The 88,183-nt window shown below is 39.8% G+C and carries 83 protein-coding genes and 1 other RNA gene; 69 read left to right on the top strand and 15 right to left on the bottom strand.

Annotation, left to right across the window (positions count from 1 at the left end; all coding sequences use genetic code 11):
* Positions 1–48 precede the first annotated feature (48 nt).
* Genes O3670_RS04685 through O3670_RS04700 form a run of 4 tightly spaced genes read left to right on the top strand, consistent with a single transcriptional unit; the run spans position 49 to position 4,824 of the window.
* A complete protein-coding gene (locus O3670_RS04685; RefSeq protein ID WP_037600118.1) occupies positions 49–2,646 on the top strand; it encodes an SEC10/PgrA surface exclusion domain-containing protein in 2,598 nt (865 codons plus the stop codon).
* Between the two features lie 42 nt (positions 2,647–2,688).
* Positions 2,689–3,009 carry a hypothetical protein gene (locus O3670_RS04690; protein WP_037600124.1) on the top strand — a complete coding sequence of 107 codons (321 nt, stop codon included), beginning with the start codon at positions 2,689–2,691 and terminating at the stop codon, positions 3,007–3,009.
* 52 nt (positions 3,010–3,061) lie between these two features.
* Positions 3,062–4,216 carry a DUF6287 domain-containing protein gene (locus O3670_RS04695; RefSeq protein ID WP_037600126.1) on the top strand — a complete coding sequence of 385 codons (1,155 nt, stop codon included), beginning with the start codon at positions 3,062–3,064 and terminating at the stop codon, positions 4,214–4,216.
* A gap of 29 nt (positions 4,217–4,245) precedes the next feature.
* Positions 4,246–4,824, top strand: coding sequence for a hypothetical protein (locus O3670_RS04700; protein WP_037600127.1), 579 nt, complete (start codon positions 4,246–4,248; stop codon positions 4,822–4,824).
* Between the two features lie 198 nt (positions 4,825–5,022).
* On the opposite strand, the gene def is transcribed toward O3670_RS04700, so the two are convergent.
* Together def and O3670_RS04710 are read right to left on the bottom strand one after the other, a co-directional pair.
* Positions 5,023–5,637 (bottom strand): peptide deformylase, encoded by a 615-nt coding sequence (gene def / locus O3670_RS04705; protein WP_002883663.1) that lies wholly within the window; start codon positions 5,635–5,637, stop codon positions 5,023–5,025.
* A 93-nt stretch (positions 5,638–5,730) separates the two neighbouring features.
* Positions 5,731–6,369 (bottom strand): Crp/Fnr family transcriptional regulator, encoded by a 639-nt coding sequence (locus O3670_RS04710; RefSeq protein ID WP_038675173.1) that lies wholly within the window; start codon positions 6,367–6,369, stop codon positions 5,731–5,733.
* Positions 6,370–6,476: 107 nt separating this feature from the next.
* On the opposite strand from O3670_RS04710, the gene O3670_RS04715 reads away from it, so the two are divergent.
* Both O3670_RS04715 and rpsO read left to right on the top strand, forming a co-directional pair.
* A complete protein-coding gene (locus tag O3670_RS04715) occupies positions 6,477–7,634 on the top strand; it encodes an MFS transporter (protein ID WP_038675176.1) in 1,158 nt (385 codons plus the stop codon).
* 149 nt (positions 7,635–7,783) lie between these two features.
* Positions 7,784–8,053 (top strand): 30S ribosomal protein S15, encoded by a 270-nt coding sequence (gene rpsO, locus O3670_RS04720; protein WP_002883618.1) that lies wholly within the window; start codon positions 7,784–7,786, stop codon positions 8,051–8,053.
* 214 nt (positions 8,054–8,267) lie between these two features.
* On the opposite strand, the gene O3670_RS04725 is transcribed toward rpsO, so the two are convergent.
* Entirely contained in the window at positions 8,268–8,816 is a 549-nt protein-coding gene (locus O3670_RS04725) for a VanZ family protein (protein ID WP_052124411.1), read from the bottom strand.
* 340 nt (positions 8,817–9,156) lie between these two features.
* Here O3670_RS04725 and O3670_RS04730 point away from each other — a divergent pair, with 340 nt between their 5' ends.
* Positions 9,157–11,724, top strand: coding sequence for an SEC10/PgrA surface exclusion domain-containing protein (locus O3670_RS04730; protein WP_371595846.1), 2,568 nt, complete (start codon positions 9,157–9,159; stop codon positions 11,722–11,724).
* Positions 11,725–12,031: 307 nt separating this feature from the next.
* On the opposite strand, the gene O3670_RS04735 is transcribed toward O3670_RS04730, so the two are convergent.
* Positions 12,032–12,430 carry a hypothetical protein gene (locus O3670_RS04735; protein WP_371595847.1) on the bottom strand — a complete coding sequence of 133 codons (399 nt, stop codon included), beginning with the start codon at positions 12,428–12,430 and terminating at the stop codon, positions 12,032–12,034.
* A gap of 53 nt (positions 12,431–12,483) precedes the next feature.
* Here O3670_RS04735 and O3670_RS04740 point away from each other — a divergent pair, with 53 nt between their 5' ends.
* From O3670_RS04740 to O3670_RS04770, 7 genes are all read left to right on the top strand, one after another.
* Complete coding sequence (locus O3670_RS04740) at positions 12,484–12,957, top strand: LytTR family DNA-binding domain-containing protein (protein WP_371595848.1); 474 nt, start codon at positions 12,484–12,486, stop codon at positions 12,955–12,957.
* An 18-nt stretch (positions 12,958–12,975) separates the two neighbouring features.
* Positions 12,976–13,713, top strand: a complete 738-nt coding sequence (locus O3670_RS04745) for a response regulator transcription factor (RefSeq protein WP_002889752.1) — start codon at positions 12,976–12,978, stop codon at positions 13,711–13,713.
* Entirely contained in the window at positions 13,710–15,047 is a 1,338-nt protein-coding gene (locus O3670_RS04750) for a GHKL domain-containing protein (RefSeq protein WP_060775841.1), read from the top strand. The genes O3670_RS04745 and O3670_RS04750 overlap by 4 nt, the downstream gene beginning before the upstream one ends.
* Before the next feature lie 374 nt (positions 15,048–15,421).
* Positions 15,422–16,162, top strand: coding sequence for an amino acid transporter (locus tag O3670_RS04755; RefSeq protein WP_060775842.1), 741 nt, complete (start codon positions 15,422–15,424; stop codon positions 16,160–16,162).
* Between the two features lie 124 nt (positions 16,163–16,286).
* On the top strand, positions 16,287–16,706 hold the full coding sequence (locus O3670_RS04760; protein ID WP_052124395.1) for an Msa family membrane protein: 420 nt from the start codon (positions 16,287–16,289) through the stop codon (positions 16,704–16,706).
* Positions 16,699–17,571, top strand: a complete 873-nt coding sequence (locus O3670_RS04765) for an ABC transporter ATP-binding protein (protein WP_038675187.1) — start codon at positions 16,699–16,701, stop codon at positions 17,569–17,571. Before O3670_RS04760 ends, O3670_RS04765 begins: the two co-directional genes overlap by 8 nt.
* A gap of 4 nt (positions 17,572–17,575) precedes the next feature.
* Entirely contained in the window at positions 17,576–18,346 is a 771-nt protein-coding gene (locus tag O3670_RS04770) for a membrane protein (protein WP_038675188.1), read from the top strand.
* Between the two features lie 74 nt (positions 18,347–18,420).
* Here the strand turns inward: O3670_RS04770 and O3670_RS04775 are convergent, their stop codons facing one another.
* Complete coding sequence (locus O3670_RS04775; RefSeq protein ID WP_002886432.1) at positions 18,421–19,161, bottom strand: amino acid ABC transporter ATP-binding protein; 741 nt, start codon at positions 19,159–19,161, stop codon at positions 18,421–18,423.
* Positions 19,161–20,708, bottom strand: coding sequence for an ABC transporter substrate-binding protein/permease (locus O3670_RS04780; RefSeq protein WP_371595849.1), 1,548 nt, complete (start codon positions 20,706–20,708; stop codon positions 19,161–19,163). Before O3670_RS04780 ends, O3670_RS04775 begins: the two co-directional genes overlap by 1 nt.
* A gap of 205 nt (positions 20,709–20,913) precedes the next feature.
* On the opposite strand from O3670_RS04780, the gene O3670_RS04785 reads away from it, so the two are divergent.
* Positions 20,914–21,768 (top strand): undecaprenyl-diphosphate phosphatase, encoded by an 855-nt coding sequence (locus O3670_RS04785; protein WP_002883622.1) that lies wholly within the window; start codon positions 20,914–20,916, stop codon positions 21,766–21,768.
* 59 nt (positions 21,769–21,827) lie between these two features.
* Here the strand turns inward: O3670_RS04785 and O3670_RS04790 are convergent, their stop codons facing one another.
* Positions 21,828–22,199 (bottom strand): DUF3021 family protein, encoded by a 372-nt coding sequence (locus O3670_RS04790; RefSeq protein ID WP_002886434.1) that lies wholly within the window; start codon positions 22,197–22,199, stop codon positions 21,828–21,830.
* A gap of 206 nt (positions 22,200–22,405) precedes the next feature.
* Here O3670_RS04790 and mecA point away from each other — a divergent pair, with 206 nt between their 5' ends.
* The 29 genes from mecA to groL all read left to right on the top strand — a co-directional run bounded on the left by mecA (position 22,406) and on the right by groL (position 54,496).
* Entirely contained in the window at positions 22,406–23,155 is a 750-nt protein-coding gene (gene mecA / locus O3670_RS04795; RefSeq protein WP_014633817.1) for an adaptor protein MecA, read from the top strand.
* A 3-nt stretch (positions 23,156–23,158) separates the two neighbouring features.
* The gene (locus O3670_RS04800; protein WP_371595850.1) at positions 23,159–24,316 is read left to right on the top strand and encodes a glycosyltransferase family 4 protein; all 1,158 of its coding nucleotides are present in this window, start codon (positions 23,159–23,161) and stop codon (positions 24,314–24,316) included.
* Positions 24,317–24,478: 162 nt separating this feature from the next.
* Positions 24,479–25,249, top strand: coding sequence for a Fe-S cluster assembly ATPase SufC (sufC, locus tag O3670_RS04805; protein ID WP_038675193.1), 771 nt, complete (start codon positions 24,479–24,481; stop codon positions 25,247–25,249).
* Positions 25,250–25,285: 36 nt separating this feature from the next.
* Positions 25,286–26,548 carry a Fe-S cluster assembly protein SufD gene (gene sufD / locus O3670_RS04810; protein WP_038675195.1) on the top strand — a complete coding sequence of 421 codons (1,263 nt, stop codon included), beginning with the start codon at positions 25,286–25,288 and terminating at the stop codon, positions 26,546–26,548.
* A gap of 53 nt (positions 26,549–26,601) precedes the next feature.
* Entirely contained in the window at positions 26,602–27,834 is a 1,233-nt protein-coding gene (locus O3670_RS04815; protein ID WP_037611136.1) for a cysteine desulfurase, read from the top strand.
* Positions 27,821–28,252: a Fe-S cluster assembly sulfur transfer protein SufU gene (gene sufU / locus O3670_RS04820; RefSeq protein ID WP_037611135.1), complete on the top strand. Its 432-nt coding sequence runs from the start codon at positions 27,821–27,823 to the stop codon at positions 28,250–28,252. The genes O3670_RS04815 and sufU overlap by 14 nt, the downstream gene beginning before the upstream one ends.
* Positions 28,253–28,327: 75 nt before the next feature.
* Positions 28,328–29,746, top strand: coding sequence for a Fe-S cluster assembly protein SufB (gene sufB, locus O3670_RS04825; protein WP_002883666.1), 1,419 nt, complete (start codon positions 28,328–28,330; stop codon positions 29,744–29,746).
* Between the two features lie 174 nt (positions 29,747–29,920).
* Entirely contained in the window at positions 29,921–30,280 is a 360-nt protein-coding gene (locus O3670_RS04830; protein WP_002883594.1) for a hypothetical protein, read from the top strand.
* A 79-nt stretch (positions 30,281–30,359) separates the two neighbouring features.
* Entirely contained in the window at positions 30,360–31,226 is an 867-nt protein-coding gene (gene hslO / locus O3670_RS04835; protein ID WP_037611134.1) for an Hsp33 family molecular chaperone HslO, read from the top strand.
* The gene (dusB, locus tag O3670_RS04840) at positions 31,219–32,196 is read left to right on the top strand and encodes a tRNA dihydrouridine synthase DusB (protein WP_002883588.1); all 978 of its coding nucleotides are present in this window, start codon (positions 31,219–31,221) and stop codon (positions 32,194–32,196) included. Before hslO ends, dusB begins: the two co-directional genes overlap by 8 nt.
* A 163-nt stretch (positions 32,197–32,359) precedes the next feature.
* Entirely contained in the window at positions 32,360–32,803 is a 444-nt protein-coding gene (locus tag O3670_RS04845; RefSeq protein WP_038675197.1) for a zinc-dependent MarR family transcriptional regulator, read from the top strand.
* Between the two features lies 1 nt (position 32,804).
* Positions 32,805–33,512, top strand: coding sequence for a metal ABC transporter ATP-binding protein (locus tag O3670_RS04850; protein ID WP_371595851.1), 708 nt, complete (start codon positions 32,805–32,807; stop codon positions 33,510–33,512).
* Positions 33,505–34,317: a metal ABC transporter permease gene (locus O3670_RS04855; protein ID WP_038675203.1), complete on the top strand. Its 813-nt coding sequence runs from the start codon at positions 33,505–33,507 to the stop codon at positions 34,315–34,317. The genes O3670_RS04850 and O3670_RS04855 overlap by 8 nt, the downstream gene beginning before the upstream one ends.
* 163 nt (positions 34,318–34,480) lie before the next feature.
* Positions 34,481–35,419: an AEC family transporter gene (locus tag O3670_RS04860; RefSeq protein ID WP_038675204.1), complete on the top strand. Its 939-nt coding sequence runs from the start codon at positions 34,481–34,483 to the stop codon at positions 35,417–35,419.
* Between the two features lie 154 nt (positions 35,420–35,573).
* The gene (locus O3670_RS04865; protein ID WP_002883689.1) at positions 35,574–37,760 is read left to right on the top strand and encodes a PTS transporter subunit IIBC; all 2,187 of its coding nucleotides are present in this window, start codon (positions 35,574–35,576) and stop codon (positions 37,758–37,760) included.
* A 97-nt stretch (positions 37,761–37,857) separates the two neighbouring features.
* Positions 37,858–38,673, top strand: coding sequence for an endonuclease/exonuclease/phosphatase family protein (locus O3670_RS04870; RefSeq protein ID WP_038675207.1), 816 nt, complete (start codon positions 37,858–37,860; stop codon positions 38,671–38,673).
* A gap of 103 nt (positions 38,674–38,776) precedes the next feature.
* Positions 38,777–40,126, top strand: a complete 1,350-nt coding sequence (locus O3670_RS04875) for a glucose-6-phosphate isomerase (protein ID WP_002883580.1) — start codon at positions 38,777–38,779, stop codon at positions 40,124–40,126.
* A 191-nt stretch (positions 40,127–40,317) separates the two neighbouring features.
* On the top strand, positions 40,318–41,190 hold the full coding sequence (locus tag O3670_RS04880; protein WP_151404616.1) for a helix-turn-helix domain-containing protein: 873 nt from the start codon (positions 40,318–40,320) through the stop codon (positions 41,188–41,190).
* A gap of 153 nt (positions 41,191–41,343) precedes the next feature.
* On the top strand, positions 41,344–42,921 hold the full coding sequence (locus O3670_RS04885) for an ATP-binding cassette domain-containing protein (protein WP_148513095.1): 1,578 nt from the start codon (positions 41,344–41,346) through the stop codon (positions 42,919–42,921).
* Between the two features lie 155 nt (positions 42,922–43,076).
* Complete coding sequence (locus O3670_RS04890; protein WP_002883635.1) at positions 43,077–43,793, top strand: YebC/PmpR family DNA-binding transcriptional regulator; 717 nt, start codon at positions 43,077–43,079, stop codon at positions 43,791–43,793.
* Between the two features lie 125 nt (positions 43,794–43,918).
* Positions 43,919–44,257 carry a preprotein translocase subunit YajC gene (locus tag O3670_RS04895; RefSeq protein WP_038675213.1) on the top strand — a complete coding sequence of 113 codons (339 nt, stop codon included), beginning with the start codon at positions 43,919–43,921 and terminating at the stop codon, positions 44,255–44,257.
* A 128-nt stretch (positions 44,258–44,385) separates the two neighbouring features.
* Entirely contained in the window at positions 44,386–45,135 is a 750-nt protein-coding gene (gene uppS / locus O3670_RS04900) for an undecaprenyl pyrophosphate synthase (RefSeq protein ID WP_002886457.1), read from the top strand.
* Positions 45,136–45,147: 12 nt separating this feature from the next.
* The gene (locus tag O3670_RS04905) at positions 45,148–45,942 is read left to right on the top strand and encodes a phosphatidate cytidylyltransferase (protein WP_037610707.1); all 795 of its coding nucleotides are present in this window, start codon (positions 45,148–45,150) and stop codon (positions 45,940–45,942) included.
* A 16-nt stretch (positions 45,943–45,958) separates the two neighbouring features.
* Positions 45,959–47,221 carry a M50 family metallopeptidase gene (locus O3670_RS04910; protein ID WP_371595852.1) on the top strand — a complete coding sequence of 421 codons (1,263 nt, stop codon included), beginning with the start codon at positions 45,959–45,961 and terminating at the stop codon, positions 47,219–47,221.
* 70 nt (positions 47,222–47,291) lie between these two features.
* Positions 47,292–49,154 (top strand): proline--tRNA ligase, encoded by a 1,863-nt coding sequence (locus tag O3670_RS04915; protein WP_371595853.1) that lies wholly within the window; start codon positions 47,292–47,294, stop codon positions 49,152–49,154.
* A gap of 481 nt (positions 49,155–49,635) precedes the next feature.
* The gene (locus O3670_RS04920) at positions 49,636–51,576 is read left to right on the top strand and encodes an ABC transporter substrate binding protein (protein WP_371595854.1); all 1,941 of its coding nucleotides are present in this window, start codon (positions 49,636–49,638) and stop codon (positions 51,574–51,576) included.
* Positions 51,576–52,379 carry an ABC transporter ATP-binding protein gene (locus tag O3670_RS04925; protein ID WP_037600174.1) on the top strand — a complete coding sequence of 268 codons (804 nt, stop codon included), beginning with the start codon at positions 51,576–51,578 and terminating at the stop codon, positions 52,377–52,379. The genes O3670_RS04920 and O3670_RS04925 overlap by 1 nt, the downstream gene beginning before the upstream one ends.
* A gap of 165 nt (positions 52,380–52,544) precedes the next feature.
* Complete coding sequence (gene groES, locus O3670_RS04930; protein ID WP_002883604.1) at positions 52,545–52,832, top strand: co-chaperone GroES; 288 nt, start codon at positions 52,545–52,547, stop codon at positions 52,830–52,832.
* Positions 52,833–52,876: 44 nt separating this feature from the next.
* Positions 52,877–54,496 carry a chaperonin GroEL gene (groL, locus tag O3670_RS04935; RefSeq protein ID WP_371595855.1) on the top strand — a complete coding sequence of 540 codons (1,620 nt, stop codon included), beginning with the start codon at positions 52,877–52,879 and terminating at the stop codon, positions 54,494–54,496.
* A 79-nt stretch (positions 54,497–54,575) separates the two neighbouring features.
* Here the strand turns inward: groL and O3670_RS04940 are convergent, their stop codons facing one another.
* From O3670_RS04940 to O3670_RS04955, 4 genes are all read right to left on the bottom strand, one after another.
* Positions 54,576–55,421 carry a superinfection immunity protein gene (locus tag O3670_RS04940; protein ID WP_002889817.1) on the bottom strand — a complete coding sequence of 282 codons (846 nt, stop codon included), beginning with the start codon at positions 55,419–55,421 and terminating at the stop codon, positions 54,576–54,578.
* A 90-nt stretch (positions 55,422–55,511) separates the two neighbouring features.
* On the bottom strand, positions 55,512–55,817 hold the full coding sequence (locus tag O3670_RS04945; protein ID WP_073689661.1) for a DUF2752 domain-containing protein: 306 nt from the start codon (positions 55,815–55,817) through the stop codon (positions 55,512–55,514).
* The gene (locus O3670_RS04950; RefSeq protein WP_013989998.1) at positions 55,817–56,149 is read right to left on the bottom strand and encodes a TM2 domain-containing protein; all 333 of its coding nucleotides are present in this window, start codon (positions 56,147–56,149) and stop codon (positions 55,817–55,819) included. The genes O3670_RS04945 and O3670_RS04950 overlap by 1 nt, the downstream gene beginning before the upstream one ends.
* 184 nt (positions 56,150–56,333) lie before the next feature.
* Complete coding sequence (locus tag O3670_RS04955) at positions 56,334–57,203, bottom strand: RluA family pseudouridine synthase (protein ID WP_037600181.1); 870 nt, start codon at positions 57,201–57,203, stop codon at positions 56,334–56,336.
* A gap of 65 nt (positions 57,204–57,268) precedes the next feature.
* Here O3670_RS04955 and pbp2a point away from each other — a divergent pair, with 65 nt between their 5' ends.
* The 5 genes from pbp2a (at position 57,269) to O3670_RS04980 (ending at position 61,336) form a co-directional block, all read left to right on the top strand.
* A complete protein-coding gene (gene pbp2a / locus O3670_RS04960) occupies positions 57,269–59,596 on the top strand; it encodes a penicillin-binding protein PBP2A (protein ID WP_073685727.1) in 2,328 nt (775 codons plus the stop codon).
* A gap of 48 nt (positions 59,597–59,644) precedes the next feature.
* The gene (gene rpmG / locus O3670_RS04965) at positions 59,645–59,797 is read left to right on the top strand and encodes a 50S ribosomal protein L33 (RefSeq protein WP_002886472.1); all 153 of its coding nucleotides are present in this window, start codon (positions 59,645–59,647) and stop codon (positions 59,795–59,797) included.
* Positions 59,798–59,805: 8 nt separating this feature from the next.
* The gene (gene secE, locus O3670_RS04970; protein ID WP_002883656.1) at positions 59,806–59,982 is read left to right on the top strand and encodes a preprotein translocase subunit SecE; all 177 of its coding nucleotides are present in this window, start codon (positions 59,806–59,808) and stop codon (positions 59,980–59,982) included.
* Between the two features lie 200 nt (positions 59,983–60,182).
* The gene (gene nusG, locus O3670_RS04975) at positions 60,183–60,722 is read left to right on the top strand and encodes a transcription termination/antitermination protein NusG (RefSeq protein ID WP_002883644.1); all 540 of its coding nucleotides are present in this window, start codon (positions 60,183–60,185) and stop codon (positions 60,720–60,722) included.
* Positions 60,723–60,847: 125 nt separating this feature from the next.
* The gene (locus O3670_RS04980) at positions 60,848–61,336 is read left to right on the top strand and encodes a phosphatase PAP2 family protein (RefSeq protein WP_037600187.1); all 489 of its coding nucleotides are present in this window, start codon (positions 60,848–60,850) and stop codon (positions 61,334–61,336) included.
* 131 nt (positions 61,337–61,467) lie between these two features.
* Here O3670_RS04980 and O3670_RS04985 read toward each other — a convergent pair whose 3' ends face one another.
* On the bottom strand, positions 61,468–62,277 hold the full coding sequence (locus O3670_RS04985; protein ID WP_037600188.1) for a Cof-type HAD-IIB family hydrolase: 810 nt from the start codon (positions 62,275–62,277) through the stop codon (positions 61,468–61,470).
* On the bottom strand, positions 62,270–63,037 hold the full coding sequence (locus O3670_RS04990) for a DeoR/GlpR family DNA-binding transcription regulator (protein ID WP_037600190.1): 768 nt from the start codon (positions 63,035–63,037) through the stop codon (positions 62,270–62,272). Before O3670_RS04990 ends, O3670_RS04985 begins: the two co-directional genes overlap by 8 nt.
* 193 nt (positions 63,038–63,230) lie before the next feature.
* Between O3670_RS04990 and leuS the strand changes: the two genes are divergently transcribed.
* The 14 genes from leuS (at position 63,231) to pepC (ending at position 77,957) form a co-directional block, all read left to right on the top strand.
* Positions 63,231–65,732 carry a leucine--tRNA ligase gene (gene leuS / locus O3670_RS04995; protein WP_048790390.1) on the top strand — a complete coding sequence of 834 codons (2,502 nt, stop codon included), beginning with the start codon at positions 63,231–63,233 and terminating at the stop codon, positions 65,730–65,732.
* A gap of 265 nt (positions 65,733–65,997) precedes the next feature.
* Positions 65,998–66,453, top strand: a complete 456-nt coding sequence (locus tag O3670_RS05000; RefSeq protein ID WP_371595856.1) for a MarR family winged helix-turn-helix transcriptional regulator — start codon at positions 65,998–66,000, stop codon at positions 66,451–66,453.
* 56 nt (positions 66,454–66,509) lie between these two features.
* Entirely contained in the window at positions 66,510–67,838 is a 1,329-nt protein-coding gene (locus O3670_RS05005; protein WP_227039317.1) for an acyl-CoA thioesterase/BAAT N-terminal domain-containing protein, read from the top strand.
* 168 nt (positions 67,839–68,006) lie between these two features.
* Positions 68,007–68,873, top strand: a complete 867-nt coding sequence (locus O3670_RS05010; protein WP_048790392.1) for an ABC transporter ATP-binding protein — start codon at positions 68,007–68,009, stop codon at positions 68,871–68,873.
* On the top strand, positions 68,873–69,715 hold the full coding sequence (locus O3670_RS05015; protein ID WP_048790393.1) for an ABC transporter permease: 843 nt from the start codon (positions 68,873–68,875) through the stop codon (positions 69,713–69,715). The genes O3670_RS05010 and O3670_RS05015 overlap by 1 nt, the downstream gene beginning before the upstream one ends.
* An 18-nt stretch (positions 69,716–69,733) precedes the next feature.
* Complete coding sequence (locus tag O3670_RS05020) at positions 69,734–70,189, top strand: LytTR family DNA-binding domain-containing protein (protein ID WP_037610678.1); 456 nt, start codon at positions 69,734–69,736, stop codon at positions 70,187–70,189.
* A gap of 9 nt (positions 70,190–70,198) precedes the next feature.
* The gene (locus tag O3670_RS05025; protein WP_037610676.1) at positions 70,199–70,630 is read left to right on the top strand and encodes a DUF3021 family protein; all 432 of its coding nucleotides are present in this window, start codon (positions 70,199–70,201) and stop codon (positions 70,628–70,630) included.
* 81 nt (positions 70,631–70,711) lie between these two features.
* On the top strand, positions 70,712–71,422 hold the full coding sequence (locus O3670_RS05030) for a MerR family transcriptional regulator (protein WP_371595857.1): 711 nt from the start codon (positions 70,712–70,714) through the stop codon (positions 71,420–71,422).
* A gap of 212 nt (positions 71,423–71,634) precedes the next feature.
* Entirely contained in the window at positions 71,635–72,318 is a 684-nt protein-coding gene (locus O3670_RS05035; protein ID WP_371595858.1) for an ABC transporter ATP-binding protein, read from the top strand.
* A complete protein-coding gene (locus O3670_RS05040; RefSeq protein ID WP_371595859.1) occupies positions 72,287–73,588 on the top strand; it encodes an ABC transporter permease in 1,302 nt (433 codons plus the stop codon). The genes O3670_RS05035 and O3670_RS05040 overlap by 32 nt, the downstream gene beginning before the upstream one ends.
* A gap of 183 nt (positions 73,589–73,771) precedes the next feature.
* Positions 73,772–75,226: a nicotinate phosphoribosyltransferase gene (locus O3670_RS05045; RefSeq protein WP_316714602.1), complete on the top strand. Its 1,455-nt coding sequence runs from the start codon at positions 73,772–73,774 to the stop codon at positions 75,224–75,226.
* Between the two features lie 11 nt (positions 75,227–75,237).
* Positions 75,238–76,059 carry an NAD(+) synthase gene (nadE, locus tag O3670_RS05050; RefSeq protein ID WP_323728033.1) on the top strand — a complete coding sequence of 274 codons (822 nt, stop codon included), beginning with the start codon at positions 75,238–75,240 and terminating at the stop codon, positions 76,057–76,059.
* A gap of 15 nt (positions 76,060–76,074) precedes the next feature.
* Complete coding sequence (locus O3670_RS05055) at positions 76,075–76,518, top strand: DUF805 domain-containing protein (RefSeq protein ID WP_070838898.1); 444 nt, start codon at positions 76,075–76,077, stop codon at positions 76,516–76,518.
* A gap of 101 nt (positions 76,519–76,619) precedes the next feature.
* Positions 76,620–77,957: an aminopeptidase C gene (gene pepC / locus O3670_RS05060; RefSeq protein ID WP_371482327.1), complete on the top strand. Its 1,338-nt coding sequence runs from the start codon at positions 76,620–76,622 to the stop codon at positions 77,955–77,957.
* A gap of 106 nt (positions 77,958–78,063) precedes the next feature.
* On the opposite strand, the gene pbp1a is transcribed toward pepC, so the two are convergent.
* Together pbp1a and recU are read right to left on the bottom strand one after the other, a co-directional pair.
* The gene (gene pbp1a / locus O3670_RS05065) at positions 78,064–80,355 is read right to left on the bottom strand and encodes a penicillin-binding protein PBP1A (protein WP_371482329.1); all 2,292 of its coding nucleotides are present in this window, start codon (positions 80,353–80,355) and stop codon (positions 78,064–78,066) included.
* Positions 80,355–80,951 carry a Holliday junction resolvase RecU gene (gene recU / locus O3670_RS05070; protein WP_002886506.1) on the bottom strand — a complete coding sequence of 199 codons (597 nt, stop codon included), beginning with the start codon at positions 80,949–80,951 and terminating at the stop codon, positions 80,355–80,357. The genes pbp1a and recU overlap by 1 nt, the downstream gene beginning before the upstream one ends.
* A 76-nt stretch (positions 80,952–81,027) precedes the next feature.
* On the opposite strand from recU, the gene O3670_RS05075 reads away from it, so the two are divergent.
* From O3670_RS05075 to O3670_RS05100, 6 genes are all read left to right on the top strand, one after another.
* Complete coding sequence (locus tag O3670_RS05075; protein ID WP_002889858.1) at positions 81,028–81,543, top strand: SLOG family protein; 516 nt, start codon at positions 81,028–81,030, stop codon at positions 81,541–81,543.
* 108 nt (positions 81,544–81,651) lie between these two features.
* Positions 81,652–81,984 (top strand): cell division regulator GpsB, encoded by a 333-nt coding sequence (gene gpsB / locus O3670_RS05080; RefSeq protein WP_002889860.1) that lies wholly within the window; start codon positions 81,652–81,654, stop codon positions 81,982–81,984.
* Positions 81,985–81,998: 14 nt separating this feature from the next.
* An RNA gene (rnpB, locus tag O3670_RS05085) (RNase P RNA component class B) lies at positions 81,999–82,366 on the top strand.
* A gap of 142 nt (positions 82,367–82,508) precedes the next feature.
* Positions 82,509–83,675: a THUMP domain-containing class I SAM-dependent RNA methyltransferase gene (locus O3670_RS05090; protein WP_371595860.1), complete on the top strand. Its 1,167-nt coding sequence runs from the start codon at positions 82,509–82,511 to the stop codon at positions 83,673–83,675.
* 2 nt (positions 83,676–83,677) lie between these two features.
* The gene (locus O3670_RS05095; protein ID WP_371595861.1) at positions 83,678–85,696 is read left to right on the top strand and encodes a cell division site-positioning protein MapZ family protein; all 2,019 of its coding nucleotides are present in this window, start codon (positions 83,678–83,680) and stop codon (positions 85,694–85,696) included.
* A gap of 105 nt (positions 85,697–85,801) precedes the next feature.
* A partial coding sequence (locus tag O3670_RS05100; protein ID WP_371595862.1) for a DEAD/DEAH box helicase occupies positions 85,802–88,183 on the top strand: 2,382 nt, incomplete at its 3' end.

Here is an 88,183-nt window from a genome sequence, read left to right on the forward strand (position 1 = left end):
GGGGTATTTTAATTAATGGGGTATTAATATGAAAAAAAGGAGTCTATGATGAATTCTAAGAAAATCATTTCATCAGTTTCTTTGGCGACAGCTGTCCTTGCGACAGGTATTCTTAGTCAAGAAGCACATGCTGATAGTGTTGACACTACTACGACAACTGTCAGTCAGGCACAGTCTCAACCAGTTACTGCAGAGCAAGTTGCATCTGCAAAAGCAAGTTATGATACGAATCAAGAAGCTCAAGCACAAGCTCAGTCTGTGGTTGACAGTAAAAAGCAGGCTTTAGACACTGTTAAAGCAAATACTACAACGGCACAAGATGCTGTTGCACAAGCAGAGACAGCTGCAGCACAAGCGACAGATGTTAATATTCAGGCTGCTAAAGAGGCTATCCCAACAGCTGAAGCTAAAGTACAGGCTGCTAAAGAAGCTGTTGTAACGGCAAAAACGGATGTAACTACAAAAGAAGCTAGTCAGTCGCAAGCACAAGAAGCTGTTAATGAAGTGCAAGGTAATGTGAATCAAGCTCAGAAAGCAGTTGTAGAAGCGACACAGATTCAGTCTGAGAAACAAACAGCGGTTGATACAAGTGCAAAAGAAGTTGAAACAGCTAAACAAGGTGTCGTCAATGCACAAGCTACAGTAGCTGAGAAGACCGATAAAGTATCACAAGCTGGACAGACCGTTGAAACAGCTAAACAAAATGATGCAAAACTTGACGCTGATACAAAAGAAGCTGAAATCCATGTTGAAAAAGCAGACCAAGCCGCACAAGTTGCGAAAAGCGAAGTTGCTACAGCAAAAGTGAAAGCTGACGAGACAGCACAAGCCCTTAAAGATGCTGAATTTAATCATCCAACACATGTTGTAATGTCTGATGAATTCAAACAAAACTTTAAGCAATATGCATTTGGGTCATTGTCGGATGAGGCATTAGATAAGACTATTGCGACAGAAGCAGCATCTCGTAAATTGAATGTTGATTATATGTCAACAATTAAAGACGATACAACTGGTCCAAAATACGATATAACTAATATCCCACTTGAATTACAAACAGAATTGAGCCAATATTTCGCATATTTGGTGAACGATGTTCGCCAACAACTTGGACAACCAAAACTTGTTGTAAATACTGACACTATTAAGTTTGCGACATTAGTAGCTGAAAAATATGATAAGAATCATGATCCATTTAGTGAACATGATAACAAAGCTATCAATGAAGCAGCAAAAGAAATGGGATACTGGTATAACCGTAAAAACACAACTAATGCTTATGAAAACTTAGCTGGAAATATTCCAGATTCAGCATATGATTTGGATTCTGACGGTAACAGTACTTACAAGATTGGTGATAAAGTTGAGTTAACAAAATCAGAATTGTATAAATTAGTTGCTGAAAATGTAAACCAATTTATTTATGAAGGTAGTTCAAATGGTCATTATGGCCATGCCATCTCATTAGTAACACAACCATCAGTAGGTATTTCATTCACGGTATCACACACTGACGAAGGTTTTGGTACCGTTCCTATGATTGAAACCCATGTTCTATGCACACCGTTGACGGATAAGAGAACAGGTGGACCATTGCTAGATGCTAGCAAGAATGTACCTGATTTGAAAATCCCAGATAAGCAAGCTGCAGAAGTTGCAAACCGTGCGGCACAAGCTGCATTGGTAACAGCAACAGCACAAGCACAAGCCGCACAAACACGTTTTGAACAAGCGAAAGCTGCATATGATGCATTGGTAGCAACACCACGTCAAACAGCTGATGCTGAAGCTAAATTGGTAACAGCAAAAGCTGAATTGGCAAATGCACAAACAGCACTTGAAGCAGCTGAAAACACATTGGCAACCGTGACAGCATCACATGCTGATAAAGTAGCCGCTTTGGATATGGCAAAAGCATCACGCGATGAAGCTGTAAATGCTTTGACAGCTGCGCAAAACAAATTAGATGTAGCTAATCAAGAATTAGCACAACGTGAAACAGCAACAACAGTAGCAAAAGCAAAACTAGCTGAACTTGAACAAGCTGTGAAAGATGCTGAGCAAGCAATAATAGATGCAAAAGCTACTTATGAGCAACTTGTGAAAGCTAAAGCTAATCTTGAAACTGCTCGACAAGCTTACGCCAAAGTAGTGTCAGCACAAGATGCTGCTCAAGTTGCCTATGACAAAGCAATTGTAGCATTAACAAATGCGAAAGCTCAAACGGCATTGAGTGGCACCAAGTATACTAACTTAAAAGCTGCCTATGATGCTCGTATTGCTTATGAAGAGGCTCAACGAAAGGCAAAAGAAGAAGAAGCGCTACGCCGACAAGCTGAGCGTGATGTTAAAGCTAAACAAGTAAGACAGGGTGTGAATGGTACCCAGTCTAATCGTGTGAACTCAAGTAAATATGTTGGAGTTCAAACATTTATGTCTTCAACAAATGAAGTTCATACGACATCATTTTCTGCAGCACAAGTAGCAACAGCAGAGGCGACGCAAGCAGTCGTAAACCGTCGTGGAACGACTGACTATCAAGCGCCACTCCCACAAACTGGTGAAGCTGATACAGCAGTTTATCTTTTAGCAGGACTAGGCATGCTTGGACTTGCGGGTGTGACAACTCGTAAACGTCGTGGATAAAGTTGACTTTCCATCATATTTATTGAATAGGGGTAATGTAATATGAAAAAGATGTTATTAGGTGTTTCTCTTTTAGCTATGAGTCTTGTTTTGGTAGCCTGTAGTTCAGGTCCTAAGGGAACTTATAAGGGAAAAACTATGGGAGTTGAAGTGACACTTAAGTCTGATGGTAAGAAAGCAACCATGACCTCAGAGGCAAACTTTTTAGGAATGAGTTCTTCTCAAGATGAAGAACTTACCATTGATAAGAAGAATAAGACTATGAAATCAGATAAAGGAATCACCTATGACTATACCTTGGACGGTGATAAATTAACTTTGACTGCTAAAGGTTTGAAAGCTGAATTAACTAAAGAAAAATAATAAAAGTGGAACTATCTAGATTGTGCTAGGTAGTTCCTTTTGAAAGGGTATTATGAAAAAGAAACTATTAAGTCTTGTATTGTTGTCTAGTCTGTTGCCACTTGTCGCCTGCCAGAAGCTACCGACATCACAGACGAAAATTAAAAATTCGACTTCAACAACTTCTCAAGTTAAAGAATCACAAAATGAGGCTCCTTCAACCTCAAGTAGTTCTAGTAAAAAAGAAGATAACGAAAAACTCTATGCATCTGTTCTAGACATTTATCGTCCGATTATTGTGAATAAAAGTGTATCTTCTGTTCCTAGTGGTCTCGCCACTGATGAAGCTTATGCAACTAATATTATTTTTGATGCGGTCAATGCAGGTGAAACTATTCAATATAGTTTCGCTGATATTAATAAGGATGGTAAGGATGAACTTCTAATTGGGTCTCCTGAAAAAGTACACGTTATTTATTATCTTAATAATACGGATCAGCCTGTGTTTGCTATTAGTGCTGGGACTTCTGCCAAGGGTGGTTATTTGACTGATATGAAGATTTACAGTGATGGTACTATCTACTGTCAACAATTCCAAAGAATGAGACCTGAAGCTAAGGCAGAAACTTATGAAATTAAGAATGGAGCTTTCAATCAGACACAGTCTGTTGACTTTAGTATGGCAGATACAAAAGATGGCACAAGTCTAGTTGGTCTTAGTGGTGCTAGTTTATTTGAACTAGGTCAGGAGTCATGGAAAGATTTTAGTGATTCCAATGACAGTCAGACTAGTACAAATGAAGCTAAGAATAACTCTAGCAGTAAAGAAAGTAGTTCAACTAAATTTGATGCTAAACAGTCTGGCATGGATATTAATGCTATTCAAAAAGGTGATTTCTCTAGTATTGCTGGGACTTGGAAAAATGGTAGAGGTGACACCTTGACCTTTGATAATAACGGTTTAGTTAGTGATAAAGAGAAGGTAGCGACTGAATATGCGAAATTTACAGATGGCTACCTCACTGCAAGTACTGGTCCAAAATCAGGCGTAGGACCTGGTGGCGCAGCTATGGCATTTCTTCCTACAGGTGTATTCTTAACGAGTGCTGTTACCTCATCGAATGACAACGTAGATGACCAATCAGACAAAAATAAGGACCGTATATGGACCGGTCAGTCGCTAATTGGAACAACTGATGATAGTTATTTTTATTATAAAGTAAACTAATTTTGTTAATGTATGTTAGAGGTTAAAATATGAAGCAATTTGGTAAGTGGCTGTTAGTTGGTGTAGTGACTATTATAGCTTTGAAATATACTTATGGTCTTCTTTACAATGTTTTTCAACCATTTAGTGATTTTTTGATCACACATTTATCTTTTCCTGATTGGTTAGCAAATTTCCTAGGCGGAACCTTTCATACTAGTGTCTATGTACTTGCTGTTTGGTGGTTTTCTGGCATCCTTGGTCTGATTCCTCGTCTTGGTCAGTTCATTGAAAAGTATGGTTGGGTAGTTTTTATTCTTTCGTGGTTTGGTATTAGTGCAACAATAATTATTGCCCTCCTAGTTCTGGCAGCTATAGCTATTTGTTATTTATTCTCAGAAACAATAAATGAGCCAAGTGAAAGTAACACGATATCGGGTGGTATGGATACTTCTGTTCAGAATAATATTCGCTGTCAAGATGACAGAAACAAGGCATTGGATGAACGTGACCGTATTGAGAGAGGTTTACTACATCAGAAACGTTGTGAAGAACGTGCGGGAAATCAAGCAAATGCACGATATTATCAGGATGCAATTGATGCTAATCGGAGGAATGCTCCTCGTTGATCGTCTTTCGGCCTTTGACCCAAGTTATATCAACCTTCACGGTAACGAAACACTATACAATATGCTTGTCTGAGGACAGGTTCAGATAATGAAAAAAGAATCGACGAACGTCGGTTCTTTTCTACTTTAACTTAGCTATAAAATGTCACTAGGCCTTATCTTCAAACTAAAACCCCAGTATTTCTACTGAGGTTTTCTTTATTCGATAATTAAGAGTCCATCTTTGATGGCGAATGGATTGTCTTTATTGATGCGGTCGTAGAACATGATACCGTTAGTATGGTCGATTTCATGTTGAACAACGATTGAGTTGTAACCACGGAGTTTAACACGTTGCTTTTCGCCTTCTTTGTTGAAGTATTCAACAGTTACACGAGCATGACGAACCACGTAACCAGGAACGTCGCGGTCAACTGAGAGGCATCCTTCGCCATCGCCCAAAGCAGCATCTTGAACAGAATGGGCAACTACTTTAGGGTTGTACATGATTTCTTGAAGGCTATATGCTTCTTTTGGTGGATTACCTTCAGCGTCTTCAGGGTTTGGAACGAGAACAGCGATAATGCGTTTTGAAATATCTAATTGAGGGGCTGCAAGACCGACTCCCCCACGAAGCCCCATTTTTTCGGCAATAACAGGATCTTGTGAGTTACGAAGAAACTGCATCATTTTTTCGCCTAGGATAATGTCTTCGTCTGATAGTGGGAAGGTTACATCTTCAGCGACAGCACGCAAGGTTGGATTTCCTTCGCGAATGATATCATTCATATCAATCATATGGCTGGCGCGGATAATTTTGGTTTGAGCGTCCATTTGTTTACCTCTATTTTCTTTGATTTACTTGTTTATAACTATAGCACAAAAGGGTTGAAAATTAAACCATCAAGGGTTAAAGTGAGGCTTTTTCTAATCGATAAAAGCCAGTTTTTCCAAGGTTTTTTTCTCTAAAATACGATAGGTTTTAAAGGCCTCTTTTTCGATAATTCCCTGGTCGATAAATTGTTTGATGACTCGCTGTACATGACGATAGCTAGTCCCAAAACGGGAAGCTAAAATGGATGGCGATAATTGAAAGATATTCTCTTCTTCACTATTCAAAATATGGGTGGCCAGACGCTCTTTGACAGAGTAGCTCGCATTCGTTGAAGCAGTGATACCTTGCTTATGCAGTGCCCTAGCCAGGTTACGTCCAATTTGGTAGAGAAAAACAGGGTCTTTGAGGAGTTCTTCTTTATTATTTAATGGGAGCTGAACTGCTTGAACCTCTTCTAAAGCAATGACTGATGATCCTGCTGGTTGGTTGGTCATGAGTTCTACATCTCCCAATATCTGAGGCTGATTGAGCGTTTCTAGGATATGTTCTTTACCATTGAAGAGAGAACGAACAATTTTTACCTTTCCTGATAAAATGTAGGTCAGCTCAGTGATAGCTTGCCCTTGGGTACAAATATAATCGTTCTTTTGAAAGGTGACTTTCTGTAATTGGTTGAGGTAGGGGGGTGGAAAGACCTGGTCAAGTTGAGGTCTTATGGTATGATTACGCATACATCTCCTTTTTTAGGACCTAGGTCCTATTTTTTAAAGTCTCCTTAGATTATAATGAAAAAATAACTATTAGACAAGTAAGGAAAGGATGTTCTTATCCCTATATTATGACACGAATTTTAGAAAAAATGAGCCTGCTTGGGCTATCCTTGCTCTTGATTTCGGCCTTTTCGATTTCAACAGCGTTACCACCTATGTTGGACTACTATAGCCCAACCTTTTCTGCCGCGCAAGTGGAGCTTCTAGTATCTGTCCCTTCATTTTCCGTAGTAGCGATGCTCTTGCTTAATTCATTTATTGACAAATGGCTAAGTGATAGACAGCTAATTGTGACTGGATTGCTCTTACTTAGTAGTGCTGGGATTTTTCCTTTTTTTGTACAAGCCTATCCTCTTGTCTTATTGTCACGTATTGCTTTTGGAATGGGGATTGGTCTTATCAATGCTAAGGCGATTGCCATCATCAGTCAACGTTATCAAGGTAAAGAGCGAGTTCAGATGTTAGGTATTCGTGGCTCCATGGAGTTGATTGGTGGAGCTTCTTGTTCTCTTTTAGTTGGACAATTACTGAAAATTCATTGGACCTTTGCCTTCCTTATCTATGGTTTTGGTTTTGTGATTTTGATTATGTATCTCCTTTTTGTGCCAACGATGGAGCAAGTGGAGAAGAAGCAGATTACAAAAAGAAAACAAGTTCTGAACAAAAAAGACCTTGGTATGATTCTTGGCATGGCTCTTTTAGCAGGTTTTGTCATCTGTATCAATTCTTCGATTAGTTTGCGCGTGCCTCTGTTTCAAGTTGCCGGTAAGACTATTGAGAGTGGTCAATCAGCCTTAGTACTGAGTTTAGAGCAGGGAATTGGAATTGTAGCTGGACTGAGCTTCGCCTCGCTTATAGGACATTTTAAAAATCGTCTTTTGACTATAGTGATGTTCTTGTTAGCGGTTTGTCTCTTTGGGATGTCAGTGGCTGGTAACTTACCGATTTTGATTTTATCTTCAGTTGGTGTTGGTTTCTTCTATAGTATTGTTTTGACAATTATCTTTAATCGACTTTCTGAGTCTATTGATAGAAATCTGTTGAACAAGGCGACAGCCTATGTCCTCTTAGGGTGTAACCTAGGGTCAGCTATTTCCCCTTATGTTTTGAAATTATTGGCACTCATATCTCCAAGTTTTAGTTGGATTTTTCTAGCCTATGCTATCGTAAGTTTCCTACTTTTCCTTGGATTTTTTCTGAATGCAAAAATGGTTAAAAAAGTCTAAGCTTCAAAAACTTAATCAGTGAAATCTTGCGATTGACAAAGATTAGTAGATGAGCTAAAATAGAGAGGTCGTAAAGACAAACCAACTCTTTCTTGGTTTTAGGAGAGCCAATCCTAAGACTCGGATGGAGCAAAAAAAGGAGAAAAAACATGGCAATCTCAAAAGAGAAAAAAAATGAAATCATTGCTCAATACGCACGTCACGAAGGTGACACTGGTTCAGTAGAGGTTCAAGTTGCTGTCCTTACTTGGGAAATCAACCACCTTAACGAACACATTAAACAACACAAAAAAGACCACGCTACTTACCGTGGTTTGATGAAAAAAATCGGTCACCGTCGTAACTTGTTGGCATACCTTCGCCGCACAGACGTTAACCGTTACCGTGAGTTGATTAGCTCACTCGGACTTCGTCGTTAATTCAAGATACAAGTGCCTAGGCCTTGTTCAATTGAATACACGAAAATGGAACTGCTCTATGATGGGGCAGTTTTTCTTTTTCACTCGGATTTTACCCGAGTGAAAAACAGCTCTCTAGATATAGAGGGCTGTTTTTTTGTATTCCTCTAAAAATTTTCTGACGATGATTAATCTATCGAACAAAAAAACTCCAAAATTAATTCTGGAAGTTTTTCTATTTTAAAATCTTTTTGATAACTGTTTGAAATTGAGGGAGTTGATGGATAGCAGTTCCGATAAGGATACCTAACATATTTAAGGTGATATCTCCCAAATCAAAGACTCCTAAATGTCCGAAGTACTGAATGGATTCGACGGAGAAAAGGGTAAGGAGACAGAGTAGGAGATTACTCAATCGTGAAGAAAAGAGGAGTCCCAGAGGGATGAACATTAACAGGTTCATGATGGGAACGAAGTGGCTGCCCCAGTATAATTCCCGAGCGAAGGAGAGGGGGTTAAGTGAGAGACCTTGGGTACCAATGTTTTTCAAGAAAAGTAGGTAGAAGAGAGCAAGAAAGTAAATGAAGTAGAGTAGGAGTAGTGTCTGTTTTTTCAGCTTTCTAGTAAGAAGGAGTTTCAAAAAAGCGTAGACAAAGTAACTCAGTAGGACAATAATGACTAGGTTGAGTAAGACTTGAAAGTAGGAGCCATAATGGGCGATGTAATGAACGTACTGTTCGAGATGCCCCCTATAAAACCAATAAGACAAGGCCAGTGAGAGCATTCCTAGTAAGATGTTACTCAATGTTTTTAATGTTTTTGCCACTTTGCTCCTCCATTTGCATATGATGAGTACACATTATATCAAAAAAACGTTTAAAGAAAGTTAAGAAACTGTAACGAAGTTTTGATAGAATAAAAGGATAAGGCAGAATCAAAGACTAAAAAAGGACTTTGAAACAGCAACTCTACTTTTGACTAACAATTTAATGATTTTTGTAAACAGGCTATGAAAGCTTATAAAATAATTAAATTTTAAAAATTAGGAGTCAGCATCTTGTTTCAGGATTATTAAAATGTTATTATATAGTAGTGAATTTTTAACATAAAAAGGAGTTCGTCTTATGAATAAAAAGGTTTTGGCGACAGCCGGAATTGCAGCACTTGCAGTTTCTGCTACAGTTGCTAAAGCTGATGAGGTAACGACAAACGATCAAGCCTCAACAACAGCATCAGTATCATCGACAGCTACACAAGCTGTCCCAACTCAAGCCCAACTCGAAGCGGCTAGAGAAGAAGCCAGCGCTGCAAATCAAGCAGTATCGCAACAAGAGTCAGTTGTTGCTAATCATGAAGCAGCTGCAAACCAGGCTCAAGCAAACCTAGCGACAGCAGATGCTAACTTGCAAAAGGCACAAACAGCAGCCGATGAAGCAAGTCCAGAAACTATTGCTGCCGCTCAAGGTCAAGTAACTACTGCTGAAAATGCAGCTAAGGAAGCTAAGTCAGCAGTCGAAACAGCTCAATCAGCAGAAAAAACTGCTAAAGATGCAGCAGACAAACAGCAAGCTGTCGTTAATACAGATCAAGCTAATGTCAATGCTAAAGCTACTGAAGTGGCTAATGCTCAAAAATCAGTAGATGCCGCTAAAGCAGCTCTTAATGGTTCTAGTGCTTCTGAGGCAGCTTCAAACCAAGCTAAAGCACAATCAGCTTTTGATGCTGCAACAGCAGCTGAGAAAAAAGCTCAAGAAGAATTGGCAGCCGCTCAGGCAGCTGATAAAGAAAAAGCTACTGCTATTTCAGCTAAAGAAGGGCAATTGACTGCAGATCAAAATGCAGCAAACCAAGCTAAAGCAGCTTATGAGACTGCTCAAACAGTAGCTAATGAAAAGGCAGCTGCTCTTGCAGCCGCTGAAGCAGCTAAGAAAAAAGCAGAATCTTCAACAAGTTCAACAGCTAATGTTCGTCAAAAATTCTCAGTGTCACAAGAGTATGTCAATGCTCTTAAGATTCATGAGTCTAAAACAGCGACAGCAGCAGAAAAAGCTCAAGCTGAACAAGTCTTGAAGAACGTTAATAAACGTGATCGTGGTAACAATAGTTATCAAGATAATGAAGCGGATAAAAATGTTAAAATTAGTGATTTGAATAATCTTAGTGAAGCTCAAATTACAGATTTGTCATTGTATGCTTCAAGTTTGATTAACCAAATTCGTACAGCCTTTGGTACAACTCAAACATCTGTTTCAAAAGGTAGTGTTCTTGCAGCTGATCGTGTTTCAGATGGTTATGTAGCAGATAACTGGGGTTGGGAAGCTATTACCCATAAAAGACATGATAGTGCCGCCCTTGACCGTGCTGGTAAGTCATTTAATAGTGTAAGTATTGGTGAAAACCTTAATACATGGCAAGGTTTGACAGGACCATTTACACTTAACGACATTAAGAAATATGTCTATGAAGCTATGCTCGACTTCATGTTTAATGGTAATGAGTGGAACCATGCTCGTTCTATCTCTGGACTTACAGCAGATGGTGGTGAGGCTTACATTGGTACAGACATCAGTGTTGTTGCCGGTGCCTTTAACGTTCACGTAAACAATGTCAATAAAAATTCTATCGCTTCTGATAGTAGCTTTGACACAACTAAGATTGCTAACCCATATGTAGGTAACCAATCTCAACCATCTTCAAATGCAAATCTAGCAGCTGCAAAAGCAGCTTATGAAGCTGCTAAACAAGCTAACGATCAAGCTCAAAGTGATTTGGCTAGCAAGAAATCTGCTTCTGAGTCAGCAACTCTTAAACTTAAGAATACTCAATCAGAACTTGCAGCACTTAAAGCGACTGCAAGCAAGTTGGCAGCTGCTCAGAATAACCTTTCTGAAAAACAAGCAGCCCTTGCGACTGCTAAATCAGAATTGGAAAAAGCGAATGCTGCAGTTGAAAATCTTAATGCTAATGCACAAGAAAAAGCAGCAGCCCTTAGCAAAGCTCAAGCAACTCTTGATGAAAAACAAGCAGAGCTTCAAACAGCTAAAGATAAACTTGCGACAAGTTCTGCGACCTTGCAACGTTTGACAAATGCATACAACGCTGCTAAGCAAGATACTGCTAAGAAACAAGTAGCATTGACACAAGCTAACCAAGCTTTGGCTTCTGCTAAGAACCGTGTAGCAGCTCTTACAAATGCTTCAGCTAACCTAGCTAAGGCTAAGGCAGAACGTGCAACGGCCTTTGCTAAATTTACTGCGGCGAAAGGTGCTCTTTCAACTGAACGTGCGAAACTGGTTGAATTGTCTGCTAAACGTGATAAATTAACGAGCGAATACACGACTGTTCAAACAGCTTTCGATAACTATATGAAAGCTAAGGCAGACAAAGAGCTTCAAACACAATTGGCTAAAGAGTATGCTAACATCATCTCTAAAGGTCTTACACCAGTACCTGTTTACGATGTAGATGGTAAAGTTTTTGCTTTCACAACACAAGAAAAAGCAGCTCAAACGGCGGCTCAAATTCCTGTAAATTATGGTCAAGCAAAAGCAGAGAAACAAGCTCCTGTACAAGAAACAGACAGCTTGCCAGAAACAGGTGAGTCAACTGCAGTAGGATTCAGTCTTGTAGGTCTCTTTATGACACTATTGGCTTTCCTTGGTTTTGTTGACAGACGTACACGTCGTAACTAATCATAGACAAAAAAACGGCATCTGCCGTTTTTTTATTATGAAAATGCAATCTTCTACTGAGCCTTTCCTTATGTGATGACGGACGTCAGCGACCTTCTGCGAAGTTCCATGACTAAGTTTTGAGTCTAATGTCTCAAAACTTCCGAATGCCTGAAAACTAAATAGTTTTCAGGCATTTTTTTCACATAGGAAAGACTCATTTGCTGATTAATATATTATCAACAAACAATAATTATTTTAAAAGTATAGAGCAGAATCATATTCAATTTGATAATGGAGTTTAGTTTATCTTTTATATGAAATATTCTTAAGCGACTTTTGATATTAATTTAAAGCAATATTCTAGATAATCTTCTATTTCAGATTTAGAGAATTTGTGAAAATTAATGACTCCTAAAAATCCGATATGGCTTCTGAAAAATTTGGTGTGGTCCATAGTGGTTGATACTAATATCAGAATAGATTTTGGTTCTATTTGTCTGATTTTTTTGGAGATATGTAATCCATCCCAAGGTTCTAGTTGAGGATCGTATATGATAAAATAGACATTAGTGGGGGTACCTAGTTTTTGTTTTTGAATATCACCTTGTCTATGTTTAATTTTTAATCTGGTATTAGGGTATTTTTTCTTAAGCAATTGTTTAAGGATTTTGGTCAGTGGTTGTTGATATCTAAATGGTTGAATTATATAGATTTTATCACTCATAATTTTACCTTTCTTTTTATTATCAATTTTATCATGATGAGTAAATAAGAGGTTTGACTTGTCGTGAATGGTGTTTATTTTGTAATGGTAGAGATAATTTTACCGTTTATGACAAAAAAAGTACCGTTGGATGTAATTTTAGTTTTTTAAGAGAACTCTTTGTTATGATTAAATTATGTTATAGTAAGGGGGAAATGATGGATTATATTGTTGCTAAAAAAGATAGCATGTCGGTTAAAATCCCAATTGGAGAGATTCTATATATCGGTACAATGTCAGATTGTCCAAGACTTTTGCAGTTTATAACTGATAATGGAATTTTTGAGGCTTATGGAAAAATAAAAGACTTTGAAATAGATATGGGGTTAGTTTTTAGGCGCTGTCATAGAAAATATTTAGTTAATCTTAAGCGTATAAAAGCTATTGATTTAGGAACTAGACGAATTATGTTTGATAATAGTAAAGTTAATTCCATTGTCTGTTCGCGACGAAAACTTACTGAAGTTTTAAAGGATTGGAAGAATTAATAGTTTAAGAGGATATGTATGTTAAATATTTTTGTTCTAGAAGATGATTTTTTTCAGCAAACTCGTATTGAGACAGCGATTAAGAAATGTATGTCTGATAATAAAATGAGGTATAGGTATTTAGAAGTCTTTGGTAAGCCTCAACAGTTGTTAGATGCAATTAAAGAGACAGGAAATCATCAATTTTTCTTTCTTGATATTGAAATTAAAGGAGATAAAAAGAGAGGAATGGAAATTGCGCGTGAAATCCGTGAAAAAGATCCTAGTGCGTCGATTGTCTTTGTGACGACTCACTCAGAATTTATGCCAGTCACCTACAGTTACCGTGTATCTGCTTTGGACTTTATCGACAAAGGGTTAAGTGATCAAGATTATCAGGAAGCTATTTCGTCTGTTTTGATACATGCTACTGGTAGTGTTAATAAAACAATAGGTGAAGATTCATTTTGTTTTAAATCAGAACATTCTCAAATACAAGTTCCTTTTTCAGATATTCTTTATTTTGAGACCTCACCTACGATTCATAAGGTAATTTTAACGACGAAGAAAGGCCATATGGAATTTTATGGTAAAGTTTCAGATATTGCGAAGGCAGACAAAAGGCTCTACCAAAGTCATAGATCTTATGTAGTGAATCCAGAGAATATTATTCGTATTGACAAATCAAATCATACTGTTTTCTTTGAAAATGATGAATCTTGTTTTGTATCTCGTATGAAATTAAAAGGTTTAGTTGAGAGGATTACTTTGAGATGAAATTTGAGTATGAGGGAGTATTTTTTATTGGGTGGGTTATTAGATTAGTCATCTTTCAACAAGTTAGTGATTACAAATTTAAAGTTAGACACTTATTTATTATTCCTATTTTATTTACTCTTGTGGAATACTTTTTTTATGATATTGTATTCTGGGGTGAATTCTTTTTCCTACCTTTAATTGTTTTATTCATAAAAACAAAAAAACATTGGTCTTGGGTTCAATCCTTATTCTATTGCTTTTTCACTTTAGCTATCTATGAGATAGTTAGTAGTTTGTCTTCTCTTTATTTTCAATTTGTATTTAAAATACCAGAGACTACTTTGGAAAATAACGTTTGGCTAGATTGGATTCCTACACTTTTATCCTTTCCTCTATATGTTTTGTTTTTAAAATTAGTAAGAATAGATTTAAATACACTGTCAAGAGAAATTAAAAATGATAAGTTAACAAGAGTTGTTTACTTATTTACTATAACAATGATTTTATATTATATATCTAGCTATATTTTACGAAGTATACCTACATTAGAGTATGCGGGCTGGATCTCTTTTAATATAGAAGATATATATATTAATAGGGTAATTATTTATAGTTACTTTCCAATATTCTTGGGTTTTTTATTATACATTCAGTATCTTGTTAAAGAAAATATAAATAGGGAGCTAGAAAAAATTAAGGACTCACAGATTTCATCGATGAGTATTTATAGTGAGCATATAGAGTCATTGTATAAAGAAATCAAGAGTTTTCGTCATGATTATACAAACATATTAGTTAGTTTAAATGAATCCATAAAAAATAGAGACATAGATGGGATTGAAAGCATATATGATTCAGTGCTTTTGGATTCAGATAAAACTTTTTATAATACGCATTATGATATTGCTAACTTGGTAAATCTAGAGGATTTAGCAATGAAATCTATTGTTTCAGCAAAAATGTTTGAGGCACAAAGTAAGGGGATTAGACTTTCTATAGAGATAGAAAAGGTTATTAAAGCTCCGGCTAGTATAGATTCAATAGATTTGTTGAAATTATTAGCCATCTTTTTGGATAATGCTATAGAGTCCTCATTGGAATCAGCTTCACCAGAGCTTTCATTTGTATATTTTCAAGAAGAAAATCGTAAAATAATGATTATTGAAAATTCAACAAAGCAGGAGAGAATTAATACAAAGGCCATTTTTAATTATGGCTACTCAACTAAAGGTAATGGTAGAGGGATAGGGCTAGCTAATGTATATGAGATTCTATCGACTTACAGTAGAGTATATTTAAAAACTTATAGTAATGAGTATAAATTTCGACAAGAATTGGTTTTTGAAGATTAAAAAGTAGACATATAATTCATGTCTACTTTTTTGTATTTAGGAAATCTTTCAAGATTGAACAAAGATATATTAATACTGAAATAGTGCAATTATAAATATTAGTGTTGCTACTAAAAAGAATTATCTGTAATTTTTTGCCCGTTTATTACTAATAATGTGCTGTTTATTATATTTAAGATGCGAACTATTAAGTTTAATATATACTAATTTTTGTAAGAGCAAGTTCAGAAAAATACTTAGCTTAAATCATTTATGAAAGGAATCTACTATATTTAATTTATTGGATTATATGCAAAACGTTATTCACAATCTAAATAGATTTGATATCAAATATTGTTTTTTAACTACTAATGAAATAGAAAGCGAGATTATATATGTCGTTATTTAAATCAGTTTTCAAATCAGTTTTTAAGAGAAAGGATGTTAATATTTTTCTTACATTTGCCTTTCTCCCTGTTTTAGTTCCATTGTTATCAGGGTTCATGGAAGGAATGAGTTCAGAATATACAGGTAATTTTCTTTCTTTTTTAGAGTCAGCAGTGAGTACGCAATATCGCTTTGTATTGCCTATACTTTTATTTTCTTTGGTTGTATCTTCAGTTTTTAAGGATGAAATAGACTCAGGTATTATGTTTCTTTATAAAGATATTAATAGAAAGAAAATTTTTAATGCCAAATTATTGAGTTTAGTTGCAGTATACAGTATTTTTTTGGGGTTAACTATTTTTACGAGTATTGTATCTTATTATGGATTTATGTTGCCCAAAGGAGAAGTTTCATCAAACTTTATCGCAAATCAATCTTCAGCTACAATTAAGAGTTTATTTACCTTAATTTCAACTATTAATTTAAATCTAATTACAATTACTTTAGTTGTGATGGTATCTATCACCTCTAAAACTATCAAGTCAGTATTGGCTGGGGTTTTCTTTTCACTAGCGGCATCTGTTTCTCCGATGTTAATCGGTATTCAGTACCTCTTTCCAAATGGATATATCCACTTTATTCAAAGTAATTGGGTTTTATCATATATGGCTGCAGTTGTTATTTCCATTATCTACTTCGTTATTTTTTACGTAAGAGGTATGCATAAATTTAAAAATGTGGAATTCTAGGAGGAGAAATGAAGAATAATATTCAATCGCTAGTTTTTCCATATAGATTACTTGCTATAGCTACCTCGATATATAGTGCAGGTACATCAACTATTTTCTTAGATTTAACAGGAGATTTTGAATAATGTTAATCTTATTAATTACCCTAATTTATTTACTTACGACTTTGGCAACTATCTTTTTATTGCCTCATATGTCTGTTCCAATCCTTTTATTTTCTTTATATGTGTTACCATTGATTATTAATTTTATTGGATATAAGCTAAAGCAACTTAAATGTAAAACGTTTCTGACTTTCTTATTACCCACAATGTCTTTATTAGGGTATATGGTATTTGCTTACGTTACTGTTAAATCAGGTACTTGGACAAATTTTGTTAATATTAATACGTTTTCAAATAGTGATATGAGTGTAAAAGTTGGAATGAATTTGTTATCAGTAGCTCAACTAGTATTTGTGACATTGCTGTTTTATGGAGTGTCACTGACAACGCACTTTATTAATAAAAAAATTTCAGTGAATAAAGGAGCTAAATATGCTTAAAATAGAAAATCTTTCAAAAAAATTTCCCGGTAATGATTTTTATTCGCTATCAGATGTATCTCTCGAAATTGAGAAGGGAGAAATTGTAGGCCTTATTGGAAAAAACGGCGCTGGTAAGTCAACATTAATGAAAATGATGGCAAAATCACAAAAACCAACTTCAGGTAAGATTAGTTATAATGGTACGGATATAAATAGTAATGATAATGTTTTGGAAGACTTTGGAATTATGATTGAACCAGTATTCTATCCAGAAATGTCAGTTATAGATAATCTAAAGTTTTATTTGAAGCTTCATGGAAAAAAAGAGTTATATCCTAATATCGAGAGGACTTTGAAATTAGTTGAGTTGTGGGAATCTCGAAATCGTAAACCCAAAGGATTCTCATTTGGGATGAAGCAGCGTACAGCCTTGGCTATTGCTCTAGTAGCTGAACCAGACTTTCTAATTTTGGATGAACCATTTGTAGGGCTGGATCCAGTAGGTGTTCAAAAGTTAATTGATATTTTAAAAAAATGGTCCAGTGAACGTCAAATTTCTATGTTGATTTCTAGCCATCAACTTGGAGAATTGGAAGCTTTGTGTAATAGATATATCTATATTGAAGGTGGGAAACTTGCGGAGTCCTTTATTGGTAAGGCTCAGCCAAGTTTAGTGGTTCACCTAAATTCTAAGTATCATATGTGTAATCTTAAAGATCATATTTCACAAGGAATTACTTTAAGCGATGGTTTGCTAGATATTCCAATATCTGTTGATAAGGAAGCGCTTAATGATATTTTTGGAGTATTAGCTAGTGAATCTCTGATAGAATCAATCGAAGTGAAAGAGAATCACCTTAAGGAAGTATTTATGAAAGGATGAGGTTATGAAGCAAATTTTTTCCGCAGTATTTGAATCAGTTTGGAAAAGAAAAGAGACAAAAATATTCCTATTATTTAGTTTGTATCCTCTAGTTTACTGGGTAGCCTCACTTTTTGGTGATTCTAATTTCATGCAAATTACAAACTCTGGGAATTCAAAAGTTGGTTATCTTGATTTTGCTGATATGATTTTAAATTCTATGGATACTATGATTTTACCAACCTTAGCTCTTTATTTCCTAACCATCTCAGTTTTTAGAAGAGAAACAGATGATCATACAATGTTCATGTATAAGGATATTAACAGAAAAAATATTTTCTTGTCAAAATACTTTAGTTTGTTATTAATCTTACTCGTATATTTTGGAGTTTTCTTGTTATCTTCATTAGTTGTTCACTATACTAGAGTAGTACATATGGATTTTGGGACAACTCGCTTTTTATCTGAAAATACTTACTATACTTTTTTGGGGTTACAAAGTATTTTTATAATATTTTTAAAAGGAGTCCTCTCTATTTCTGTGTCAGCTTTTATTTCTCTTAGATTTGGTATAGGTACAACAATGATTACAGGAATTGGATTATCTGTAGTTATGATGATTACCTCAATTGTAGGTGGTCCTATCGCAACACTTTTTCCGAATGGCTATAGTCAGTTTACGACAACAGTGAATAACGCTTGGATTGGCTTAGTTGGTCCTACTATGTTAACGATGTTTTATAGTATTATTCTAAGTCTGTTTGGCCTAAAAAAATTTAATAGCCTGGAGTACTAAGTTATTATAGAAAATTTTGAGGAGTTAAGTGAGTAAATAAAAAAGTTAAGGTCGAAACCTTAACTTTTTTGTTTTTAACCCAAGAAACGTTTGAGGAATTCCTTAGTACGTTCTTCTTTAGGATTTTCAAAGATTTGTTCTGGGCTACCTTGTTCAGCGATTACCCCTTTATCCATGAAGATGACACGGTCTGAAACATCACGTGCGAACTCCATTTCATGGGTAACGATAATCATGGTCAAACCAGTTTCAGATAGCTCCTGCATAGTCTTGAGTACTTCCCCTACCATTTCTGGGTCAAGGGCTGAAGTTGGCTCGTCAAATAGGATGGCTTCAGGATCAACAGAGAGGGCACGGGCAATGGCCACACGTTGTTTTTGTCCCCCTGAGAGTTGTTTTGGTTTAGCTTTCCAGTATTGTTCCCCCATACCAACTTTCTCCAAGTTAGCTTTGGCGATACTCTCAGCTTCTTTGCGGTCACGTTTGAGAACGGTTGTTTGAGCTACGATAGCATTTTCCAAAACATTAAGGTTTTCAAAGAGGTTGAAAGATTGGAAAACCATACCGAGTCTTTCGCGATAGGTAGTGAGGTCGTAACCTTTTTCAAGGACATTGTCTCCATGATAGAGGATTTCACCACCTGAAGGTGACTCGAGTAGGTTAATAGAGCGAAGGAAGGTTGATTTCCCTGAACCTGAAGAACCAATAATTGAGATAACTTCACCTTTCTTGACGCTGAGGGAGATATCTTTGAGGACTTCGTTTTTTCCGTATGATTTTTTGAGGTTTTTAATTTCTAAAATCGTCTCAGTCATTAGTGAACCCCTCCTTGTGTGTAAGTATCTTGATCCAAACGGCGTTCTACATAACGCAAGATGCGTGTCACTGTGAAGGTGAGGACAAAGTAGATTGCTGCGATAACAAAGAATGTTTGGAAGTATTGATAAGTTTGGCTTGCAACAGTGTTACCTGCGAAGTAAAGTTCCACAACAGAGATAACGTTCAAAACAGAGGTATCCTTGATATTGATAACGAACTCATTACCAGTAGCTGGCAAGATGTTACGGATAACCTGTGGAAGAACAATCTTACGCATGGTTTGACCATGGGTAAATCCAAGAGCAGTTGCAGCTTCGAATTGTCCTTTATCAACAGCGAAGATACCACCACGAACGATTTCACTCATGTAGGCTCCGGTGTTGATAGAAACGATGAAGACAGCTGCTAGGGTACGGTCAATGTTGATACCAAAGGCCTGGGCAGTACCGTAGTAGATAACCATAGATTGTACAATCATTGGCGTACCACGGAAAACTTCGATATAGACATTAAGAACCCAACCGAAGAGTTTTTGGAGCAAGGCTACAAATTTATTAGCAGCTTTAGGAGCTGTGCGGTAAACACCAATCATAAGACCGATGAAAGTACCCACAACTGTACCAATAATTGAGATAAGAAGGGTCATTCCTGTACCACGTAAGAATTGTGGCCAGTTCTTAGCGATGATAGCGCTCATCTGACTAAAGAAGTTTCCTTTTTTAGCCTCATCAGTCTTATCTGCAGGTTGGATGGCAATGATGTGATCCATCAGTTTGACACGTTCCTCTTGGCTGATTCCAGCAAGGACCTTATTGACTTGTTCCATTTGCTGGCTGTCTCCTTTACGAAGACCGACGGCCAAGGACACGTCATCGTCTGAAACCTGGAAACCACCATCTTTAAGCGTAATCATCTTATATTTTGAGCTAGCTTCTTCGGCAGTTTTTGCTTCAGGACGCTCTGAAACATAACCATCGATGATACCAGATGCGAGGGCTTGGCGCATAGCCCCGAAATCACCCATAGCGGTTTGTTTGCTGACACCTGGGATTTGATCAATCAAATTATAGAGATAAACCCCTTGTTGAGCTGTGATTTTAGCATCCTTGAAGTCTTTGAGACTCTTAGCGTTGGCATAATCACCGTCTGAGCTGACAACCATGACAGGTTCGCTTCGGTAATAGCTGTCTGAAAAGTCGATTTCTTGACGACGTTCAGCTGTTGGGCTCATACCTGCGATGATCATATCGATTTTGCCGGAAGTGAGGGCAGGAATCAAACCTGTCCAAGCTGTTTTGACTACCAAGGGTTTCTTGCCTTGAGCTTCAGCGATTTTTTTAGCGATTTGCACGTCATAACCGTTGGCATACTGTTTGGTACCTTCGATTGGAACGGCTCCGTTTGAGTTATCGTCCTGCGTCCAGTTGAAAGGTGCATAGGCAGCCTCCATACCCACACGGAGATACTCGTCTGCTTGAGCGCTTGATACTCCGCCAAAAACGAGGAGGAGCGCTGCAAAGCAGGCTATAATAATTTTTTTCATTGAAACAATGTCTCCTATAAAAATGTCATACCTTACTATTCTACAGGAAATTAGGATTAATGACAATAAGTTGGGATTAGAAAAACAATCTCTATATCAAGATTGTCTTCAAATACAAGTTGTAATTTGATATAATGGGAAGGACGATTTGGAGCCTTGATCATTTTTGGTGTGATGAGGCTAGCATTTTAAAACGGAGATAATTATGCAAACGGCACAATTTATTATTGAATTACTAAAAGCAGTCTTTCTTGGGATTGTCGAAGGTATCACTGAGTGGCTACCGATTTCATCTACAGGTCATTTGATTTTGGTGAATGAATTCTTGAACTTGAGACAAAGTAAGGATTTCATTGATATGTTTAATATCGTTATCCAACTTGGTGCTATTCTTGCGGTTATGGTCATTTACTTTAAACGTTTGAATCCCTTCCAACCTGGTAAGACAGCACGTGAAGTGCAATTGACTTGGCAACTTTGGCTCAAGGTGGTCATTGCCTGTATTCCTTCAGCCTTTTTTGGTCTTCTTTTAGATGACTGGATGGAGGCCCATCTCAGTAATTTCTTTGTAGTAGCTATCATGTTGGTAGTCTACGGGATTGCCTTTATTTGGATTGAGGACCGCAATCGACGTGTAGAGCCTAAGGTAACGGATTTGGCACGTATGTCTTACAAGACAGCTTTCTATATTGGTCTTTTCCAAGTCTTGAGTATCATTCCAGGGACAAGCCGTTCAGGTGCTACTATTCTTGGGGGTATCATCGTTGGTACTAGTCGTAGCGTAGCTGCTGACTTTACCTTCTTCCTTGGTATTCCAACCATGTTTGGTTATAGTGGACTTAAGGCGGTTAAGTATTTCATTGACGGGAATACCTTGACAGGTGGACAAGTGGCTATTCTCTTGGTAGCTAGTGTGACAGCCTTTGTTGTCAGCTTGTTCGTGATTCGCTTCTTGATGAATTACATTAAGAAACATGACTTCACTGTTTTCGGAAAATACCGTATCGTGCTTGGTATTATTGTGCTTCTTTATGGAGCTGTCAAACTTATTTTCGGATAATTACTTTTAAGTAAACTGAAAAGGACTTCAATTGAAGTCCTTTTTATCTGGTTTAGAGATTATTTGTGGATAAGTTTTCCAAAGATAAGGTAAGCTAGCAACCATAGGACCAGTCCACAAGTCAAGAAGCTAGCTAGGATTTTCAAGAAGTCCACGATATTATGCAAGGGATACCATCCGGACAAACAGAGAATTGGAAGGATGGTAACACACATGATTGAGAAGTGGAGAAGAGATTGCTGTTTGAGCGATAAACGGTTATCGTCGTAAATGGGTGCAGTTGCTAGTATGATGGCGACGATTAGCCCTGTAAGAAAGGTAGATTTGTTTACTTGATAAGGTTGCCCCGATAAGTAGAGAAAGAGCGTCAATAAACTCGTTATTCCTCCAGCAATGCTAGCTCGTAGCCACCCTTTTTTATAGGCAGTCATGGTCATCACCTCCATGTATATCTTCACTTTTATTATACTCCAATCTAGGATAGATGACAGGTATAAATGGGGAAATACAAGGTTTTGTTAGTATTAAGAAGTTTTTAGAAATCCTTTCCAAAATAAGACTCAAACTTGCTCAGAAATTGCTATCTCTTGGCTTTTCTAGTATAATGAAATAACTACTCGTGCGAGGTTTTTTACATATGGAAATGAAACAAATAAGCGAGACAACTCTAAAAATCATGATTACCATGGAAGATCTTGAAGAACATGGTATGGAATTGAAGGATTTCTTGATTCCCCAGGAAAAAACAGAGGAATTTTTCTATACTGTCATGGATGAGTTGGACTTGCCTGATAACTTTAAAAATAGTGGGATGCTGAGCTTCCGTGTCACGCCACGCAAGGATCGTGTGGATGTCTTTGTGACTAAATCAGATCTTAAGGAAGACCTTGATTTCAACGATTTGTCAGATATGGATGACTACTCAGGGCTTTCTCCAGAAGAGTTCCTCAAGGCTCTTGAGGGTAACTTTATGGACAAGGGTGACATCGAAGCACACCATAAGCTCGAAGAGCTTGAAAAGACCTTGGAAGAGGTTGATAAGGCTATGACAGAGCCTACCAAGGAAGTGGCTGAAGAAAATATTCGTGAAGACTATACCCACTATGTCTTGGCCTTCTCTGACTTTGATCAAGTGGTGACTTTTACGCAAGGTTTGAAGGATATACCTGTTGAAGGTTCTGAGCTTTATAAGCTGGGGGATGTCTACTACATGACGATTCTTCTTTACTTGGCTGATGAGCCTGATTATTACGCGAACAATATGTATGCGCGTTTTCTTGAATATGCGAATGTGGCAGACCGAACACGTGCCTACCTACAAGAGCATGCAACAATCTTGATGGAAGAGGACGCCTTACCGGTACTACAAGCAACGAAATGGAGCTAAGACATGCCTTGGACCATTAACTATATATTCGTTTTGATTGGGACCTTTTTGATAGCCATCGTGATGACCCCTTTGGTACGCTCTTTGGCCTTACGTGTCGGAGCTGTTGACAATCCCAATGCAAGACGTATCAATAAAAAGCCAATGCCTAGTGCTGGTGGTCTAGCTATTTTGTCGGCCTTTGTACTAGCGACCTTGGTCTTTATGCCTATGATTATCCATAAGGATATCTGGCATGTTTCCTACATCAGGTATATCTTACCGGTTGTTGTGGGTGGATCTGTCGTAGCTCTGACGGGCTTCATTGATGATATCTTGGAATTAAAGCCTCTACCTAAGATGCTTGGTATTGTTATTGGAGCTGTTATCGTTTGGGCTTTTACAGACTTCCGATTTGATAGCTTTAAGATTCCATTTGGTGGTCCCATGATTCATTTTGGGCCAGTATTGACCTTGATTTTAACGGTGTTATGGATTGCGGCCATCACCAATGCCATTAATCTGATTGATGGATTGGACGGCTTGGTTGGAGGAGTTTCTATCATTTCCCTTATGACTATGGGGGTGATTTCTTATTTCTTCCTCTATGATACTGATATTTTCTTGACCATGACCATCTTTGTCTTGGTCGCTGCCATTATGGGCTTCTTCCCTTACAATTATCATCCAGCGATTATCTATCTAGGTGATACGGGGGCGCTTTTTATTGGCTTTATGATTGGTGTCTTGTCATTGCAAGGATTGAAAAATGCAACTGCAGTGGCTATTTTGTCACCTGTTATTATCCTTGGAGTGCCTATTGTTGACACAGTGGTAGCCATTGTCCGCCGGAAATTGTCAGGGCGTCCAGCCATGGAGGCTGACAAGATGCACTTGCATCATCGCCTTCTAGCCATGGGCTTCACTCATCGAGGGGCGGTTCTGGTGGTTTATGCCATCGCTATCCTCTTTTCATTGATTGCCCTCCTGTTAAACGTTTCCAGCCGTTTCGGTGGTATTCTCTTGCTCTTGAGTTTACTTTTGGGAATGGAAATTCTGATTGAAGGGCTTGAGATTTGGGGCGTTGGTCGAACACCTCTCTTCAACTTCCTGAAATTTATCGGGAATAGTGATTATCGCCAAGTAACCATGTTAAAATGGAAGCAAGGGCGAAAAAATTAAACATTTGAAAAGCCAAGTAATGGCTTTTTTGTTATAATGATTCTAATTAAGGAAAATGGAAGTTCTCTTTTTATTTTCCAGAAAATAGCAAGACTATTTTCAAAAAAATAATGCAAATTAGCGAGCAAGTGCTCGCTGTATATATGAAAAAAGGAGTATACAATGTCTGTACTTGAAATCAAAAATCTTCATGTTTCTGTTGAAGATAAAGAAATCTTGAAGGGTCTTAATTTGACTCTTAAAACTGGTGAGATTGCTGCTATCATGGGGCCTAACGGAACTGGTAAATCTACCCTTTCAGCTGCTATCATGGGTAACCCAAACTATGAAATCACAGAAGGGGACATCCTTTTTGATGGCGAAAGCATCCTTGATTTGGAAGTTGACGAACGTGCACGCCTAGGTCTTTTCCTTGCTATGCAATACCCAGCTGAAATCCCAGGAATCACAAATGCTGAGTTCATCCGTGCGGCTATGAACGCTGGTAAAGAAGATGACGAAAAGATTTCTGTTCTTGATTTCATCACCAAATTGGATGAAAAGATGGAATTGCTTGGTATGCGTGAAGAAATGGCTGAGCGTTACCTTAATGAAGGTTTCTCAGGTGGTGAGAAAAAACGTAACGAAATTCTTCAATTGCTCATGTTGGAACCTAAGTTTGCTCTTCTCGATGAGATTGACTCAGGTCTTGATATCGATGCCCTTAAAGTGGTTTCAAAAGGGGTTAACGCTATGCGTGGCAAAGGCTTCGGTGCTATGATTATCACTCACTACCAACGTCTCTTGAACTACATCACTCCAGATGTCGTACATGTAATGATGGAAGGTAAAGTGGTTCTTTCAGGCGGTCCTGAATTGGCTGCTCGTCTTGAGCAAGAAGGTTATGCGAAAATCGCTGAAGAGCTCGGTTACGAGTACCACGAAGAAGCGTAAGTCTGTTACTCGAAATAACTAGAAAAGGAGTAACCTATGTCAAAAGAATCTATTATCGCTTTTTCACAAGCAAAAGCAGAGCCACTTTGGTTGCAAGACCTTCGTCAAGCATCCTTTGATAAGCTTGAAAGTTTGGCTCTTCCAAAAATCGAGCGTGTTAAATTCCACCGTTGGAATCTCGGTGATGGAACGATTACTGAAAATGAACCATCAGCAAATGTGCCTGATTTTACAGCGCTTGGAAACAACCCTAAATTGGTCCAAGTAGGAACAAATACTGTACTTGAACAATTGCCAGCTGACTTGATTAGTCAAGGTGTGGTCTTCACAGACCTTACAACTGCTCTTGAGGAAATCCCAGAAGTCGTTGAAGCCTTCTTTGGTAAGGCTGTAGCCTATGATGAGGACAAATTGGCAGCTTATAACTATGCCTATTTCAATAGTGCAGCAGTCCTTTATGTACCAGATAATGTTGAAGTTGACTTGCCAGTTGAAAGCTATTTTTACCAAGATGGAACTTCAAATGTTCCATTTAACAAACACGTTTTGATCGTGGCTGGTAAAAACAGTAAATTGACTTACCTTGAGCGCTTTGAAACGCTAGGTGAAGCGACTGAAAAAGCTAGTGCCAATATTTCAGTTGAAGTCATTGCTCAAGACGGTGCACAAGTCAAGTTTGCGGCTATTGACCGTTTGGGTGAAAACGTCACAACTTATATTAGTCGTCGAGGTCGTATCGGTCGTGATGCCAGCATTGACTGGGCTCTCGGGATCATGAACGAGGGCAATGTTATTGCTGACTTTGATAGTGACTTGATTGGCAATGGAAGTCATGCCAACCTTAAAGTTATTGGTCTTTCATCAGGTCGTCAGGTTCAAGGGATTGATACTCGTGTGACGAACTATGGTAACAACTCTGTGGGTCATATCCTACAACATGGTGTTATCTTGGAACGTGGTACTTTGACTTTCAATGGTATTGGTCACATTGTTAAAGGTGCTAAGGGTGCTGATGCACAACAAGAAAGCCGTGTGCTTATGCTTTCTGACAAGGCACGTTCAGACGCTAACCCAATTCTCTTGATTGACGAAAATGAAGTTACAGCAGGGCATGCTGCTTCAATCGGTCAGGTAGATCCAGAGGATATGTATTACCTCATGAGTCGTGGACTTGATCAAGACACTGCAGAACGTTTGGTTATTCGCGGTTTCTTAGGAGCAGTTATTACTGAAATCCCAGTTAAAGAAGTGCGCGATGAAATGATTTCTGTAACTGATACAAAACTAAACAAACGTTAGGAACTATCGACGCAGATAGTCTAACCTATGATATATCTAGATAGGGAGATAAGATGTCAGCTTTAGATGCCTATAAGATTCGACAAGATTTTGCCATTTTAGATCAGGTAGTTAATGATGAACCTTTGGTATACTTGGATAATGCAGCAACGACTCAGAAGCCTCAAGTAGTTTTGGACACTCTCATGGCCTACTATCATGAGGACAATGCCAATGTTCACCGTGGTGTGCATACTTTGGCTGAGCGTGCAACAGCTGCTTACGAAGCTAGTCGTGAAAAGCTTCGTCAGTTTATCAATGCTAAATCAACCAAAGAGGTCCTCTTTACACGTGGAACGACAACTGGTCTTAACTGGGTTGGTCGTTTTGCAGAGCAGGTTCTTGAGCCAGGAGATGAGGTGGTTATTTCAATTATGGAACACCACTCAAATATCATTCCTTGGCAGGAAGCTTGTAAGAAGACAGGGGCTAAACTTGTTTACGCCTACTTGAAAGATGGCCAATTGGATATGGAAGATTTGGCTAACAAGATTACTGAAAAGACAAAATTTGTCAGTCTAGCTCAGGTCTCTAACGTTTTAGGCTGCATCAATCCTGTCAAAGAGATTGCCAAGCTTGCTCACCAAGTTGGTGCCTATATGGTGGTGGATGGTGCCCAATCGGCGCCCCACATGGCCATTGATGTTCAGGATTTGGATTGTGATTTCTTCACCCTTTCTGGACATAAGATGTTAGGCCCAACAGGGATTGGGGTTCTTTATGGCAAGGAAGAGATTCTTAACCAGATGAATCCTATTGAATTCGGTGGTGAGATGATTGATTTCGTTTACGAACAGGAAGCCACTTGGAAGGAATTGCCTTGGAAATTTGAGGCTGGTACACCTAACATTGCGGGGGCTATTGCTCTTGGTACTGCTGTGGACTACCTCTCTGCTTTAGGCATGGAAAATATTCATGCTTACGAGCAAGAATTGGTAGACTATGTTTTGCCTAAGCTTCAGGCGATTGATGGTCTGACAGTCTATGGTCCAGAGGATCCTAGTCAGCATGCAGGTGTTATTGCCTTTAATATTGATGGGCTTCACCCTCATGATGTGGCGACAGCTCTTGATTATGAAGGAGTGGCAGTGCGTGCGGGTCACCACTGTGCTCAGCCTTTAATTAATCATTTAGGAATCTCATCAGCTGCCCGAGCAAGTTTCTATATTTACAATACCAAAGAGGATTGCGACAAGCTTGTAGAGGCAATTCTTGCGACGAAGGAGTTTTTCAATGGCACTCTCTAGACTAGATAGTTTATATATGGCTGTTGTGGCCGATCACTCTAAGAGCCCTCACCATCATGGTGTCCTACCTGATGTGGAGCAACTTCAACTGAATAATCCGACTTGTGGAGATGTTATCAATCTGTCAGTCAAATTTGATGGTGACGTGATTGAAGACATTGCCTTTGCTGGTGATGGGTGTACCATTTCTACAGCTTCATCAAGTATGATGACGGATGCAGTTATTGGAAAAAACAAGGCCGAGGCTTTGGAGCTAGCGGAGATTTTCTCTCTTATGATTCAAGGAGATCATAAAGATGAAGATAAGCTAGGCGAAGCCAAGCTCTTGGCGGGGGTTTCTAAATTTCCACAACGTATCAAATGTGCAACACTCTCTTGGAATGCCCTCAAAAAAGCCATAGAGAGAAGCGAGCTTTAGGAAGTCAAGGAGCAGTTAGTCTCCTTGACCAAGCAAAAAGGAAAACGAATCAAACCTTTAATAAAGGAAAATACTATGACTGAAACAAATGAAAAAGTAGAACCAAAACCCATTGATTTGGGGGAATATAAATACGGTTTCCATGACGATGTGACACCAGTCTTTTCAACAGGAAAAGGAATCAGCGAGGATGTGGTCCGTGCCATGTCTGCTGAAAAAGGGGAGCCTGAGTGGATGCTTGAATTCCGCTTGAAATCATTGGAAACCTTTAACAAAATGGCCATGCAAGAGTGGGGACCAGACCTTTCTGGTATTAACTTTGATGACTTGACATATTTCCAAAAAGCATCAGACAAACCTGCTCGTGACTGGGAAGACGTTCCTGAGAAAATCAAGGAAACTTTTGAACGTATTGGTATCCCAGAAGCAGAGCGTGCCTATCTTGCTGGAGCCTCAGCTCAGTATGAATCAGAAGTGGTTTACCACAACATGAAAGAAGAGTATGACAAGTTGGGTATTATCTTTACAGATACGGACTCAGCTCTTAAAGAGCATCCAGAGCTCTTCAAGAAGTACTTCTCAAAACTGGTTCCGCCAACAGACAATAAATTTGCGGCCCTTAATTCTGCCTTCTGGTCAGGTGGTACCTTTATTTATGTACCTAAAGGCGTCAAGGTGGATATTCCGCTTCAAACCTACTTCCGTATCAATAACGAAGCGACTGCCCAGTTTGAACGTACCCTTATCATCGTTGATGAAGGTGCCAGCGTTCACTATGTTGAAGGATGTACAGCGCCAACATACACAACGGCTAGCCTTCATGCAGCCATTGTTGAAATCTTTGCACTTGATGGTGCCTACATGCGCTACTCAACTATCCAAAACTGGTCAGATAGCGTCTACAACTTGGTAACTAAACGTGCTACCGCTAAGAAAAATGCGACTGTTGAGTGGATTGATGGTAACCTTGGGGCCGAAGTCACTATGAAGTACCCATCTGTTTACCTTGATGGAGAAGGTGCGCGTGGTACCATGCTTTCAATTGCCTTCGCCAATGCAGGTCAACACCAAGATACAGGGGCTAAGATGATTCACAATGCACCGCATACATCATCATCTATTGTTTCTAAATCAATCGCTCGTAACGGTGGTAAGGTTGACTACCGTGGACAAGTCACTTTCAACAAGGATTCTAAGAAATCGGTATCTCACATCGAATGTGATACCATCTTGATGGATGACTTGTCTAAATCAGACACTATCCCATTTAACGAAATCCATAACTCACAAGTTGCCCTTGAACACGAAGCTAAAGTTTCTAAGATTTCTGAAGAGCAACTCTACTACCTCATGAGTCGTGGACTTTCAGAACAAGAAGCAACAGAGATGATTGTTATGGGATTTGTGGAACCATTTACCAAAGAACTTCCAATGGAATATGCTGTTGAGCTTAACCGCTTGATTAGTTATGAAATGGAAGGATCAGTTGGGTAAAAACTCTGATAATTTAAAGGGACCAGATGGTCCTTTTTGTTTTGCTAGAAAAATCGAGCAATGAGCTCTAGATAACTGTTAGTAACAGAGTAATTGCAAAGTGTAGAAAGCGTTTACAATCGGTATTTAAAAAGATATAATAGATTTGAATAGCAAGTAATGGAGGGGACTAATATGGGAGTGTATAACAGTGACTGGCTACTCAATCAAATTCGAGGGACAGCTAATGTGGTCAGTAAGGCTTTTAAATTTGAGACTCTGGATATTGATTTAGGTCAGGTGGAGGACGAGCAAGGTCACACGATTGATGGCAATGACTACATTGACGACTTGTTAATCCATGAACAGTATGATCAGGCAACTACCTTCATTCATAGTCAACTCAAACGTTTGACAACTAATGACTATAATCTCCTTGTCAGCGTCTATATTGAGTATTTGGAGAATTTGCCACCTGTAATAAGGCAAAAACACCATTTTGATGATAGAAAAATAGCAAGTTTGAGGGAAAAACTGTCCGAATTTTCATGGTAATTTGGTAGAGGGTGTGGAAGCGAAACGCCGAGCGTTTACGATTTTTCCACCCTCTTTTTTGTGTTATAATAGAATCACTATGGATAAATTAATTAAAACAATTTCAGAATCAGGTTCTTTCCGTGCTTACGTTCTTGATAGCACAGAAACTGTTAGAACCGCACAAGAAAAACACAATACTCTATCATCATCGACAGTTGCTTTGGGGCGTACCCTTATTGCCAACCAAATCTTGGCTGCTAACCAAAAAGGTGAAAGCAAAATTACGGTTAAGGTTATCGGAAACAGCTCTTTTGGTCATGTCATCTCTGTAGCTGATACCAAAGGACATGTTAAGGGCTATATCCAAAATCCAGGTGTGGACATCAAGAAAACAGCGACTGGTGAAGTTTTGGTGGGGCCTTTTATGGGGCAAGGGCAGTTTGTCTCAATCATCGATTATGGAACTGGTAATCCTTACACGTCATCAACACCACTTATTTCTGGTGAAATCGGTGAAGACTTTGCCTACTATTTGACAGAATCTGAGCAAACGCCATCTGCTGTTGGTCTTAATGTACTTCTTGACGAAGAGGACAAGGTTAAGGTTGCTGGTGGTTTCATGCTTCAGGTTTTACCAGGAGCTAGCGAAGAAGAAATCGCTCGTTACGAAAAACGCATCCAAGAGATGCCAGCCATTTCAACGCTTTTGGAGTCTGATGACCATATCGAAGCTCTCTTGAATGCCATTTATGGGGATGAACCTTTCAAACGTTTGTCTGAAGAGGAGCTTAGCTTTGAGTGTGATTGCTCACGTGAACGTTTTGAAAATGCCCTCTTGACGCTTGGTAAGGATGAACTTCAAGCCATGAAAGACGAGGATCATGGGGCTGAAATCGTCTGCCAATTCTGTCAAACTAAGTATGAATTTTCAGAAGCTGACTTGGAGGAACTCATCAATGACTAAACTTAATTCGTCCTTCATGATTGGAAACGTGGAAATTCCTCATCGTACAGTATTAGCTCCGATGGCAGGTGTTACCAACTCGGCTTTCCGTACCATTGCCAAGGAATTCGGTGCTGGTCTCGTAGTTATGGAGATGATTTCTGAAAAAGGTCTCCTCTACAATAATGAGAAAACCCTTCATATGCTTCATATTGATGAGAATGAGCATCCAATGTCTATCCAGCTTTTCGGTGGTGATGCTGAGGGCTTGAAGCGTGCAGCCGACTTTATCCAGACCAATACCAAGGCTGATATTGTTGATATCAACATGGGTTGTCCAGTCAATAAGGTCGTTAAAAATGAAGCGGGTGCCAAGTGGCTCAAGGATCCAGACAAGATTTACCACATCGTCAAGGAAGTAACATCAGTACTTGATATTCCTTTGACTGTTAAGATGCGTACAGGTTGGTCAGACAGTGACTTGGCTGTAGAAAATGCCCTTGCAGCTGAGTCTGCAGGTGTTTCTGCCCTTGCTATGCACGGCCGTACTCGTGAGCAAATGTACACAGGTCACTGTGATCATGAGACTTTGGCCCGTGTTGCTAAGGCTATCACTAAGATTCCATTTATCGGAAATGGTGATGTTCGCAGTGTTCAAGATGCGAAACTTATGATTGAAGAACTTGGTGTAGATGCTGTTATGGTGGGTCGTGCAGCCATGAACAATCCTTACATTTTCACGCAAATCAACCACTTCTTCGAAACAGGAGAGGAGTTGCCAGAGCTTCCATTTGATAAGAAATTGGACATCGCTGAAGACCACCTCAAACGTTTGGTAGATCTTAAAGGTGAAAAGATTGCTGTTCGTGAATTCCGTGGTCTTGCACCACACTATCTTCGTGGAACAGCGGGAGCAGCCAAGGTTCGTGGCGAAGTCTCACGTGCCGAGTCTGTGGCTCAGGTCGAAGAAATCTTTGCAACTTTGCGATAAATCTATATCTGATGAAAACTTAACCAGCTTGGTTAGGTTTTTATTTTACCTTTATTCTTCCTTGATAGTGATGATAGCCCGTCGCTAATCTTTTTCTTGCTCCACCCTTGCAAAACCTCTGTGTTTTCGATATAATTAACTGGTTAAGTAAATGGAGAAAGCAATGCTAGAACTAGAAGAACAAGTAAATCAATTGATTAATCAGATTTTGCTTAAGGCTGAAAATCAGCATGAGCTCCTCATTGGTCAGTGCCGTAGTCAGGTTAAGTTGACCAATACTCAGGAGCATATTCTCATGCTTTTGTCTGAGGGACGAAAGACCAATTCTGAGTTGGCTAAGACCCTCAATGTTAGCCAGGCTGCTGTTACCAAGGCAGTTAAAACCTTGGTCAAAGAGGGCATGTTGGAGGCTAAGAAAGATAAGGATGATGGGCGCGTGACCTACTTTGTCTTGACACAAGAAGCTCAACCCATAGCCCAAGAGCATGAGGAACACCACCAAGAGACCTTGGGGGTCTATCGGTCTGTATTGGATCAGTTCGATAATCAAGAGCGTCAGGTGATTGGACGTTTCTTGACAAAATTAGCAGAAAAAATCGAGGATTAAGATGCGCTATATTACAGTTGAAGGACTGAGCTTCCAGTATGATTCGGAGCCTGTTCTGGACAATATTCACTATCATTTGGATTCTGGGGAGTTTGTGACCCTAACTGGGGAAAATGGAGCTGCCAAGTCAACGCTTATTAAGGCTACCCTAGGAATTCTCAAGCCTAAGAAGGGAACTGTAACCATCTCTGAAACCAATAAAGATGGTAAAAAGCTTCGCATGGCCTATCTTCCACAGCAGATTGCCAGCTTTAATGCAGGTTTTCCAAGCACGGTCTACGAGTTTGTTAAGTCTGGCCGTTATCCTCGCCAGGGCTGGTTCCGTCGTTTGACTAAGCACGACTTGGAGCATGTTCAACGTGCCCTTGAGTCTGTAGGAATGTGGGAAAATCGTCACAAGCAAATTGGTCATCTCTCAGGTGGGCAAAAGCAACGTGCCGTTATTGCTCGTATTTTTGCCTCGGATCCAGATATCTTTGTCTTGGATGAGCCAACGACGGGTATGGATGCAGGAACAGCCAATATTTTCTATGAACTCATGCACCACTCGGCTCACAAGCATGGCAAGTCTGTCTTGATGATTACCCACGATCCAGAGGAAGTCAAGGAGTACACAGACCGTAATATTCATCTAGTTCGTAACCAGAAATTGCCTTGGCGTTGTTTCAATGTCCATGAAAAGGATGGAGAGGAGCACAAACATGATTAGTGAATTATTAGCCTATGATTTTATGCAACGTGCTATTCTCGCCGTGATTGCTATCAGTATCTTTTCGCCAATTTTGGGGCTTTTCTTAATTCTTCGTCGTCAGAGTCTGATGAGCGATACCTTGAGTCACGTGTCCCTAGCTGGGGTGGCTGTTGGGATTTTCTTGGGACTATCAACCACTTGGATGACCCTTGTGGTTGTGGTTATTGCTGCTTTGGTTTTAGAATATCTCAGGGTTAGTTACAAGCATTATATGGAGATTTCAACGGCTATCCTCATGTCAATGGGATTGGCAGTGGCTCTTATTCTTAGTAACAAGGCAGGTAGCAGTAGCATGAGTCTAGATAGCTATCTTTTCGGTTCTATCATCACGATTAGCCCAGAGCAAGTGCGTGCCCTCTTTGTTATTGCGGCTATTATACTGGTCTTGACTCTACTCTTTATTCGTCCTATGTATCTTTTGACCTTTGATGAGGACACTGCTCATGTAGATGGCTTGCCAGTTCGTCTCATGTCTCTCCTCTTCAATATTGTGACAGGGATAGCGATTGCCCTGATGATTCCAGCAGCAGGATCACTTTTGGTTTCCACCATCATGATTCTTCCAGCAGCTATTGGTATGAAAATAGGTCAAACCTTTAAATCTGTCATTTTCTGGGCTATTGGTATTGGTTTGGTTGGCATGCTCTCTGGTATTTTTATTTCCTATTATTGGGAAACACCAGCTAGTGCAACTATTACCCTCATCTTCATCGCCTTCTTTGGTCTGGTATCCATCTTTGAACCTCTCTTAAAAGCAGAGTAAATAATAGAAGAAAAGGGCTTGAGAAATCAAGCTCTTTTTGTGATATACTAAAGTGGTTTTTGAGAGAAGTTAAAATAAGAATGGTAGATTTCTAGGCAGAAAAAATGATTAGTTTTTTCTGGTGTCTACTATTATTTGTAACAGTAACAAAAAAGGAGAAAACATGGAAATCTTTTTAACGAGTATATCGGGAATCCTAGTCATCTTAGGTATGATTTTAGTGGGATTCGTTATGGGCGAAAAAGGCTGGTTTGACGACAAGTCACGTGGTCTTATAGCGAAGCTAGTCACTCAAATTGCCCTGCCTTGTTACATGCTCTATACGATCACACAGCGTTTCACAGCGACAGACCTACTTAAAATGTTGCCAGAATTGCGTTTTCCTGCACTGTCTATGGTGATTTTGCTTGGCATTGCGACAGCGGTGGCTAGCATTTTTGCAGTGAAAAAGGAGCGTCGTGGCCTCTTTATTTCCATGTTTTTTAATTCGAATACTATTTTTGTGGGGCTCCCTATCAATCAAGCCCTCTTTGGCGATGCTAGTATTCCCTATGTTCTTATCTATTATATGTGCAATACGACCTTTTTCTGGACCTTGGGAACTTACCTTATTCAGCGAGATGGGGAAGGAGAGGCAGAATTTGATTTAAAAACAAGTCTGAAAAAGATCTTCTCTCCCCCTCTAATGGGTTTCATGTTAGGTCTTATTATTGTTATCCTTCATATTAAATTACCAACTTTTTTAGCCAGTGACTTGAAGTATTTGGGTAGTTTGACGACTCCTTTATCTATGATTTTCATCGGTTTGTCAGTGTCAAATGCAGGTGTGAAGCAGTTGGTTCTTAAAAAGGACCAGGTATTGATTTTGTTGGGACGCTTTGTAGTTGCCCCTCTCTTGATGGCTGCCATTGTTTACTGGGCACCTCTCCCAACTTTGATGAAACAAGTTTTTATCATCCAGTCTGCCATGCCTGTCATGACCAATGCTCCAGTAGTTGCTAAACTCTATGGAGCTGATAGTGATTACGCAGCTGTTATGGTTACTGAGACTACCCTTGCAACTATGGTTGTTATCCCAATTTTGATGGTTTTGATGGCTTAAAAATAATCAAGTAACCCCTGTTTTTCTGGGGGTTTTTAAATTTGTAAAAAAATTCAAAAAAAGTTTACGAAAACGCTTTACAAATCGTAAAAAGATGCTATAATAATTACATAAGTTATGCAAGCGTTTGCATCGAAACATAGGAGGAAATGAAATGAATAAGCTAAAAGAAAAATTTGGCTTTGAGTTCTGGCAAAAATTCGGTAAAGCCCTCATGGTTGTTATCGCAGTTATGCCAGCAGCAGGTCTCATGATTTCTCTCGGTAAAACAGTTGCCATGATTAATCCAAACGTGGCACCACTCGTTATTACTGGTGGATTTCTTGAGCAGATTGGTTGGGGGGTTATTGGTAACCTTCACATCTTGTTCGCCCTTGCCATTGGTGGTAGCTGGGCTAAGGAACGTGCAGGCGGTGCCTTTGCGGCAGGTCTTGCCTTTATCTTGATTAACCGTTTGACTGGTTCAATCTTTGGTGTTACTTCAGATATTCTTGCTGATAAGGCTGCTACAGTCCACACCGTTTTTGGTCAATCAATCAAGGTATCTGATTACTTCATCAGTGTTTTGGAAGCTCCAGCCCTCAACATGGGTGTGTTCGTAGGTATCATCTCTGGTTTCATCGGAGCTACTGCCTTCAACAAATACTATAACTTCCGTAAATTGCCAGAAGCTTTATCATTCTTCAATGGTAAACGTTTCGTACCATTCGTAGTTATTCTTCGATCAGCTATCGCAGCTATCGTTCTTGCTATCGTATGGCCAGTTATCCAATCAGGAATCAACGGCTTCGGTATGTGGATTGCCAACTCAAAAGAAACTGCTCCAATCTTGGCACCGTTCTTGTTCGGTACTTTGGAACGTCTTCTCTTGCCATTTGGTCTCCACCACATGTTGACTATCCCAATTAACTACACTCAATTGGGTGGTACTTATGAAGTTTTGACAGGTGCTGCTAAAGGGACTGAAGTATTGGGTCAAGACCCACTCTGGCTTGCTTGGGTTACTGACCTTGCAAACCTTAAAGGTGCACACCCAGAACAATACAAACACGTTCTTGAATCTGTTACACCAGCCCGCTTTAAAGTTGGACAAATGATTGGTTCATTCGGTATCTTGATGGGTATCGTAGTAGCCATCTACCGTAACGTCGATGATGATAAAAAACATCAATACAAAGGGATGTTGACTGCAACTGCACTTGCAACATTCTTGACAGGGGTAACAGAGCCAATCGAGTACATGTTCATGTTCGTGGCTACTCCACTTTACATTGTTTATGCTTTGGTACAAGGATGTGCCTTTGCCATGGCTGATATCGTTAACCTTCGTGTTCACTCATTCGGTTCTATCGAGTTCTTGACACGTACACCACTTGCTATTAACGCTGGTTTGGCGATGGATATCGTTAACTTCATTTGGGTAACTGTACTCTTTGGTGTTATCATGTTCTTCATCGCAAACTTCATGATTAAGAAATTTGACTACGCTACACCAGGACGTAACGGTAACTATGAGCAAGCTGATGATGCTTCATCAGAATCTGCTGGCTCAGCAAGTGCTGGAACAAGCTCAGCAAGCTCACAAGTTATCAACATTATCAACCTTCTTGGTGGACGTGCTAACATCGTCGATGTTGACGCATGTATGACTCGTCTCCGTGTTACTGTTAAAGACGCTGAAAAAGTCGGAACTGAAGAACAATGGAAAGCTGAAGGAGCTATGGGTCTTGTCATGAAAGGACAAGGGGTTCAAGCTATCTATGGTCCTAAAGCAGACGTATTGAAATCTGATATCCAAGACGTTCTTGATTCAGGTGAAGTTATTCCTGAAACACTTCCAAGTCAAATGACTGCTGTTCAAAAAGCAGAAGCTACCTTCAAAGGTGTGACTGATGAAGTGCATTCAGTTGCTGATGGTCAAGTTATCAACATCGAAGATGTTAAAGACCCAGTATTCTCACAAAAAATGATGGGTGACGGCTTCGCTGTAGAACCAGAAAACGGTAAAATCGTTTCACCAGTAGCTGGTAAAGTGACAAGCATCTTCCCAACTAAACACGCTCTTGGTTTGGTAACTGACAATGGTCTTGAAGTTTTGGTTCACATCGGACTTGACACTGTTAGCCTTGAAGGTAAACCATTCGACGTTAAAGTTACTGAAGGTCAAACAGTTGCTGCAGGTGATCTCTTGGTTGAAGCAAACCTTGATGCTATCCGTGAAGCAGGTCGTGAAACATCTACAGTTGTTGTCTTTACAAATGCAGATGCAATCAAATCAGTTAAAGTAGAACATACAGGTAAATTGGCTGCTAACGCTCCAGTTGCAGAAGTAGAACTTTAATTTGCTAAACGATAAACAAGCAGACAGCCCTTGGGCTGTTTTGTTTGTAAATGACCCTATGTCATTTCTAGATGCAAGTCAGAAGAGGGATAAACTTATGAAATTTCTAACTTTAAATACTCACAGTTGGATGGAAGAAGATGCAGAAGGAAAATTCCAAACCTTAAAGGAACAGATCCTAAAGGCTCAGTATGATATTATTTGCTTCCAGGAAGTTAACCAAGAAATAGAGACTTCTGTTGTAGACATGGATGCTTACTATCATGCACTTCCATCAGCAACACCAATCCACCAAGATCACTTTGTCCGTCTTCTTGTGGAAAAGTTGGCTGAAGAAGGTCTTCAATACCATTGGACTTGGGCCTATAATCACATTGGTTATGATCACCTTAATGAGGGGGTTGCCGTCTTGTCACGTCAACCATTGACAGCTAGCGAAATCTTGGTTTCAGATGTTGATGATCCAACTGACTACCATACACGCCGTGTAGCAGTTGCTGAAACTACTGTAGATGGCCGAGAAGTTGCTGTTGCTAGTGTTCACCTTTCATGGTGGGACAAAGGTTTCCAAGAAGAGTGGGCACGTATTGAGGAACGTTTCAAAGCTATTGGGAAACCGCTCATCCTAGCAGGTGACTTTAATAACCCAGCAGGTCGCGAAGGGCATCAAGCCATCTTGGCTAGCTCGCTCAATCTTCAAGATAGTTTTGAAGTAGCTAAAGAAACAACTGGTAGCTATACAGTTGGACCAGGTATCGATGGTTGGAAGGGCAATGAAGAGCCTTTACGTATCGATTATGTCTTTGTTAGCCAAGATTGGACAGTAGAGCGCCTTAGTGTGATTTTTGACGGCCATAATCAACCTTTGGTAAGTGACCACTACGGTCTTGAAGCAGAATTAACATTTAAGTAGAAACTGTATCCTATTATGACCTAATAAGGGTAAAAAACATTGTCAAAAGACAAATAAAAGAGTAAACTAGAAGCTATAATTGAATTTTTATAAGGAGAGACTAATGGCTCATATTACATTTGATTATTCAAAAGTTTTGGATAAATTTGTAGCACCACACGAAGTGGACAACCTTCAAGCACAAGTAACAGTAGCAGACGAAATGATTCGCAAAGGAACTGGCCCAGGGGCAGACTTCCTTGGATGGCGTGACCTTCCAGAAAACTACGATCGTGAAGAATTTGATCGTATCTTGAAAGCTGCTGAAAAAATCAAAGAAGAAAGCGATGTTTTGGTTGTTATCGGTATCGGTGGTTCTTACCTTGGTGCCAAAGCAGCCATTGACTTCTTGAATCATCACTTTGCTAACCTTCAAACAAAAGAAGAACGCAAAGCTCCACAAATCGTTTACGCTGGTAACTCAATTTCATCAACTTATCTTGCAGACTTGCTTGAGTATGTTGAGGATAAAGACTTCTCAGTTAACGTTATCTCTAAATCAGGTACAACAACTGAACCAGCTATCGCTTTCCGTGTTTTCAAGGAACTCCTTGTTAAGAAATACGGTCAAGAAGAAGCAAACAAACGTATCTACGCAACAACTGACCGCCAAAAAGGTGCCGTTAAAGTTGAAGCAGATGCTAATGGTTGGGAAACTTTCGTTGTTCCAGATGACATCGGTGGACGTTTCTCAGTATTGACAGCTGTAGGTCTCTTGCCAATCGCAGCTTCAGGTGCTGATATCAAAGCCCTTATGGAAGGTGCTAACGCTGCACGTAAAGAGTATTCTTCATCTAAAATCTCTGAAAACGAAGCTTACCAATACGCTGCACTTCGTAACATCCTTTACCGTAAAGGTTACACAACTGAAATCTTGGCTAATTACGAACCATCACTTCAATACTTCTCAGAATGGTGGAAACAATTGGCTGGTGAATCTGAAGGTAAAGACCAAAGAGGTATCTACCCAACATCAGCAAACTTCTCAACAGACTTGCACTCTCTTGGACAATTTATCCAAGAAGGTACACGTAACCTCTTTGAGACAGTTGTTCGTGTGGAAAAACCACGTAAGAACGTGATTATCCCTGAATTGGAAGAAGACCTTGATGGACTTGGTTACCTCCAAGGTAAAGATGTTGACTTTGTTAACAAAAAAGCAACAGACGGTGTTCTTCTTGCACACACAGATGGTGATGTACCAAACATGTTCATCACTCTTCCTGAACAAGATGCCTTTACATTGGGTTACATCATCTACTTCTTTGAAATTGCTATCGCCCTTTCAGGTTATTTGAATGCTATCAACCCATTCGACCAACCAGGTGTAGAAGCATATAAGAAAAACATGTTCGCCCTTCTTGGTAAACCAGGATTTGAAGAACTTGGAGCAGAACTTAACGCTCGCTTGTAATTCTCAGATAAGATCAGCTTTGGCTGGTCTTTTTTTATCCATTTGTAGGCTAAACCCTCCATTAATGATTTCTTGTAGGATAATTTACGAATTTTTAGTTTAAATATTTTGGACTGGCTAGTTGGGTTTTGTGGCTCTTTAATTTAGAAATGATTGTTGCTATAATTAGTTCAAGTATAGGAGGATGAATCATGATTGGACCTGTGGAAATGGGTGCTTTGTTGAAAAAAATTCGTTTATCAAAGAATTTGACATTGAAAGAACTTGCTAGTGATTATTTATCAGTATCTTTCCTATCAAAATTTGAACGTGGGGAATCTGATATCTCATTATCTAGATTTTTTCTTTTGTTAGATAAATTGGATGTCAGTATTGAAGAATTCTATGGTATTTTATCTCAAGATAATCCAACTCATACTGAAAAGTTATTAGAAAGTGCTAGTAAGGCTTATTATCAAAACGATAGTTTATCGTTACAGAAGTACGCTCGAGAAGAGCGTCATAAATTTGAGCTCACACAAGACAAATCATTTCTCTATAACAGTATTATGCTAGAATCTTTTTTGGCAAGTGTTTCAAATAAAGAGGTTGATGCAAAGAAGGTAAGGGAATTAACAGACTATCTTTTTAGCATTGAACAATGGGGAAAAAGAGAGTTAATCATATTAGGAAATAGTATGTCGTTTATTTCCACCCAGACACTTAATGTTTTGACCAAGGAGATTGTGTATAGAACTAGACTTTTTGGAAATAGCGACTCAAATCAAAGAATCCGAATTAGTCTTCTTATTAATGCAGCTTCTGAATTTTTACGACGTGATGAATTAGATTTAGCGAAATACTATTTAGATTTAGTCAATGATAGTGGAATTCCTGAGGTCCTCTTATATGAAAGACATGAGTTGATATTTGTAATGGGGTCTTACTTGATAAAGTCGGGTGAAGTTGCTGAAGGGAGAAATCTAATTGAGGGGTGTTTAGAAACTCTTAGGACTTTAGGTGCGGAAAAGTTATTGCTTGCTAAGGAATTAGAGTATCAAGAACTACTCAATTCCACTATATGACAATTTTTTAGAGTGAGTTAAAAAATAGAATAAACTAAGACCATAGTACGACATCACTATGGTTTTTAATTTTCAATGGATATATGGTATTCCAATGTCTTCAATTTATCCAACTGATTATATACCAAGGTGATTTAGATTGTGAGGAAATCTATGAGAACCTATATTCTTAAATACAAGTATGACAATTTAGTTCATATCTTACTGTTAGCACTGAATTCTGCTATTTTTGTGAGTGCCTCGGTAACCTTAGCTTTAATGACGAATCAGCTGGTATCGAAGCGAATCCAATCTTTTTTAGCTCTATTAGGTCTAGAGTTGGGGCTTTACGTTATTTATTTAGTTTTGAATTATATTATTGCTGTACATCAAACAAAATTAATCCAAAAAATGACTTTGTCTATTCGTCAGTCTTATCTTAGTAAAATTATTCACCATTCTTTTAGTGAATTCAGAAAGACTGATATTGGAGAGCATCTCTCAGTATTAAATAATGATATCCAATTGATAGAATCAAATGGCTTTTCAAGTATTTATATCCTTTGTTCAACAGTATTCACCACTTTGTTTTCAATTATTGCCTTATTAAGTTATGATGTAAGGATTGTTCTTCTAGCCATTTTTTTGACTTTATGCCTGACTTATCTTCCCAAACCATTTACCAATAAAATGCAGAAATCAATGGAGATATTTTCCAAAGCGAATGAGGAGCTTGTTTCTGGAATAAGCGATCAGTTGTATGGATATGCGGATGTTTATTACGCCAGTCGTAAACAGATATTTCTTAGACAAGTGAGGTCCATTGTTGAGAAATATATTGTACAAAAAATTATTTTTACAAAAAGAAAGACTAGCACTGAGACGCTGATGGCTTTATTTTCAGTTATCGCCCAGATGTTGATACTTCTTCTAACTGGTTTGTTAATTATTTTTGGAAATATTACTGTTGGAACCATTGCCTCGGTAGGACAGATATCAGGTAATATTTTTAACTCTCTATCCACTATTAATCAGCTGCAAGTGACCATTAAGTCTGTCGATCCTATCTTAAGAAAATTTCACGATTTTCCAGAGGGTCCAAAGACTTGCATAGCGACTATTCAGGATGTTCGCTTTGAGAATGTAAGTTATCATTTTGGAGATAAGGCTATTTTTGAGGGATTCACCCAAACCTTTAAAAAAGGAGGCAAGTATGCTATTACTGGATGCTCAGGTAGTGGGAAGTCAACCCTGCTTAATATATTCCTAGGTAATCTTAAAGATTACGAGGGAAAAATCTTGTTTGGAAAATTGGAGTCAAAAGAGATTGATGAGAACTCAATCGTGTCTGAATGTGCCTATGTTGGGAGTCAAACTCATATCTATAATGATACCTTGAGGAACAATCTAACCCTTTGGAATGAAGCTATTACTGATACACAAATCAAGAAAGTTCTTGAAAGAGTTAATCTTTTATCTTTCTTAAACCGTATAGATGAGCAAGTAAGAGACGGTAGCTTTTCGGAGGGCCAAAAACAAAGAATAGGCCTGATAAGAGCATTTTTAAAAGGATGTTCTGTTGTGATTTTTGATGAAGCTACTGCAAATCTTGACCATAATAATGCTACTCGTATTGAGCACCTATTATTAAGTGATCCTAATATCACTTATATCACGGTTACCCACCATCTTATAAAGGAAAATGAACCATATTTTGATAAGATTATTCGTTTGGGAGAGGGGACTGAGTAAATGTTTCATATGATAGATGCTTAGGATTTATTTCAATTTTACTAACGGCAGTCAAAGTGCTATAATGTAAGGGATTGTGAATTTAGCAAGCTTTGCTATTTTCAAAAAAGAAAAAACAAATCAGAGATACAAATCTCTTAGAAGAGGTGAATCCCATGGGACGTAAATGGGCTAATATCGTTGCTAAGAAAACTGCTAAAGATGGTGCAAACTCTAAGGTTTACGCTAAGTTTGGTGTTGAGATCTATGTAGCTGCTAAACAAGGTGAACCAGATCCAGAATCAAACTCAGCTTTGAAATTTGTTTTGGAGCGTGCTAAACAAGCGCAAGTGCCAAAACACGTTATTGATAAGGCCATTGATAAGGCTAAAGGTAACACTGATGAAACTTTCGTTGAAGGACGTTATGAAGGTTTTGGACCAAATGGTTCTATGATTATCGTAGATACTTTGACTTCAAACGTTAACCGTACAGCTGCTAACGTACGTACTGCCTTTGGTAAAAATGGTGGTAACATGGGTGCTTCAGGTTCTGTTTCATACATGTTTGATAAAAAAGGTGTTATCGTTTTTGCAGGCGAAGATGCAGACGCAATCTTTGAACAATTGCTTGAAGCAGATGTAGAAGTTGAAGATGTAGAAGCAGAAGATGGTACTATCACTGTTTATACTGAGCCAACAGATCTTCACAAAGCTTTGGAAGCTCTCCGTGCTAACGGACAAGAAGAGTTCCAAGTGACTGAACTTGAAATGATTCCACAAACTGAGGTTACTCTTGAAGGTGAAGACCTTGAAGTTTTCGAAGGACTTATTGATGCGCTTGAAGCAGACGATGATGTTCAAAAGGTATATCACAACGTAGCAGATATGTAGTCTCATTCAGCACTTTCCGTCATAAGGAAAGTGTTTTTATGTGGTCTGTCTAAGGATTTGTCTTGCTTGTCCTGACTTAATCTGATATAGTAGTAGCCAAGTGAATTATTGGAGGAATACGAAATATGAATATGATGCTAGTTTTGGCCATTTATGTGGTCGCAATTGTTGCTTATGTAGCTTTCAGCCGTCGTCGCCAAGCAAAGGCACAGGAAGATCGTTTTGCAGGCCTTGCGAAGGGTGCTGAGGTTGAAACAATCGGTGGTTTGATTGCTATTGTTGATGAGATTGACAAAGAGAATAACCGTATCGTTTTGGATGCAGAAGGTGTCTTCTTGACCTTTGATTTGAGTCGTTCAATCATGAAAGTAATCACACCAGCACCAACTACAGAAACAGCAGAAACAACTGAAAAGACAATTATCGAAGAAGATTCAGCAATTGAATCTGCTGATGAAAAGTAAGATGTGTATTTGAGACTAGGTTAAATCCTGGTCTTTTTGCGTTTTCTAATCTTATCGGTATTAAAATCTGTTCAGAACCCCTGAAAATGTGGTAAAATAAAGGGTAAACTATATTTAGAGGATATTCCATGTTTAAATTTAGAAAAAAATCTCATCAAGAGGTTCTAGACAATATTCCCAACCATATCGGTATTATTATGGATGGAAATGGTCGTTGGGCTAAAAAACGTCTACAACCACGTGTGATGGGGCATAAGGCTGGGATGGACGCCTTGCAAAAGGTAACTATCGAAGCGTCACAACTTGGAGTTAAGGTATTGACAGTATATGCCTTCTCAACTGAAAACTGGTCACGCCCACAAGATGAAGTGAAATTCATCATGAATTTACCAGTTGAATTTTTTAACAAGTATGTACCAGAATTAGACAAAAACAATGTTCGTATTTTGACAATCGGAGATAACAGTCGTCTGCCTAAGGAAACCTTAGATGCTCTTGAAAAGGCAGTTGAGCAGACAAAACATAATTCCGGTTTGGTTCTCAACTTTGCACTGAACTATGGTGGTCGTGCGGAGATTGTATCTGCAGTTCAAGCGATTGCTAAAGAGGTTGAAGCAGGCAAACTCAGTCCTGAAGCTATTGATGAAGATCTCATTGCTAAGCATTTGATGACAGATAAATTGCCTTACCTCTACCGTGATCCAGATTTGATTATCCGTACGAGTGGCGAGCTTCGTCTTAGTAATTTCTTGCCTTGGCAATCTGCCTATAGTGAGTTTTACTTCACAGATGTTTTCTGGCCAGACTTTGACCAACAAGGGCTACGTCAAGCCATCTCTGACTACAATAAACGTCACCGTCGCTTCGGTGGTGTCTAGAAAGGACCTCTCATGCAAGAACGTTTAATTGGTGGGGGTGTGGCAGCAGCCATTTTCCTCCCATTGCTCTTTATCGGTGGTCTTCCTTTCCAACTTTTGGTTGGAGCCATGGCCATGGTTGCAGTGTCTGAGATGCTTCGCATGAAGCACTTGGAGATTTTCTCTATCGAGGGTATTTTATCAATGGTGGCAGCTTTTATCTTGGCTGTGCCGATTGATCAGTATTTTATCAGTCTTCCAACAAATGCTAGTGTGACAGGTTTCGCTGTTATTTCATTTTTGATTCTAGCGGGGACTGTCCTTAATAGCGACCATTATTCTTTTGATGATGCAGCTTATCCAATCGCATCTGCCTTTTATGTTGGTTTTGGTTTCCAAAATCTCATTGCGGCACGTTTGGATAGTTGGGAAAAAGTTCTCTTTGCCCTTTTTATTATTTGGGCAACAGATATTGGAGCTTACCTTTTTGGTCGTCAATTTGGTCAGAATAAGCTATTGCCAAAAGTATCACCAAATAAGACTATTGAGGGTAGTGTCGGTGGTATCTTATCCGCAATCATTGTGGCTCTTATCTTTGGTTTGATTAACCACGGCGTTTATGCCCCTCATAACTTCTTCTGGTTGCTTATCTGTACGATTCTCTTTAGTATCTTTGGTCAATTTGGTGATTTGGTTGAATCAGCTATTAAACGTCACTTTGGCGTTAAAGACTCAGGCAATCTCATTCCTGGACACGGTGGTGTTTTGGACCGTTGCGATAGCTGGATCTTCGTTTTCCCAATCATGCACTTCCTAGGACTTTTTTAAGAGTGGAGGTGTCTAGATGAAAGCTATTATTACCTTTTTACTGATTTTCTGTGTGATTGTCGTCTTCCATGAGTTTGGTCATTTCTTTTTTGCCAAACGCTCAGGAATTTTGGTTCGTGAATTTGCCATTGGTATGGGACCGAAAATTTTTGCACATACAGGTAAGGATGGTACCGTTTATACTATCCGTATCCTCCCTTTGGGTGGTTATGTCCGTATGGCTGGTTGGGGTGAAGATACAACTGGGATTAAAACAGGTAGCCCTGCCAGTCTAACGATTGGATCAGATGGTAAGGTAAGACGTATCAACCTTTCGGATCGCCAGGTTGACCAGACGGCTTTGCCTATGAACGTCACTGCCTATGATTTGGAGGATAAGTTAACCATTACAGGTCTAGTCCTAGATGAGACCAAGACCTATGAGGTTGATCATGATGCCACTATCGTTGAGGAGGATGGTACAGAACTTCGTATCGCTCCTAAGGATGTCCAATATCAAAATGCAAGCATTTGGGGACGTTTAATTACCAACTTTGCTGGTCCTATGAATAACTTCATTCTTGGGGTGCTTGTCTTTATTATCTTAGCCTTTGTTCAGGGTGGCGTTCAAGATACATCGACCAACCGTATCCAGGTAGCCGATGGAGGCGCTGCCCAGGTGGCAGGCTTGAAAAATGGTGATGCCATCGAGGCTATCAATAAGGACAAGGTTACTGATTGGGACAGCTTGAAGGAAGCATTGACAGAGAATACCCAGAAATTCTCCAAAGGTGACAGCCTTTCTGTGACAGTTAAGAGAAGTAACGGTCAGGAAGAAACAATCTCTGTTAAACCTCAGGAGAACCAAGGTAGCTACTTTTTGGGTGTTTCTCCTGCTTTAAAAACAGGTCTTAAAGATAAGATTTTTGGTGGTTTCCAAATGGCTTGGGAAGGGGCCTTCAAAATTCTCGTAGCACTTAAGGGACTTATCACCAACTTTAGTTTGAATAAACTTGGTGGACCGGTTGCTATGTTCCAGATGTCTGCCCAGGCTTCAGAAAATGGCTTGATTTCCATTCTTAACCTTATGGGGATGCTCTCAATTAACCTGGGAATTTTCAATCTTATCCCAATTCCAGCCCTTGACGGTGGAAAAATTGTTATGAATATTATTGAAGCCATTCGTCGTAAACCACTTAATCAAGAAATTGAAAGCTATATTACACTTGCAGGTGTTGCCATCATGGTTGTTCTTATGATTGCAGTCACTTGGAATGATATTATGCGTGCTTTCTTTTAATTAGAAACAAAGAAACGAAAGGAAGTCTAAGGGACTTGACCCAAGGGCCAGCCTCCTTAGTATGTAAATGATGAAACAAAGTAAAATGTTGATTCCAACACTTCGTGAAATGCCAAGTGATGCTCAAGTTATCAGTCATGCCCTTATGGTACGTGCGGGTTACGTGCGTCAGGTTTCTGCTGGTATCTATGCTTATATGCCATTGGCAAATCGTGCTATCGAGAAATTCAAAACCATCATGCGTGAGGAGTTTGAAAAAATCGGTGCGGTTGAAATGTTGGCGCCAGCGCTTTTGACAGCAGATTTGTGGCGTGAGTCAGGCCGTTATGAAACTTACGGTGAAGACCTTTATAAACTTAAAAACCGTGATAAATCTGACTTTATCCTCGGTCCAACTCACGAAGAAACGTTTACAGCCTTGGTTCGTGATGCGGTTAAATCATACAAACAATTGCCACTTAATCTCTACCAAATCCAATCAAAATACCGTGATGAAAAACGTCCTCGTAACGGTCTTCTTCGTACACGTGAATTTATCATGAAGGATGCTTATAGTTTCCACCAAAACTATGAAGATTTGGATGTCACTTATGAAGACTACCGTAAAGCTTATGAGGCTATCTTTACACGTGCTGGCCTTGAATTTAAGGGTATCATCGGTGATGGTGGTGCCATGGGTGGTAAGGATTCTCAAGAATTCATGGCGGTTACTCCTGAGCGTACAGATCTCAACCGTTGGGTAGTTCTTGACAAGTCAATTGCTTCATTGGATGAGATTCCAGAAGATGTCATGGAAGAAATCAAGAAAGAATTGACATCGTGGTTGGTATCTGGTGAAGACACAATTGCCTACTCTACAGAGTCAAGCTATGCAGCTAACCTTGAGATGGCAACAAACGCCTACACACCAGCGACCAAGGTTGTGACTCAAGAAGAAGTGACTCGAGTTGAAACGCCAAATTGCAAGTCAATTGATGAAGTTGCTGCTTTCTTGAATGTTCCAGAAGAACAAACCATCAAGACTTTGCTTTTCATTGCTGATGATGAACCAGTGGTGGCCCTTCTTGTCGGTAATGATCAGGTTAACGATGTGAAGTTGAAAAACTACCTTGCTGCTGATTTCCTTGAACCAGCTACAGAAGATGAAGCACGTCAAGTCTTTGGCGCTAACTTCGGTTCTCTTGGTCCAGTTAACCTTCCTGAAAATGTTCGTATCGTTGCGGACCGTAAGGTTCAAGACGTGGCTAATGCGGTTGTTGGAGCCAATGAAGATGGTTACCACTTGACAGGGGTTAACCCAGAGCGTGACTTCAAGGCAGAATACGTGGATATTCGTGAAGTTAAAGAGGGTGAAATTTCACCAGATGGTCAAGGTGTCCTTCAGTTTGCGCGTGGTATCGAGATTGGTCATATCTTTAAACTTGGTACACGTTACTCTGAAAGTATGGGTGCTAATGTTCTTGATGAAAATGGCCGTGCTGTTCCAATTATCATGGGATGTTACGGCATCGGTGTAAGCCGTATCTTGTCAGCTGTGATCGAACAACATGCACGTCTCTTTGTTAACAAGACCCCAAAAGGTCAATACCGCTATGCATGGGGAATTAACTTCCCTAAAGAATTGGCTCCATATGATGTTCACTTGATTACAGTTAACACTAAGGATGAGGAAGCCAATGTTTTGACAGAACGTTTGGAAGCTGCTCTTATGGCTGAAGGCTATGATGTCTTGACAGATGATCGTAATGAGCGTGTTGGTTCTAAATTCTCTGACAGTGACCTTATCGGACTTCCGATCCGTGTGACAGTTGGTAAAAAAGCCAGCGAAGGTGTTGTCGAAGTTAAAATCAAGGCAACAGGTGATACTATTGAAGTTAATGCCGATAACTTGATTGAGACACTTGCTATCTTAACAACAGAACAAAATGCTTAATATAAAAAATCTTTTCTTGCAGGAGCAAGAAGAGATTTTTCTTTTGTAGTGACAATGATAAATTGAGAGAAAAGAGAGTAAATTCCAATTTGACAGAATTGTCTAAATAGTGTAAACTTAAGACTATCATAACTACGGAGGCATCACATGCTTAACAAAGCGACCCATTTGGGAAATCTTAAAGCTTTTTATTACTTTAGTTTCTTTAGATAGGACGTTTGTGTTTCAGGATACAAGCGTCAGTCAGTTTGTATCTATGAAGCTAAAGCATTTTGTGATGGATTAGCCGATTAGATGAATAGGTCTAACCGGTGACATAAGCTAGCCTGTGCTAGTCAAGATGCATAAAACCAGTTGGGCCTGTCCTAACTGGTTTTTTTCATACCGTGGTCTATTTTTAATTTTCATTTGACCCTATCGTCTCGGAAAAAAGATGACAGAAAATTGGAAATAGATAGAATAAAAAATAGAGGTATACAAGATGAAGAAATTCTTGGTCAGTATGATGGCTGTTATTACAGCTGTCCTCTTGGTAGCATGTTCCAATGCTTCTAATAAAGATTTGGTTCACGTCGGTGTGCTCCAATATGTGGAACATCCTTCCTTGTCAGCGACACGTAAAGGGTTCATTGAAGAACTCAAAGAGGAAGGTTATGTCGACGGTAAGAACATCAAAATCGATTATCAGAATGCACAAGGAGATCAGTCTAACTTGCAGACGATTTCTCAGTCGCTTATTGAAGATAATGATGTCATGTTAGCTATCGCAACCCCAGCAGCCCAGTCTTTGAGTAGTTTGACAAAGGACAAGCCAATTCTCTTTACAGCTGTTACAGATCCAGTTTCAGCTAAATTGGTTAAGTCTATGGACAATGTTGGAGGAAATGTGACAGGGACAAGCGACATGTCACCAATCAACAAACAAGTCGAGTTGTTGAAAAAGGTCCTTCCAAACACTAAAAAAGTTGGGATTATGTACACGACCAGCGAGCGTAACTCAGAAGTTCAGGTTGAAGAAGCCAAGAAATACTTCAAGGAAGCTGGTATTGAAACGGTTATCAAAGGAATTTCATCAACCAATGATATCCAAGATACAGCCAAGAGCTTGATGAGTCAGACCGAAGTCATCTTCATCCCAACTGACAATACCATTGTTAGTGCTATTAATACCTTGGTAGATCTTTCTAAAGAGACTAAGGTTCCAGTTGTTGGTAGTGACGCTGGTAGTGTAGAAAAAGGTGTCCTATTCACTTATGGAACCAACTATGAAGCTCTTGGTCGTCAAACAGGTAAGTTGGCAGGCCGTGTTCTCCGAGGTGAGAAGGTCAAGGATGTCGATGCAGAGTATCCTAAAACACTAAATGTTGTGGTTAACCATGACATGGCTAAAGAACTTGGCATTGATGTTTCTAGTATTAGTGACGAGGAATCTAAAGCATCAATGCAAGATGACAAACCAATTGCTAAAAAAGATAAGGGTGTCATTAAGCTTAAGGTCAATAAGTCTTCTAAAAAAGGATTTTCAAATGTGGTGCTAACAGCCATTTCTCAGGGACTTCTCTGGGCAATCATGGCTATTGGGGTCTTCATTACCTTCCGTATTTTGGACCTTGCTGATTTGACAGCTGAAGGGGCCTTCCCACTTGGTGCTGCTACGACAACTATCATGATTATCCGTGGAATCAACCCAATCTTTGCGACTTTAGGTGGTTTTGTGGCTGGTATGCTTGCTGGAGCTGTGTCTGGCTTTATGCATACGAAAATGAAGATACCAGCACTTTTAACAGGGATTATTACCTTAACGGGGCTCTATTCCGTTAACCTTTTGGTTCTTGGAAGTGCCAATGTCTCTCTATCAGGACATAATACGCTAGTAACTATGGTGATGGGACTCGGTTTGTCTAAGCTGAATGGTGTGATTCTATTAGGACTAATTTTTGTTAGTCTGGTAGTGCTTATGTTGGTTGTTCTCCTTAATACGCAGGTTGGTCTGGCCCTTCGTGCGACAGGTGATAACCTTGCCATGGGTGAAGCCAATGGTATCAAGGTTGACCGTATGAAGATTCTTGGCTACATGATTTCCAATGGTTTGATTGCCCTATCAGGTGCCCTCCTAGCTCAAAACAATGGCTATGCGGATATGAATATGGGTACTGGTACAATCGTAAATGGCTTGGCTGCAATTATCTTGGCTGAAGTTATCGTCAAGTATCTACCACTTGGTAAACGCCTGTGGTCAATTGTTGTAGGAGCTGTTCTTTACCGTCTGGTCTTGGTTATTATCCTTGCCATGAACGTTGATGCTCAAATGTTGAAATTGGCTTCAGCCATCTTGCTTGCTGTCATCCTATACGTACCAGAAGTACGACAAAAATTGAAAATCAAACCTAACAAATCCTTGACTTTAGGAGGTGACAAGTAATGGCTTTACTTAGTTTACAACAGATTCACAAGACCTTTGAAAAAGGCACAGTCAATGAAAATCACGTCCTTCGTGGTTTGGATCTCGACATTGAGCAGGGAGACTTTATCTCTGTTATTGGAGGAAATGGTGCTGGTAAATCAACCTTGATGAATTCAATCGCTGGTGTTCTTAGCATTGATGAAGGGGATATCTTGTTGGAGGGACAATCTATTAAGAAAGCATCTGTAGATGAGCGCTCTAAAGATATTAGCCGTGTTTTCCAAGATCCTCGAATGGGGACAGCGACAAACCTTTCTATTGAAGAAAATATGGCGATTGCCTATCGTCGAGGTAAGAAACGTAGCTTCTTTAAAAAGTCTATTACTGAGAGCGAACGTCAAGTGTTCAAGGAAGCCTTGATAGATCTTGGTCTTGGGCTTGAAAATCGTATGAAGACCGATGCTAATTTCTTGTCAGGTGGACAACGTCAGGCCTTGACACTTGCTATGTCGACCTTGGTTCGCCCAAAGATTTTGCTTTTAGATGAACATACAGCTGCGCTAGATCCTAAGACAAGTGACATGGTCATGAATTTGACGCGTAAGATTGTTGAAGAACAAGAGTTGACAACTCTTATGATTACCCATAATATGGAACATGCTATCGAATATGGGAACCGTCTGGTCATGCTCTATCATGGTAAAATCGTCGTCGATGTGCGAGGTGAGGAAAAGAAAAATCTCACTGTTGCAGAACTTATGGATCTCTTCCACAAAAATAGTGGACAAGTCCTCAATGACGATGCCTTGGTACTCGGTTAATAAGCAAAAAGAAACTATCCAAAGTTTAGATTTTGGGTAGTTTTTTCTTGACTATTTTTGACCAAGTGCTAAAATAAATATATAGATTAGCACTCTTGGTTAATGAGTGCTAAAAATAACGTTTCAAACGTTACTAATAACAAATAACATTTGGAGGTAATCGGTATGGCATTGAAACCATTGGGCGATCGTATCGTTGTCCGTTTTGAAGAAACAGAAGAAAAAACAGCTAGTGGCTTTGTATTGGCAGGAGCCAGTCATGAAGCTACAAAGACTGCTGAGGTTTTAGCAGTAGGTGAAGGAATCCGTACTCTTACTGGTGAATTGATTGCACCTAGTGTTGCAGCAGGCGATAAAGTCCTTGTTGAAAATGGTGCAGGTGTCAATGTTAAAGACGGAGATGATTCCGTTTCAATTATCCGTGAAGCAGATATTTTAGCGGTCCTAGCTTAGGTCAATGCTGATCAGATATAAACTAAGATAAAGAAGGAGTAACTATGGCAAAAGATATTAAATTTTCATCAGATGCACGCGCAGCAATGGTTCGTGGTGTTGATACTTTGGCTGATACAGTTAAGGTAACGCTTGGCCCTAAAGGTCGTAACGTGGTTTTGGAAAAAGCTTTTGGCTCACCTCTTATCACTAATGATGGTGTAACAATTGCTAAAGAAATCGAACTCGAAGATCACTTTGAAAATATGGGTGCCAAACTGGTCAGCGAAGTGGCTTCAAAAACTAACGATATTGCCGGTGACGGAACAACGACAGCCACTGTTTTGACACAAGCTATTGTTCGTGAAGGTCTCAAAAATGTAACGGCTGGTGCTAATCCAATCGGTATCCGTCGTGGGATTGAAGCAGCTGTGTCTACAGCGGTTGAAGAGTTGAAAGCCATTGCTCAACCAGTTGCTAATAAAGAAGCCATTGCCCAAGTTGCAGCTGTTTCATCACGTTCTGAAAAAGTTGGTGAATACATTTCAGAAGCAATGGAACGTGTGGGTAATGACGGTGTTATCACTATTGAAGAGTCTCGTGGTATGGAGACAGAACTCGAAGTGGTTGAAGGTATGCAGTTTGACCGTGGTTATCTTTCTCAGTACATGGTTACTGATAATGAAAAAATGGTCGCTGACCTTGATAATCCATTTATCCTTGTGACTGACAAGAAAATTTCAAATATTCAAGATGTCCTCCCACTCTTGGAAGAAGTACTTAAGACCAGTCGTCCACTTTTGATTATTGCTGATGATGTGGATGGTGAAGCTCTTCCTACACTTGTTCTTAACAAGATTCGTGGAACTTTCAATGTTGTTGCTGTTAAGGCCCCTGGTTTTGGTGACCGTCGTAAAGCAATGTTGGAAGACATTGCCGTATTGACAGGAGCAACTGTTATTACTGAGGCCCTTGGTCTTGAGCTTAAGGATGCAACTATGGCAGCACTTGGTCAAGCTTCGAAAGTAACTGTGGATAAAGATAGCACAGTTATTGTCGAAGGTGCGGGAAGCGCAGAAGCGATTGCTAACCGTGTTAACCTCATCAAGTCTCAATTGGAAACAACAACATCTGAGTTTGACCGTGAAAAACTTCAAGAACGTTTGGCTAAATTGTCAGGCGGTGTTGCAGTTGTTAAGGTTGGTGCAGCCACTGAAACAGCCCTTAAAGAAATGAAACTTCGTATCGAAGATGCCCTTAACGCTACTCGTGCCGCTGTTGAAGAAGGTATTGTAGCAGGTGGTGGTACAGCCCTAGTTAACGTCATTGCTAAGGTTGCTGAACTTGATCTTGAAGGTGACGACGCTACAGGACGTAATATTGTCCTCCGTGCTTTGGAAGAACCAGTTCGCCAAATTGCCTATAACGCTGGTTATGAAGGTTCAGTTATCATCGATAAATTGAAGAACAGCCCGGTTGGTACAGGCTTTAACGCTGCTAACGGTGAATGGGTAGATATGGTTGAAGCAGGAATCATTGACCCAGTTAAGGTCACACGTTCTGCTCTTCAAAATGCTGCTTCAGTAGCAAGTCTTATCTTGACAACCGAAGCAGTCGTTGCCAACAAACCAGAACCAGAGGCTCCAGCAGCGCCAGCTATGGATCCAGGAATGATGGGTTACTAAGATTTAAAAAGCAAAAGAAAAAACCTAGGAAAAGTTGAGAAACTTTTTCTGGGTTTTCTTTTTTATTGTTAATGATTAATTAGTGAAAAGGGTTAAACATATTAGAATTTCCTTGTTCACCTGCCATTTGCATCATCATTTGTTGCTGCTTGATACGCTCTGCTTCCTTATTCATATTGATAGAAACAACAAGAAGGATGACCCAACCGATGAATGTCCAGTTTAGGAGGATAGATAAGACAAAGATTAGCCATTTCTTGTCTGTTTTATTTAGGAGGGCTGGTAAGATTATAAGTGCTACAAAAGGTAAAGAAAAAATTAGGAGGAAAAGTGCTAAGGGTAACGTTGCCCCAACTTCATCGCTAGCAACTCCAATTAAATATATTCCGAGGGCCCAGATGATAAATGGAATATCAGCGATGGCTAACATGATGAAGTTTGTCTGGGTTTTCTTGTCTTGTTTCTTCCAAGTTTCGTTTAGATTTTTACTTGCTTGTTGGAAAGTTTCACCAGTTTGATTCGCAAATTGGTTAACAGTCTGACTGGCAGTTTCTACAACAGGTTTAACTTGTTCCTGGAAGGTCTTTGATTGCTTTTCTTGAGATAAGTTAGTTGCTTGGAAAGTTTCTTCTTCATCTGCTGTAGAGTTAGTGAGTGGCTCTTCAGCGACGTCATAGCTGTCAACATCATTTTCGGTAGTTTCTACAACTTCTGTTGATGGTGCAGGTTCTGTAGGCTCAACACCTTCTGAGTCTTGCTTAGTTTCTACAGTGTCTTTTTGTGGGACAGGTTTTGTTATTTCGACAGTTTGTTTGGGAGTTTCTCGGACAAACTCGCCTTTCTGAGCTGCTTCAGCCATTTCTTGAATACTTGGATTACGACCATTAACTGCTTGGAAAAAATCGATCCAATCTTGTTGCTTCATGTGTATAACCTCCAGATATCTTGATTATAAAAATGTTGATAATTACAATTATAGCAATAGTGTAAGGGGACTACAATGGGAGTCTTTACTTTATTTCCTTATAATCTTCTTATCACTAAAGATGGGAAAGAGAAAGAAATAGGTTAGGATATAGACCACTAGAGGATATATCAGTGGATTATAGTCCCAGGCTCCTTGCCAATCTAGGTGTAAGAGTCTAACACTAGCGCGTGTTAGACCGGCACTCCAAGCTTTAAGGCCAAATGGTCTTAGGATTAAACTGAGTGGTGTTGGAAGATGTAAAAGGTAGACTCCATAAACTGCCACTAAAACTAAGAGATATAATCTAAAAAAACGCTGGTGGTAGGCCCACAAGCGTGTGAAATAGTTTTTCATTAGCCAATAACTGCAAATAGTTTTTGAGCGTTTGATTGGCGAGTAGCATCCATGATGAGGAATAAGTCAACGATTGACCAGATACCACATCCACCACACGTCAAAAGTTTACCAACACCGAGACCAATTTGTCCTAATAGAAAGCGGTCAATTCCAAGAGTCCCACCTAGAAGTGAAATAATCAACAACATTGTTGGATCTTGGAAGCTGATTGAGTAAAGCATTGAAAGTTGTTGCTCAGGAAGTGCTTCAAGACGTTGACGGATGTACTGAACTTGTTCTGTTGGGAAATACTTGGCGTTAATGGTTATCCATTGATCGACTGGATTCATAAATTAAATACCCCTCAAATTTTAAATGATATGTAAAGGATAACATATTGTAAAGGGAGATTCAAGGCGGTCAAGGCTTTTGAAGTCAATAAAAGCAACTTATTTGCAAGCTTCCACTGTGTCATAACTAGAGGATCATTAGGATAATCCTTTCGCACTATGCTTGAGAATGAGCCTACTTCTATTATTTGTGATTTCTCAACCCTTTTTCAAAACTGTCTGAACTCGCCTTAACAGTGATTTTTTCGAGTGTTAAGGGATGGGTGAAACTAAGAGTGTGGGCGTGGAGCATGAGTCGAGATGCGGGGCGGTGGCTATAAAGAGGGTCCCCCAGAATGGCATGACCATGGTGGGCCAGATGCACCCGAATTTGGTGGGTCCGTCCGGTTTTTAGTTGACAATTGACCAGACTGGCTCCTTTGAAGGATTTGAGGCGCGTGAAGGTTGTATAGGCAACCTGCCCTTTTCTAGGATCAACCACTCGTTTTCTACGATCATGGCGGTCGCGTCCAATCTTGTCGTTGTACACAGTCTCCTTGGTCTGAAATTTACCTTCAGCCAATGCCCAGTATTGACGCTGAATCTTCTTATCTTCCAAGAGTCTATTGAGAATAGGGAGAATAAAAGGATTTTTTGCGAAGAGTACAGCCCCACTAGTTTCCATGTCTAGTCGATGAACGACGTAACAGGTTTGCCCACAATAGGCCGAAACATGGTTAAGTAGAGCAATTTCTGTGGGTTCATTACCATGCGTCTTCATTCCTTCAGGCTTATTGACCACGATGAGATGCTGATCCTCATAAAGAGGCTCTACCAGACTGGCATTTCCCATAGGGATAATTTTTTCAGGGTAGTCCTCCCGGTCAAAGGTCAGGCTAATCTTATCGCCTTTTTCAACAGGACTCTGCCAATTAATAGCTTCTCCATTGATGAGGACGTGCTTTTTCGTGCGTAGGAAATGACGAATCTTACGAGGAATGAGGAGCTTAGTTTCTAGCAAGTCTTTGACAGTCGTTGCAGGATAAGGATTGATAATTTCTACGTGTAAAGTCATGGTTTCATTATATCATGAACGTTTAAAAGAGGACAGAACCTGTAAAAACTTGGTATAATAAGGTTATGACATTTTTTGATAATCTAAAAAACAAACTTTTTAAAGAAGAAACTAGCGGAAAGGGTCAGGAATCCCATCCTGCTGGAAAATCGCAGGATTTACAAGATAAGATAAAGGGACTCTTTGCTAAGAAACCTGATGAGGTTGAACAAGCCGTTGAAGACCTAGATATGTCTCAGGAAAGTCAAGAGACGTCACGTTATCAACGTTCTAAGCAAAAGAAACCTATTGATACCACCAAACCCTTAGGTAAGGTTCAGGCGTTCTTGAGTAAGTTTACGCTTTCGCCAAGAAATCCTATTCGCCGTTTCTGGCGTCGCTATCATATTGGGAAAATTCTCTTCATCATGCTAGCTGTGCTGGTTCTGACAGTAGGTTCCTACCTTTTCTATATTGCCAAGACGACCAATGTTTCAGATCTTCAAGATGCCTTGAAAGCCACTACGGTTATCTATGACAAAGAAGGCAATCAAGCTGGTTCATTGTCAGGGCAAAAAGGGACTTATGTGGAGCTGGATGCTATTAGTGATAGCTTGGAGAATGCTGTCATAGCAACTGAGGACCGTACCTTCTATAAAAATAGCGGGGTTAACGTCAAGCGATTCCTCCTGGCTATTGTGTCCATGGGGCGCTTTGGTGGTGGTTCCACCATTACCCAACAGTTGGCTAAAAATGCTTTCTTGACTCAAGAACAGACTGTTACTCGTAAGGCCAAGGAATTCTTCCTCTCTTTGGAATTAACAAAGAAATATAGCAAGCAAGAAATCCTTACTATGTACCTCAATAATGCCTACTTCGGAAATGGAGTTTGGGGTGTTGAAGACGCCAGCCAAAAATACTTCGGGACAAGTGCTGCCAATCTAACCGTTGATGAAGCAGCGACCCTCGCTGGTATGCTTAAGGGACCTGAAATTTATAACCCAATCGATAATATCCAAAATGCGACCAACCGTCGAAACACTGTCCTCGCCAACATGGTTGATGACAAGAAGTTGAGTCAAGCAGATGCCGACAGTGCGGCTGGAGTTGATATGGCTAGTCGCCTGGATGATACCTATCAAGGGACTGGTGATGACTACAAGTATCCGTCTTACTTTGATGCCGTCATTGAAGAAGCTACAAAGACTTATGGCTTGAGTGAGGATGAAATCGTAAAAAATGGCTACAAAATCTACACAGAGATGGATGCCAACTCACAAGCTAATATGCAGCAAACCTACGAAAATACCTATCTCTTCCCTACATCAGAAAGTGATGGTAGTACAGCTCAGTCAGCTAGTGTGGCACTTGATCCAACAACTGGAGCGGTCCGTGGTCTAGTAGGTCGTGTAGGTGGTACCAGTGACACAACCTTCCGTAACTTTAACTATGCAACCCAAGGTAAACGTAGTCCTGGATCAACCATCAAACCTTTGGTAGTCTATGCCCCAGCTCTGGCTTCAGGATGGAGCATCAATAAGGACCTTCCGAATAAACCAATCGACTATAATGGCTATACCCCTACTAACTATGGTGATATTGAAACAGAGGATGTGCCCATGTATCAAGCTTTGGCCAACTCCTACAATGTCCCAGCAGTTTACCTCTTTAATCAAATCGGTATTCAAAAGGGGATTAGTTACGGTCAAAAATTTGGTCTTAACTTTGACAATGTTCCAGAAGAACTGGGAATTTCACTTGGTGGTGGTGTGACAGCCAGTCCTCTTCAAATGGCTCAGGCATATGCTACCTTTGCTAATGGTGGTGAGATGAACACAGCTTATTTCATTACTAAAATTGAAAATGCCAGTGGTGACATTATTGCTACCCATAGTAAGAAGTCTAAACGTGTTATCAGCCAGTCAGTAGCTAACCAGATGACCAGCATGATGCTTGGTACCTTCTCAAATGGTTCTGCTGTGAATGCCAACTACACGGGTTACACAATGGCAGGTAAGACAGGTACTGTTCAGGCTGAATTCAACAAGGATTTGACTAGTGACCAGTGGGTGATTGGTTATACTCCTGATGTGGTCATGACGACCTGGATTGGTTTTGATAAGACTGACGAAAGTCACTACCTAACAGGAGCTAGCTCGGGAACAGCTTCGACGATCTTCAGCTATATCGCTGCGGATGTTTTACCAAATACACCAGGTACTGAGTTTACTGTTGAAAATGCCTATGCAGCTGATGGTCAAACCCTAGACTATACGGCAGATCCAAATGACTCACGTAATAGTAGTAACAAGTCATGGACAGATAAGGCATCAGATGTTGTGAATGACGTTAAAGATCAGGCAAGTAGCCTATGGGATAAGATTACAGACTCCTTCTCAGGTCTGTTTAGATAGCTTGTCAATTGCACCTAAAAGTGGTAAGATAAAAAGAACGGAGGCGTTATGGCACAGAAAAAAGCAAGCCTAGCGTGTGCTGAATGCGGGAGCCGAAACTACTCAATTAATGTGAGTAGCACTCCCAAACCAACACGACTAGAAGTTAACAAATTTTGTAAACATTGTAAAAAATACACCTTGCATAAGGAAACAAGATAGGAGACACCGTGAGACAAACTGGAAGTATTTTCAAAGTCTTGAAAGACACGACTTGGCCAGACCGTAAACAACGCTGGCACGATTTTATTTCAGTTCTTGAGTATACTGCGTTCTTCACTGTCATCATCTATGCGTTTGATGAATTGTTGAGTCGCGCTATGTCAGCACTGATTAACTTTTTCTAAAGAAAACACAAAAAGAGTGGGAATGCCTGCTCTTTTTTGTTATAATAAATGCAGATAAAAGTGAGAATAAGGGCCATCAGGCTTTTTTATTACGCTTTGAATTAAACCATAGGCATTCATTTACATTTAACACTCGAATCTAGAAGATAGCTAGCCAAAGTTGTTTAAATGTCATTTAGAAAAAAGAAAGGAATCCTCAAATGCTAGATTCATTCGACAAGGGCTGGTTCGTCCTTCAAACGTATTCAGGATACGAAAACAAAGTTAAAGAAAACCTTTTGCAACGTGCTCAAACTTATAACATGCTTGAAAATATCTTGCGTGTTGAAATCCCAACTCAAACTGTCAATGTTGAGAAAAACGGTAAAGTTAAAGAAGTGGAGGAAAACCGCTTCCCTGGTTACGTTCTTGTTGAGATGGTAATGACAGACGAAGCATGGTTCGTTGTCCGTAATACTCCGAACGTTACTGGTTTCGTTGGATCTCACGGTAACCGTTCTAAACCAACACCACTTTTGGAAGAAGAAATCCGTCAAATCTTGATTTCAATGGGTCAAACAGTTGATGTCTTTGACACTAATATCAAGGTTGGTGATGTGGTTCAAATCATTGATGGTGCCTTTATGGGTCAAGAAGGCCGTGTTGTAGAAATTGAAAACAACAAGGTTAAAATCATGATTAACATGTTTGGTTCAGAAACAGCTGCTGAACTTGAACTTTACCAAATCGCTGAACTTTAAGATAGACAAAAGAGGTTGGGATAAGTGACTTCAACCTCGAAAGACTATCTCATTAAACTTGAGGGGAGAGACTAGAAGCTAGATTTTTGAAATTTAGTTATGTGTCACTCCCTTTTTTCTAACGGATGATGAATTATAAACGATTTTATGATAGGATTAGTACTCCTTTACGTTCTTACGCTAAGGTTTTAGAAGGCTTGAACAAAATTATAACTAGGACTTTTTACCTGCTTTTTCCTATATTTCTTATTTGGGTTTTGCTAAGGGGTGGGTGGTTTATTCTCTCTACGACAGTGCTTATTATGGGGGGAGGCTTTTTCCTTCTTTCTCTTGGTCGTAGTCTCTATAATCGACCGCGTCCATACCAGACTTGGGCTATCCAACCCCTTATTAAGAAGGACAGTCTAGGCAAGTCCTTTCCCAGCCGGCATGTTTTCTCAGCGACTGTTATTGCTATGTTGGCGCTGACGCTTAACCCCTGGCTAGGTGGGGTTATGCTTTTTCTGGCGGGTGCTCTAGCTCTTTTGCGCGTGCTAGGTGGTGTTCACTATCCTAGTGATGTTTTGGCAGGCTACGTCATTGGAATCCTTGTGGGTCTTCTTCTTTACCTATAGAAAATCTAGTCCTTCTTTGAAAGAGGAGGGCTTTTTTCGTTGAAAAAGGAAAGGCACCTCTAGGGCACCTTTTCTTTTGTTCTAAAATTCGAGTTGGCAATTAAAGGCTGTTCCCACCATTAGATATTGGCTTAGTTTAGGACATGTTCTGTAATAGCTTGAGCCACACCATGTTCATCATTTGAAGTCGTTACTAAGTTTGCAGTTTCCTTAACCCCTTCAGGTGCATTGCCCATAGCAATTCCCAGGCCAGCTAGGGCCAGCATAGGACTGTCGTTGAAGTTATCTCCGATTGTCATGACTTCTTCAAGAGGAAGGTCGTAATATTTGGCAACCTCGATGAGAGCGTGTTCCTTAGAAACATGTTTGGCTGTGACTTCAAGATAGTTATCTTTGGATAAGTAGAATGCTGTCTGTGTAAAATCCATGCTTAGGAGTTTTTGATGGAGGTCCTGAATAACTTCAGGCTCATCAATCAACAAAAGCTTGTGGATAGGAGGCTCTGAATCTGAGACCGTGTCTTGCAGCTCCTTAATAATAGGAGATTCACCCGTGATACTTCCTTCCAACTGAGACCATTTGTCTAGTTTGTTGGTAATCCAGTCCTTGCCAGAGTAGATATTCACAGAGACACTTGGATAATCTGTGGATAAGTAGCTAAGAAGTTCTTGAATTTCAGCTTTATCCACAGGGTGTTGGATGATAGTACGGTCACCCTCAAGTACTAAGGCGCCGTTGTAGCAGGCGATGGGATTGTCATGAAGTCCCAGTTTATGAGCGATTGGTTGCATCCCTAGTGGAGAACGGGCAGATGCTAAAACAAAGGGAATATTTGCCTTTTCAAGCTCTGGCATTACCTCAATCAGTTGTTCATCTACCTGGTGGTTACTAGTGAGAATAGTGCCATCAATGTCACTGATAATCAAACGGATATTATTCATAATCGCTATCCTTTCCATCATATAAAATCGTTACTCTGTCTTTAAGGGCTTCGACCAAATCAGAATCAGGTTCCTTATCTGTAATCCAGTAGTCAAAGCCTTCAATCTTGCCCAAGATATATTTGGAATGTTTTTCATACTTGTCTGATTCAGCAATAAGAACCTTGGTTCGGGCAGCCTGCATGGCCAGTTGCTTAACAGCAACATCCTCCTCGTCCTCATAACTGACCACTCCTTGATTGAGACTAGCCGCTCCAAAGAAGGCTAAGTCAAATTGTAGATGTTGCAAGAGCTGGGCTTCGTGAAGCGAATAGTAGAAGCGGTTTTTACTGTAAAATCTTCCTCCCAAGAGATGAAAGTCAACGCCTTCTTTGCCACTTAGGACCAATGCGTTGTCCAAAGAGTGGGAGTAGATAGTGACCTTCTTAGTCAATTTTTGTGAGACTTCAAGCATCAAGGTAGAGACATCGAAAAAGAGTAGAGATTGGTCTTTGACCAAGCTAAGCGCTAGGTCTGCCATTTTTTTCTTGTCTTCAGTGAGTCCTTTCTGACGTTCCTGGAAGCCAAGAACAGTGGTATTTTTTACTGGAAGAATGCCACCATGGGTACGCTGAGCCAAATTCCTCTGGCTGAGGCAGTCGAAATCTCTTCTGACAGTATCTTTGGAAACTTCTAATTCATCAACCATTTCCTTGACAGATAGTTTTCCTCTCTCCTCCAAAAGTGTTAATATTTTCTCTAATCGTTGCTCCTGATACATGAGTCACCTTCTTTCTGATACTAGTATAGCATCTTTTTGCTTTTTCACAATACAAAAGCGCAAAAAAACTTAAAAAGAATGAAAAGAACGCAAAACAGACTCAAGTGAATTTGCCTTTTAAAGTTCCCTTATCATCTTTAAAAATCCCTCAAAAATGCTATAATAGAAGCATTACGAATATTGGAGAGAAACCATGAGTTTTTACAATCATAAAGAAATCGAGCCTAAGTGGCAAAAATACTGGGCTGACAATCACACTTTTAAGACAGGAACAGACGCCTCAAAACCTAAGTTTTATGCGCTTGACATGTTCCCTTACCCATCTGGAGCGGGTCTTCACGTAGGACACCCAGAAGGATACACAGCGACTGATATCCTCAGCCGTTTCAAACGTGCACAAGGCTACAACGTCCTTCACCCAATGGGATGGGATGCCTTTGGTTTGCCTGCAGAGCAATATGCTATGGATACAGGGAATGACCCAGCGGAATTCACAGCGGAAAATATTGCCAACTTCAAACGCCAAATCAATGCGCTTGGATTCTCTTACGACTGGGATCGCGAAGTCAACACAACAGATCCAAACTACTACAAATGGACGCAATGGATTTTCACTAAGCTTTACGAAAAAGGCTTGGCTTATGAAGCTGAAGTGCCAGTAAACTGGGTTGAAGAATTGGGAACAGCCATCGCCAACGAAGAAGTCCTTCCTGATGGAACGTCTGAGCGTGGAGGCTATCCAGTTGTCCGTAAACCAATGCGCCAATGGATGCTTAAAATTACTGCCTATGCTGAGCGTTTGCTCAATGACTTGGATGACCTTGATTGGCCAGAGTCTATCAAGGACATGCAACGCAACTGGATTGGTAAATCAACGGGTGCCAATGTCACCTTCAAAGTGAAAGGAACAGACAAGGAATTTACCGTCTTTACGACACGTCCTGATACCCTCTTTGGTGCGACCTTCACTGTTTTGGCTCCTGAGCATGAACTAGTAGATGCCATCACAACACCTGAACAAGCTGAGGCTGTAGCTGACTACAAACACCAAGCCAGCCTTAAATCAGACTTGGCTCGTACAGACCTTGCTAAGGAAAAAACAGGGGTTTGGACTGGTGCTTATGCCGTCAACCCTGTCAATGGTAAAGAAATTCCAATCTGGATTGCGGACTATGTTCTTGCCAGCTACGGAACAGGTGCTGTTATGGCCGTACCTGCCCACGATGAGCGTGACTGGGAATTTGCAAAACAGTTTGACCTTCCAATCGTAGAAGTGTTGGAAGGTGGAAACGTTGAAGAGGCTGCTTACACAGAAGATGGCCTTCACGTCAACTCTGACTTCTTGAACGGTCTCAACAAAGAAGAAGCGATTGCTAAAATCGTGGCTTGGTTGGAAGAAAAAGGCTTTGGTCAAGAAAAAATCACTTACCGTCTTCGTGACTGGCTCTTTAGCCGTCAACGTTACTGGGGTGAACCAATCCCAATTATTCATTGGGAAGATGGTACTTCAACAGCTGTTCCAGAAAGTGAACTCCCACTTGTCTTGCCAGTAACCAAGGACATTCGCCCTTCAGGTACTGGTGAAAGCCCATTGGCTAACTTGACAGACTGGCTTGAAGTGACTCGTGAGGATGGTGTCAAAGGTCGTCGTGAGACTAATACTATGCCACAATGGGCAGGTTCAAGCTGGTACTACCTCCGCTATATCGATCCACACAATACAGAGAAATTGGCTGATGAGGACCTCCTCAAACAATGGTTGCCAGTAGATATCTACGTAGGTGGTGCAGAACACGCCGTGCTTCACTTGCTTTACGCTCGTTTCTGGCATAAATTCCTCTATGACCTTGGTGTTGTACCGACTAAAGAGCCATTCCAAAAACTCTTCAACCAAGGAATGATCTTGGGAACTAGCTACCGTGACCACCGTGGAGCTCTTGTGGCAACGGACAAGGTTGAAAAACGTGATGGTTCCTTCTTCCATGTGGAAACAGGGGAAGAGTTGGAGCAAGCACCAGCCAAAATGTCTAAATCCCTCAAGAACGTTGTCAACCCAGACGATGTGGTGGAACAATACGGTGCTGATACCCTTCGTGTCTATGAAATGTTCATGGGACCACTCGATGCTTCAATCGCTTGGTCTGAAGAAGGATTGGAAGGAAGCCGTAAATTCCTTGACCGTGTTTACCGTTTGATTACAAGTAAAGAAATCGTTGCGGAAAACAATGGCGCTCTTGACAAGGTTTATAACGAAACCGTTAAATCTGTCACTGAGCAAATCGAGTCTATGAAATTCAACACAGCTATTGCCCAACTCATGGTCTTTGTCAATGCTGCCAACAAGGAAGATAAACTCTATGTGGATTACGCCAAAGGCTTTATCCAATTGATTGCTCCATTTGCGCCTCACTTGGCAGAAGAACTCTGGCAAACAGTCGCAGCAACCGGTGAGTCTATCTCTTATGTAGCTTGGCCAACATGGGACGAAAGTAAATTGGTTGAAGACGAAATCGAAATCGTTGTTCAAATCAAAGGTAAAGTCCGTGCCAAATTGATGGTCGCTAAAGATCTTTCACGCGAAGAGTTGCAAGAAGTAGCTCTTGCTAACGAAAAAGTCAAAGCAGAGATCGATGGCAAGGAAATTGTGAAAGTAATTAGTGTACCTAATAAACTCGTTAATATTGTCGTTAAATAACGAGTTTATTAGCCTTATCTGCTACCTTCAACAGTCCACTGGACTATTGAAGCCGAACAAACTTGTCAACATTGTTGTGAAATAACCGATTTATTTGTTCATGCTCAACCTCAAACAGTTTCCCGAACTGTTTGAGCCTAATAAACTTGTTAACATTGTTGTGAAATAAAAGTGAATCCTTCAGAGCTAAGCTCTGGAGGATTTTTTACTCTTCTTGACAAGAAAACGATATTTTGTTAATATCATTAACAAAAAGAAGGAAACTATGAATAAGAAAGAACTGCATAAGTTTAATAATCGTTTTAACAGCTTTGCCTTAGCCTTTGAACGGTTGAAAAAGGATCAGCATAGGAATAGTATTGATAAATCAATCACTATTAATGAAGTCCATTTGATTGACCTAATAGGTCGCAATCAGCCTGTGAATCTAGTGAAATTATCTGAGTTACTTGAAGTGTCTAGGAGTGCTATTACTCAGAGTGTTAGACGTTTAACCAAGAAAGACCTCGTTTCTTTTGAATTTGCACCGGATAATGAAAAAAATAAATATCTGATATTATCAAAAAAAGGGGTTGACGTTTTTAACATTCATAAAGAGCAACAAGAACATATTGAGACAGCCATTTTTTCAGTTTTAAAAAACTATAGTGATGAGGACCTTCAAATGGTTATGAAATTGATGGATGATGTTGAAAAGGTATGGCAAGAATTACCGTGGTAAAAATCACGGTAATTTAAAAACTATATTGTTAATCACATTAACAAAAAGAGGAAGATATGAATATAAAAATTGAACTGATCTCAGAGTCTGATTTAGCAGACGAATCTTTTAATATTGTCATCGATGGCTTAAAACCAAGAGAAATATATCGAGTCGAAATGTATTTATCCGATTATTATTGTATCAATGCTCCCATGCTTTTAGCTCATGATGTTTTATGGAAATCAGCAGCGACTTTTGTATCAGATAAGAATGGTATTATTGATATTTCACAAACTCCATCTTGTTCTGGCTCTTATGAAGACATTGCAACAATGGGGTTATTCTTTAATGCCAAACCTTTGACCAATAGGAAAAAGAAACTTCCAAACTCTCTTTCTAAAATTCCCTTATTAGATCACTTTTTTGTGGAAATCAAAATTATACAAGGTAATACTGTCGTCGCAGAGAGAACTTTCACAAGACATTACATGAGTTCGCAAATTAGTCATCAAGATATTTACGGGAAACATTTTCAAGGGAGACTCTTTTATGATAAAAAGGCAATAAAAGCACCAGCATTGATTATTGTGAGCGGTAGTGAAGGAAGGATTGAAAAGGCACAGAATATAGCTCAGCTTCTATCTTCTAGAGGTTATATTTGCCTAGCAGTTGCCTACTTTGGTTTAGAGGGGTTGCCAAAACATTTGGAACGTATTCCTTTAGAGTGCCTTGTGGAAGCAAAGGATTATCTACGTCAGCATCCTCAAGTAGATAGTGAAAGAATTGGAATCTATGGACGGTCTAAGGGAGCAGAGTTAGTTTTAGCTGAGGAGAGCATTTTTAATGACGTTCAATGTTTGGTACTAAATTCACCCTCTGATGTGGTGTATGAGGGGATAAAAGGAAAATGGAACTCCCATACTTCTTCTTGGACGTATTTGCAAAAAGAACTTCCTTATCAAAAGTTTCGACTTAGAGATTATCTGTTCAGCAAACTTTTAAAAAAATCCTTCCCTAAAGATTGCTCTGCTAGGATAGATATTGGTCAAATGCACTCACCAATCTTATTACTCGGAAGTACTGTTGATGAAATATGGGATGCCTCGTCAGCAATAGACAAAATTGTCTCACATTATAAAGGCCACCACATTACATTTAAAAAATACCATGAAACAGGTCACATGTTGACAGTAGCTTATCAACCCAATCATCGCTATCGAAAAGATTGGCGTTTACTGATGAAAGAGAGTAAGGATTCTTGGTTGGCTACGATTCATTTTTTTGATAGGCATTTGAAGAAGCAATACTACAAATCCTATGGAAATGATATAAAAAGTAATTCATTCCCCCTTTTGATGGGTTCTCATAGTGAGAGATTGTGTTACTGTCTTACTAGCAATTAAAGTTGAAAGTCAGTTTTTTCTTTTTTATTGGGGAAATTGATTTTTATGAAAAACACTGTTAATCTCTTCCATCCCTCCACTTGGACTCTCATTTTGACCACTTATCCCCAAAAGCCGTTTTTTAAACGGCTTTTTTGCTAGACTGGTTCTATCAAAAGGAGAGAGAACATGATATTACAAGCTAAAAACATAAGTAAACGGTATGGAAATCATTTAGCCGTAAACAATATTCACTTACAGTTTGAAAAGGGAACGTTTAATGCGATTCTAGGACCAAATGGGGCGGGGAAATCAACGACAATTTCCATGGTGATTGGTTTGAAACAACCAACGCAAGGTGAAATCATCTATGAACCCGGTACTAAAATTGGTGTGGTCTTCCAGACTAGTGTTTTGGATGAGATGCTGACTGTTAGGGAAAATCTGGCCATTCGTGCCAGACAGTATAAAGAACTGAAACCCAATCGTGTGTCTGATCTCATTGGTCGGCTAGGTCTATCAGCTTTCCAAAAGCAGAGATACGGGACGCTTTCAGGTGGCCAAAAGCGTCGGGTTGACATTGCGCGTGCTCTACTCTCACAACCAGATATTCTGTTCTTAGATGAGCCAACGACAGGTTTAGATATCCAAACTCGAAAGTCTATTTGGGATTTGCTCTATCAATTGCAGAGAGAAGAGGGAATGACCGTTGTACTGACCACGCATTATCTTGACGAAGCAGATGAAGCTGATCAGATTTATATTGTGGACCATGGGAAAGTGATTGCTCAGGGATCGGCATTAGATATTAAGAGCCAGTATGCAAAAAACATCTTGAAGATTCGTTTCAAGGAGATAGAGCAGATAGAAAGTCTTAAAACTTCGGGAATGTCAGTAGAGCAACAAAGTCAAATGGAGTATGTTTTTCAACCCGAGAGTGAAAGGGAAGCTATTGATTACCTGGCACAAGTTAGAGATAGAATAGCCCATTTTGAGTTTCGTCCAGGGACCATGGATGACGCCTTTATTGCACTTACAGGAAGGGAGGTTCGCTAATGCTAGCTTTACTAAAGCGAAATTTTTTATTGTACTTCAGGAATCGTTCAGGAGTTTTCTTCTCCTTGTTGGGAGCCTTGATTTCCTTTATTCTCTATATTATTTTTCTTCAAAAAAATCTAACAGATGCTTGGAATCAGCTACCCAATAGTGGTCCTTTGTTAAATAATTGGTTAATGAGTGGGGCGCTGGCTGTGACAGGGACAACGACGAGTCTGGCTGCCCTGACTCAGTTGGTAAAGGACCGTGAACATCAAGTAGATCAGGATCTTTATTTATCGAATCATGGGAAATGGCGGTTACCATTTTCGTATCTAGCGAGTGCAATCATCATTTCTTTTGCCATGCAAGTCCTAATGTATGTACTGATGTGTGGCTATTTTAGAGAAGTTCCAACCCTTTCTCTATTACCTGAGGTGCTCCTCATCATGCTGCTTAGTAGCCTGCTTTCTAGTTTAGTGAATGCCATTTTTGTTTATTTTTTCCAATCTGTAGACAGTTTGGGGAAGTTTGCGACCATAGTGGGGACAGCTTCTGGTTTTTTGGTAGGAACTTATGTACCTTTGGGCGTTTTACCTGATTTTGCACAACTACTAATGAAATGTACTCCAGCAACTTATATTGCTGCACTTTATCGGCAAGTACTCATGAAAGAAACATTAAGTGAGACCTTTAAAGGTCAAGATAACCTTCTTCGAGAGTTCCAAGAAAAAATGGGCGTTCAGCTCAAGTGGCAAGGTTTGTTGACAAAGGAAAATACTTACCTTATAGTGTTAGGAGGTATTCTTCTAGCAAGTATTCTTTGGATTGTTTTAGTGAAAAGAACTAGCCAGAAAAAATAAGTGAGAGTTGGAATAGGAATGAAACTTCGTTTTGAAGAAAAATCAGATATTTCGGTAAAGGATCCCTGTGTGGTCATCCAAGCAGAGCGATTGTCTGATCAAGCACGAGAGGTAATGGATTATCTCGAACAATTTTCAGTTGTAAATCAAGTGGTGATTCCTATTAAAACGGATGATCATTTGGTTATGGTAAAAATTGATGACATTATTCTAGCTGAGATTGAGAAGAATGTGTTAACGATTTATACCGTAAACAATACCTATACGATGAGAGAGACACTGACAAACTTTCAGCATCGCATCAATCGTCGAAGTTTTTTACAGATATCACGTCATGCTGTTATGAATATAGATCATTTGGAATCACTATCGGATAGTTTTTCTGGCAATATGATGGCTAAAATGACAGGTGGAGTTAAGTCTAGTGTCAGCCGAAAATATGTCAAATCTTTGATGGATTATTTAGGGGTGTAGGAGGAACCAATGAAACGTTTAATTGCTTATTTTGTATCCGGCGTGAGAACGGGATCGTTCTTTTACCTTGCACTCCTTTTACTTGGTCAATTATTTCCCCAGATTATCTATCCCAAAGTTAGTGTAGGAAATATTTTAGCCCTCTTTATGATGAGTGGTTTAATGGGAATGCTCTCGTGGATTTTGGAAGAGCTTGACCGCATGTCGTACAGATTAAGAGTAGTCTTGCATTTCTTGTTGACGGCGATTGTACTTACAGTGACTTGTCTGATATCAGGCTGGTATGAGGCTTTAACGAACCCTGCTATCTGGATTGTTTTCATTTTTGTTTATATTATTATCTGGCTTTATCTCATTTGGCAAATGCATATGAGAACACAGCGTATTAATCAAGCTTTACTGCATCGTCGAAGCCAGAAAAAGAAAAGTAATAAATTATAGTAAACTTCAAAAAAATACTCTTTTTCCTCTTGACCCTCACGCCACGTCATAGCCTATACTCTTAATCAGAGAGGAGTTCTAATGAAATCTGTAAAAGAAGTGAGCCAACTATCAGGTGTCAGTGTACGCACCCTTCATTATTATGACGAAATTGATTTGCTGAAACCGTCAGTTGTGGCTGAGAATGGCTACCGTTACTATAATCGCGATGCGGTTGTCCGTTTGCAGGAAATATTGCTTTACCGTGAGTTAGACTTTCCTCTCAAAAAAATTAATGAAATCGTAGGTCAAGCAGGCTATGATAAAGTCCAAGCGCTTAAGGATCAAATCAAGCTTTTAGAGCTGAAAAAGTCCCGTTTAGAAGCTGTCATAGCCCATGCCAAGGCCTTACAAGTGGAGGAAGAAGAAATGTCATTTGAAGCATTTGATCAAAAAGCTGTGGAAGCATTTCAGGAAGAAGCTCAGGCTAGATGGGGTCAGACAGAAGCTTATCAAGCTTTTGCGGCTAAGGGGGAGGAGTCCTTCCCTGAAGTTACCAAAGAGCTGGCCGCAATCATGTCTACTTTCGGCCAGCTCAAAGAGTCTAATCCTGATGACAATAGTGTTCAGGAGCAAGTAAAGGTGTTACAAGACTATATTAGTCAGCATTTTTATCCATGTGACCAAACGGTATTAGCTGGTTTAGGTCAGATGTACCAAACAGATAATCGCTTTTCTAGTTTTATCGATAAAGTCGGGGGATCAGGGACTGCAGTTTTTCTCGCAGAAGCTATTCGTATTTATTGTCAATAAACTAAAGCCAAAGTCTTAGGGACTTTGGCTTTTTCTCATGCCATAGTGACATTTATGTCACTATTTTTATAATCATTTAATGTTTATAATTAATGTATCGTTTTAGAAGGCTATTAGTTAAGTATTTCTGCTATTTTGCTTGAAATAGTTAAGCAGATAATTGGCTAAAAGTTAATCGAATTCTAATCTTAATCAATTTTATGGAGGAAACCATGTCCATTTTAACCATTGACCACATCTCAAAGTACTATAATCTCGACGGTACGAACCAAGAGCGCGCTTTGAACGATGTTACACTTGAGATTGCACCAGGAAAGATCACTGCTATCTACGGTCCATCTGGCTGTGGTAAGACCAGTCTGCTCAGTATTATTAGCGGCTTGGATAGTCAGTATCAGGGAAATCTTTATTTCAAAGATCAGAACATGCGCGATTTTTCAGAGCGTGACCTGACCTATTTTAGAAAGGCCCATATTGGCTTTGTCTTTCAAAATTTCAATCTTATCCCTCATCAATCAGTCCTTGAAAATGTCAAGATGCCTCTTTACGTTAAAAATATGACTGATAAAGAGATGATCGAGATTGCAGAAAAGGAGCTCAGCCGTCTTGGAATCGGAGAATTTATCAAGAAAAATGTTAAGCAGCTTTCTGGTGGGCAAAAACAACGTGTGGCCATTGCCCGTGCCCTAGTTAATAATCCAGAAATGATTGTGGCTGATGAACCGACTGGTTCTCTTGATTCTCAGTCTCAGGAAAATGTTCTCGAAATTTTTAAAGAGCTAGCCGAGGCAGGTAAAACTGTGATTATCGTAACCCATAACCCTGAGGTGGCGGATTATGCGGATGTTGTCATTAAAATGAAGGATGGTGAAGTCGTTGAAACAATCGAAAAATAAGGGATTGACCCTCAAGAATAAACTTAAATTGTCATTGAGCAACTTTATGGAACGTAAGTGGCGTAATCTTTTGATTGCGACGGCAACTTCCATTGGTTTTATCGGTGTTTTAATTTCCTTTGGTTTGGGGAATGCTATTGTTGGTATGATTAATGACAGTACCGATGGTGGCAACATTCCATCCCAAATTCAGATTAGTCTTAGTGCTAAATCAGCAGCCAGAGGGGTTCTAAATGCGGAGGATGAGAAGTTTATTCGTAGTCAGATTAAGAGTGATGACATTAAATATTTGGAGAGCCCCTTTGGAATGAACATGGCAAGTCTTACCCTTGATGGTAAGACCATGGATTTCAGCAAGGACCTTCCTAACTATTCTCAGGTTATCAGTCTCTACAAGAACACAAAAATATCTACATCTCGCAATGGTAAGGATAAGATTTCAGCCGGGAAGCCTTTTAAATCCGTAGATGAAAAGGGTTTAACCCTTCCGATGAGTTTTGTCAAACATTATAATGAAGAAACAGGGAAGAAGCTCAAGGCTAAAGACTTTATCGGCAAAGAAATCTCAGCTCAGATTGTTGAAAATACTGCTGAGGGAACTAAAGTAGCGGATATCAAGACTAAGATTGTCCGTATTGTTGATGACAGCGAGGATGCTGAAGAGAGCAATAGCTATATGCCAGCCAAACAATTGGAAGAGTTGCTCAAAGAAAATGGCTTCACTAAAACAGTCTCTTACATGCTTTTGGAGCTTAAGAATCCAGCCAAGACTAAGGAAGTCACTAAAAAGTTACAGAAAAACAAGAAGTACCTGGTTCTTTCACAGCAGGCCATCCTCGATGTCATTATTAAATTCATCCGTGTTATCCAAGCACTCTTGATTATCCTTTCGTCACAAGCTATCCTAGTTTCAGCTGTCATGATTGGAATTATCATCTATATTAATATCATGCAACGCTCAAAAGAGATTGGTGTCATGAAGGCTGTCGGTTACCTTAATCGTGACGTGAAAGCTATCTTTGTTTATGAGGCGCTCTGGATTACGGGTATCTCACTGGCTCTTGCCCTCCTTGTATCACAGGGGATTGGAAGCTTGGCCAACATGATTGTTTCACATCTCTACCCAAGTGTCAGCAAGGTATTTGATCTAAATCTGACATCAATTTTCATCATGTTTGGCTTCTCGCTCTTGATGGGCTATGTATCAGCCTACCTTCCAGCCCGTAAAATAAGTAAAATGGACCCTGTCGAGTCCCTAAGATATGAATAGAAATGAAGAGTAGTCTCACCAGGCTACTCTTTTTTGTCAAAACAACCATTAGAATAATCGGAAAATCCAAACAATAATTAACTTTCTGAAAAGTGGAGACAATTGCCCAAAAATGCTATAATAGTCAACATATACAAGCTATTAGTAACAAAAAATAAGTACCTATTCGATTGGAGGAATTCCATGTATAAAGATGACAGTTTAACCTTGCACACTGACTTGTATCAAATCAATATGATGCAAGTCTACTTCAACCAAGGTATTCACAATAAAAAGGCCGTTTTCGAAGTTTATTTCCGTCAACTTCCGTTTAAAAATGGCTTTGCTGTATTCGCAGGTCTAGAACGTATTGTCAACTATCTTGAAAATCTGACTTTCTCAGAAACTGATATTGCTTATCTAAAAGAGTTAGGCTATCCTGAGGATTTTCTAGACTATCTAGCCAACCTAAAACTCGAGTTGACTATCAATTCGGCCCTTGAGGGTGATTTGGTATTTGCTAATGAACCGATTTTCCAAGTGGAAGGTCCCTTGGCCCAGTGTCAGTTAGTAGAGACTGCCTTACTAAATATCCTCAATTACCAGATTCTTATTGCTACCAAGGCAGCTCGCATTCGCTCTGTCATTGAAGATGCTCCTTTATTGGAGTTTGGGACACGTCGTGCACAAGAGATGGATGCAGCAATCTGGGGTACCCGTGCAGCTGTGATTGGTGGTGCGGATGCGACATCAAATGTTCGTGCCGGTAAGATTTTCGGCATTCCAGTTTCTGGTACTCACGCTCATGCTCTTGTTCAGGCATATGGCAATGATTACGATGCCTTCAAAGCCTATGCATCAACTCATAAGGACTGTGTATTCCTTGTAGATACCTATGACACTCTCAAAATTGGTGTTCCGAATGCTATTCGTGTAGCTAAAGAGCTAGGTGATAAAATCAATTTCTTGGGTGTTCGTCTTGATTCAGGTGACTTGGCTTATCTATCGAAGCAGGTCCGTAAGCAGTTGGATGCTGCCGGTTTCCCTGATGCCAAAATTTATGCTTCAAATGACCTTGATGAAAATACCATACTCAACTTGAAGATGCAAAAGGCCAAAATTGATGTCTGGGGAGTGGGTACTAAGCTTATCACTGCCTATGATCAACCAGCCTTGGGTGCTGTCTACAAGATTGTCTCAATGGAAGATGATCAAGGAGTCATGCATGATACTATCAAATTGTCCAACAATGCTGAGAAGGTTTCGACACCAGGTAAGAAGCAAGTCTGGCGTATTACGAGTCGTGCTAAGGGCAAATCAGAAGGTGACTATATCACTTTCGCAGACACGGATGTTAACGCTCTAGAAGAAATTAATATGTTCCACCCAACATACACCTACATTAATAAGACTGTTCGTGATTTTGATGCAGTGCCACTCTTGGTCCCAATCTACGACAAGGGGCAACTCATCTATGACTTGCCTAGTCTTAATGAAATCAAGGCTTATGCGACTAAGGAATTGGATGAGCTTTGGAATGAGTACAAGCGCGTGCTTAACCCTCAAGATTATCCAGTTGACTTGGCTAAAGATGTCTGGGAAAACAAGATGACCTTGATTGATAATGTCCGTAAGAAAGCCCATGACTTGTCAGAGTAAAAGGAGAAATTATGACTTTGCAAGAAACTATTATTGCTCAACTAGGCGTTAAACCTAGCATTGATCCAAAAGAAGAGATTCGAAATTCTGTTGATTTTTTGAAGGCCTACATGCTAAAGCATCCTTTCCTAAAAACCTATGTTTTGGGAATTTCAGGAGGTCAGGATTCTACCTTGGCTGGCCGTCTAGCACAACTTGCGGTTGAAGAGCTCCGTGCAGAGACAGGAAAAGACTATCAGTTTATCGCCATTCGTTTACCATACGGTGTCCAAGCAGATGAAGATGATGCCCAACGTGCTCTTGCTTTTATCAAGCCAGATGTGAGTCTTGTGGTTAACATCAAAGAAGCTGTTGATGGTCAGGTTGCGGAACTTGCCAAGGCAGGCGTAACCGTTTCTGACTTTAACAAGGGTAATATCAAGGCCCGTCAACGTATGATTACCCAATATGCGGTTGCGGGAGAAAATAGTGGGGCAGTTATCGGGACAGACCACGCCGCTGAAAACCTTACTGGCTTCTTCACAAAATTTGGCGATGGTGGTGCGGATATTTTGCCGCTCTTTCGTCTAAACAAGCGTCAAGGTGCAGCCCTTCTTGCAGAACTTGGTGCGGACAAGGTCCTTTATGAAAAAGTGCCAACAGCGGACTTGGAAGAGGATAAACCAGGAATCGCTGATGAAGTGGCACTTGGTGTGACCTACCGTGAAATTGATGATTACCTTGAAGGCAAGGAAGTATCAGCCAAAGCCCAGGATACTATTGAGACTTGGTGGCGTAAAGGTCAACACAAACGTCACTTGCCAATCACTATTTTTGATGAGTTTTGGAAATAAGAGGAGAAATGAATTATGATCAAAGCTTATATTGATTTTTGGAAACGTGCCTTTGATTTTAGCGGACGTTCGACTCGTCCAGACTACTGGTGGGCTTACTTGGTTAATGTCATTATTATTACTATTCTTACTGTTTTTTGTGTTCTTATTCCTTTCTTCAGTAATGTTGACCTTAGTGACCCAGCTCTGTTGAATAATCAGACTGAACTGCAAAAAATAATTATTACCTATGCTTGGCCACTAATGCTTTTTAGCTTAATTGAACTTATCCCTCAATTGTCTCTACAAATCCGTCGTTTAAGAGATGCAGGCTTTCATCCGGCTTGGGTACTTCTAAGTTATATAGGGCTTGTACCAATCTTGGTTATCTTTTCATTGATTGGAAGCATTGTCCTCCTTATCATGTCTTGTCAACCAACGAAACTAGCACCTGAAACGCAGTTTGATAAAGTGGAATAAGATTGTCGTAACTCTAGGTCAAACCTAGGGTTATTTTTAAATTGAATTTTCAGAAATTAGTGATAAAATAGAGAGGAATAAGGCTTAAAAGGAGGAATCTTATGACTTCACTATCAACAGATTTCACAGATAAACTATTTGCAGACTATGAGGCCAATGCCAAGTACAGTGCTATTGAGAATGCTGTAACTCATAATGGCTTGCTCAAATCCATCGAAACACGTCAATCAGAAGTTGAAAACGACCATGTTTTCTCAATCGATTTGACTAAAGATGAGGTGTCTAACCAGAAAGCTTCAGGACGTTGCTGGATGTTTGCGGCACTAAATACTTTCCGTCACAAATTGATTTCAGATTTCAAATTGGAAAGTTTCGAGCTTTCTCAAGCCCACACCTTCTTCTGGGACAAGTATGAAAAATCAAACTGGTTCTTGGAACAAATTATTGCTACAGCAGATCAAGAGATTGGCAGTCGTAAGGTTAAATTCCTTTTGGATACCCCTCAACAAGATGGTGGACAATGGGATATGGTCGTATCACTTTTTGAAAAATATGGTGTTGTACCAAAATCAGTTTATCCAGAATCTGTAGCTTCAAGCAATAGTCGTGAGCTTAATCAATACCTCAATAAGCTTCTTCGTCAAGATGCTCAAATCTTGCGTGATTTGATTGCTGGAGGTGCTGATCAAGCTGCTGTTCAAGCTAAGAAGGAAGAGCTTCTTCAAGAAATTTTCAATTATCTTGCCATGACTCTTGGTTTACCACCACGTCAGTTTGATTTTGCCTACCGAGATAAGGATGACAACTATCAATCTGAGAAAAATATCACACCACAAGCATTCTTTGAAAAATATGTGGGTCTCAAACTCAGCGACTATGTGTCAGTTATCAACGCTCCAACAACTGATAAACCTTACGGAAAATCTTATACTGTTGAGATGTTAGGTAATGTTGTAGGTGCACCAAGTGTTCGTTATATCAACCTCACAATGGACCGTTTCAAAGAGCTTGCTATTGCACAGATGAAGTCTGGAGAAACTGTTTGGTTTGGTTCAGATGTTGGTCAAGTTTCAGACCGTCAAAAAGGTATTCTTGCAACTAATGTTTATGACTTTACAGCTAGCATGGATATTAACTTGACTCAAGATAAGGCAGGACGTTTGGACTACAGTGAATCTCTCATGACTCATGCCATGGTATTGACTGGGGTTGATTTGGATGTCGATGGCAAACCTGTTAAATGGAAGGTTGAAAACTCTTGGGGAGACAAGGTCGGTCAAAAAGGTTACTTTGTCGCTTCTGATGCTTGGATGGATGAATACACTTATCAAATCGTTGTCCGCAAAGACTTCCTTACAGCTGAAGAATTGGCAGCCTATGAAGCAGAGCCACAAGTACTTGCTCCTTGGGACCCAATGGGAGCCCTTGCTTCAAAATAAGACAATAAATGAAACCACTGGGAAATGATTCCAGTGGTTTTTCGTAGTTTATTTAAAATTTATCAGTAAAAAAAGAGTTATCCAATCGGATAACCCTTTTTATTTCTTATTCCTCTGCTGTAGCAGTGTTTGAATTTGAATGTTCAGAGCCGTTAGAGGCCGATGTCGATGGATTTGTTGAAGCATCAGGGCCGTACTGTTGACTATCTTGTGAACTTGATGAGTCACTGCTTTGGCTTGAGTCTAAACTTGATGATGAGCTAGATGTTCCAAGTGATCCTGTGTAAACATTTGATGTTGAAGAACCAGTAAGGAAGACATAGCTACCATTATTATAAACACCGCTAGGCATATCGAAATCTTCAGAACCCGCACCATACATCTGGTTAAGGTAGCTACTTGTTACACCATAGATTTGTTTAGCGATATCAAGGTCTGAATCATGAAGTGGTGTTTTACGATTTTTATAACCTGTCCAAATCGCCATAGAATACTTGGTATTGTAACCAACGAAAGTTTCATCTGGAACCATAAGGTAAGCGTAGACGCCACTTTCTTTTTGTACCTTGTAGTATTCATCGTCACCATAGTTAGATGTACCGGTCTTAGCAGCGTTGAACGTACCAGGGACATAAGCTTCAGTCGCTGTACCACCTGTCATTACTTGTTTCAACATGCTTGACATCATGTAAGCTGTTTGTGGTGACATGGCTTCAACACCTTTAGAATCAAATGATTTTGTTGAACCGTCTTCAAATTTGATTGATTTAATGTAAGAAGGTTTATAGTAAGTACCACCATTTGCAAAGGCTGCATAGGCTGCGGCCATTTTCTCACTTGACGCACCATACTTAGGATCTGCTGATGATGTTGAAGATGAGATGGCATTGGAGTAGAACATTTCTGGATACTCAATACCTAAATCCTTCAAGAAGGACTGGGCATAGTCCAACCCTACAGCTTGAAGAGCTTTAACGGCTGTTACGTTACGTGATTGTTGAAGCGCATAAGTCAATGAGATACTTCCAAAGTACTTACGGTCCCAGTTGTAAACTGGCGTTGAGGAACCTGGGAAATTGTAAGGATTATCGTAAACAGTCGTACCAGTGTTTGTATAAACACCTTTTTCAATAGCAGGAGCATAGTCAGTGATTGGTTTCATTGTAGAACCCCAGTCACGGTCTGTTTGAACAGCTTGGTTAGTAGCGAGGGCAATATTTTCGTCTTGGTGACGTGATCCCAATTGAGCAACAACACGACCGTTAGTAACATCAATAATAGTAGAAGCAACTTGGAAACTATCATTTGGATAGTAGATATAGTCATCAGTATTATAGACGTTCCAGATATATTTTTGAATATCTGGATTAAGGTTAGTGTAGACGTCGAGACCTGCTGAGTAGATATCAGCATTGGCATCAGTAGCTACCTGCTCAATAACTTGTTTGATGTAGTTATCTAAGTATGGCTCATAGCTAGCTTTCTTCGTAAGTGGAAGAAGGCCATCTGATACATCAGTTGCTTTAGCTTGCTCGTACTCTTCTTTGGAAATGTTTTTGTCTTCATACATTTCACTAAGAACAGTGTTACGACGCTCTTTGGCAGCATCTGGATTAGCATAAGGGTCATATTGTGTTGGTGCTTGTGGAATACCAGCAAGAAGAGCTGCTTGGGCAACAGAGAGGTCGCTCAAGTCCTTACCAAAGTAAGATTTAGCTGCCGTCTTCATACCGTAGTAACCATTACCCATATAAACCTTATTAATGTAGAAGGTCAAGATTTCTTGTTTAGTGAATTGACGCTCCATTTGGAGTGACAACCAGATTTCTTGTGACTTACGTTTAAGGGTTTGGTCAGAAGTGTTAGTTGAGAAGTAAGCCAACTTAATCAACTGTTGGTCGAGCGTAGACCCCCCTTGGGTGCTGCTACGACGAAGGTTGTTAACAGCTGCCCCCATGATACGGTAGACGTCAATCCCACGGTGAGTGAAGAAACGTTTATCCTCGATAGAGGTGATGGCATTAACTAGAGTTGTTGGAATTTCATCTGTTGATGCACTCTCACGTTTCTCAGCTCCCAAGTCGGCAATAAGACTACCATTAGCGTCGTAAATCTTACTTGAGTTTGTTGATTGCAGTTTGTTCTCGGTAAGTTTAGGAACACTGCTAACATAGTAGGCAAAGAGGCTACCACCAGCGATGACACAGACTACAAAGAAAGTGAGCAGTCCAATAAATCCGTATTTTGCAATACGCCAGCCCAAACTTTGGTCTGAAGCGGCAGAGCGTTTTCCTTTGCTATAGCGAGAAGAATCTGAGCGCTTGACCTTGATGTTTTTAGCACGTTTAGTCAAACCGTTAAGTGATTCTTTAAAGTTGCTGAAATTAAATTTAGCCATTATGTGTTACCACCTAATAATTTTTCAATGATTTCTAAGTAAGGAACTTGAGGATAAGCTGCTTCTGCAATTGCATAGCCTCTTTTTTTGATATAATCAAGAGGCATTGATTTCGTCCCTTTATCAATCTGATAAAAAGCGATTAAGTCTTTAGCAGGCAGAAGGTAGGTTTCCTTAAGCGTCGAGAAGTGAAGTAGCACGAAGCAGATCCCATCTTGACTGATGACCTGAGACATGTGCTCAATTTGATGCGCATGAAAGTTTTTCATAGGCATGGATGTCTTTTGTCGTGTCTCTTTGGCTTCAAAATCAATGTAGTATCCTTTGTAAACGCCGGAGTAGTCGGTAGTAGAAGCTTGTCTAAAGTAAGCTTCTACAATCTTCGCCCGTGAGCGTTTGGGATAATCGACTTTGACAATTTGAACAGGGGTAGGTTTTTTATGAATAACGGCTAAACCACGCGACAAATAGTAATCATTAGTCGCGTTAATAGCAGATTCAAAGCTCATCCCCCGATTGGCAAAGTCAACTCTATTTGATTTTTTAGGACGTACTTGTGCTATCTTACGAGATATCTGATGGGGATAGTTTACCATTTCTTTCCCTTCTTCTTTATAAGATATGCATAAAGACTATTTCATTATACCATAAAATGAACGAGGAAAACAACAAATGACATCACTACTGGTAACTGGCTATAAGAGCTTTGAACTCGGTATTTTTAAAGACAAGGACCCTAAAGTAACCATTATCAAGAAAGCAATAAAACGTGATTTGAAGCGTTTCTTGGATGATGGTGTGGATTGGATGATTTTTACTGGGAACCTCGGTTTTGAATTTTGGGCACTAGAAGTAGCCAAAGAACTTCAAAAAGACTATCCTTTGAAGTTAGCGACCCTCTTCCCTTTTGAAACGCATGGTCAGAATTGGAATGAAGCGAATCAAACAAAACTAGCAGCCTTTAAGCAGGTTGATTTTGTCAAGTACAGCTTCCCCGCTTACCAATCTCCAGCACAGTTTAAACAATTTAATCAGTTTCTCATTGACAATACAGATCAGGCTTATTTATTTTATGAACCTGAAAATGAAACAAATCTGAAATATTTTTACGGTATGATGTTAGAAGCAAGGGGTTATCCCGTATCTAGACTGACTTTTGATGACCTCAATGAAGTCATGTCGGAATAGGATATAATTGAATTTTAAACTTGCATTTTTATCTTTTTTTCTGTATCATAAAAACATTAGACAGTAAAGTATTAGTAAGTTAGATAAGACAAGTATTGGAGAATAAAAATGGCTAAGATTAATTTAACGCCCAAGAAAATCTACGAACAAGAATTTAAAACAAGCATGCGTGGATACGATAAAAAAGAAGTTGATGAGTTTCTAGACGATGTAATCAAAGATTACGGTGTCTATATTGCTCTAGTTAAGGAATTGCAAGAAGAAAATGCAAAACTGAAGGCTAAGACTTCATCAGCTCCTGCTAGTCGCCCAGCATACGCAAGTGCGACAAGTGAGCCATCACGTGCGAATGCTAATGTTGCTTCGGCTTCAAACTATGATATCTTAAAACGTGTCAGTCGTTTGGAGAAAGAGGTCTTTGGAAAACAAATCGTCGAATAAAACTGGTTTGTGCAATTTTTGGATAATCGCATGGTTGCTAGTCTTCCATGAGGAAAGTCCATGCTAGCACTGGCTGTGATGCCAGTAGTGTTTGTGCTAGGTGAATTAATAAGCCTAGGGACTTGATTTTCAAGTTACGGCGAGTGAACTGGCTAAGTCTTCGGATAGGTTTTAGTAGCTCTGAAAGTGCCACAGTGACGGAGTTTTTAGGGAAACCTAAAAAGTGGAACGCGGTAAACCCCTCAAGCTAGCAACCCAAACTTTGGTAGGGGCATGGGATGGCTGGAAACGAACGGACCATCCTGACTGCTTTGCAGTAGACAGATGATTATCGAAGGAAGTGGTACCTAGTCACTTCTGGAACAAAACATGGCTTATAGAAAATTGCATATAGGTGAGGCTGGGACACATGTCTCAGCCTTCTTTTAGCAAGAATTCTCTCTTTTATATTTAAAGAAAAGAGTGGGTAATAAGCTATCGGTTAAGAAAGTTTGTACGCGTAACAATGAGATAAAAGGATGACAATGAAAGAAACATTTACATTAGTAGCAACTGCAGCAGCAGGTCTTGAGGCTGTGGTTGGACGTGAATTGCGTGAGTTAGATTATGACACGCAGGTTGAAAATGGTAAGGTGCGTTTCCAAGGTGGTGTTCGTGCAATTGCTGAAACTAACCTTTGGTTGAGAGCAGCAGATCGTATCAAGATTGTAGTGGGTGAATTTCCAGCACGTACCTTTGAGGAACTCTTTCAGGGAGTTTTTGCTTTAGACTGGGAAAATTATCTTCCGCTAGGTGCAAAGTTCCCAATTTCTAAGGCTAAATGTGTTAAATCAAAGCTTCATAATGAGCCATCTGTTCAGGCGATTTCAAAAAAAGCTGTCGTGAAGAAATTGCAGAAGTATTTTCACCGTCCAGAAGGAGTGCCTCTCCAAGAAACAGGAGCGGAATTTAAGATTGAAGTCTCTATTTTGAAGGATAAGGCTACGGTTTTGATTGATACCACAGGTGCTAGTCTCTTTAAGCGTGGCTACCGTACTGATAAAGGTGGAGCACCGATTAAGGAAAATATGGCGGCTGCTATCCTTGAACTTAGTAATTGGTATCCGGATAAACCATTGATTGACCCGACTTGTGGTTCAGGGACCTTCTGTATTGAGGCTGCAATGATTGGCATGAACATTGCACCAGGATTTAATCGTGATTTTGCCTTTGAAGCATGGAATTGGGTGGATAAGGATTTAGTACAGTCGGTACGTAATGAAGCAGATAGCAAGGCAAACTACGATATTGAATTAGATATTATGGGTTGTGATATTGATGGCCGTATGGTTGAAATTGCAAAAGCCAATGCTCGTGAGGCAGGTCTTGAAGATGTTATTAAATTGAAACAAATGCGTTTACAGGACCTGAAAACAGATAAAATCAATGGTGTCATTATTTCAAACCCTCCTTATGGCGAGCGTTTGTTGGATGACAAGGCTGTGGATATCTTGTATAATGAAATGGGTCAAACTTTTGCGCCACTTAAAACTTGGAGCAAGTTTATCTTGACCAGCGATGAACAATTTGAAAGCAAATACGGTATGAAAGCCGATAAAAAACGTAAGCTTTATAACGGAACCCTCCGTGTTGATTTATATCAATATTTTGGAGAGCGTGTTCGCCGTTCTGAGGCTAGAAAGGTAAATTAAACGTGTCAGAAGATAAAACACAAAATGGCTATGAAGGTAGCCAAGAGCTAGATTTCCAAGATGCCAAGGAAATGACGGTCGGTGAGGCTGTCCGAAAAGAAGCCGAGATTAATGCTGGTGTAACAGAAACAGATAGCATTTTGGATAAGTATATCAAGCAACACCGTGAAGAAGTTGCCTCACAAAAATTTTCAAAGAAAATTGAAGCTGACGGCGACACATCACCTTTGGATGCTTTTATTCAAAAGCAACGTCAGGAGTTTGCGGATTCAGGTTTGATTGGTCAATCAATGGCTAATGAGTCAATCAACTCTACAACAGCTACTGAAGAAGTAACACCGGTCACATTTGGTTTTGGTGCTACAGATAACAAGGCTGATGAAACTCAATCTCATATTGACAAGCAGTTGCCAAATGCCCCTGTTGAACCTGAGGTTATTGCAGAACCAGAAAGTCAAAGTTCTGAAGTTATCATTACGTCAACAAATGCTGATCGTTTCATCACGTCAGAAACAGAAAAATTTGACCTTGGTGATGCACTCGCTGATTCATCTACTTCAACTAATCAGCCAGCCTATAACGATGCATTGGTAGATAATATTGATGATAACAATCCTTTGATTGCTAACATTGATGATCCAGAACCACAAAATCCTGCTGTTGCCAATGTTGCCAATGTTGCCAATGTTGCCAATATTGACGATACTGAGCCACAAGCTTCAAAACCTTTGTTGGATGATGCTGCTATTTCAGACACTATTGATTTGGCAGCTATTGCATCAACAGTGGCAGGGGTAACTGGAGCAAAAGCTGATGAAGAAAAGACAACACCAAAAGTGTCTATGGCAGTTAATCGCCCATCTGCAGAAGACAGAATCTCTTCAGAGTCTATTTCACCATCGCATAAGAGTGCCTTTGATGGTGACATTCCAGTTTACCGTCGTAAAGGTGTTGTTATCGGTGCTCTAGCAGTTCTTGCTTTAGCTATTATCGGTGGTAGCTATGCTCTTTATAAAGGAACACATAGCCAATCGGCGAAAACAACAAGCACAGCTTCTTCAGCAGTGACATCATCATCAAGCAAGGATACGTCAGCTGCTGATAATAAGGCCTTTGAAGAAATGTATAAGAATTTCTTCACAGATGACGAGCAAACAAAACTCGCTAATGATCAATTTGGTAAGTTATCAGATTTGGAAAAGCTGCTCAAGAAATTGGAGAAAACCAAGTATTATGATGCAGCTAAGAAAAAATATGATAACTTGAAGAAACAAATTGAAGCTGTACAAAAGATTAACAGTCAGTTTGAGTCAGATGCTCTTGTAGATGGTAGCTATAATGCCTCTATTGCTGTTAAATCAGATGCTAACTTTAATAATCTTCCAGAAAGTGTAACAACAACTGGAAATGCGAGTCTCGACAGCACTGTCCAAGAAGCTATTAAGGGTGGTAAGACTCAGCTTGAAGAAAAAGCTAAGGCTGCGAGCGCAACATCTGCAGCGACAGCTTCTGAAAGTGTTAATACTGCTAGTCCTGCTGCACCTTCAGGTGATAACGCATCTGGAGCAGCTTCTAATGGTGATGGTGCGGCCGCATCAAATACTTCTGGAGCGCAAAATGGAGCAGCTAACTCAGCAGGTTCAACTGGTGCGACTGGAGGAACTACTGGTGGCTCAGCTGCAGCTTCAACAGTTGTAACACGCGGAATCACAAATTATAACCCATCAATCCTTCAACGTGATCGCTCACGTGTGCCTTATAATGCAAACGTAGTAGCAGATACAAGTAACCCAGCTTGGACATGGGCTGATGGTGTTCTTGAAAAGATTATCGAAACATCACACTCACGTGGTTACTTCTCAGGAGATAACTTCATCCTTGAGCCAGTCAACATCATCAATGGTAATGGTTACTACAACTTGTACCTTCCAGATGGAACTTACCTCTTCAGTATTAACTGTAAGACAGGTTACTATGTTGGTAATGGTTCAGGTCACTCAGATAAACTTGATTACGAATAATAATCTGCGACACTCCTTCGGGAGTGTTTTTTGTTTTATCTTGGTGAAGGCCTAGTTTATAAGGATTTTGTGCTATAATAGAGGGATAAGATAGGGGTGAATACTATGGCAAAATTGATGCCGGGTAGAGTCCGTAATGAGGGTATTGAACTTTTTGAAAAGGATCTCATTACCATTCATCAGGTCTCAGAAACTCAGTTGGATACAACAGTTGACCAACATCATTTAATTTATGCACTCAATGATTCTGAAATCACGTGTGACTGTGATTATTTCGCTCAAAAAGGCTATTGTCCCCATTTGGCAGCGATTGAGTATTATCTAAAAAACGACAAAGAAGGCCAGCGTCTCTTGGCAGAATTGGAAGAGGAACAAGAGTCCTCTCAGGGCCAAGAGCGAGGACACTCTTTTGGTGGTTTATTTTTAGAAGGCCTTTCCCTAAATGAGGATGATACTGTTAGATATAGCTTGATGGTAGAGGGAGAGGAATCTACCTTTGGTTCAGAGATTTGGTGGAGTATACGTTTACGTCGCTTACCAGATGAACGTTCTTATGTTATTCGAGATATTCCTGCCTTTCTCAAACTTGTAGAGGCTGAGGGTTATTATCAGATAGGTAAGAACTATTATGAACCCCTATCACTTATTCAATTTGACCAGGCTTCACAGGCGTTTTTAGACTTCTTAGGACGGATGATTCCAGATGAAGCCAAGATTAATTTAGACTTTATTTTACCGAATAATGCACGTCATCTTTGTCTCCCCTACGGTTTTTTTGAGGAAGGTTTGAGACGGATGCAAGATTTGGATGGCTTTAGGTTTGAATGGGAAGGAACCGAATATCACCGACTTTTGGTTGAGGATTTGACTGCTGATGCCCATCTCTTCTCGTTTGATATTTCTGTCGAGCCTAAGATGATTGAATTGACTGTTGCTGAGAAGAATAGTCAGGCCTTTTTTAATAATCGTATTCTCTTTTATCAAGGTATTTTTTATCGCCTGAATCGAAAACAACAAAAACTTTTGGTTGGTTTACGCTCTCTTCCAATCGGAAGCGATTTGAATAAGCATGTCAGCTTTAATCTTGATGAACAAGCTATCTTGGCTGCTAGTCTTTTTGATTTTAGGACTATGGGACCAGTTAAAGCTCCTAAAGCATTTAATATCAAGGATTTCACACCGAGATTTCACTTTGATCTGAAAGGTGACAGTGAGGTTATACTTACATTAGCCTTTGATTTTGATGGTTTCCTAGTCCATAATCGACAAGAGTTGAGTCATTTAGGATTTACGAGTAACTATCGTCATGAGCAGGCTGTTTTCCGTTTGATGGCTAAGCATGAATTCACCCCTGATTTTCAGTCATCTAAACGATTAAGTAGCAATCAAGAGCTCTATGATTTCTTTACGAATACTCTAGCAGAATTTGAAAATACAGGGACGGTTCTGATTGGGCAGGAGTTGCGTGACTTACGGGTTGAACAGAGTCCACAGGTTCAGGTAGAGCGTCAGGGGAATTTATTAGATATTTCCTTTGATTTTTCAAGTCTTGACGATGAAGATGTGGATCATGCTTTAGCAGCTTTGATGGAAAGTTCGCCCTATTTTATCAATCGTAGTGGTCAGTTGATTGTTTTTGACGAAGCGACGCATCGTATTAGTGAGAGTCTCAAAACTCTAAGAGCTCGATATTCAGGGCAAGGTCACCTAGAACTAAATCAATTGACTGCCTATCAATTAATGGAGGCTCTTTCAGAAAGTGATTCTGTTCGTTTTTCAAAAGATTTCCAACTCTTAACGCAACATTTGAGTAAACCAGAGACCTTTGATTTGCCAATTTATAAGGTAGAAGCTGACCTTCGTCCCTACCAGGAAAAGGGTGTTCAGTGGCTATCTATGTTGCATCACTATGGTTTTGGCGGTATCTTGGCCGATGATATGGGGTTGGGGAAAACCTTGCAGACCATTGCCTATCTCTCTGCACATTTAGAAGAAGAGCAGCGAGTCTTGGTTTTGTCACCATCAAGCCTGATTTACAATTGGCAGGATGAGTTTAAAAAGTTCGCTCCTCAGTTAGATGTAGCGGTTTCTTATGGACTCAAGCCAAGACGTGATGACATCATTGCTGAAGACCACCAGATTATTATTACAAGCTACGCTTCCTTCCGTCAGGATTTTGATGCCTATAAGGCTGGTAAATATGACTATCTCATTCTTGATGAGGCTCAGGTCATGAAGAATACACAGACAAAGATTGCCCAATATCTACGTGATTTTTCTGTTCCACATTGCTTAGCACTATCTGGAACGCCTATTGAAAATCATTTGTTGGAGATTTGGTCTATTTTCCAAATTATTCTACCAGGACTTTTACCGGCTAAGAAAACTTTCCTTAAGTTAACACCAAAGGAAGTGGCTAGGTATATTTCTCCCTTTATTCTAAGACGTAGGAAAGAAGAGGTCCTTCCTGATTTACCAGATTTGATT

Source organism: Streptococcus sp. 27098_8_74 (assembly GCF_041431705.1).
In the GTDB taxonomy this organism is placed as follows: domain Bacteria; phylum Bacillota; class Bacilli; order Lactobacillales; family Streptococcaceae; genus Streptococcus; species Streptococcus salivarius_E.

Excerpts from the sequence above, each read along its gene's own strand:
- O3670_RS04690 (WP_037600124.1), top strand. The coding sequence starts at position 2,689 with ATGAAAAAGATGTTATTAGGTGTTTCTCTTTTAGCTATGAGTCTTGTT.
- O3670_RS04765 (WP_038675187.1), top strand. The coding sequence starts at position 16,699 with ATGCTTAAAATAGAAAATCTTTCAAAAAAATTTCCCGGTAATGATTTT.
- def (WP_002883663.1), bottom strand. The coding sequence starts at position 5,637 with ATGGACGCTCAAACCAAAATTATCCGCGCCAGCCATATGATTGATATG.
- O3670_RS04830 (WP_002883594.1), top strand. The coding sequence starts at position 29,921 with ATGGGAGTGTATAACAGTGACTGGCTACTCAATCAAATTCGAGGGACA.
- O3670_RS04845 (WP_038675197.1), top strand. The coding sequence starts at position 32,360 with ATGCTAGAACTAGAAGAACAAGTAAATCAATTGATTAATCAGATTTTG.
- O3670_RS04745 (WP_002889752.1), top strand. The coding sequence starts at position 12,976 with ATGTTAAATATTTTTGTTCTAGAAGATGATTTTTTTCAGCAAACTCGT.
- O3670_RS04775 (WP_002886432.1), bottom strand. The coding sequence starts at position 19,161 with ATGACTGAGACGATTTTAGAAATTAAAAACCTCAAAAAATCATACGGA.
- O3670_RS04855 (WP_038675203.1), top strand. The coding sequence starts at position 33,505 with ATGATTAGTGAATTATTAGCCTATGATTTTATGCAACGTGCTATTCTC.
- O3670_RS05000 (WP_371595856.1), top strand. The coding sequence starts at position 65,998 with ATGAATAAGAAAGAACTGCATAAGTTTAATAATCGTTTTAACAGCTTT.
- O3670_RS04940 (WP_002889817.1), bottom strand. The coding sequence starts at position 55,421 with ATGAAGCAACAAGATTGGATCGATTTTTTCCAAGCAGTTAATGGTCGT.
- O3670_RS04910 (WP_371595852.1), top strand. The coding sequence starts at position 45,959 with ATGAAAGCTATTATTACCTTTTTACTGATTTTCTGTGTGATTGTCGTC.
- O3670_RS04850 (WP_371595851.1), top strand. The coding sequence starts at position 32,805 with ATGCGCTATATTACAGTTGAAGGACTGAGCTTCCAGTATGATTCGGAG.
- O3670_RS04890 (WP_002883635.1), top strand. The coding sequence starts at position 43,077 with ATGGGACGTAAATGGGCTAATATCGTTGCTAAGAAAACTGCTAAAGAT.
- sufC (WP_038675193.1), top strand. The coding sequence starts at position 24,479 with ATGTCTGTACTTGAAATCAAAAATCTTCATGTTTCTGTTGAAGATAAA.
- O3670_RS04870 (WP_038675207.1), top strand. The coding sequence starts at position 37,858 with ATGAAATTTCTAACTTTAAATACTCACAGTTGGATGGAAGAAGATGCA.
- O3670_RS05035 (WP_371595858.1), top strand. The coding sequence starts at position 71,635 with ATGTCCATTTTAACCATTGACCACATCTCAAAGTACTATAATCTCGAC.
- O3670_RS04780 (WP_371595849.1), bottom strand. The coding sequence starts at position 20,708 with ATGAAAAAAATTATTATAGCCTGCTTTGCAGCGCTCCTCCTCGTTTTT.
- O3670_RS05020 (WP_037610678.1), top strand. The coding sequence starts at position 69,734 with ATGAAACTTCGTTTTGAAGAAAAATCAGATATTTCGGTAAAGGATCCC.
- O3670_RS04945 (WP_073689661.1), bottom strand. The coding sequence starts at position 55,817 with ATGAAAAACTATTTCACACGCTTGTGGGCCTACCACCAGCGTTTTTTT.
- O3670_RS04895 (WP_038675213.1), top strand. The coding sequence starts at position 43,919 with ATGAATATGATGCTAGTTTTGGCCATTTATGTGGTCGCAATTGTTGCT.
- nadE (WP_323728033.1), top strand. The coding sequence starts at position 75,238 with ATGACTTTGCAAGAAACTATTATTGCTCAACTAGGCGTTAAACCTAGC.
- recU (WP_002886506.1), bottom strand. The coding sequence starts at position 80,951 with ATGGTAAACTATCCCCATCAGATATCTCGTAAGATAGCACAAGTACGT.
- O3670_RS04905 (WP_037610707.1), top strand. The coding sequence starts at position 45,148 with ATGCAAGAACGTTTAATTGGTGGGGGTGTGGCAGCAGCCATTTTCCTC.
- O3670_RS04700 (WP_037600127.1), top strand. The coding sequence starts at position 4,246 with ATGAAGCAATTTGGTAAGTGGCTGTTAGTTGGTGTAGTGACTATTATA.
- sufU (WP_037611135.1), top strand. The coding sequence starts at position 27,821 with ATGGCACTCTCTAGACTAGATAGTTTATATATGGCTGTTGTGGCCGAT.
- O3670_RS04710 (WP_038675173.1), bottom strand. The coding sequence starts at position 6,369 with ATGCGTAATCATACCATAAGACCTCAACTTGACCAGGTCTTTCCACCC.
- O3670_RS04990 (WP_037600190.1), bottom strand. The coding sequence starts at position 63,037 with ATGTATCAGGAGCAACGATTAGAGAAAATATTAACACTTTTGGAGGAG.
- nusG (WP_002883644.1), top strand. The coding sequence starts at position 60,183 with ATGCTAGATTCATTCGACAAGGGCTGGTTCGTCCTTCAAACGTATTCA.
- groES (WP_002883604.1), top strand. The coding sequence starts at position 52,545 with ATGGCATTGAAACCATTGGGCGATCGTATCGTTGTCCGTTTTGAAGAA.
- leuS (WP_048790390.1), top strand. The coding sequence starts at position 63,231 with ATGAGTTTTTACAATCATAAAGAAATCGAGCCTAAGTGGCAAAAATAC.
- O3670_RS05005 (WP_227039317.1), top strand. The coding sequence starts at position 66,510 with ATGAATATAAAAATTGAACTGATCTCAGAGTCTGATTTAGCAGACGAA.
- sufD (WP_038675195.1), top strand. The coding sequence starts at position 25,286 with ATGTCAAAAGAATCTATTATCGCTTTTTCACAAGCAAAAGCAGAGCCA.
- gpsB (WP_002889860.1), top strand. The coding sequence starts at position 81,652 with ATGGCTAAGATTAATTTAACGCCCAAGAAAATCTACGAACAAGAATTT.
- O3670_RS05015 (WP_048790393.1), top strand. The coding sequence starts at position 68,873 with ATGCTAGCTTTACTAAAGCGAAATTTTTTATTGTACTTCAGGAATCGT.
- O3670_RS05010 (WP_048790392.1), top strand. The coding sequence starts at position 68,007 with ATGATATTACAAGCTAAAAACATAAGTAAACGGTATGGAAATCATTTA.
- dusB (WP_002883588.1), top strand. The coding sequence starts at position 31,219 with ATGACTAAACTTAATTCGTCCTTCATGATTGGAAACGTGGAAATTCCT.
- O3670_RS05040 (WP_371595859.1), top strand. The coding sequence starts at position 72,287 with ATGGTGAAGTCGTTGAAACAATCGAAAAATAAGGGATTGACCCTCAAG.
- O3670_RS04800 (WP_371595850.1), top strand. The coding sequence starts at position 23,159 with ATGCCTTGGACCATTAACTATATATTCGTTTTGATTGGGACCTTTTTG.
- O3670_RS04875 (WP_002883580.1), top strand. The coding sequence starts at position 38,777 with ATGGCTCATATTACATTTGATTATTCAAAAGTTTTGGATAAATTTGTA.
- O3670_RS04750 (WP_060775841.1), top strand. The coding sequence starts at position 13,710 with ATGAAATTTGAGTATGAGGGAGTATTTTTTATTGGGTGGGTTATTAGA.
- O3670_RS04980 (WP_037600187.1), top strand. The coding sequence starts at position 60,848 with ATGATGAATTATAAACGATTTTATGATAGGATTAGTACTCCTTTACGT.
- hslO (WP_037611134.1), top strand. The coding sequence starts at position 30,360 with ATGGATAAATTAATTAAAACAATTTCAGAATCAGGTTCTTTCCGTGCT.
- O3670_RS05075 (WP_002889858.1), top strand. The coding sequence starts at position 81,028 with ATGACATCACTACTGGTAACTGGCTATAAGAGCTTTGAACTCGGTATT.
- pbp1a (WP_371482329.1), bottom strand. The coding sequence starts at position 80,355 with ATGGCTAAATTTAATTTCAGCAACTTTAAAGAATCACTTAACGGTTTG.
- O3670_RS04730 (WP_371595846.1), top strand. The coding sequence starts at position 9,157 with ATGAATAAAAAGGTTTTGGCGACAGCCGGAATTGCAGCACTTGCAGTT.
- O3670_RS04950 (WP_013989998.1), bottom strand. The coding sequence starts at position 56,149 with ATGAATCCAGTCGATCAATGGATAACCATTAACGCCAAGTATTTCCCA.
- rpsO (WP_002883618.1), top strand. The coding sequence starts at position 7,784 with ATGGCAATCTCAAAAGAGAAAAAAAATGAAATCATTGCTCAATACGCA.
- O3670_RS04955 (WP_037600181.1), bottom strand. The coding sequence starts at position 57,203 with ATGACTTTACACGTAGAAATTATCAATCCTTATCCTGCAACGACTGTC.
- O3670_RS04715 (WP_038675176.1), top strand. The coding sequence starts at position 6,477 with ATGACACGAATTTTAGAAAAAATGAGCCTGCTTGGGCTATCCTTGCTC.
- uppS (WP_002886457.1), top strand. The coding sequence starts at position 44,386 with ATGTTTAAATTTAGAAAAAAATCTCATCAAGAGGTTCTAGACAATATT.
- O3670_RS04860 (WP_038675204.1), top strand. The coding sequence starts at position 34,481 with ATGGAAATCTTTTTAACGAGTATATCGGGAATCCTAGTCATCTTAGGT.
- O3670_RS04865 (WP_002883689.1), top strand. The coding sequence starts at position 35,574 with ATGAATAAGCTAAAAGAAAAATTTGGCTTTGAGTTCTGGCAAAAATTC.
- O3670_RS04815 (WP_037611136.1), top strand. The coding sequence starts at position 26,602 with ATGTCAGCTTTAGATGCCTATAAGATTCGACAAGATTTTGCCATTTTA.
- O3670_RS04925 (WP_037600174.1), top strand. The coding sequence starts at position 51,576 with ATGGCTTTACTTAGTTTACAACAGATTCACAAGACCTTTGAAAAAGGC.
- O3670_RS05055 (WP_070838898.1), top strand. The coding sequence starts at position 76,075 with ATGATCAAAGCTTATATTGATTTTTGGAAACGTGCCTTTGATTTTAGC.
- O3670_RS05090 (WP_371595860.1), top strand. The coding sequence starts at position 82,509 with ATGAAAGAAACATTTACATTAGTAGCAACTGCAGCAGCAGGTCTTGAG.
- O3670_RS04885 (WP_148513095.1), top strand. The coding sequence starts at position 41,344 with ATGAGAACCTATATTCTTAAATACAAGTATGACAATTTAGTTCATATC.
- O3670_RS04755 (WP_060775842.1), top strand. The coding sequence starts at position 15,422 with ATGTCGTTATTTAAATCAGTTTTCAAATCAGTTTTTAAGAGAAAGGAT.
- O3670_RS04785 (WP_002883622.1), top strand. The coding sequence starts at position 20,914 with ATGCAAACGGCACAATTTATTATTGAATTACTAAAAGCAGTCTTTCTT.
- pepC (WP_371482327.1), top strand. The coding sequence starts at position 76,620 with ATGACTTCACTATCAACAGATTTCACAGATAAACTATTTGCAGACTAT.
- O3670_RS04735 (WP_371595847.1), bottom strand. The coding sequence starts at position 12,430 with ATGAGTGATAAAATCTATATAATTCAACCATTTAGATATCAACAACCA.
- groL (WP_371595855.1), top strand. The coding sequence starts at position 52,877 with ATGGCAAAAGATATTAAATTTTCATCAGATGCACGCGCAGCAATGGTT.
- O3670_RS04920 (WP_371595854.1), top strand. The coding sequence starts at position 49,636 with ATGAAGAAATTCTTGGTCAGTATGATGGCTGTTATTACAGCTGTCCTC.
- O3670_RS04760 (WP_052124395.1), top strand. The coding sequence starts at position 16,287 with ATGTTAATCTTATTAATTACCCTAATTTATTTACTTACGACTTTGGCA.
- sufB (WP_002883666.1), top strand. The coding sequence starts at position 28,328 with ATGACTGAAACAAATGAAAAAGTAGAACCAAAACCCATTGATTTGGGG.
- O3670_RS04790 (WP_002886434.1), bottom strand. The coding sequence starts at position 22,199 with ATGACTGCCTATAAAAAAGGGTGGCTACGAGCTAGCATTGCTGGAGGA.
- O3670_RS04985 (WP_037600188.1), bottom strand. The coding sequence starts at position 62,277 with ATGAATAATATCCGTTTGATTATCAGTGACATTGATGGCACTATTCTC.
- O3670_RS05025 (WP_037610676.1), top strand. The coding sequence starts at position 70,199 with ATGAAACGTTTAATTGCTTATTTTGTATCCGGCGTGAGAACGGGATCG.
- O3670_RS05045 (WP_316714602.1), top strand. The coding sequence starts at position 73,772 with ATGTATAAAGATGACAGTTTAACCTTGCACACTGACTTGTATCAAATC.
- O3670_RS04725 (WP_052124411.1), bottom strand. The coding sequence starts at position 8,816 with ATGCTCTCACTGGCCTTGTCTTATTGGTTTTATAGGGGGCATCTCGAA.
- O3670_RS04685 (WP_037600118.1), top strand. The coding sequence starts at position 49 with ATGAATTCTAAGAAAATCATTTCATCAGTTTCTTTGGCGACAGCTGTC.
- O3670_RS04880 (WP_151404616.1), top strand. The coding sequence starts at position 40,318 with ATGATTGGACCTGTGGAAATGGGTGCTTTGTTGAAAAAAATTCGTTTA.
- O3670_RS04770 (WP_038675188.1), top strand. The coding sequence starts at position 17,576 with ATGAAGCAAATTTTTTCCGCAGTATTTGAATCAGTTTGGAAAAGAAAA.
- pbp2a (WP_073685727.1), top strand. The coding sequence starts at position 57,269 with ATGACATTTTTTGATAATCTAAAAAACAAACTTTTTAAAGAAGAAACT.
- mecA (WP_014633817.1), top strand. The coding sequence starts at position 22,406 with ATGGAAATGAAACAAATAAGCGAGACAACTCTAAAAATCATGATTACC.
- O3670_RS05030 (WP_371595857.1), top strand. The coding sequence starts at position 70,712 with ATGAAATCTGTAAAAGAAGTGAGCCAACTATCAGGTGTCAGTGTACGC.
- O3670_RS04915 (WP_371595853.1), top strand. The coding sequence starts at position 47,292 with ATGAAACAAAGTAAAATGTTGATTCCAACACTTCGTGAAATGCCAAGT.
- O3670_RS04695 (WP_037600126.1), top strand. The coding sequence starts at position 3,062 with ATGAAAAAGAAACTATTAAGTCTTGTATTGTTGTCTAGTCTGTTGCCA.
- rpmG (WP_002886472.1), top strand. The coding sequence starts at position 59,645 with ATGGCACAGAAAAAAGCAAGCCTAGCGTGTGCTGAATGCGGGAGCCGA.